Origin of the sequence: Pseudomonas sp. GD03903, from assembly GCF_029840045.1 — a bacterium.
GTDB lineage: Bacteria > Pseudomonadota > Gammaproteobacteria > Pseudomonadales > Pseudomonadaceae > Pseudomonas > Pseudomonas pseudonitroreducens.
The window spans coordinates 224,512-312,730 of record NZ_JAOCBT010000008.1 but is presented as its reverse complement, the minus strand read 5'-3'; the positions used below and the strand labels follow the sequence as shown (position 1 = coordinate 312,730).

79 protein-coding genes and 2 tRNA genes (1 of these 81 cut by a window edge) are annotated in these 88,219 nt (G+C 63.6%); 33 read left to right on the top strand and 48 right to left on the bottom strand.

The features are described 5' to 3' along the window. Positions 1–126: 126 nt before the first annotated feature. The 6 genes from msrQ to N5C91_RS15745 form a co-directional block, all read right to left on the bottom strand. A complete protein-coding gene (msrQ, locus tag N5C91_RS15770; RefSeq protein ID WP_279830375.1) occupies positions 127–735 on the bottom strand; it encodes a protein-methionine-sulfoxide reductase heme-binding subunit MsrQ in 609 nt (202 codons plus the stop codon). Next, positions 735–1,745, bottom strand: coding sequence for a protein-methionine-sulfoxide reductase catalytic subunit MsrP (gene msrP, locus N5C91_RS15765; RefSeq protein WP_279830373.1), 1,011 nt, complete (start codon positions 1,743–1,745; stop codon positions 735–737). Before msrP ends, msrQ begins: the two co-directional genes overlap by 1 nt. Before the next feature lie 57 nt (positions 1,746–1,802). Beyond that, positions 1,803–2,627, bottom strand: coding sequence for a CDP-diacylglycerol--serine O-phosphatidyltransferase (gene pssA, locus N5C91_RS15760; RefSeq protein ID WP_017516328.1), 825 nt, complete (start codon positions 2,625–2,627; stop codon positions 1,803–1,805). A 149-nt stretch (positions 2,628–2,776) separates the two neighbouring features. After that, a complete protein-coding gene (ilvC, locus tag N5C91_RS15755; RefSeq protein WP_017516327.1) occupies positions 2,777–3,793 on the bottom strand; it encodes a ketol-acid reductoisomerase in 1,017 nt (338 codons plus the stop codon). Between the two features lie 44 nt (positions 3,794–3,837). Continuing rightward, complete coding sequence (gene ilvN / locus N5C91_RS15750; protein WP_017516326.1) at positions 3,838–4,329, bottom strand: acetolactate synthase small subunit; 492 nt, start codon at positions 4,327–4,329, stop codon at positions 3,838–3,840. A 2-nt stretch (positions 4,330–4,331) separates the two neighbouring features. Next, positions 4,332–6,062, bottom strand: coding sequence for an acetolactate synthase 3 large subunit (locus N5C91_RS15745; protein ID WP_236198875.1), 1,731 nt, complete (start codon positions 6,060–6,062; stop codon positions 4,332–4,334). A gap of 403 nt (positions 6,063–6,465) precedes the next feature. On the opposite strand from N5C91_RS15745, the gene N5C91_RS15740 reads away from it, so the two are divergent. Continuing rightward, the gene (locus tag N5C91_RS15740; RefSeq protein WP_279830370.1) at positions 6,466–6,918 is read left to right on the top strand and encodes a DUF4124 domain-containing protein; all 453 of its coding nucleotides are present in this window, start codon (positions 6,466–6,468) and stop codon (positions 6,916–6,918) included. Between the two features lie 8 nt (positions 6,919–6,926). Here N5C91_RS15740 and N5C91_RS15735 read toward each other — a convergent pair whose 3' ends face one another. From N5C91_RS15735 to mrcB, 3 genes are read right to left on the bottom strand one after another with little or no spacing between them, the layout of a single operon-like run. Then, positions 6,927–7,256 (bottom strand): YqcC family protein, encoded by a 330-nt coding sequence (locus N5C91_RS15735; RefSeq protein WP_279830369.1) that lies wholly within the window; start codon positions 7,254–7,256, stop codon positions 6,927–6,929. After that, positions 7,256–8,083, bottom strand: a complete 828-nt coding sequence (locus N5C91_RS15730) for a tetratricopeptide repeat protein (RefSeq protein WP_236175849.1) — start codon at positions 8,081–8,083, stop codon at positions 7,256–7,258. Before N5C91_RS15730 ends, N5C91_RS15735 begins: the two co-directional genes overlap by 1 nt. Before the next feature lie 16 nt (positions 8,084–8,099). Continuing rightward, positions 8,100–10,424 (bottom strand): penicillin-binding protein 1B, encoded by a 2,325-nt coding sequence (gene mrcB, locus N5C91_RS15725; protein ID WP_279830368.1) that lies wholly within the window; start codon positions 10,422–10,424, stop codon positions 8,100–8,102. Between the two features lie 217 nt (positions 10,425–10,641). On the opposite strand from mrcB, the gene N5C91_RS15720 reads away from it, so the two are divergent. The 3 genes from N5C91_RS15720 to N5C91_RS15710 all read left to right on the top strand — a co-directional run bounded on the left by N5C91_RS15720 (position 10,642) and on the right by N5C91_RS15710 (position 13,614). Then, on the top strand, positions 10,642–12,204 hold the full coding sequence (locus tag N5C91_RS15720) for a bifunctional aminoglycoside phosphotransferase/ATP-binding protein (protein WP_279830367.1): 1,563 nt from the start codon (positions 10,642–10,644) through the stop codon (positions 12,202–12,204). A gap of 231 nt (positions 12,205–12,435) precedes the next feature. Beyond that, positions 12,436–12,708: a TfoX/Sxy family protein gene (locus N5C91_RS15715; protein WP_024767178.1), complete on the top strand. Its 273-nt coding sequence runs from the start codon at positions 12,436–12,438 to the stop codon at positions 12,706–12,708. Positions 12,709–12,813: 105 nt separating this feature from the next. Next, positions 12,814–13,614 (top strand): cyclic nucleotide-binding domain-containing protein, encoded by an 801-nt coding sequence (locus N5C91_RS15710; RefSeq protein ID WP_236175852.1) that lies wholly within the window; start codon positions 12,814–12,816, stop codon positions 13,612–13,614. A gap of 532 nt (positions 13,615–14,146) precedes the next feature. Here N5C91_RS15710 and N5C91_RS15705 read toward each other — a convergent pair. Genes N5C91_RS15705 through N5C91_RS15685 form a run of 5 tightly spaced genes read right to left on the bottom strand, consistent with a single transcriptional unit; the run spans position 14,147 to position 18,825 of the window. Next, positions 14,147–15,043 carry a ChaN family lipoprotein gene (locus N5C91_RS15705; RefSeq protein WP_279830366.1) on the bottom strand — a complete coding sequence of 299 codons (897 nt, stop codon included), beginning with the start codon at positions 15,041–15,043 and terminating at the stop codon, positions 14,147–14,149. Positions 15,044–15,055: 12 nt separating this feature from the next. Further along, positions 15,056–15,823: a heme ABC transporter ATP-binding protein gene (locus N5C91_RS15700; protein WP_236175854.1), complete on the bottom strand. Its 768-nt coding sequence runs from the start codon at positions 15,821–15,823 to the stop codon at positions 15,056–15,058. Then, a complete protein-coding gene (locus tag N5C91_RS15695) occupies positions 15,823–16,806 on the bottom strand; it encodes an iron ABC transporter permease (RefSeq protein WP_236199274.1) in 984 nt (327 codons plus the stop codon). Before N5C91_RS15695 ends, N5C91_RS15700 begins: the two co-directional genes overlap by 1 nt. A 50-nt stretch (positions 16,807–16,856) precedes the next feature. Further along, positions 16,857–17,750: a helical backbone metal receptor gene (locus N5C91_RS15690; protein ID WP_279830364.1), complete on the bottom strand. Its 894-nt coding sequence runs from the start codon at positions 17,748–17,750 to the stop codon at positions 16,857–16,859. Positions 17,751–17,760: 10 nt separating this feature from the next. Then, entirely contained in the window at positions 17,761–18,825 is a 1,065-nt protein-coding gene (locus N5C91_RS15685; RefSeq protein WP_279830386.1) for a ChuX/HutX family heme-like substrate-binding protein, read from the bottom strand. A 233-nt stretch (positions 18,826–19,058) separates the two neighbouring features. Here N5C91_RS15685 and N5C91_RS15680 point away from each other — a divergent pair, with 233 nt between their 5' ends. Next, a complete protein-coding gene (locus N5C91_RS15680) occupies positions 19,059–19,397 on the top strand; it encodes a Rieske 2Fe-2S domain-containing protein (RefSeq protein WP_279830363.1) in 339 nt (112 codons plus the stop codon). A gap of 167 nt (positions 19,398–19,564) precedes the next feature. Here N5C91_RS15680 and sfsA read toward each other — a convergent pair whose 3' ends face one another. Next, entirely contained in the window at positions 19,565–20,272 is a 708-nt protein-coding gene (sfsA, locus tag N5C91_RS15675; RefSeq protein ID WP_279830362.1) for a DNA/RNA nuclease SfsA, read from the bottom strand. Next, the gene (locus tag N5C91_RS15670) at positions 20,272–21,444 is read right to left on the bottom strand and encodes a pyridoxal phosphate-dependent aminotransferase (protein WP_236198884.1); all 1,173 of its coding nucleotides are present in this window, start codon (positions 21,442–21,444) and stop codon (positions 20,272–20,274) included. The genes sfsA and N5C91_RS15670 overlap by 1 nt, the downstream gene beginning before the upstream one ends. 334 nt (positions 21,445–21,778) lie before the next feature. Between N5C91_RS15670 and dksA the strand changes: the two genes are divergently transcribed. The 11 genes from dksA to pgi all read left to right on the top strand — a co-directional run bounded on the left by dksA (position 21,779) and on the right by pgi (position 34,670). Next, entirely contained in the window at positions 21,779–22,222 is a 444-nt protein-coding gene (gene dksA / locus N5C91_RS15665) for an RNA polymerase-binding protein DksA (protein WP_015478905.1), read from the top strand. Positions 22,223–22,317: 95 nt separating this feature from the next. Beyond that, entirely contained in the window at positions 22,318–23,205 is an 888-nt protein-coding gene (gluQRS, locus tag N5C91_RS15660; protein WP_279830361.1) for a tRNA glutamyl-Q(34) synthetase GluQRS, read from the top strand. A 203-nt stretch (positions 23,206–23,408) separates the two neighbouring features. Next, on the top strand, positions 23,409–23,585 hold the full coding sequence (locus N5C91_RS15655) for a hypothetical protein (RefSeq protein ID WP_015478907.1): 177 nt from the start codon (positions 23,409–23,411) through the stop codon (positions 23,583–23,585). Continuing rightward, positions 23,569–26,520 carry a sensor histidine kinase gene (locus N5C91_RS15650; RefSeq protein ID WP_236175860.1) on the top strand — a complete coding sequence of 984 codons (2,952 nt, stop codon included), beginning with the start codon at positions 23,569–23,571 and terminating at the stop codon, positions 26,518–26,520. Before N5C91_RS15655 ends, N5C91_RS15650 begins: the two co-directional genes overlap by 17 nt. Positions 26,521–26,546: 26 nt before the next feature. Beyond that, complete coding sequence (locus N5C91_RS15645) at positions 26,547–27,983, top strand: sigma-54 dependent transcriptional regulator (protein ID WP_279830358.1); 1,437 nt, start codon at positions 26,547–26,549, stop codon at positions 27,981–27,983. 753 nt (positions 27,984–28,736) lie between these two features. Then, the gene (locus tag N5C91_RS15640) at positions 28,737–30,143 is read left to right on the top strand and encodes a polynucleotide adenylyltransferase PcnB (RefSeq protein ID WP_279830357.1); all 1,407 of its coding nucleotides are present in this window, start codon (positions 28,737–28,739) and stop codon (positions 30,141–30,143) included. Next, positions 30,140–30,625, top strand: coding sequence for a 2-amino-4-hydroxy-6-hydroxymethyldihydropteridine diphosphokinase (gene folK / locus N5C91_RS15635; protein WP_279830356.1), 486 nt, complete (start codon positions 30,140–30,142; stop codon positions 30,623–30,625). Before N5C91_RS15640 ends, folK begins: the two co-directional genes overlap by 4 nt. Positions 30,626–30,766: 141 nt before the next feature. After that, the gene (gene panB / locus N5C91_RS15630; protein ID WP_236175864.1) at positions 30,767–31,564 is read left to right on the top strand and encodes a 3-methyl-2-oxobutanoate hydroxymethyltransferase; all 798 of its coding nucleotides are present in this window, start codon (positions 30,767–30,769) and stop codon (positions 31,562–31,564) included. Beyond that, positions 31,564–32,415: a pantoate--beta-alanine ligase gene (gene panC / locus N5C91_RS15625; RefSeq protein WP_236175865.1), complete on the top strand. Its 852-nt coding sequence runs from the start codon at positions 31,564–31,566 to the stop codon at positions 32,413–32,415. The genes panB and panC overlap by 1 nt, the downstream gene beginning before the upstream one ends. A 122-nt stretch (positions 32,416–32,537) precedes the next feature. Next, entirely contained in the window at positions 32,538–32,918 is a 381-nt protein-coding gene (panD, locus tag N5C91_RS15620) for an aspartate 1-decarboxylase (RefSeq protein ID WP_017518923.1), read from the top strand. 87 nt (positions 32,919–33,005) lie between these two features. Beyond that, positions 33,006–34,670 (top strand): glucose-6-phosphate isomerase, encoded by a 1,665-nt coding sequence (gene pgi, locus N5C91_RS15615; protein ID WP_279830355.1) that lies wholly within the window; start codon positions 33,006–33,008, stop codon positions 34,668–34,670. A 43-nt stretch (positions 34,671–34,713) separates the two neighbouring features. Here pgi and N5C91_RS15610 read toward each other — a convergent pair whose 3' ends face one another. Continuing rightward, positions 34,714–35,778 (bottom strand): AraC family transcriptional regulator, encoded by a 1,065-nt coding sequence (locus N5C91_RS15610; protein WP_279830354.1) that lies wholly within the window; start codon positions 35,776–35,778, stop codon positions 34,714–34,716. 14 nt (positions 35,779–35,792) lie between these two features. Between N5C91_RS15610 and N5C91_RS15605 the strand changes: the two genes are divergently transcribed. From N5C91_RS15605 to N5C91_RS15565, 9 genes are all read left to right on the top strand, one after another. Further along, positions 35,793–36,884, top strand: coding sequence for a DJ-1/PfpI family protein (locus tag N5C91_RS15605; RefSeq protein WP_279830352.1), 1,092 nt, complete (start codon positions 35,793–35,795; stop codon positions 36,882–36,884). A 62-nt stretch (positions 36,885–36,946) separates the two neighbouring features. Further along, positions 36,947–38,884 carry an acetate--CoA ligase gene (gene acs / locus N5C91_RS15600; RefSeq protein WP_236198891.1) on the top strand — a complete coding sequence of 646 codons (1,938 nt, stop codon included), beginning with the start codon at positions 36,947–36,949 and terminating at the stop codon, positions 38,882–38,884. Between the two features lie 82 nt (positions 38,885–38,966). Continuing rightward, positions 38,967–39,845, top strand: coding sequence for an oxygenase MpaB family protein (locus tag N5C91_RS15595; protein WP_279830351.1), 879 nt, complete (start codon positions 38,967–38,969; stop codon positions 39,843–39,845). A 98-nt stretch (positions 39,846–39,943) separates the two neighbouring features. Then, positions 39,944–41,122 (top strand): acetyl-CoA C-acetyltransferase, encoded by a 1,179-nt coding sequence (locus N5C91_RS15590; protein WP_236175202.1) that lies wholly within the window; start codon positions 39,944–39,946, stop codon positions 41,120–41,122. A gap of 189 nt (positions 41,123–41,311) precedes the next feature. Next, positions 41,312–41,926 (top strand): response regulator transcription factor, encoded by a 615-nt coding sequence (locus N5C91_RS15585; protein WP_236175203.1) that lies wholly within the window; start codon positions 41,312–41,314, stop codon positions 41,924–41,926. A gap of 100 nt (positions 41,927–42,026) precedes the next feature. Beyond that, complete coding sequence (locus N5C91_RS15580) at positions 42,027–45,146, top strand: DUF748 domain-containing protein (protein ID WP_279830349.1); 3,120 nt, start codon at positions 42,027–42,029, stop codon at positions 45,144–45,146. 11 nt (positions 45,147–45,157) lie between these two features. Further along, positions 45,158–45,448: a DUF2845 domain-containing protein gene (locus N5C91_RS15575; RefSeq protein ID WP_236198895.1), complete on the top strand. Its 291-nt coding sequence runs from the start codon at positions 45,158–45,160 to the stop codon at positions 45,446–45,448. A 14-nt stretch (positions 45,449–45,462) separates the two neighbouring features. After that, positions 45,463–45,768, top strand: coding sequence for a DUF2845 domain-containing protein (locus N5C91_RS15570; RefSeq protein WP_236175206.1), 306 nt, complete (start codon positions 45,463–45,465; stop codon positions 45,766–45,768). Positions 45,769–45,833: 65 nt separating this feature from the next. Next, positions 45,834–47,288 (top strand): rhomboid family intramembrane serine protease, encoded by a 1,455-nt coding sequence (locus N5C91_RS15565; RefSeq protein WP_279830348.1) that lies wholly within the window; start codon positions 45,834–45,836, stop codon positions 47,286–47,288. 63 nt (positions 47,289–47,351) lie between these two features. On the opposite strand, the gene N5C91_RS15560 is transcribed toward N5C91_RS15565, so the two are convergent. The 18 genes from N5C91_RS15560 to rlmE form a co-directional block, all read right to left on the bottom strand. Then, the gene (locus tag N5C91_RS15560; RefSeq protein ID WP_024765331.1) at positions 47,352–47,549 is read right to left on the bottom strand and encodes a CsbD family protein; all 198 of its coding nucleotides are present in this window, start codon (positions 47,547–47,549) and stop codon (positions 47,352–47,354) included. 57 nt (positions 47,550–47,606) lie between these two features. After that, positions 47,607–47,954 (bottom strand): BON domain-containing protein, encoded by a 348-nt coding sequence (locus tag N5C91_RS15555; protein WP_236175208.1) that lies wholly within the window; start codon positions 47,952–47,954, stop codon positions 47,607–47,609. 193 nt (positions 47,955–48,147) lie between these two features. After that, a complete protein-coding gene (locus tag N5C91_RS15550) occupies positions 48,148–49,569 on the bottom strand; it encodes a DUF4013 domain-containing protein (RefSeq protein ID WP_236175209.1) in 1,422 nt (473 codons plus the stop codon). Positions 49,570–49,663: 94 nt separating this feature from the next. Next, entirely contained in the window at positions 49,664–51,769 is a 2,106-nt protein-coding gene (gene pnp, locus N5C91_RS15545; protein WP_236175210.1) for a polyribonucleotide nucleotidyltransferase, read from the bottom strand. A 169-nt stretch (positions 51,770–51,938) separates the two neighbouring features. Further along, positions 51,939–52,208 carry a 30S ribosomal protein S15 gene (gene rpsO / locus N5C91_RS15540; protein WP_017518939.1) on the bottom strand — a complete coding sequence of 90 codons (270 nt, stop codon included), beginning with the start codon at positions 52,206–52,208 and terminating at the stop codon, positions 51,939–51,941. A gap of 98 nt (positions 52,209–52,306) precedes the next feature. Next, positions 52,307–53,221 carry a tRNA pseudouridine(55) synthase TruB gene (truB, locus tag N5C91_RS15535; RefSeq protein WP_279830347.1) on the bottom strand — a complete coding sequence of 305 codons (915 nt, stop codon included), beginning with the start codon at positions 53,219–53,221 and terminating at the stop codon, positions 52,307–52,309. Between the two features lie 3 nt (positions 53,222–53,224). Further along, the gene (gene rbfA / locus N5C91_RS15530; RefSeq protein ID WP_169936507.1) at positions 53,225–53,614 is read right to left on the bottom strand and encodes a 30S ribosome-binding factor RbfA; all 390 of its coding nucleotides are present in this window, start codon (positions 53,612–53,614) and stop codon (positions 53,225–53,227) included. A 211-nt stretch (positions 53,615–53,825) separates the two neighbouring features. Continuing rightward, on the bottom strand, positions 53,826–56,363 hold the full coding sequence (gene infB / locus N5C91_RS15525) for a translation initiation factor IF-2 (protein WP_236175213.1): 2,538 nt from the start codon (positions 56,361–56,363) through the stop codon (positions 53,826–53,828). 27 nt (positions 56,364–56,390) lie between these two features. Continuing rightward, positions 56,391–57,872 (bottom strand): transcription termination factor NusA, encoded by a 1,482-nt coding sequence (gene nusA / locus N5C91_RS15520; protein ID WP_017518943.1) that lies wholly within the window; start codon positions 57,870–57,872, stop codon positions 56,391–56,393. A 45-nt stretch (positions 57,873–57,917) separates the two neighbouring features. Further along, positions 57,918–58,376: a ribosome maturation factor RimP gene (gene rimP, locus N5C91_RS15515; RefSeq protein WP_236175214.1), complete on the bottom strand. Its 459-nt coding sequence runs from the start codon at positions 58,374–58,376 to the stop codon at positions 57,918–57,920. Between the two features lie 127 nt (positions 58,377–58,503). Beyond that, a tRNA-Met gene (locus tag N5C91_RS15510) sits at positions 58,504–58,580 on the bottom strand. A gap of 91 nt (positions 58,581–58,671) precedes the next feature. Continuing rightward, a tRNA-Leu gene (locus tag N5C91_RS15505) sits at positions 58,672–58,757 on the bottom strand. 16 nt (positions 58,758–58,773) lie between these two features. Continuing rightward, on the bottom strand, positions 58,774–59,166 hold the full coding sequence (gene secG / locus N5C91_RS15500; protein WP_017518945.1) for a preprotein translocase subunit SecG: 393 nt from the start codon (positions 59,164–59,166) through the stop codon (positions 58,774–58,776). A gap of 2 nt (positions 59,167–59,168) precedes the next feature. Next, entirely contained in the window at positions 59,169–59,924 is a 756-nt protein-coding gene (tpiA, locus tag N5C91_RS15495) for a triose-phosphate isomerase (protein WP_279830344.1), read from the bottom strand. Positions 59,925–59,989: 65 nt separating this feature from the next. Then, entirely contained in the window at positions 59,990–61,330 is a 1,341-nt protein-coding gene (gene glmM / locus N5C91_RS15490) for a phosphoglucosamine mutase (protein ID WP_236175216.1), read from the bottom strand. After that, positions 61,327–62,196, bottom strand: coding sequence for a dihydropteroate synthase (folP, locus tag N5C91_RS15485; protein ID WP_236175217.1), 870 nt, complete (start codon positions 62,194–62,196; stop codon positions 61,327–61,329). Before folP ends, glmM begins: the two co-directional genes overlap by 4 nt. Positions 62,197–62,205: 9 nt before the next feature. Beyond that, entirely contained in the window at positions 62,206–64,122 is a 1,917-nt protein-coding gene (gene ftsH, locus N5C91_RS15480) for an ATP-dependent zinc metalloprotease FtsH (RefSeq protein WP_236175238.1), read from the bottom strand. Positions 64,123–64,323: 201 nt separating this feature from the next. Beyond that, a complete protein-coding gene (gene rlmE, locus N5C91_RS15475) occupies positions 64,324–64,947 on the bottom strand; it encodes a 23S rRNA (uridine(2552)-2'-O)-methyltransferase RlmE (RefSeq protein ID WP_065085392.1) in 624 nt (207 codons plus the stop codon). A gap of 79 nt (positions 64,948–65,026) precedes the next feature. On the opposite strand from rlmE, the gene N5C91_RS15470 reads away from it, so the two are divergent. Next, a complete protein-coding gene (locus tag N5C91_RS15470) occupies positions 65,027–65,341 on the top strand; it encodes a YhbY family RNA-binding protein (RefSeq protein ID WP_024765315.1) in 315 nt (104 codons plus the stop codon). A gap of 42 nt (positions 65,342–65,383) precedes the next feature. Here N5C91_RS15470 and N5C91_RS15465 read toward each other — a convergent pair whose 3' ends face one another. From N5C91_RS15465 to grpE, 9 genes are all read right to left on the bottom strand, one after another. Further along, on the bottom strand, positions 65,384–65,788 hold the full coding sequence (locus tag N5C91_RS15465) for a DUF4149 domain-containing protein (RefSeq protein WP_279830384.1): 405 nt from the start codon (positions 65,786–65,788) through the stop codon (positions 65,384–65,386). A gap of 10 nt (positions 65,789–65,798) precedes the next feature. Further along, entirely contained in the window at positions 65,799–66,275 is a 477-nt protein-coding gene (gene greA / locus N5C91_RS15460; protein WP_017518953.1) for a transcription elongation factor GreA, read from the bottom strand. Continuing rightward, positions 66,272–69,493, bottom strand: coding sequence for a carbamoyl-phosphate synthase large subunit (gene carB, locus N5C91_RS15455; RefSeq protein ID WP_169936501.1), 3,222 nt, complete (start codon positions 69,491–69,493; stop codon positions 66,272–66,274). Before carB ends, greA begins: the two co-directional genes overlap by 4 nt. A 19-nt stretch (positions 69,494–69,512) precedes the next feature. Next, complete coding sequence (gene leuE, locus N5C91_RS15450) at positions 69,513–70,166, bottom strand: leucine efflux protein LeuE (protein WP_086009625.1); 654 nt, start codon at positions 70,164–70,166, stop codon at positions 69,513–69,515. Positions 70,167–70,209: 43 nt separating this feature from the next. After that, entirely contained in the window at positions 70,210–71,346 is a 1,137-nt protein-coding gene (gene carA, locus N5C91_RS15445; RefSeq protein WP_279830338.1) for a glutamine-hydrolyzing carbamoyl-phosphate synthase small subunit, read from the bottom strand. A gap of 188 nt (positions 71,347–71,534) precedes the next feature. Further along, positions 71,535–72,341: a 4-hydroxy-tetrahydrodipicolinate reductase gene (gene dapB / locus N5C91_RS15440; RefSeq protein ID WP_045216726.1), complete on the bottom strand. Its 807-nt coding sequence runs from the start codon at positions 72,339–72,341 to the stop codon at positions 71,535–71,537. 79 nt (positions 72,342–72,420) lie between these two features. After that, the gene (gene dnaJ / locus N5C91_RS15435; protein WP_236175220.1) at positions 72,421–73,551 is read right to left on the bottom strand and encodes a molecular chaperone DnaJ; all 1,131 of its coding nucleotides are present in this window, start codon (positions 73,549–73,551) and stop codon (positions 72,421–72,423) included. Positions 73,552–73,673: 122 nt separating this feature from the next. Continuing rightward, on the bottom strand, positions 73,674–75,590 hold the full coding sequence (dnaK, locus tag N5C91_RS15430) for a molecular chaperone DnaK (RefSeq protein ID WP_236175221.1): 1,917 nt from the start codon (positions 75,588–75,590) through the stop codon (positions 73,674–73,676). A 90-nt stretch (positions 75,591–75,680) separates the two neighbouring features. Further along, positions 75,681–76,244, bottom strand: coding sequence for a nucleotide exchange factor GrpE (gene grpE, locus N5C91_RS15425; RefSeq protein ID WP_236198904.1), 564 nt, complete (start codon positions 76,242–76,244; stop codon positions 75,681–75,683). A gap of 201 nt (positions 76,245–76,445) precedes the next feature. Here grpE and recN point away from each other — a divergent pair, with 201 nt between their 5' ends. Further along, complete coding sequence (gene recN, locus N5C91_RS15420) at positions 76,446–78,122, top strand: DNA repair protein RecN (RefSeq protein WP_279830337.1); 1,677 nt, start codon at positions 76,446–76,448, stop codon at positions 78,120–78,122. Positions 78,123–78,287: 165 nt separating this feature from the next. Here recN and fur read toward each other — a convergent pair whose 3' ends face one another. Beyond that, positions 78,288–78,692 (bottom strand): ferric iron uptake transcriptional regulator, encoded by a 405-nt coding sequence (gene fur, locus N5C91_RS15415; RefSeq protein ID WP_009613072.1) that lies wholly within the window; start codon positions 78,690–78,692, stop codon positions 78,288–78,290. A 96-nt stretch (positions 78,693–78,788) separates the two neighbouring features. On the opposite strand from fur, the gene N5C91_RS15410 reads away from it, so the two are divergent. Beyond that, positions 78,789–79,325 (top strand): outer membrane protein assembly factor BamE, encoded by a 537-nt coding sequence (locus tag N5C91_RS15410; RefSeq protein ID WP_236175224.1) that lies wholly within the window; start codon positions 78,789–78,791, stop codon positions 79,323–79,325. 88 nt (positions 79,326–79,413) lie between these two features. Here the strand turns inward: N5C91_RS15410 and N5C91_RS15405 are convergent, their stop codons facing one another. Both N5C91_RS15405 and N5C91_RS15400 read right to left on the bottom strand, forming a co-directional pair. Next, positions 79,414–79,722: an RnfH family protein gene (locus N5C91_RS15405; protein WP_279830336.1), complete on the bottom strand. Its 309-nt coding sequence runs from the start codon at positions 79,720–79,722 to the stop codon at positions 79,414–79,416. Next, positions 79,715–80,149 (bottom strand): type II toxin-antitoxin system RatA family toxin, encoded by a 435-nt coding sequence (locus N5C91_RS15400; protein ID WP_045216710.1) that lies wholly within the window; start codon positions 80,147–80,149, stop codon positions 79,715–79,717. The genes N5C91_RS15405 and N5C91_RS15400 overlap by 8 nt, the downstream gene beginning before the upstream one ends. A 154-nt stretch (positions 80,150–80,303) precedes the next feature. Here N5C91_RS15400 and smpB point away from each other — a divergent pair, with 154 nt between their 5' ends. Next, a complete protein-coding gene (gene smpB, locus N5C91_RS15395; RefSeq protein ID WP_017518965.1) occupies positions 80,304–80,783 on the top strand; it encodes an SsrA-binding protein SmpB in 480 nt (159 codons plus the stop codon). A gap of 73 nt (positions 80,784–80,856) precedes the next feature. Here smpB and N5C91_RS15390 read toward each other — a convergent pair whose 3' ends face one another. Further along, positions 80,857–81,624, bottom strand: coding sequence for an FCD domain-containing protein (locus tag N5C91_RS15390; protein WP_236175226.1), 768 nt, complete (start codon positions 81,622–81,624; stop codon positions 80,857–80,859). Positions 81,625–81,979: 355 nt separating this feature from the next. Here N5C91_RS15390 and N5C91_RS15385 point away from each other — a divergent pair, with 355 nt between their 5' ends. From N5C91_RS15385 to N5C91_RS15370, 4 genes are all read left to right on the top strand, one after another. Beyond that, the gene (locus N5C91_RS15385; protein ID WP_279830335.1) at positions 81,980–83,656 is read left to right on the top strand and encodes a lactate permease LctP family transporter; all 1,677 of its coding nucleotides are present in this window, start codon (positions 81,980–81,982) and stop codon (positions 83,654–83,656) included. Positions 83,657–83,817: 161 nt separating this feature from the next. Continuing rightward, positions 83,818–84,963, top strand: coding sequence for an FMN-dependent L-lactate dehydrogenase LldD (gene lldD, locus N5C91_RS15380; RefSeq protein WP_236198906.1), 1,146 nt, complete (start codon positions 83,818–83,820; stop codon positions 84,961–84,963). A gap of 174 nt (positions 84,964–85,137) precedes the next feature. Further along, positions 85,138–87,945: an FAD-binding and (Fe-S)-binding domain-containing protein gene (locus tag N5C91_RS15375; protein WP_279830334.1), complete on the top strand. Its 2,808-nt coding sequence runs from the start codon at positions 85,138–85,140 to the stop codon at positions 87,943–87,945. 220 nt (positions 87,946–88,165) lie between these two features. Continuing rightward, on the top strand, positions 88,166–88,219 hold the 5' end (the start) of the coding sequence (locus N5C91_RS15370; protein WP_236175230.1) for a response regulator. It continues 624 nt past the right edge of the window; 54 of the gene's 678 nt are visible here — the first part of the coding sequence; the start codon lies at positions 88,166–88,168; its stop codon lies off the right edge, out of view.

The following is an 88,219-nucleotide window of genomic DNA, read 5'->3' as shown; positions in this document are numbered from 1 at the left end:
TCACCACTCTCACCTTCGAACCTCTGTAAGTACTTGATTTTCAAGTTCTTTCAGCGCTTCGTCGCTGGGAGTGGTGCGCATTATAGGGACTTAAAAATGACCGTCAACACATTTCTGAAAGATTCTTCAGCTAGCGGCCAGACGGCTCCGCAGCGACGTCAGACGACGCGCCACGGGAGGCACCCGCAACAGAATCAGGACCAGGCCTATGGCGGCGTAGATCGCCCAGCGCTCCAGATCGGACCGCACGACCCACAGCATATGCAGCAATCCCAGACCGAGGATGACATATATCAGGCGATGCAGTTTCTTCCAGCCCGAGCCCAGCCTGCGCATGCTGTAACGGTTGGAGGTGATCGCCAGCGAGAACAGGCCAAGAAAGGCAACGAACCCGACGATGATATAGGGACGCTTGCGCAGTTCGACGCCCAACTGCGCCCAATCCAACCCCAGGATGAAGACGGCATAGGCACTCAGGTGCAGCCCTATATAGGTGAAGCACCACAGACCCAGCTGCCGGCGGACCTGTACCCAGCCTCCCCAGCGGGTGATCTTCTGCAGAGGAGTCATGGCCAGGGTTATGAGCAGCAGGATCAGACCGCCCTGCCCAAGCCGGTCGACCAAAGCCTTGCCCGGGTCGGGTCCGAGATCGAAGAACCACGCCTGGTACAACCAATAGAGCGGCAACACCAAAGCAGCCAGAAACACCCCGGCTCGCCAGAATGGATAGCGCATCAGTAATCCTTCCTCAGGTCCATACCTGCATACAGCGAAGCGACTTCATCGGCATAACCGTTGAACATGAGGGTGGGACGAACATTGGGACTGAATAGTCCACTAGGCAAGCGGCGCTCGCGCGCCTGACTCCAGCGAGGATGGTCCACGGTGGGATTGACGTTGGCATAGAAGCCGTACTCGTCCGCTGCCAGGCTCTGCCAGGTAGTCTTTGGCTGTTCCTCGACAAAGCTGATCCGCACAATGGACTTCGCCCCCTTGAAGCCATACTTCCACGGCACCACCAGCCGCAGGGGTGCACCATTCTGGTTGGCCAGCACACGGCCATACATCCCCACGGCAAGAATGGCCAGGGGATGCATGGCTTCATCCATGCGCAATCCCTCTACATAGGGCCAGTCGATCAGGGCAAAATTCGACTGCACACCGGGCATGTCCTTGCGATCCACCAGCGTCTCGAAGCGTACGTACTTCGCCTTGCTGGTCGGTTCCACCCGCTTGATCAGTTCGGAAATCGGAAAGCCGATCCACGGAATCACCATCGACCAGGCCTCGACACAGCGCAATCGGTAGATGCGCTCCTCCAACTGGTAAGGCTTGATGAAATCCTCGAGCGCGTACTTGCCGGGCTTGCCCACCTCCCCATCGATCACTACAGACCAGGGCTCAGTCTTCAGGGAACCGGAATTGGCGGCGGGATCCCCCTTGTCCGGGCCGAACTCGTAGAAGTTGTTGTAGGTGGTCGCATCCTTGAACGGGGTGATGGCCTCATCTTTCACCATCACCGCATCCCAGCGGGTAGCGGTGAGTTTTTCCGCCAGCCAGGAAGGAGCCGCAGCTTCGGCCACATCGGCATAGCGACCACCTTCGGCAAAACTCAGACGCGGCAATCCGGACAAAGCGGCAGCCGCCATCGCACCACCGAGAAAGTGACGACGGGAGAGATAGAGGGATTCGGGCGTGACTTCCGATTCGTGGCAATCGGAAAGGCGGGACGACTTGATCAGCATGACGGGCTCCGCAACGACTGGCTGTATGCGCCAGTAGACTGCGGAGCCCGCTGGAAATTACACGGCAGGCGGCTGCTTGCGACGGCGCAATTGCAACAAGTATTGCACCGGGCCGGAGGTGGCGTAAGCAAGGAACAGCAGGAGCAGGATGCGCGGCGGGTCGGTGAAGACCACGGCGAATGCCAGCACCACTACCAGGATCGCCATGAACGGCACGCGGCCGCGCAGGTCGAGATCCTTGAAGCTGTAGTACTTGATGTTACTGACCATCAACATGCCTGCGGCTGCAACCATCAGGGCCACCAGCAGGGAAACCTTGGCTCCCTGCACATCGAAGTCGGCAAATGCCCACACCGTACCGGCAACCAGCGCCGCGGCAGCCGGGCTGGCCAGACCGATGAAGTAGCGCTTGTCAGCCTTGCCCACCTGGGTATTGAAGCGCGCCAGACGCAGAGCGGCGCCTGCCACATAGATGAAGGCGACCATCCAGCCGACCTTGCCCAGGCTGCTCAGCGCCCACTCGAAGGCAACCAGCGCCGGAGCGACACCGAAGGCGACCATGTCGGACAGCGAGTCATACTCGGCGCCGAAGGCACTCTGGGTATTGGTCAGACGGGCCACACGACCGTCGAGACCGTCGAGGACCATGGCAACGAAGATGGCGATGGCGGCGTTGGAGAAATCGCCGTTCATGGCATTGATGATGGCGTACAGGCCGGTGAACAGTGCCGCGGTGGTGAACAGGTTGGGCAGCAGGTAGATGCCGCGATGACGAACCTTGCGACCTTCGGCGTCGTGGCCCTCTTCGATGTGCTCATCGATGGGCAGCAGACTTTCTTCGGTGTCGGAAGCCTTGTTGGGCTCCTCGTGACCTTCACTCATGGACGATTCCTTGAGAACTCGTTGAGGCTGAGATTCGCCGGGGTACGCTACTGCGCAGACTCACCCGGCGCCCCCGCTTTATACCAGATCACCGCCCCTAAACGAAAAAACGCGGCAAGCGCCGCGTTTCCTCGTTTGTCGAAAGGACCTTAGTTCTTGGTCTTGTCGACAATCTTGTTGGCAGCGATCCACGGCATCATGGCGCGCAGTTGCTCGCCGATGACTTCGATGCCGTGAGCGGCGTTGTTGCGGCGCTTGGCGGTCATCGACGGGTAGTTGGTGGCGCCTTCGGAGATGAACATCTTGGCGTACTCGCCGTCCTGGATGCGCTTCAGAGCGTTGCGCATGGCCTGACGGGATTCGGCGTTGATGACTTCCGGGCCGGTCACGTACTCGCCGTATTCGGCGTTGTTCGAGATCGAGTAGTTCATGTTGGCGATGCCGCCTTCGTACATGAGGTCAACGATCAGCTTCAGTTCGTGCAGGCACTCGAAGTAGGCCATTTCCGGCGCGTAACCGGCTTCGACCAGGGTTTCGAAACCGGCTTTCACCAGCTCGACGCAACCGCCGCAGAGAACGGCCTGCTCGCCGAACAGGTCGGTTTCGGTTTCGTCCTTGAAGGTGGTTTCGATGATGCCGGTACGGCCGCCGCCAACGCCGCAGGCGTAGGACAGGGCGACGTTCTTGGCATTGCCCGAAGCGTCCTGGTAGATCGCGATCAGGTCAGGGATGCCGCCGCCTTTCACGAACTCGGAGCGTACGGTGTGGCCCGGGGCCTTCGGCGCGATCATGATCACGTCGAGGTCAGCACGCGGTACGACCTGGTTGTAATGGATGGAGAAGCCGTGAGCGAAGGCCAGGGTGGCGCCTTTTTTCAGGTTCGGCTCGATCTCGTCCTTGTACAGGCGGCCCTGGAACTCGTCCGGGGTCAGGATCATGACCAGGTCGGCGGCAGCAACGGCTTCGGCTACTTCGGCGACTTTCAGGCCGTGGTTCTGAGCCTTGGCAACGGAGGAAGAACCCGCACGCAGGCCGACGGTGACGTCGACGCCGGAGTCTTTCAGGTTGCAGGCGTGGGCATGGCCCTGGGAGCCGTAACCGATGATGGCAACTTTCTTGCCCTGAACGATGGAGAGGTCACAGTCTTTATCGTAGAAAACGCGCATTTGGGTAATCCCCTGTCAGTTGGCCTCGTGGGCCGTATTTCAAATCAGATGCTGAGAGTCTTGTCGCCACGGGCAATGCCGGTGACGCCGCTGCGGACAACTTCGAGGATCGACGCGGTGCCGATGGCCTGGATGAAGCTGTCCAGCTTGTCGCTGGTACCGGCCAGTTGCACGGTATAGACGCTGCTGGTCACGTCGACGATCTGTCCGCGGAAGATGTCGGTGGTGCGCTTGACCTCGGCGCGCTGGGCGCCGGTGGCCTTCACTTTCACCAGCATCAGCTCGCGCTCGATGTGCGCGCTCTCCGAGAGGTTCACCAGTTTTACTACCTCGATGAGCTTGTTGAGGTTCTTGGTGATCTGCTCGATGACCTCATCCTGACCGGCGGTGGTCAGGGTCAGGCGCGACAGCGTCGGGTCCTCGGTCGGGGCGACGGTCAGGCTTTCGATGTTGTAGTTGCGCTGGGAGAACAGGCCGACAACGCGGGAGAGCGCGCCGGGTTCGTTTTCCAGCAGCAGGGAAATGATGTGTCGCATGATCAGGTACGCTCCGTCTTGCTCAGCCACATGTCGCGCATCGCACCACCACGGATCTGCATCGGGTAGACGTGCTCGCTGGTATCGACCTGGATGTCGAGGAAGACCAGGCGATTCTTCATCGCGAAGGCTTCTTCCATCATCGGCTTCAGGTCCTTCAGGTCGGTGATGCGCATGCCGACGTGGCCATACGCTTCAGCCAGCTTGACGAAGTCCGGCAGCGATTCCATGTAGGAGTGCGAGTAGCGGCTGTTGTACTGCATGTCCTGCCATTGACGGACCATGCCCAGCGCACCGTTGTTCAGGTTGACGATCTTCACCGGCAGGTCGTACTGCAGGCAGGTGGACAGCTCCTGAATGTTCATCTGGATGCTGCCTTCACCGGTCACACAGGCGACGTCGGCGTCGGGGAAGTTCAGCTTCACACCCATGGCGGCCGGGAAGCCGAAGCCCATGGTGCCGAGGCCACCGGAGTTGATCCAGCGATTGGGCTTGTTGAAGCGGTAGTACTGCGCCGCGAACATCTGGTGCTGGCCTACGTCGGAAGCGACGAAGGCATCACCGTTGGTGACTTCGCAGAGGGTCTCGATCACGGTCTGCGGCTTGATGATGCTGCCGTCGCCCATGTTGTACGGGAACAGGCCGCGGTTGCCGCGCCACTCTTCGATCTGCTTCCACCAGGCAGCCTGGGCTTCCTTGTTCGGGGTCTCGCCGATTTCCTTGAGGATCGCGACCATTTCAGTCAGGACGCTATCCACCGGGCCAACGATCGGGATGTCGGCTTTAACGGTCTTGGAGATCGAGGCCGGGTCGATGTCGACGTGGATGATCTTGGCGTTCGGGCAGAACTTGGCTGCGGTCTCGCCGTTGATCACGCGGTCGTCGAAGCGCGCGCCGACGGCAAAGATCACGTCAGCGTGGTGCATCGCGAGGTTCGCGGTGTAGCTGCCGTGCATACCGAGCATGCCGACGAACTGGCGATCGGTACCCGGATAGCCACCCAGCCCCATCAGCGTGTTGGTGACCGGCACGTTGAGCATGCGCGCGACTTCAGTCAGCGGCTCGGCGGCATTGCCCATGATCACGCCACCACCGGCGTAGATGATCGGCCGCTTGGCGGCCAGCATCATCTCGGCGGCCTTGCGGATCTGGCCGGAGTGGCCACGGACCGCCGGGCTGTAGGAGCGCAGCTTGACCTTCTTCGGGTAGTTGTATTCGAACTTCTGGGTCGGATCGCCCATGTCCTTCGGAATATCGATCACCACCGGACCGGGACGGCCGGACTGGGCGATATAGAAGGCCTTCTTGATGACCTCCGGAATTTCCGACGGGTGCTTGATGATGAAGCTGTGCTTCACGATCGGGCGGGAGATACCGACCATGTCGGTTTCCTGGAACGCGTCGGTACCGACCATGTTGCTCGCTACCTGGCCGGAGATCACCACCATCGGGATGGAGTCCATGTAGGCAGTGGCGATGCCGGTGATGGCATTGGTCGCACCGGGACCGGAGGTCACCAGCACCACGCCGGGCTTACCGGTGGCGCGCGCATAGCCATCGGCCATGTGAGTGGCGGCCTGCTCGTGGCGAACCAGGATATGGGTTACTTCGTTCTCTTTGAAGAGAGCGTCGTAGATATGCAGGAGGGCACCGCCCGGGTACCCGTAGATGTACTTAACGCCTTCGTCACGCAGGGAGCGGACGACCATTTCAGCGCCGGATAAAAGTTCCACGTTGTCACCTCTAGAACGCTATATACGGAAACCCCCAACGTGGGGGACCGACTTGGATGGCTGCCCGGCAGACATGGGCGAATGTAATCGCCGGCTACGTCGACTGCCGATTGAGCAGAACCTGGAGACGCTCCTGTTTGTGTTACGGAGAGCCTCCACCCAGCGCGAGGTAACGCGAAACAGGGTGAAACTTTGCGGCGCGGGTAGCACCTCTTGTCTGCCGAGTAAAACCAGCTTGCGGCCGGCCCACTGCAGCGAACCTTGGATTCTTCTGAAACGAAGCGGTCAAGTCAAGCCATATATGGCTTTGAATGAAGCGGGGATGTGAACTTTCTCAGAGTGAATAAGCGCACGATTTGGTTATAGTTACCGACAGACTCCGTATCCCAAGGATCGACAAAGCATGCGACGGACGATTTTCATGGGCAGCCTGCTGCTCGCACTGGCCCCGACCGTGATGGCCGCGCAGGTCTACAAATGGGTCGACGCCCAGGGCACCACCCACTTCGGCGCGCAACCGCCGGAAGGCACCAATGCCGCCACCGTGAATACCAACACCGCGCCTCCCAAGGCCAGCAGCAACTTCCCGCCGCCGGCCGCGGCCAAGCCGACGCTGCCGCCCAGCGAGGATGAGAAGCAGAAGGCCGTTGACGACAAGGTCAAGCAGGAAGTGGCGCAGCAGGAAGCTCAGCGCGTGAAGCAGTGCGAGCAACTGCGCGTCGATCTGGCGCAGATGAAGAACAACCCGCGCATCCGCGTTGACGATGGCAGCGGCGAACTGCGTCGTCTCACTGAAGAAGAGCGCCAGGCGCGGATCGCCAAGAGCGAGAAGGATATCCGCGAGAACTGCAACTGACGCCCGGCTCAGGGCGTCGGGCTGATCAACTGATCGAAGGCGCCAAGCGCATCCAGCAGCGCCGCAACGCGCGCCCCCTCGTTGGCGTAGGCCATTTCCGCGATGGCGCGGATGCCCGAAGCATTGGGCAGTTCCGCGCCGCTCTCGATGATCAGTTTCATCCGCGGCAGGAATATCCACTGCAGCCACTCCTCCAGCGCCAACGTATCGACGCAGAAGGGCTCGATGCTGGAAAGCCTGTCCGTCGACGGGCTTTCGCTTCCCCACAATCCGATCGTACGCAGCTCCCGCTCGATCAGTAGCAACTGATCCGCGACCGCCAGCACGCGCGCGTCCATTACAGGGTCACCTTGGCTTTCTGACGCGCCTCGGCTGCCCCGGCAGCATTGCCCTGCTGGTCACGGCACTTGGCGATCAGATCCCACAGACTGGCCTGCATGGTCGGCCGACCGTTGGCCAGCGACAGGCCACGCAACGCCACCTGCTCGGCTTGCGCGGCATCCCCCTGAGCCAGACGAACCTGCGCCAGCTTGTAGAGCACTTGCGGTTCGCGCGGAGCGATACGCTGGGCACGCTCCAGGCTGGCAGCGGCACCGTTCAGGTCACCACCGCCCTGCTGCTGCGAGGCGGAGGTCAGCAGCGCCAGCACCGGGCCATCCAGCTGTTCGTCTGCCGAAAGGCCGGAGTTGCTCGACGGAATCCCGGACGGCCCCTGGTAGGCATTGCCCTGGCTCGCCGGTGCGGCCGGCTGGTTCTGGTACACCGGCTGCTGGTAGGTCTGCGACTGGAAACCACCGTTGGAATTGATGCCACCACTGGTGGAAATCGGTTGCTGCGAAGAATAGGGAGCGCCAGCGGCACCCGGGGCCGTGGTCATCGGCGAGGTGCTGATCGGCGCGGCGCCAGTCTGCGCCGGGAAGGTCTGGATCGGTGCCATACCCGCATCCTGCGGGACCATCACGGTAACGCCGGAGTCACCCTGCGGGATGCTCTGGCCCGCGCCGGCACGAACCGGCGCCTGGGTGTTGCCACCACTACGGCCGACACGCTCCGAGTTGGAGACGGAGGTACCGGAGTCCTGCACGGGAATCGCGCCATGCTGCGGGGACGCACAACCGGACAGAAGCGCCAGAGTCGCCGACGCTGCAAACCAAGCTTTTCTCACTTCCAATCCTCTTGCATCAGTTCAACCAGCCACGCACCCAGTCCATGACTTCGCCGGCCGGGGCCTGGTTTCCGCAACCCGCGCCCGGCGCAGGTTCGCTTCCGCGAATATAAGGCATCTGCACTGCACCGGGGCAGTTGGCATCAGTGCCCTGCCCGGTATGCGGGTCGACCCAGGCCTGCACGACATTATCCGGCATCGGCATGTCCAGTGGCAGCGGGTCGGCCTTGCGCATGAAACTGGTCCAGATCTGCAGTGCGCCGGTCGCGCCGGTCAGCGGCGTCTTGCCGTTGTCGTCACGACCGATCCATACCACTGCCAGCAGGTCCTGGCCGAAACCGGAGAACCAGCTGTCGCGCGAATCGTTGGTGGTGCCAGTCTTGCCCGCCAGGGTCAGGGACGCCGGCAACTGGTTGTAGACCGAGCGCCCGGTACCCTCGCGCATCACGCGCTGCATGGCGCTCTGCAGCAGGTAGATGGCGCCCGGATCGAAACGCTGCTCGACCTGGAACGGATAGCGCTTGAGCGGCTGACCATCTGCCGCCAGCACACTGCGGATGCTCCGCAGCGGGGTGTTGAAGCCACCACTGGCGATGGTCTGGTACATGGTTGCCACTTGCATCGGGCTCAGCGCGCCAGCGCCCAGCAACATGGACGGATAGGCCGGCCAGTTTGGCGACACGCCCAGGCGCTCCAGCGTCTTCAGAACATTCGGCACACCCAGGTCAAGGCCCAGCCTGGCGGTGGAAAGGTTCAGCGATCGGGCCAGCCCCTGATAAAGGAAGATGGTGCCGTTGGCGGTGCCTTCGTAGTTCTTCGGCGTCCACACCTGGCCATCCTTGCCCTTCACCTGGAACGGCTGGTCCTGGATGTAACTGGTCAGCGTGTACTGGCTCGGACGCTCCAGTGCGGTCAGATAGACCGCCGGCTTGACCAGCGAACCGATCGGCCGCACCGCATCGACTGCACGGTTGAAGCCGGCAAAGCGCGGATCGCGACTGCCCAGCAGGGCCTGAATCTCCCCGGTTTCCGGGTTCGTCACGACCATGGCGGTCTCGGTCTCGGCAACGCCCTTGCGGCCTTCGAGACGCTTGAAGGTTTCGCTGACAGCGGACTCGGCCTTCATCTGCAGGATGGGGTCGAAGCTGGTGAAGATGCGCAGGCCTTCTTCGGTCAGGTCCTCGTCGCGGTAGTCCTCGCGGAGCTGGCGTTTCACCAGGTCGAGGAAGGCCGGATAGGAGCTGTTGGCCATACTGCCCTGACGGGTCACACCCAACGGTGCCTGCTTGGCGGCGGCAGCCTCTTCGGGGGTAATCACGCCCTGCTCGGCGAGTACATCGAGCACCACGTTGCGACGCTCGAGAGCACGCTCCGGATTGCGCCGCGGGTTGTAATAGGAAGGCCCTTTCACCATGCCGACCAGCAGAGCCACCTGCGGCAACTTGAGCTCCGACAGCGGCTGGCTGAAGAAGTACTGGCTGGCGAGACCGAAGCCATTCACCGAGCGCTGTCCATCCTGGCCGAGGAACACCTCGTTGAGATAGCCCTCGAGGATTTCGCGCTTGTCGTAATGCAGTTCCAGCAGCACCGCCATCATGGCTTCGGTAAGTTTGCGCGACAGGCTGCGCTCGTTGGTCAGGAAGAAGTTCTTCACCAACTGCTGGGTCAGCGTACTGCCGCCCTGACGCAACTGGCCTGCGCTGGCGTTGACCCACACGGCACGGGCGATGGACTTGATCGAAACCCCGTGGTGACTCCAGAAATCACGGTCTTCCACGGCGACCAGGGTATCGATCAGGTACGGCGGCACCTGGTCGAGCTTGATCAGGATGCGGTCTTCGTTATGCGCCGGGTACAGGCCGCCAATCAGCAGCGGCTCCATGCGCGCGACAGCAAGATCCCCGCCGTTGGTGCGGCTCAGGCCCGCCACATAGTTGCCGGAAAAGCGCACACGAATGCGCTGCGCCGGCTCGGCACCTTCATAGAACTGGAAGCCACGGGTATTGAGGTCGACGGCGTTGCCGGCCACCGACACGGCGCCAGGCCCCGCGACCGAGGTCTCACGGCGATAGCCCAGGGCATCCAGCTCGCGCAGGAAGTCGTCCTTGCCCAGTTTCAGGCCGACGAAGAGTTCCAGTGGCCGGGCATAAACCTTGGCGGGAATGGTCCAGCGCTTGCCGGAGAATTTCTCCTGGACAACCGCATCGAGGTACACGGCAAAACCGGCCAGCACCACGACACCGACCAGACCAAGCTTGAGAGCCCAGCCCAGCCATTTGCGCATGGCAGGCGACGATTTGCCGCTTTTTTTACGAGGTTTGGAAGATCGGGGACGCGTCATGGCGGCGCATTATACGTACTTTGTCCACAGGAGACAGACGCCGCTCCAGCGGGCGTCCGGGCTTGATGCGAACTGCCGCGCATCTCGCGAAGTCGGCAGTAGCGGAGCTATGACCCCGCGATGGCCATTTGGTTGCCGGCCAGCCGCAGAGTTTGCACCTGCCGACCCAGTCGCCATAATGCCAGCCTTTAGAAAATTCGATCGGAAAGGACATTACGTGAGCCAGACCTTACTCGCAGCCCTGCAGAACCCCGCCCTGTTCCCTCATCCGGTCGACGGCTTCCGGGTCATCGAAACCCATATTTCCTGGGTGCTGCTCACTGGCTCCTATGTCTACAAGATCAAGAAGCCGGTGAACTTCGGTTTCCTCGACTTCACCGACCTGGCCAAGCGCAAGCACTTCTGTGAAGAGGAGCTGCGCCTGAACCAGCGCCTGACCGAAGGCCTGTACCTTGACGTGATCGCCATCACCGGCAGTGAAGCCGCTCCACAGCTTGACGGCGAAGGCCCGGCCATCGAGTACATGATCCAGTGCCGCGAGTTCCCGCAGCACCAACTGCTCAGCGAAGTGCAGGCCCGCGGGGAGCTTGGTGCAGATCACGTGGACGGCCTGGCCGGACAGATCGCCGACTTCCACCTGCGCACCCCGGTCGTCCCCACCGAACACCCGCTGGGCACCCCGGACGCCTGCATGGCGCCTGTGCGGCAGAACTTCGAGCAGATCCGCCCGATGCTGTCCGACAAGGCCGACCTGCTCCAGCTCGATGCCCTGGAAGCCTGGGCTGAGTCGAGTTTCGAACGCCTCCACGACGTGTTCGAACAGCGCAAGGCGAAGGGTTTCATCCGTGAATGCCATGGCGACATTCACCTGGGTAACGCTGCGATCATCGATGGCAAGGTCGTGCTCTTCGACTGCATCGAGTTCAACGAGCCGTTCCGCTTCACCGACGTCACCGCCGACTACGCCTTCCTCGCCATGGACCTGGAAGACCGCGGACTGAAGTGCCTGTCGCGACGTTTCGTCAGCCAGTACCTGGAATACACTGGCGACTACCAGTCCCTGGCCCTGCTGAACTTCTACAAGGCATACCGCGCCCTGGTTCGCGCCAAGATTGCGCTGTTCAGCCTGGCACACCAGACCGACGCCGTGCAGAAGGCCGCGACCCTGCGCCAATACCGCAACTACGCCAACCTGGCGGAAAGCTACAGTGCGATTCCGTCACGCTTCCTGGCGCTGACCGTCGGCGTTTCTGCCGTCGGCAAGAGCCAGGTTGCGCTGCGCCTGGTAGAAGCCCTGGGCGCCGTGCGCCTGCGCTCGGACGTAGAGCGCAAGCGCCTGTTCGGCGAGCAGCAGGCGGCGCAACAAGGCCAGCTCAAGGGCGGCATCTATGACACCGATGCTACCAGCGCCACTTACCAGCGCTTGAACGAACTGGCGGTGGACATCCTCCGCGCCGGCTATCCGGTGGTGCTCGATGCCACCTTCCTCAAGCGCGAGCAGCGCGCTGCCGCGTGGGAAATCGCCGAGGAAACCGGCGTACCCTTCCTGATCCTCGACTGCCACGCGCCCGAAGCGGTGATCGCCGGCTGGCTGGCCCAGCGCCAGAGCGAAGGCAACGACCCCTCCGACGCCACTCTGGAAGTCGTCCAGGCACAACTGGCCAATCGCGAAGAGCTCAACGCCGAAGAGCAGCAGCACAGCAAGCGCGTTGACACTCCGGACGCCGCCAGCCTCGACGCACTGGTCGCCAGCATCCGCCAGCGTCTGCCAGGCCTCTGATCCACCGTTTGTCGGGCGGAATCGCCGCCGCGCGGTGATTCCGGCGGGTGGGTAGCGCCACACGGCGCGCCCTGCCTGAGCCACATCGCCCTGCCCCGCTTTCAGGGCGATGTCACAACGCCACGCTTTTCTCATCCACCGCTACACTTTCCAGGGTGTGTCCGGCCGCTACGAGCAGTTCTCGGCCTTTTCAAGACCTGACACCCATCGTGCCCATCGCAAGGACAGACGATGAACGACGAACTGCTGCACCTGAAGAACCTCGGCAAGACCTCGGCCCAGTGGCTCCATGCCGTGGGCATCCACAACGCCGGCGACCTGCGCCGCCTGGGCGCGGTCGGCGCTTACCGGGCCGTGCGTGCCCGGGGCTTCCGCGCCTCCAAGGTGCTCCTTTACGCCATCGAGGGCGCCCTGCTGGATGTGCACTGGAACGACCTTCCACCTGCGCACAAGGCAGCCCTTCTCGGCGAGCTTGAGACATTTCCCGCACGTAACAAGAGCTAGCTCACAAGCTCTGTGGGAAAATGTTTACGCAAGGTGCCTGTCCGCTTATGGTTTCAGGGCCCTTCGTGCGCCCTCGACCGTCGCCATATCAAGGATATTACGGCCATGTACCTACTCGGTGAACAACCTGCCTACGCCGATCGACTGATCAATCGCCTGCAGGGCATTCCGGCGCAATTGCTCGCCGGCCTGGAACCCGCCGGCGAAGCCATCCGCCTGGAACGGTCCGACGACCTGGAAGGCGAGCTGCCCGGCAAGCATCTGTTCCTCATCGAGAACGGCCTGGTCCATGCGCTGGTGGATGAGCGTCCGCTGTTCTACCTGCAGGAAGGCGACCTGGTCGGCCTGCGCCAGGGTATCGAGCTGCCGCCCTGCCGCTACGTCAGCGAGGAGCCGCTGTGCCTGATCCCGTATTCGCGCAGCGAAGTGTTCCGCCACATCCACAGCAACGAGCAGCGCCAGGAGCAGTTCCTGCACTACCTGATCGGCCACACCGCGCTGCTGTCGGATGCCCTGGCACACCTCAAGCAGCCGGAGATTCGTCCAGCCACCGGCTTCCAGCACTTCGCCGCCGGCGCTCAACTGATCCAGCAGGGCGATGACGCCGAGCACGTGTTCATCATCATCGAGGGCCACGCCGAGGCCTTCGTCGACGGTCAGAAGGTCGGCGACGTGCAGAAGGATGAAATCTTCGGCGCCATGGCCGTGTTCACCCGCGAGAAGCGCAGCGCCTCGGTGATCGCCAGCGAGCCGTGCACCGTGATGGTGATTCCGAAGGACCAGTTCCTCAGCCTGATGCAGAGCAACCCGCGCATCGCCCACAGCCTGATCGAAGGCATGGCGCGGCGCATCGACCTGCTGAACAAGGAAGTCACCCAACTGCGCCTGCAACGCCAGGCCGAATAAGGCGCTCCATCCCCTGAAAAGCCCGGCCCGCGCCGGGCTTTTCATTTGCGCAGGATAAATATTGCGGACGAGGGAAAAATCTGCAGAAAAGAGGTTGACTCTCAAATGATAATGATTATTATTGAGTCATCTGGTCGCGAGGCCAGATCGATAACCTCAAGAGACCACGCAGTCGGACTCTTCAGATTATCTCCTCATCAGGCTAATCACGGTTTCGACCCGGCACTTTGCCGGGTCTTTTTTTTGCCTCGATTTTTTCTTCGCACAGTGCATTCACGCGGCCCAAGTTTTTTGGGTTCAGGCGAAGAAAAGGTGTTGACTCTCAAATGATAATGGTTATTATTACAACCACTGGCTGCGAGGCCAGTTGGATAAGCTCGAGAGACCACGCAGTCGGACTCTTCAGATTATCTCCTCATCAGGCTAATCACGGTTTTAGACCCGGCACTTTGCCGGGTCTTTTTTTGCCTGGGATTTCTGTTGCGGCTCGCAGCCTGGATGAAAAACGGGGCCTCATCGGCCCCGTCTGTACTTACATCTTCCCACGCATCTGTGCGCAGTAATCCGTCGGCGGCTGTGCAGGCGTGTACCAGGCGTAATCCGCCTGCTCCGGCGCTACACGCTTGCCCACCTCGGCCAGCATCACCACTTGCAACCCTTGCTCTGCGCTCAAATCCTGCAGGTGCAACGGAACGCCCAAATCACGTCGCGCGTGGAAGCCGCCAGCGATCATCACGGCTGGCTGCGCTGCCGCCTTGAAGCGCTCGGCCATGCGCCGGTCACGCTGCTGCTGCACCGCCAGCATTGCCGGTAGTTGGCTTTCCGGCAGCAGGCCGCAGTGGGATGCACGGATATCCTCCAGCAGGGCTTCGCGAACCGTCGATGCGGTGGAAGCCGCTCCCGGCAGCTCCGGCTTGTGCCGGTAGATATCCATGATCTCGCTGCGATCCAGGTTGGCCGCCAACAACGGCGCCGGTTGCTTGATCAGCCAGGTCAGCAGCGGGCCGTACTGCGACCAGCTCCAGCCGGGCTGCCACTGCAGCGCACTGATCAGGTCGGTGGGCATGCGTCCGTTACGTGCCGCAGCCTGAGCGGCGGCAACGGCTTCCTGCTGGTTCGGATTGATCATCTCCAACAGCACGCTGCCGCTCGCCCGGCGCTCGGCCAGGGCGCGCACCAGCCAGAGCTCCAGGGCGTGATGATCGGGATTGTCATGCTGCTCGCCCACCAGCACCCGCGGTGCGCTGGCAAGTCGATCGAGCAGTTGCGCCGGTGACAGCTGTTCGCCGCTGTGCAGGTCGCGAATCACGCCCAGTTCGGCGTTGTCGCGGCCCTCCGGGCTCTGCCAGGCCGGCAGTGGCGGCGTGGCCGGCTGGCTCTGGCAAGCCGCCACCAGCGCCAGCAGCGAAACGAGCAGAACCTTCTTCATGGCAACTCCTTGTCAGCGCGCGATGATCAACGGATGACCACGCTCCGGATGTTCCTGCACCAGCACATCAAGCCCGAATACCGTGCGCAGCGGCTCCGCCTGCAATACCTCATGGGGTGTACCGAGCAGGTGCGCGCGCGCCTCGTGCAGCAGCAACAGGCGATCACAGTATCGCGCCGCGAGATTCAAGTCGTGCAGGATCACCAGCACCGCCGCGCCACGCCCCGCGAACTCGCGCACGGCCTGCAGCGTGGTGTGCTGGTGCAGCGGGTCGAGCGCCGATGTCGGCTCGTCCAGCAGCAGCACCTGCTCCGTCCCGCCGGGCCAGAGCTGTGCCAGCACGCGGGCCAGATGCACCCGCTGACGTTCACCACCGGAGAGCGCTAGGTAACTGCGCCCGGCCAGGTGCGAGGCGTCGGCGGCGATCATCGCTTCGCGGATGATTTCCGCATCGCGCTGGCGGCCACTGTCGTGAGGTAAACGCCCGAACCCCACCACCGCCTCGACCGTAAATGCAAAGCTCAGCGAGGATGATTGCGCCAGCACAGCCAGTCGGCGCGCCCGCTCGGTGCCACGCCAGGCGTCCAGCGGGCGGCCGTCCAGGCTCACTGCACCGCCGGCCAGGGGCAATTCGCCGCTCATGGCACCGAGCAAGGTGCTCTTGCCCGCGCCGTTGGGCCCGAGCACCCCGAGCACTTCGCCCGGTTGCAGCGTCACGCTGACATCCTGCAGAACGGTCTGGGCGCCGCGCTTGACCAGCAACTTGTCTGCGCAAAGCATCAGGAGCGCCCCCGGATCAGCAGGTAGAGAAAGAACGGCGCACCGATCAGCGCGGTGACGATACCGATAGGCAGCTCCGCGGGCGCCAGGGCCAGGCGCGCGACCAGATCGGCGAGCAGCAGCAGGATTGCGCCGCCGAACATCGAGGCCGGCAGCAGCACGCGGTGATCCGGGCCGACAAGCAGACGCAGCAGATGCGGCACCACCAGACCGATGAAGCCGATCATCCCGGCCGCCGCCACCGCCGCACCGACGCCCAGCGCGGTGCAGAGGATCAATTCGATTTTCAAGCGCTCGACGTCAAAGCCCAGGTGGCGTGCTTCCGACTCGCCCAGCAGCAACGCATTCAATGCATTCACTCGACGCGGCAGCCAGCAGGCCACCAGCAGGCTGATCAGTAGCAGCGGCCAGAGTCGCGGGTAGCTCGCGCCATTCAGACTGCCGAGGTTCCAGAAGGTCAACGTGCGCAGCGTGGCGTCGTCGGCAAGGTAGGTGAACAGCCCGATCAGCGCGCCCGCCAACGCCGTCAGTGCAATGCCGGCGAGCAGCATGGTCGCCACGCTGGTCTGGCCATTGTGGCGACCCAGGCGGTAGACCAGCGCTGTCACCAGCAGGCCACCGGCAAACGCGCACGCCGACAGCAGATAAGGCGCGAAAGCCTCGGGCAAGCCACCAATGGATGCGCCGAAGACAATGGCGATGGCCGCCCCCAGCGCGGCTCCGCTGGAGACTCCGATCAGGCCGGGGTCGGCCAGCGGGTTGCGGAACAAACCCTGCATCGCTACCCCGGCCAGCGCCAGCACGCCGCCAGTGGCGATGCCCAGCAAGGTGCGTGGCAGGCGAATCTGCCCGACGATCAGTTCGGCCTGGCCGAGCCCATCAGCGGACACCGGCAGCCCAAGCATGTGCGCCAGTGCACGCAGGGTATCGCCCAGTGGCAGGCTCACCGGCCCGAGGGCCAGTGAGAGCCAGACGACCAGCAGCAGGAGGAAACCAAGGAGCAGGAACAGCGGTCGAGCGGTAACGATCCGGGTCAAGGACGACTTTCCGTGTTCAGGGCCTGCGCGGAAGGATAAAAGGCTCGAGAGAGGCTAGCCAGCCCATCCGGGATGCGCGGCCCCAGGCCACCGACCAGCAGGGTCGGATCGAGCACCAGTACACGGCCGTCACGCAGCGCGCTGGTCGCGGCAAGGCCGGGGTTCTGCTGGGTCAGTGCGGCGCGAGCCTGGTCACCCTCCAGGGCGCGGTCGCTGAGCACCACCACCTGCGGATTCAGCGCGGTAAGGGCTTCGGTCGACAGCGTTTTGTAACCCTTGTGGGTCGCCAGGTTGCGGCCACCGGCATGCTGGATCAGCCAGTCCCCGGAAGTACCCTGGCCGGCTACCAGCAGGTTGCCGCCGGCGTGCCCGACCAGCAGCACGACACCGGGCGCTGCCTGCGTGGACTGGGCTTTCTTCAACCACGCGTCCTGCGCGGCGAGGCGTGCATCGAAAGCCGCCGCGGCCTGTCTGGCCTTGTCTGGCGCACCGAGCAGCTCACCCAGACGCTGAATGGTCTCGTGCACAGCCTTCTCGTCGGCCGTGGCCGACAGCGCCTCGATCCGTACGCCGGCGGCGCGCAGTTGCTGCAGGACCGGCGGCGGGCCCATTTCCTCGCTGCCCAGCAGGATGTCCGGTTTCAGCGCGAGGATGCCTTCGGCGGCGAGCTGCCGCTGATAGCCGATCTTCGGCAGTGCCTGGAGCGAGGCCGGGTGCAGACTGGTGGTGTCGACGCCCACCAGCCTGGCTTCGCCGCCCAGCGCGACGACCCATTCGCTCAGCGAACCGCCGGCGCTCACCCAGCGCTGCGGCAACGCGTCGGCCAGCACGCTGGTGGCAGTCAGGCAGAGACCGGCGAACAGCGCCCGTGCAGTCATGGAAGTTTTCATGAGTTGCTCCTCAGCGTGCCGGGAAGGATTCGGCAAGTTCGCGCCAGCCCTGCAACTCCGGAACGCCTGGCTTGCGCGTGCCGAATAGCTGCAGCACCAGCTCGCCATTGGCGTCGAAGGCTTCCCAGCTGGTCACCACACCATCGCTGCTGGGCTTGCGCACGCGCCACAGCTCGACCACGCCCGGCGTCTTCAGGTGCAGGTTGAATTGCGCGTCGAGGACGTTGAACCAGTCGTCCATCCACTTGAGGTTTTCCACGGTGCCGGTGTGGATCTGGATGCAGTGGACATTGCCGACGAAGATCATGATCGGCAACTGCTGGGCCCCGGCCGCCTCCAGCAGGCGCGGCAATTCGGCGGTGGCCAGCGGTTCGGCCCACTCGCGGCCGGCCAGGCGCAGCGCCTGGGTACGCTGGACCTTGTGCCTCTTCAGCAAGGCAAAGAAATGGTGGGTGTCCTTCAGGGCCGCCCAGCCCTCACGCAAGGCTGCAACGTCGACGTCGCTGTCGGCCAGCGCAGCGGCCTTGGGCTCGAGCGCCACCAGCTGCAGATCGGCGCGCTGCTCGGCAGCAGTGAAGCTGTGCACCAGCGCTTCCCAGGCGGCGAGATCGCTATGCTCGGTAAGGAAGACCTTGTGCACGGCGGTGCCCTGGCGGTCGAACACCTGGATGCTGCGCTGGGTGCCGTGGGCTGTCTCCTCGCTGATGGCGAAGGCGCTGGCCCAGCCTCCAAGGAACAGCCGCAGGTCGATGTCCGGGGACACCACCAGGCCCATCTGGCCATTGGCGGATACGGTAACGTCGCGGTACGGCCCCTTGCGCTCGTGCACACAGTGCTCGTTGCGGGTCAGCGCCATGATCTGGCCCAGCGCTCCCAGCGCCGGCAGCAGCGCGGCCCAGTCGGTGCGCAGGCGCACCGCGTCCACCCCCAGGCGGCTGGCCGTCAGCTTGGCCTCGCTCACCTTCAGATGTTGCGCCGCATCACGGGCGCGCAGGCGCGGTTTCTCGGCGCGCAGGGCTTGCCAGGCGCGATACAGCTCGGAGGCCGGCGCAGTCAGGGTCGTCATTGCAGAAATCCTCATTCGTGGGGGCGCTTGCCACAAGTCAGGCAGCATGAACGAACCTTGCCACAGGAAATTTAGGAAATCTATTTGATAATTATTTGCATTAATGTACAGAGGCGCTTAAGGTCGGCGCCGATTTCGCCGGGGCACCCGGCGAGCACCGGCTTCAGCACACGGAAGTGCACCCTCTTCCGGTCCTGCCATCGACGCGCGGATAATGGCCGCCCTGATGGAGACCGTGTCGAATGATCCTGCTCTGCGCCCCGCATGACCTGGCCGAAGGCCAGAGCCGGGGCTTCAAGACCCAAGGCCTGAACCTCTTCGCCGTGCGCCGCGAAGGCCGCGTGTACGCCTACCGCAACCGCTGCCCACACCGGGAAATTCCCTTGGGCTACGACGCCGAGAATTTTCTCGATACCAGCGGCCGCCTGCTGCAATGCGGCCATCATGGCGCGCTGTTCCTGATCGAGACCGGCGAGTGCATCCAGGGTCCGTGCCTGGGCGATGTGCTGGAGGCGTTGCCATGCCATGAAGACGAGCGCGGCATCTGGCTGGAAGAGCAAGTCGACGAGGCTCAGGGGTAGAAGCGGTACTGCGCAGGTTCGCGAGCAAGCTCGCTCCTACAGGATCAAGAACACCTCACCCCGGCCCTCGCCCGCAAGCGATAGAGGGGACCGCCCTGCACCGTGCCGCTCCTTGTAGGAGCGAGCTTGCTCGCGAACAGCCCAACACCAGAGCAGCAGCCGAGCAACTAGAGCAACACCTGCAGCGGCCGGTCCAGAACAATCTCCCGGGTATCGATCCGCGCCCCATACGCCAGCACCTCCACTCCCGCATTGCGCGCTTCTACCAGCGCCGCCGCATAGGCCGGATCGATCTCCTTCGCCGGGCGCACCGCTTCGATCTCCGACAGGTTCACCGCATACAGCAACACCGCGCGCATCCCCTGGCGCGCCAGCGCCGCCAGCTCGCGCAGGTGCTTGGCGCCACGCAGGGTGACGGCATCGGGGAAGGCCGCGACCGGGGTGTCGGCGAAGCCCAGGGTCACGCTCTTCACCTCCACGAACACAGGTTTGCCGGCAACCATCAGGCGGAAGTCCGCGCGGCTGTTCTCCTGCCCGTAGGCAACCTCGCGGCGCAGTTCATCGAAGTCGGCCAACTCGGTCACCTTGCCGGTCAGCAAAGCCTCCTCCACCAGCCGGTTGGCCCGCCCGGTGTTCACGCAGGCCAGCCGGCCCTGCGGAGTCTCCACCAGCTCCCAGGTGCCCGGCAGCTTGCGCTTGGGGTCATCGGAGCGGCTGAACCAGACACGGCAGCCTTCGCTCATGCAGTTGAGCATCGACCCGGTGTTCGGGCAGTGGATGGTGAGCCGCTCGCCGCTGGCGGTCTCGATATCCGCCAGGAAGCGCTTGTAGCGTTTGATCAGGCGCGCCTCTTCCAGCGCTGGCTCGAAGCGCATCAGGGACGCCAGGTCTTCAGGCCGCGGGCAATACGCTCCACCGCCTGTTGCAGACGCTCGACACTCTGCGTGTAGGCGAAACGCACATGGTGCGACGCCTGGTATCGGCCGAAGTCGACGCCAGGGGTGAAGGCCACGTGTTCGGTCTCGATGAAGTGCTGGCAGAAGGCGAAGGCATCGCCACCGAAAGCGCTGATATCGGCATACAGATAGAAGGCGCCCTCCGGCTCCACGGCAATGCCGAAGCCCAGTTCGCGCAGGGCAGGCAGCAGGTAGTCGCGGCGCCGGCGGAACTCCTCGCGACGCTCCTCGAGGATCGCCAGGGTCGCCGGCTCGAAGCAGGCCAGCGCGGCATGCTGGGCCATGCTCGGCGCGCTGATGTAGAGGTTCTGCGCCAGTTTCTCCAACTCTCCCACCGCGTCTTGCGGCGCGACCAGCCAGCCGAGGCGCCAGCCGGTCATGCCGAAATATTTGGAGAAACTGTTGAGGACGAAGGCGTCGTCATCCACTTCCAGCACGCTGGACGCGTCGATGCCGTAGGTCAGGCCATGGTAGATCTCGTCCACCACCAGGTGGCCGCCACGCGCCTTGAGCGTGGAAGACAGCGCAGCGAGTTCATCCTTGTGCAACAGGGTGCCCGTAGGATTCGCCGGCGATGCGGCCAGAGCGCCTACACTGTCCTGATCCCAGTGCCGTTCGACGAGCTCCGGGGTCAGCTGATAGCGGCTCTCCGGTCCCACCGGCACCAGTTGTGCGGCGCCTTCCACCAGGCGCAGGAAGTGGCGATTGCACGGGTAACCCGGATCGGCCAGCAACCAGTGCTTGCCTGGATCCACCAGCAGGCTGCTGGCGAGCAACAAGGCGCCGGAGCCGCCGGGCGTGACGAGAATGCGCTGCGGGTCGATCGACAGGCCGTAGCGCTGGGCGTAGAAGCCGGCGATGGCTTCGCGCAGCGCCGGCAGGCCACGTGCGGCGGTATAGCGCGTGTGACCATTTGCCAGGGCCTTCTGCCCGGCCTCGACGATGGGCGCGGCGGTGGTGAAATCCGGCTCGCCGATCTCCAGGTGGATGACGTCGTGGCCCGCGGCCTGCAGCTCATTGGCCCGCGCCAGCAGCGCCATGACGTGGAAAGGTTCGATGGCGCGGCTGCGCGCACTGAAGGTGGTGGCCATGGAATATTCCGAACTTTGCGACAGAGCCGGGATTCTAACAGGCCACTGATGAATACTGGGGCAGCAGCGCTGCCAAAGCGCTGCCCCCGGAAAATGCAGGCTTCGTCTGGAAATTACCTGCGATCCTGCCCAGGTTTGCAGAAAAGCCCGCTTGACGTGACCAGCGGGTCGGCAACCTGGCGATCAGACCATGTGCGGGCACTGTCAGGCTCGACAACCGGGAGTAGCGTCCCCGTTATCGTTCTGGTAAGTTCGCCCGCTGCGAGCGCGGGGCCGGCGGTGCCGGAGAGGGACCATCCGCGAGAGGATTAGCGAGAGTGAGAGGCGGTCATCCATGCCCACCAAAGCAAAACAACAGAGCAGCCAACTGATTCGTGGCTTCGAGCCCTACCAGGAAACCAAGGGCGAGGAGTACATGAGTGATCGCATGCGCGCGCACTTCACCTCCATCCTCAACAAATGGAAAGTTGAGCTGATGGAAGAAGTGGACCGCACCGTGCACCACATGCAGGACGAAGCGGCAAACTTCCCGGACCCGGCCGACCGTGCCAGCCAGGAAGAAGAGTTCAGCCTCGAGCTGCGCGCCCGTGACCGTGAGCGCAAGCTGATCAAGAAGATCGACGAGACCCTGCAACTGATCGAAGACAACGATTACGGCTGGTGCGATTCCTGCGGCGTCGAGATCGGCATCCGCCGTCTGGAAGCCCGCCCCACCGCCACCCTGTGCATCGATTGCAAGACCCTGGCGGAAATCAAGGAAAAGCAACTGGGCTCCTGAGCCTGGTTGATCCCGAACGGGGCGCTGCGGCGCCCCGTTTAGTTTCCGCCGTTTATTAGAGAGCCGCTGTTCAGCCTGCACTTTCAAGAGCCGCCATGCCTGCCACCCCGTACATCGGACGCTTCGCCCCCACCCCCAGTGGCTACCTGCACTTCGGTTCGCTGGTCGCCGCCGTCGCCTCCTACCTGGATGCACGTTCGGTGGGGGGAAAGTGGCTGGTGCGCATGGAGGACCTCGACCCACCGCGCGAAATGCCCGGCGCCCAGGCAGCCATCCTGGAAACCCTTGAGCGCTATGGCTTCGAATGGGACGGCCCGGTAGAGCGCCAGAGCGAGCGGGGCGACGCCTACGCCCATCAGGTCGAACAATGGTTGCGCAGCGGCCTGGCCTACGCCTGCACTTGCTCGCGCAAGCAACTCGAAGGCACGCACGGCATCTACCCCGGCACCTGTCGCGACGCCCAGCATGACTGGCACGACGACGTCGCCATCCGCATCCGCGTGCCGGAACTGGACTATCGCTTCATCGATCGCCTGCAGGGCGAGTTCCACCAGCACCTGGGACGCGAGGTGGGCGATTTCATCATCCGCCGCCGCGACGGGCTGTTCGCCTATCAGCTGGCAGTGGTACTGGACGATGCCTGGCAAGGTGTTACCGACATCGTTCGCGGCGCCGACCTGCTGGACAACACGCCGCGCCAGCTCTACCTGCAGGAGTTGCTGGGCATTGCCGCCCCGCGCTACCTGCACGTGCCGCTGATCATCCAGCCGGATGGCCACAAGCTCGGCAAGACCTACCGCTCGCCGCCGCTCGCCGCCGACCAGGCCGCCCCCCTGCTGGTGCGCGCGCTGAAAGCGCTGGGGCAGAAGCCGCCCGCCGAGCTGCTGCATGCTTCGCCGGGCGAAGTGCTCGCCTGGGGCATCGGCCATTGGGACACCAGCGCCATCCCCCACTGCCTGACGCTGGAAGACGCACAGCTCTAGACTGGTCGTACAGGGCACCTGCACGAACTGTTTTTTGTAGGAGCGAGCTTGCTCGCGAACAAGCCCCGCAGCGGGATTCGGATTCGCGAGCAAGCTCGCTCCTGCATGGCTTGCGACCGCTCGGTGCCAGACAAGGCCGGCGGCCGGCTTGCCGGCAACTGTGCGCACAGGTAGCCTGCCCGCCGAACCAAGAGAGAGACGACATGTACATCTACCGACTGGTGTTGCTCCTGGTCGTGGGCATCTACCTGTTCTCACCGGCCATCATGGACTGGTGGATCGATCCCCACGGCGCCTGGTACCGCCCGTATCTGCTGTGGCTGATCCTGATCGTCGTCACCTTCATCCTGCAGAGCCAGCGCGATGCTGACGAGCTTTAGCCTCACCCAGCTGATCCTGATCAGCGCCGCCTACCTGATGGTCCTTTTCGGTGTCGCCTGGATCACCGAGCGCGGCTTCATTCCGCGCCGGCTGGTGCGCCATCCGCTGATCTACACCCTGTCGCTGGGCGTGTATGCCAGCGCCTGGGCCTTCTATGGCACGGTCGGGCTGGCCTACCAGTACGGCTACGGCTTCCTGGCGATCTACCTGGGCGTCTCCGGCGCCTTCCTGCTTGCCCCGGTGCTGCTCTATCCGATCCTGCGCATCACGCGGGCCTACCAGTTGTCGTCGCTGGCCGACCTGTTCGCCTTCCGCTTCCGCAGCACCTGGGCCGGCGCGCTGACCACACTGTTCATGCTGATCGGCGTACTGCCGATGCTGGCACTGCAGATCCAGGCAGTGACCGACTCGATCAGCATCCTCACCCGCGAATCCGAGCCCAACCGCGCGGCGCTGGCGTTCTGCGCACTGATCACACTGTTTGCCATCCTCTTCGGCGCGCGCCACATCGCCACCCGCGAGCGTCACGAAGGGCTGGTGATGGCGATCGCCTTCGAGTCACTGGTGAAGCTGGTAGCGTTGTGCTCCATCGGCCTGTTCGCCCTCTACGGGGTATTCGGTGGTCCGGATGGCCTGGAGGTCTGGCTGCTGCAGAACCAGGAAGCCCTGAGCACCCTGCACACGCCGCTCGCCGAAGGGCCGTGGCGCACGCTGCTGCTGGTGTTCTTCGCCGCGGCCATCGTGATGCCGCACATGTTCCACATGACCTTCACCGAGAACCTCAACCCGCGCTCGCTGCTCAGCGCCAGCTGGGGCCTGCCGCTGTTCCTGCTGCCGATGAGCCTGGCGGTGCCGCCGATCCTCTGGGCCGGCCTGCACCTGGGAGCGTCGACCAATCCGGAATACTTCACCCTCGGCCTGGGCATCTCGGTGGACAGCCCGGCCCTGGCGCTGACCGCCTTCGTCGGCGGAATTTCCGCCGCCAGCGGCCTGATCATCGTGATGACCCTGGCGCTCTCGGGCATGGTCCTCAACCACCTGGTGCTACCGCTCTACCAGCCACCTGCAGAAGGCAACATCTACCGCTGGCTGAAGTGGACCCGCCGCGCACTGATCGCCGCGATCATCATGGCCGGCTATGCCTTCTACCTGCTGCTGGGCGCCGAGCAGGACCTGTCGAACCTGGGCATCGTCTCCTTCGTCGCCACCCTGCAGTTCCTCCCCGGCGCACTGGCCGTGCTCTATTGGCCGACCGCCAACCGCCGCGGCTTCATCGCCGGCCTGGTGGCAGGCATGCTGGTGTGGGGCGCGACCATGCTCATCCCGCTGGTCGCGAACATGCAGAGCATCTACCTGCCGCTGTTCAATTCGCTCTATGTGCTCGACGACACCACCTGGCACCTGGCGGCACTCGCCTCGCTGGCAGCCAACGTGCTGGTGTTCACCCTGGTCTCGCTGTTCACCGAAGCCAGCGATGAGGAGAAGGGCGCCGCCGAAGCCTGCGCTGTGGATAACGTGCGCCGCCCGCAACGCCGCGAGCTGATCGCCGTTTCCCCTCAGGAATTCGCCAGCCAGCTTGCCAAGCCACTGGGCGCGAAGACCGCCCAGCGCGAAGTGGAACAGGCCCTGCGCGACCTGCACCTGCCCTTCGACGAACGCCGCCCCTACGCCCTGCGCCGCCTGCGCGACCGCATCGAGGCGAACCTCTCCGGCCTGATGGGCCCGAGCGTGGCGCAGGACATGGTGGAAACCTTCCTGCCCTACAAGGCCAACAGCGAAAGCTACGTCACCGAAGACATCCACTTCATCGAGAGCCGCCTGGAGGATTACCACTCCCGGCTCACCGGCCTGGCCGCCGAGCTCGACACCTTGCGCCGCTACCACCGCCAGACCCTGCAGGACCTGCCGATGGGCGTGTGCTCGCTGGCCAAGGACCAGGAAATCCTCATGTGGAACCGCGCCATCGAGGAACTCACCGGAGTCAGTGCACAACGCGTGGTCGGCTCGCGTCTGGCCGCCCTGCCCGATCCCTGGCGCGGCCTGCTGGAAGGCTTCATCGACGCGCCCGACGAGCACCTGCACAAGCAGCGCCTGTCCATCGAGGGCCAGACCCGCTGGCTGAACCTGCACAAGGCGGCGATCGAGGAACCCCTCGCCCCCGGTAACAGCGGCCTGGTATTACTGGTCGAAGACCTCACCGAAACCCAGTCGCTGGAAGACAAACTGATCCACTCCGAGCGCCTGGCCTCCATCGGCCGCCTCGCCGCCGGCGTTGCCCACGAAATCGGCAACCCCATCACCGGCATCGCCTGCCTGGCGCAGAACCTGCGGGAAGAACGCGAAGGCGATGGTGAGCTGACCGAAATCAGCGGGCAGATTCTCGAGCAGACCAAGCGCGTTTCGCGCATCGTGCAGTCGCTGATGAGTTTCGCCCACGCCGGCGGCAAGCAGGTCGCGGCCGAACCGGTATGCCTGGCGGACGTCGCCCATGAAGCCATCGCCCTGCTGTCGCTGAACAAGCGCAGCGTCGACGTGCAGTTCTTCAACCTGTGCGATCCGGAGCACTGGGTCGAGGGCGATTCCCAGCGCCTGGCTCAGGTACTGATCAACCTGCTGTCCAACGCCCGCGACGCCTCCCCGCCCAACGGCGCGATCCGCGTGCGCACCGAAGCCTCGGAGCAAACCATCGACCTGATCGTCGAGGACGAAGGCAGTGGCATACCCAAATCGATCATCGACCGCCTGTTCGAGCCGTTCTTCACCACCAAGGACCCGGGCAAGGGAACCGGCCTGGGCCTCGCGCTGGTCTATTCGATCGTGGAAGAGCATTATGGGCAAATCACCATAGACAGCCCGGCAGACCCGGAACGCGAATGCGGTACCCGCATCAGCGTCACCTTGCCGCGGCATCCTGGCCCGACGGCCGAGCAGTAAACGAGCACGTCGAGAGAGCTGAATACATGGCACATATCCTCATCGTCGAAGACGAAACCATCATCCGTTCCGCCCTGCGACGATTGCTCGAGCGCAACCAGTATCAGGTCAGCGAAGCTGGCTCGGTACAGGAGGCTCAGGAGCGCTACAGCATCCCGTCGTTCGATATGATCGTCAGCGACCTGCGCCTGCCCGGCGCGCCCGGCACCGAACTGATCAAGCTGGCGCAGGGCACCCCGGTGCTGATCATGACCAGCTACGCCAGCCTGCGCTCGGCGGTGGACTCGATGAAGATGGGTGCGGTGGACTACATCGCCAAGCCGTTCGACCACGACGAGATGCTCCAGGCCGTGGCGCGCATCCTCAAGGATCGCCAGGAGAACCGTAACGCCCCCGCGGAAGCCCGCGGTAACGCCAAGGCTGCCGAGCGTAGCAGCGGTAACACCGCCGCCGCAGATGGCGAGATCGGCATCATCGGCTCCTGCCCCCCCATGCAGGAGCTCTACACCAAGATCCGCAAGGTCGCGCCCACCGACTCCAATGTGCTGATCCAGGGTGAGTCCGGCACCGGCAAGGAACTGGTCGCCCGCGCGCTGCACAACCTCTCCAAGCGCACCAAGGCGCCGCTGATCTCGGTGAACTGCGCGGCGATCCCGGAAACCCTGATCGAATCCGAACTGTTCGGCCACGAAAAAGGTGCGTTCACCGGCGCCAGCGCTGGCCGCGCAGGCCTGGTGGAAGCCGCCGACGGTGGCACGCTGTTCCTCGACGAGATCGGCGAACTGCCGCTCGAGGCCCAGGCACGCCTGTTGCGCGTGCTGCAGGAAGGCGAAATTCGCCGCGTGGGCTCGGTGCAATCGCAGAAGGTCGATGTACGCCTGATCGCCGCCACCCACCGTGACCTGAAGATGCTGGCCAAGACCGGCCAGTTCCGCGAAGACCTTTATTACCGCCTGCACGTCATCTCGCTGAAGCTGCCGCCCCTGCGCGAACGCGGCCCCGACGTGATGGAAATTGCCCGCTCCTTCCTGGCGCGCCAGTGCTCCCAGATGGGGCGCCAGGCGCTGACCTTCTCCCACGAGGCTGAACAGGCCATCCGTCACTACCCGTGGCCGGGTAACGTGCGCGAACTGGAGAACGCCATCGAGCGCGCAGTGATCCTCAGCGAGGGCCAGGAAATCCCCGCCGACCTGCTGGGCATCGACATCGAACTGGATGATCTGGACGACGACTTCGGCGATGACGGCGACCTGCGCCCGAGCAGCGGCAGCGCCAGCAACCACGAGCCCACCGAGGATTTGTCGCTGGAAGACTACTTCCAGCACTTCGTCCTCGAGCACCAGGACCACATGACCGAGACCGAGCTGGCCCGCAAGCTGGGCATCAGCCGCAAATGCCTGTGGGAACGCCGCCAGCGCCTGGGCATCCCGCGCCGCAAATCCGGCGCATCGGCCGACTCGTAACACGTTTCACACTGTTACCGGAGACAAGCTCCGTAACAAAAGCCGGGTTCATCGGTAACGGGAACCCGGCTTTTTTGTGCCTGCCCGGCAAGGGCGAATCAGCGCAAACCCTTGAAAAATAAGGATTCGCAAAAGTTGGCACGGCATCTGCTTTGTTATTGGTACAACAACAATAACAAGCACGACCACTCACAATAAGAACAAGACGAAACGACTCCAGCACAACAAAAACAAGATCGCGGAGGCGCAGCTAACTGATTCTTTTGGAGAAGGGTAGCCGTCGGGAGAAGTCCCGCAACCAGTCAAGAAGAATAAAACTGTCTTGAGGCAGCACGCAAAACTGGTTGGATCGCAAGATCATTGCTCACTCAGCGACCAAAGCAATCCGTTTGCTATTGAAACCTTCCATGTGTGGAAGGTTCCCCGAAGCAGGTAGCTTCGAGGGACGGGTCTACAAACAAAAACAACAAGCCCGGTAAACATAATAAAAACAAAGCACGCACCTATTTGGGGGGGAGCCTCGGCTCCCCCAGTAGCTTTCGCTACACTCTCCTCCAGTCTCCCCGCAAGTCCCTTTCCCCAGTTTTCTTCATCATCCCACCCCACAATGCTAGAATCGCCGCGGCGCAGAAGGCGGCCGATTTGCTGCCAATTGTTTCCAGGCAGCGGCAGACACCCGCTATTCTCCAGGAATCGCCGTTAACAAGCGGCGCCGCGTACGCCATCCATACATCCATTCCCGATAGTGCACACATGCTGAAAAAGCTGATCCAGTCCATCCGATCCCCACTGCGCCGTCCGCGCGCCGTCCGCACTACTCCGGAAGTCGTTGGCAATCATCAGCACTCGCTGCGGCGAGACCAGTTCAGCAGGAACGCGGTGAACGTCGTGGAGCGCCTGACCAAGGCCGGCTACCAGGCGTACATCGTCGGCGGGGGCGTTCGCGACCCGCTGCTGGGCATTCCTCCCAAGGACTTCGACGTGGCCACCAGCGCCACTCCCGAGCAGGTGCGTGCCGAATTCCGCAATGCGCGGGTGATCGGCCGCCGCTTCAAGCTGGTCCACGTACATTTCGGCCGCGAGATCATCGAGGTCGCGACCTTCCGCGCCAACCATCCGGTCAGCGAAGACGACACCGATAGCGCCCATGCGTCCCGCAACGAGGCCGGCCGCATCCTGCGCGATAACGTCTATGGCACCCTGGAAGACGACGCGCAGCGCCGCGACTTCACCATCAACGCCCTGTATTTCGACGTCACCGGCGAGCGCATACTCGACTACGCCCATGGCGTGCGCGATATCCGCAACCGTCTGATCCGCCTGATCGGCGACCCGGAGCAGCGCTACCTCGAAGACCCGGTGCGGATGCTGCGGGCCGTACGCTTCGCCGCCAAGCTGGACTTCGAGATCGAGAAGCACAGCGCCGCACCGATCCGCCGCCTGGCACCGCTGCTCAACGAGATTCCCTCCGCACGCCTGTTCGACGAGGTGCTCAAGCTGTTCCTCAGCGGCAAGGCCGAGCGCACCTTTGAGTTGCTCAACGAATACGACCTGTTCGCTCCGCTGTTCCCGGCAAGCGCCAAGGCGCTGAGGGAAAACCCCGAATACGCCGGCAAGCTGATGCGCCAGGCTCTGGCCAACACCGACGAGCGTATTCGCCTGGGCAAGCCGGTGACTCCGGCCTTCCTGTTCGCCGCACTGCTCTGGCCGGCCCTGCCCGCCCGCGTGCTGAAGCTGCAGGACCGCGGCATGCCGCCGATCCCGGCGATGCAGGAGGCGGCCCACGAGCTGATCCTCGAACAGTGCCGGCGCACCGCGGTGCCCAAGCGCTTCACCATCCCGATCCGCGAGATCTGGGATATGCAGGAGCGCCTGCCGCGACGCCAGGGCAAGAAGGCCGACCTGCTGCTGGAAAACCCGCGTTTCCGCGCCGGCTACGACTTCCTCCTGCTGCGCGAGAGCGCTGGCGAGGAAACCGGCGGCCTCGGTGACTGGTGGACCGACTACCAGGAAGCCAGCGACGGCGAACGCCGCGGCATGATCCGCAACCTGGCCAGCCAGCAGGAAGAAGGCGGCAGCGCCGCACCGCGCAAACGCCGCCGTGGCGGCAGCAACCGCCGTCGTCGCGGCCCGCGTACCGAAGGCGCCAGCAGCGAATGAGCGAACGCGTGTACATCGGGCTCGGCAGCAACCTCGCCGAGCCGCGCCAGCAGCTGGAAGCCGCGCTGAAGGCGCTGGCGCAGGTCCCCGCCACCAAGGTGGCGGCGGTCTCCCCGCTGTATGCCAGCGACCCGCTGGGCCCGCCGGACCAGCCGCGCTACGTGAATGCGGTGGCAGCACTGGATACCGATCTGGAGCCGCTCGCCCTGCTCGATGCCCTGCAGGCCATCGAGCTGGAACAAGGCCGCGTGCGCAAGGATGAGCGCTGGGGGCCACGTACCCTGGACCTCGATATCCTGCTGTTTGGCGAGCGCGTGATCGACGAGCCGCGCCTGAGCGTGCCGCATTACCACATGCACGCCCGCGCCTTCGTGCTCTACCCACTGGCGGACCTCGCCCCACACCTGCGTTTCCCCGATGGGCGCAGCCTTCCCGAGCTGCTCGCCGCCTGTCCGTTCAGCGGCCTCGAGCGCCTGTCCTGATGCATGCTGCGCCCCAGGCGAGGGGCGCACTGGCAGTAACGCCGTAACAACGCGGTAACACCTGCAATTGACTTAGCCTTTTTCGATCCGGACTATAGGGCCCCGTTTGCCCCTGCCCGGCGCAGAACCGAGGACACTTTCATGCCTGATGTCACCCTGACCACCCTGCAAGGTCTCAAGCAAAGCGGCGAAAAGATCGCGATGCTGACCGCCTACGATGCCACTTTCGCCCACACCGCCAGTCTTGCCGGTGCCGAAATGCTGCTGATCGGTGACTCCCTGGGTATGGTCCTGCAAGGTCACGACAGCACGCTGCCGGTGACCGTGGAGGATATGGCCTACCACACTGCCGCGGTGAAACGCGGTAACAAGGGCGCGCTGATCGTCACCGACCTGCCGTTCGAATCCGGTACCTCGCTCGACCAGTTGCTGCGCGACTCGGTGAAGGTCATGCAGGCCGGCGCCCACATGGTCAAGCTCGAAGGCGGCGCATGGCTCGCCGAGCCGATCATTCGCCTGGCCCAGATGGGCATTCCGGTATGCGCGCACCTTGGCCTCACCCCGCAGGCCGTCAACCTGTTCGGCGGCTTCAAGGTGCAAGGTCGCCAGGAAGCCCAGGCGCGCCAGTTGCGCGCCGATGCCATCGCCCTGGAGCAGGCCGGCGCCGCCGCGCTGTTGCTGGAATGCGTGCCGTCCGCCCTGGCGAAGGAAATCACCGAAGCGGTGAAGATCCCTGTCATCGGCATTGGCGCGGGCAGCAGCACCGACGGCCAGGTGCTGGTGATGCACGACATGCTCGGCCTGTCGCTGTCCGGTCGTTCGCCGAAGTTCGTGAAGAACTTCCTCGAAGGCCAGCCTGACATCCAGTCCGCCTTCGCCGCCTACGTGAAGGCTGTCAAGGACGGCACCTTCCCCGGCCCGGAGCACGGTTTCGCCTGATGAATACAGTCAAGACAGTTCGCGACTTGCGTGCCGCCGTGGCGCGCGCCCGTAGCGAAGGCAAGCGCATCGCGCTGGTGCCGACCATGGGCAACCTGCACGCCGGCCACGCCGCTCTGGTGACCAAGGCCAGTCAGCGCGCCGACTTCGTGGTGGCGAGCATCTTCGTCAACCCGCTGCAGTTCGGCCCCAGCGAGGACCTGGACAAGTACCCGCGCACCCTGGCGGCAGACCAGGAGAAGCTGCTCTCCGCCGGCTGCCACCTGCTGTTCGCCCCCACCGTCGAGGAGATGTACCCGGACGGCATGGACGGCCAGACCCGTCTGCACGTCACTGGCGTCTCCGAGGGCCTGTGCGGCGGCAGCCGACCGGGCCACTTCGATGGCGTCGCCACCGTCGTCTGCAAGCTGTTCAACATGGTTCAGCCCGACATGGCGCTGTTCGGCGAGAAGGACTTCCAGCAACTGGCGGTGATCCGCAAGCTGGTGCGCGACCTGAACCTGCCGATCCAGATCTTCGGCGAGCCCACCGTGCGCGCCGACGACGGCCTGGCCCTGTCGTCGCGCAACGGTTACCTGACGGAAGAGCAACGCGCCATCGCACCGGTCCTGCAGAGCACCCTGAAGCAGCTGGCCGAGCGCATTCGCCAGGGTGAACGAGACTTCCCTGCGCTGCTCGCCGAGGGCAGCCAACAGATCGAAGCGGCCGGCCTGCGCATCGATTACCTCGAAGCCCGCGAGCCCATCGGCCTGCGTCCGGCCAGCGCGGAAGACCATCAGTTGGTGATCCTGGTCGCCGCCTTCCTGGGCACCACCCGGCTGATCGACAACCTCGCCTTTCACATCGACTGATTCCCCGCCCGTTACCCGAATTTTCGCCTCGAAGCCGCGCCAACCGCGGCCTTGAGCGACTTCGGGTGCTCGGGCATACTCGCCCCGCTCGCCTCGACCAGAAGAAAAACAGGAGCCACGCCATGCAGAGCATCATGCTCAAAGCCAAACTGCACCGCGCCGAAGTCACCCACGCCGTGCTCGACTATGAAGGCTCCTGCGCCATCGATGGCGAATGGCTCGACCTCGCCGGCATCCGCGAGTACGAACAGATCCAGATCTACAACGTCGACAACGGCGAACGCTTCACCACCTACGCCATTCGTGGCGAAGAAGGCTCGCGGATGATTTCCGTCAACGGCGCCGCCGCCCACAAGGCCAAGGTAGGTGACCGGGTAATCATCTGCGCGTACGCTCAGTTCAGCGACGCCGAGCTGGAAGGCTACCAGCCGCGCATGCTGTACATGGCGCCAGGCAACGAACTCAGCCACACCAGCAACGCCATCCCGGTTCAGCTCGCCTGAACCGAAGTGACAAGCCCGGAACAACCGGGCTGTCGCAAGGTCAAGAGCCACAAGTTCAAACACGCACGTCTTACCTGAAGGTACGTCATGGAACACCACCGCACCCCGCTGGATGCCACCCAACTGGCAAGCTGGCAGGCATTGGCCGCCCACCGCCAGGATCTGCAGAACTTCACCATGCGCGAGGCATTCGCCGAGGACCCGGAGCGCTTCAAGCGCTTCTCCATGAGCGCCTGCGGCCTGTTCCTGGACTTCTCGAAGAATCTGATCCGCCAGGACACCCTCGACCTGCTGGTGAAGCTCGCGGAGGAGGCGAAGCTGGGCGAAGCCATCCAGGCGATGTTCCGTGGTGAGGTGATCAACGCTTCGGAGCGCCGTCCGGTGCTGCACACTGCCCTGCGCCGCCCGATCGGCGACAAGGTGCTGGTGGATGGCAAGGACGTGATGCCGGAAGTGCATCGCGTGCTGCACCAGATGACCGAGCTGGTTGCCGCGGTGCACAACGGCCTGTGGCGCGGCTATACCGAGAAGCCGATCACCGACGTGGTGAACATCGGTATCGGCGGCTCATTCCTCGGCCCGCAGCTGGTCTCCGAGGCGCTGCTGCCGTTTGCCCAGAAGGGCGTGCGCTGCCACTACCTGGCGAACATCGACGGCAGCGAGTTCCGCGAAATGACCGCCAAGCTCAACGCCGAGACCACGCTGTTCATCGTCTCGTCGAAGTCCTTCGGTACCCTGGAAACCCTGAAGAACGCCCAGGCCGCCCGCGCCTGGTACCTGGCCCAGGGCGGCAGCGAGGCGGAGCTGTACCGCCACTTCATCGCGGTATCCAGCAACAAGGAGGCCGCCGCGGCCTTCGGCATCCGCCCGGAGAATGTCTTCCCCATGTGGGACTGGGTCGGCGGCCGCTATTCGCTGTGGTCGGCCATTGGCCTGCCGATCGCCATGTCGGTGGGTATCAACAACTTCAAGGAGCTGCTGTCCGGCGCGTACAGCATGGACCAGCACTTCCTCACCTCGCCGTTCGAGAAGAACATCCCGGTGCTGCTGGGCCTGCTCGGCGTCTGGTATGGCGACTTCTGGGGCGCACGCAGCCATGCGATCCTGCCCTACGACTACTACCTGCGGAACATCACCGACCACCTGCAGCAGCTGGACATGGAGTCCAACGGCAAGAGCGTGCGCCAGGACGGTAGCCCGGTCTCCGCCGGCACCGGCCCGGTGATCTGGGGCGGCGTGGGCTGCAACGGCCAGCACGCGTACCACCAGTTGCTGCACCAGGGCACCCACCTGATCCCGGCCGACTTCATCGTCCCGGTGTCCAGCTACAACCCGGTGGCCGACCACCACCAGTGGCTCTACGCCAACTGCCTGTCGCAGAGCCAGGCGCTGATGGTCGGCAAGAGCCGCGCCGAGGCCGAGGCCGAGCTGCGCGCCAAGGGCGTGGACGAGGCCGAAGTGCAACGCCTGGCGCCGCACAAGGTGATCCCGGGCAACCGCCCGAGCAACACCCTGGTGCTGGAGCGCATCAGCGCCCGCCGCCTGGGCGCGCTGATTGCCATGTACGAGCACAAGGTCTACGTGCAGAGCATCCTCTGGGGCATCAACGCCTTCGACCAGTGGGGCGTGGAACTGGGCAAGGAGCTGGGCAAGGCCGTTTACGGTCGCCTGGTCGGCAGTGAGGAAAGCACCGCCGAGGATGGTTCCACCCAGGGCCTGATCGACTTCTTCCGCGGTCGTCATCGCGGCTGACCCGGGAAATGGACGGAGGCGCGCCTGCGCGTCCGTCCGCACCCTAGCGGCAGAAGCGCTGCCGAAACTCTCCGGGCGTCACACCCAGCGCCTGCACGAAGGCGCGCCGCAGGTTGTACTCGCTAGCGAAGCCGGCTTGCAGCGCAACGCGCTTGAGTGACGATTCTCCCGCCTCCAGCAATTGGCTCGCCCTCTCCAGGCGCAGCGCCAGCAGCAACTTCGCCGGCGTCATGCCCATTTCCGCCTGGCAATGCCGGTGCAGCGAGCGCGATGACATGGCCATCCACGCCGCCATTTCCTCGACGTCGAGCACCTGCGCCAAGCGCTCCCGCAGCCATTCCACCAGGCGCTCCATCTGCCCACCCGGTGGTGCCTGCTGCGCCAGCAGTTCGGCACTGAACTGACGCTGGCCACCCGGGCGACGCAGGTACATCACCAACCCGCGAGCGACCCGCAGCGAAAGCTCACGGCCGTGATCTTCCTCCAGCAGGCTCAGGCAGAGGTCCATCCCGGCGGTAACACCGGCGGAGCTGTAGATCGTCGAGTCACGCACGAACAACGCGTCGTGCATCACCTGCAAGCGAGGAAACAGGCGCTGTAGGAGTTCAGCGTAACGCCAGTGGGTAACAACCGGCCGGCCGTCCAGCAGCCCGGCCTGGGCCAGCAGAAAAGCTCCCGTGCACACCGAAGCACAACGCGCGACATGCGCTGCGGCCTGTGCCAGCCAGCTCGCGACTTCACCGTCCTGCATGGCCGCCTGAACCCCATGGCCGCCCGCGATCAACAGGGTGCAACCAGCAACTTGGCGGGGGTCGGGCAAGGCCCTGGTCGCCAGTTCCAGCCCCGTGCTGGAGCGAACCAGCCCACCTGAGGGAGAAATCGCCTCCAACTGGTACGCCGGCCTGGCAGCCGCCGGCAAATGCTCATCGACCGCGGCAAACACATCGGCCGGCCCAGTGGCATCGAGCAACTGGAAGTCGGCGAAGACCAGCAACAGAACACGATGGGGAGCACTCATCCAGGCGTTTCCCTTGAACAGGATTGGCGGATATTCATCCATCAGTGGCGGAAGCGACAGAAGAATCGCCCGCAGGATGGAAATCCCCACCCCCGGAGACGGCCATGCACTCCTTCCCGCTACTGCTCTGCCTGCTGCTCTGCAGCCTTTGCGCCCGAGCCGACGATGGGGCGCTGCCGCCCTATCAACCGCGCTTCGGCCGCGAACGCCCGGTCATCGCCGTCGTCGCGCAGAATCGCATGACCGAACTGGCCGACTACGTCGTCCCCCTCGGCGTACTGCGGCGCTCAGCGGCGGCGGAGGTGCTCGCCCTCGCCACGGAGCCCGGGCCGGTGCAACTGATGCCAGCCCTGCGACTACAGCCACAGGCCAGCCTGGACGCCTTCGAACAACGTTATCCACAGGGCGCTGACTACCTGATCGTGCCCGCTGTGCACGACAGCGCAGACCCCGCCCTGCTGGGCTTCGTCCGGGCGCAAGCCGCGCAGGGCACAATCATCATCGGTATCTGCGACGGTGTACTGGTACTCGGCAATGCCGGCCTGCTGCACGGCCGGCGCGCCACGGGGCACTGGTATTCGCGCAGCCAGCGTCAGCGGGAGTTTCCCGATGCGCGCTGGATCGAGAATCGCCGCTACATCGCCGACGGCAACATCATCACCACCTCCGGTGTTACCGCGGCGCTACCGGTATCGCTCGCACTGGTGGCGGCTATCGCCGGGCAGCCCAGAGCTGCCCGGCTCGCTCGCGAGTTCGACGTGCAGGACTGGTCAGCCCAACACGACAGCCAGCGCTTCAGCCTGGGCGCCAGTGGCTACCTGACCGCCGCCGGCAACTATCTGGCGCTGTGGAACCACGAGGACTTCGATGTTTCCCTGGAGCCAGGCTTCGATGAAGTCAGCCTGGCACTGGCCGTGGATGCCTGGGCGCGCACCTTCCGCAGCGAAGTGCAGGCCACTGCAGCACACCCCGTCACCAGTGCCGGGGGCCTGATCTTCCTCCCCGACCAGGCCGACAGGCATCCGCCACTGCCCGGACTCGGCGCCACGGCGATCCAGACGCTCGACAGAGCACTCGATGCCATCGCCCGGCGCTACGGTGAAGCGACCCGGCAACTGGTCGCTGCCCAACTGGAATACGCCTCGCCTGAACAATCCGGCCACCTGGCGCGTCGAAACAACATGGACAACCCTTGAACCCGCCATGCCTTGGATGCACCCTTGAGGGCATCTCGGCTCAACAACAACAAGGATTCCCCATGTACGAGATCAGCCTTCACCCCGTGCCGGAGGCCGTACGCAAGCGTGCCTACCTCGACAACGACGCCTACCAGCGCCTCTACCGGCAGTCGGTAGACGACCCGGAAGCCTTCTGGGGCGAGCAGGCCAAGGCCTTCCTCGACTGGTTCAAGCCCTGGCACTCGGTGCACCGCGGCGACCTGGCGAAGGGCCAGGCGTCCTGGTTCAAGGGCGGCCAGCTCAACGTCACTTACAACTGCATCGACCGCCACCTGGAACAGCGCGGCGAGCAGGTCGCGATCATCTGGGAAGGCGACAACCCGGCCGAGTCCGCCAACATCACCTACCGCAAGCTGCACAGCCACGTCTGCCGCCTGGCCAATGTGCTGAAGAGCCGCGGCGTGGAGAAGGGCGATCGGGTCTGCATCTACATGCCGATGATCCCCGAGGCGGCCTACGCCATGCTGGCCTGCGCACGAATCGGCGCGATCCACTCGGTGGTATTCGGTGGATTCTCCCCGGATGCCCTGCGCGACCGTATCAACGACGCCGATTGCCGTACGGTGATTACCGCCGACGAAGGCGTGCGCGGCGGCAAGTACATCCCGCTGAAGAAGAACGTGGAAAAGGCCCTGGCCGACTGCCCGAACGTCTCCACGGTGGTGGTGGTCGAGCGTACCCAGGGCGAGATCCCGTGGGTCGAAGGGCGTGACCTCTGGTACCACGAAGCGCTGGGCGAAGTCAGCGAGGACTGTGCTGCGGAGCCGATGGACGCCGAGGACCCGCTGTTCATCCTCTACACCTCCGGCTCCACCGGCAAACCCAAGGGCGTGCTGCACACCACCGGCGGCTACCTGCTGGGCGCGGCGATGACCCACAAGTACGTGTTCGACTACCACGACGGCGACATCTACTGGTGCACCGCGGACGTCGGCTGGGTCACCGGCCACAGCTACATCGTCTATGGCCCGCTGGCCAACGGCGCCACCACCCTGATGTTCGAAGGCGTGCCGAACTACCCCGACGCCTCGCGCTTCTGGCAGGTGATCGACAAGCACCAGGTGAACATCTTCTACACCGCACCGACCGCGATCCGCGCACTGATGCGCGAGGGCGAGGCCCCCGTGCAGAAAACCGACCGCAGCAGCCTGCGCCTGCTGGGTTCGGTGGGCGAGCCGATCAACCCGGAAGCCTGGGAGTGGTACTTCAACGTGGTCGGCGAGCAGCGCTGTCCCATCGTCGACACCTGGTGGCAGACCGAAACCGGCAGCATCCTGATCACCCCGCTGCCCGGCGCCACCGATCTCAAGCCAGGCTCGGCCACTCGGCCCTTCTTCGGTGTGCAACCGGTACTGCTGGATGAGCAGGGCAAGGAAATCGACGGCCCCGGCTCCGGCGTGCTCGCCGTCAAGGCCAGTTGGCCCAGCCAGATCCGCAGCGTCTATGGCGATCACCAGCGGATGATCGATACCTACTTCAAACCCTATCCCGGCTACTACTTCACCGGCGACGGCGCGCGCCGCGACGAGGATGGCTACTACTGGATCACTGGTCGCGTGGACGACGTGATCAACGTTTCCGGCCACCGCATCGGCACCGCCGAGGTGGAGAGCGCGCTGGTACTGCATGACTCGGTCGCCGAGGCTGCCGTGGTCGGCTATCCGCACGACCTCAAGGGCCAGGGCATCTACGCCTTCGTCACGACCATGAATGGCATCGAACCCAGCGACGCGCTCAAGCAGGAGCTGCTGGCCCTGGTGAGCAAGGAGATCGGCAGCTTCGCCAAGCCGGAAATGCTGCAGTGGGCGCCGGGCCTGCCCAAGACCCGCTCGGGCAAGATCATGCGGCGCATCCTGCGCAAGATCGCCTGCAATGAACTGGAAAACCTTGGCGACACCTCGACCCTGGCTGACCCCAGCGTGGTCCAGGGGCTGATCGACAACCGCCTCAACCGTTGACCCGCGCTACAGGCCACAGGGGCAAAGATGCTAGGTTTAGAGAACAGACCTGTCGTCCTTGCCCCAAGGCCTGTCCGCCGCAATGGAAACCGTACGTCGTCATATCGAAAGCCAGGTACTCAGCCTGACCGGCCTCGCCCTGGGCGGGGTCGACTTCGAGTCGCCCAAGGGCGACCCCGGCCTGTTCGGGCCGGACTCCGTGAGCTGGAAAGTCCACGGTGACTTCAGCTCGATGCTCATCGGTGGCATCAGCGCCCTGCTCCTGCAGATGCTCCATCCGGGCGCACTCGGTGGCGTGTGGGACCACTCCAACTTCCGCGCCGACACGCTCGGTCGCCTGCGCCGCACCGGGCAGTTCATTTCCGCCACCACCTATGGCTCGCGCGGCGACGCCGAGAAACTGATCGAGCGGGTGCGCCGTATCCACGACAACGTCCATGGCACGCTGCCCGATGGCTCGTCCTACGCCGCCAGCGACCCGGACCTGCTCACCTGGGTGCACGTCGCCGAAGTCAGCTGCTTCCTCGCCTCGCACCTGCGCTACCTGAACCCGAATCTTCCCGGCGACGAACAGGACCGTTACTACGACGAGATCGCTCTCATCGCCGAGCGACTCGGAGCGCGCGACGTTCCGCGCTCCCGTGCGGAGGTTGCCGCCTACCTGCAACGCATGCGGCCACAGCTTCGCTACGACGAACGCACCCGCGAGGTGGTCAGCGTACTGTTCAACGCACCCGCCCCCAGCTTCCTCGCCAAGCCCTTTGGCATGTTGATGATGCGCGCCGGCATCGACCTGCTGCCCGACTGGGCCGCCGACCAACTCGGCCTCAGCCTGGGCAGCCTGCAGCGCCAGCTGATCCGCTCCAGCGTGAAGCGCAGCGTGCCGCTGCTGCGCTGGGCAGTGCGCAATGGCTCGCTGCACCGCGCACGCCGTCGCATGGGACTACCGCCTCTGCGCTGAAACGTGACTACCCGGTTCGCGGGGTGGTGAGCCGGCGGCGGGCGTGCAACCATGGCCCTTCGCTGCGGCCTCGCCGCTCCCGACAGAGGATTCGTGTCATGCAAGAAGTCGTCATCGTCGCTGCCACCCGTACCGCCATCGGCAGCTTCCAGGGCTCGCTTTCCGCGCTGCCGGCCCATGAGCTGGGCGCCGCGGTGATTCGCAGCCTGCTGCAACAGACCGGCCTGGACCCGGCCCGGGTCGACGAGGTGATCCTCGGCCAGACCCTGACGGCCGGCGCCGGCCAGAACCCGGCACGCCAGGCCTCGATCGCTGCCGGGCTGCCCAACAGCGTGCCCGCGATGACAATCAACAAGGTCTGCGGCTCCGGCCTCAAGGCTCTGCACCTGGCCGCACAGGCCATCCGTTGCGGCGACGCCGACGTGGTCATCGCCGGAGGTCAGGAAAGCATGAGCCTCGCCCCCTACGTCATGCCCGGCGCCCGCACCGGCCTGCGCATGGGCCACGCCAAACTGATCGACAGCATGATCCAGGACGGCCTGTGGGACGCCTTCAACGACTACCACATGGGCATCACCGCCGAGAATCTGGTGGAGAAGTACGGCATCAGCCGCGAAGAGCAGGACGCCTTCGCGGCCGATTCCCAGCGCAAGGCCGTTGAGGCCATCGAAGCCGGCCGTTTCAAGGCGGAGATCACGCCTATCGAGATCCCCCAGCGCAAGGGCGATCCGCTGCGCTTCGACACCGACGAGCAGCCGCGTGCCGGCACTACCGCCGAATCCCTGGGCAAGCTCAAGCCGGCGTTCAAGAAGGACGGCAGCGTCACCGCCGGCAACGCCTCAACCCTCAATGACGGCGCCGCTGCCGTGCTGTTGATGAGCGCCGCCAAGGCCGCCGAGCTCGGCCTGCCGGTACTGGCCCGCATTGCCGCCTATGCGAACGCCGGCGTGGATCCGGCCATCATGGGCATCGGGCCGGTCTCGGCTACCCGCCGCTGCCTGGAGAAAGCCGGCTGGCAACTTGCCGACCTGGACCTGATCGAAGCCAACGAGGCATTCGCCGCCCAGGCTCTGTCGGTGGGCAAGGAGCTGGATTGGGATGCTGCGAAGGTGAACGTGAACGGGGGCGCCATCGCCCTTGGCCATCCCATCGGCGCATCGGGCTGCCGCGTGCTCGTCACCCTGTTGCACGAGATGCTCCGCCGGGACGCGAAAAAGGGCCTCGCGACGCTCTGCATCGGCGGTGGGCAAGGTGTGGCGCTGGCCCTGGAGCGGTAACAACCCAGCCTCGCTGTGCAGAATTCTCTCTGCACAGCGAGTCTCCGCGCACGCGGGCAGGCCAACGCCCTGCCAACCTGACTCCCCGCATGCTTTCAGTCCTACACATAGGAATATTCCGTAGGTACTTGAACAACTGGTCTATCTTCAAGATCAATGCCGCAATTATTTTGACTCAGGGAGTCAGTTATGAAGAAGCGTGTGGTGCTGATCGAAGACCACCCCGCAATGCGTTTGGCGATCCGCTCGTTGCTCGAGCAGGATCCGCAGTTCGAAGTAGCCCGTGAAGCGGCCGATGGCCATGGAGGACTGGACGCCGTACGCAAGGAACGCCCCGACCTGGTGATACTCGACCTCAATCTGCCCGGCATGGACGGGCTCGACTTGCTGGCGCGCATCCACATCTTCGACGAAAACATCCGCCTGCTGGTCCTGAGCTCGCAGGATGAACGTCTCTACTCGAGCAAGGTCGAAGCGGCGGGTGCGCATGGGTTCGTCAGCAAGAACAAGGACACCAGCGCCATTCTCAACGCGGCTCGCATGCTGGTCTCCGGCTATCGTTGCTTCCCGGAAAAGTCCCTGAGCATCGACAAGAACACCGACCCGGTGGCCAGCCTCACGCCACGCGAACTGGTCGTGTTGCGCAGCCTGGTGAGAGGGATGAGCAACAAGGACATCGCCGAGGAACTCTTCCTCAGCCAAAAGACCGTCAGCACCTACAAGACCCGCATTCTTGAGAAGCTGAACCTCGACAGCCTCGTGGACCTGGTGGAATTCGCCCGCACCCATCGCCTGAACGACTGACAGACATCACTGAAAACCGCGTCCGACGGCGACTATCGAATCGAAGAATCACAGCCGTGCCATACTCATGTGGCACGTCACGACGGAAACGACTCTCGCCATGCCCAAAGGATTGAAACGCGCGATCGGCGCGGTAGTGCTGTTAGTCCTCTTCTATTGCCTGCTGGGCTTTCTCATCCTGCCCGGTGTCGGGCTGCGGATAGCCAACCAGCAATTGGCTCACTACTCGAGCGTTCCCGCACGTCTGGAACGTATCGATTTCAATCCATTCAGCCTGGAGCTGACCCTCTGGGGCTTGCACCTGGGGGACGACGGGAAGGAGCAGGTACGCTTCCGTCGGCTCTACGCCAATCTCGAACTCGACAGCCTGTGGAAACGCAGGCTGCACCTCGCCGACGTCGAACTGGACGCGCCACACACCGAGTTGCTGTTCGCCGAGAACGGCACGCTGAACCTGAGCCAGCTGTTCAAGCTCCCGCCCAGCCAGCCGGCGCCTGCTCAGGAGGAACCGGGCAATCCCTTCCCGCTGCGCATCGATCGCATTCGCCTGGCCGAAGGCAGCCTGCACTTCCTTGACCGTCGCCCCAGCGAACCGGTGGAGTTCGTTTTCGATCCAATGGGCTTCGAACTGCACAACCTCAGCACCCTGCCTGAAGATGGCGCCGTCATGACACTGGTCGCCACTGGCCCCCACGGCGGCAAACTGGACTGGAAAGGTGACCTGAGCATCGTGCCATTCACCTCCAAGGGCAGCATCACCCTCGACGGCGTGCCGTTGAAGGCCTGGTGGCCCTACGTGCGGGACAACGCGCCGCTGAATCTGAACAACGGCATCCTCAGTGTCGCTTCCGACTACCACCTGGACCTGTCGAAGGGCACGCAGTTGCTGCTGGACAAGACTGCCATCCAATTGCGCGACCTTGACCTCAGCTCGCCTGACGGTAAACCGCTGGCCAAGCTCGCCAGCCTCGATGTTGCCGATACCACCCTCGACCTCGCCAAGCAGGAAGTGCTGGTCGGCCAGATTCGCAGCCAGGGCCTGGAGGCCTGGGCAGCACGCGAGAAGGACGGCCAGTTGGACTGGCAGAAGCTCTTCGCCAACTTCAAGCCCTACAAGCGCCCCGAGGAGCCCACGCCACAGGCTCAGGCCGCTCCGGAACCGGCCCCTGCCACAGAGGCCACGGCGGAGTCTGCCAAGGATCAGCAACAGCAGGCCTCGACCGAAAAATCTCAGGCCACGCCTGGTGAGCCCGCCAAGACGGCCCAGGCCGAGCCGGCCAAAACGCCGACCCCGGCTCAGCCCGAACAGCCTGGCGAGGCTGGCAAGGCTGTGCAAAATGCCGAGGCTGCCAAGCCGGCCGAGCCGCCGAAGGCCTGGCATGTGGTCCTGCGCGACACCCAGCTGCGCGGCTACAAGGCGCACCTGGCCGATCGTGCGCCGGGCAAGCCGGTAAACCTGGAACTGGGCCCGCTGGACCTTGACCTGCAGAACCTCGATAGTGGCCTGACCTCGCCGCTGCAACTCAAGCTCAAGACAGGTCTCGGGCCCCGCGGCCAGATCGAAGCCAGTGGCCAGGTCATCCCCAATCCGGTCAGCGCCAGGCTCAAGGTTTCGACCCGCGATATCGACCTGCGAGTAGCCCAGGCCTATATCGATCCGTTCATCCGCCTGGAGCTACGCAGCGGCCTGCTCTCCAGCGATCTGGATGTCGACCTCAAGGGTACGGAGCCGCTGGCCTTCAGCGTCAACGGCAGTGCCCAGGTGACCCAGTTGCACACCCTGGACACCCTCAAGAACCGCGACTTCGTCAAATGGACCAAGCTGACCCTCGACGGCCTGGCGTACAAGCATGGCGACAGCCTGGTGATCCAGACCGTCTCGCTGGAAGAGCCCTACGCGCGCTTCATCATCAACGAAGACCGCAGCACCAACGTCAGCGAGCTGATCATTGCGCAACCCGAATCCAGCTCGCCATCGGCGAACAAGGGCAGTGCTTCCGGCGGAAACAGCAAGCCGCTGGGTATCCGCATCGGCGGCGTGAAGATCAACAACGGCTCGGCCAACTTCGCCGACCTGACTCTGCGCCCGGATTTCGCCACCGCTATCCAGCAACTGGGCGGCGAGATCGGCACCATCGACAACCGCAATCCGGCCCCCGCCTCGGTGGACGTGAAAGGTAAGGTCGACAAATACGCGCCGGTTACCATCAAGGGCAGTCTCAACCCCTTCTCGCCACTGGAAAAGCTGGACATCGCCACCAGCTTCAAGCGGGTCGAGCTGACTACCCTGACGCCCTACTCCGGCAAGTTTGCCGGCTACCGCATCCGCAAGGGCCGGCTGAACCTGGACCTGCATTACCAGATCACCCAGGGCAAGCTCAAAGCCGACAACAAGGTGCTGGTGGAACACCTGCAACTGGGCGAGAAAGTCGACAGCCCGGACGCCGTGGACCTGCCGGTGAAGCTGGCAATCGCCCTGCTCAAGGACGCCAACGGCAATATCGACATCCAACTGCCGGTGGAAGGCGACCTGAACAATCCGCAGTTCAGCGTCATGCCCATCGTCTGGCAGACCTTGCGTAACCTGGTCGTGCGCGCCGTGCAGGCGCCCTTCAACTTCATCGCCGGGCTGGCCGGTGGCTCCGGCGGCCCGGACCTGAGCAACGTGACCTTTGCCCCAGGCTCCAGCGAGCTGGACGCCAGTGCCCAGGGCAACCTCGACAAGCTGGCCGAAGCCCTCAAGCAGCGCCCGGCGCTCAAGCTGGAAGTCGAAGGCGTTGCCGCCGCCAGCAGCGACGGTCCGCTGCTGGCCGACAAGCGCCTGAAGCAGGAATACCAGAAGAACTACTACAGCATGTTGCAACGCCGCGGCGACAAGGTGCCTAGCGATGCCAGTCAGTTGGAGGTTCCCGAGGACTTGCAGCCGATCCTGCTCGAAGGCGTCTACCGTGCACGTCTGAAGAAGCAGCCCCCCGCGGAATGGCAGCAGCTCAGCAAGGACGAGCGCTCGGCGAAAATGCGCCAGGCCGTGCTCGACTCCTGGAGCGACAGCCAGTTGCTGCTGCGCAAGCTCGGCCAGGAGCGGGCGACCCAGATCAAGGACTACCTGGTTACCAAGGGTGGCCTCGGCGACGACCGTATCTACCTCATCGACGTCAGCTTCGGTGAAGCGGAGAATGGTGGCAATGTGGCCACCCAGCTTCACCTCGATAGCGAGTAAGGAGTCGTTCGATGAAAGCCCTGACCTGGACGTCCTGCGCCCTGCTGCTTTGTGCGGCGGGCGCCCAGGCGGAAAGCATGCGCTGCGGCAGCAACCTGATCAACGCCGGCGACCGCGCCTGGGAAGTCGAGCAGAAGTGCGGTGCTCCCGATCACCGTGACGAGGTTGGCTATACCCTCGGTGGCTACGACCGCCGCGAGTACCGGGTCGAGGAGTGGGTCTACGGCCCGCGCAATGGCACCAGCTACATCCTCACCTTCGAAGCCAACAAGCTCAAAAGCATCGAGTTCAAACGCAATTGAAAACGACCAACCTCATGCGCGCCGCTGCGCTCCTGTTGCCGCTCAGCTTCGCGGCAACCGACGCCCAGGCCGCCAGCCTGCGCTGCAACAGCAAGCTGATCAGCACCGGTGACGTCACCAGCGACGTGCTCAGTCGCTGCGGCCAGCCTGTGGACCGTTCGTTCCTGGGCTACAAGCAAGTCCCGGGTGAGCGCTATGGCGAATCCATGGAAGTGGCCGTGGAGGAATGGATCTATGGCCCCTGGAGCGGCATGCTGTATTTCGTGCGCTTCGAAGGCAACCGCCTGAGCGACATCAAGAGCAAGCGCAGCGGCGACTGACAGGCGTAGTGGCCGGGTGCTAGTCTCGCCGCCATTCACGTCACCTGCGCCAAGGACCGGTCGCCATGGTCATCGTCCCCGCCGAGCACCCGCTGGACTGGAAGAAGCCTCCGGTCATCACGTTGCTGCTGATCGTCATCAACATCCTGATCTACTTCGGCTACCAGGGTGGCGACAGCACACGGCGCGAAGAAGCCGTGCGTGTCTACCTGGAACAGGACCTGCTGAGTCATGAGCGCCCGCTGTTCAGCGCCTCGCTGGAGCGTCGCGAGCGGCTGAAAGCCGAGCAGCAGCGCGCCCTCGAAGCCCTGCCCCGCCAGCAGTTGGCCTGGCTGGTGCTCTCGGACCTGGAATTCGGCCACGAGCTGCGCGGCCTGCCAGCCTTCCAGCAGGACGCGGCCTGGCAGGCAGCGCGCACCCAAGCTGAAGCGGCGCGCGACCAGACCAGCAGCCTGCGCTTCGGCTTCATCCCCGAGCGCTTCACCGTGCAGGGCCTGTTCGGCTCGATGTTCCTCCACGGCGGCTTCTGGCACCTGGCCGGCAACATGGTGTTCCTGTTCATCTTCGGCTTCGCTCTGGAAGCGGCGCTGGGACGCCTCCTGTACCTGGGCCTCTACCTGTTCAGCGGCCTGTGTTCCGGGCTGCTCTGGTGGGCGCTCGACCCTTCGTGGGTACCTGGCATCGGCGCGTCAGGCGCGATCTCCGGCCTGATGGGCATGTATATCGGGGTCTACGGCCTGCGCCGCATCCAGTTCTTCTACTGGCTCGGGCCGCTGATCGGCTACCTCAAGGCGCCGGCGCTGTGGATCCTGCCGCTGTGGCTGGGCAAGGAACTGTTCGGGCTGATCCGTGCCGCCGACCACGTGAATTACTACGCACACATCGGCGGGCTGGTCTCCGGCTTCCTCGCCGTCTGGTTGCCGCGCAAGCTGGGGCGAATGCCGGTCGACGAGGCCTACCTGGCGAAGGAAGACCCGGATGCGCCGTTCAAGCGCGCACTGGCCTCGCTGGATGAGCAGATCGGTCGCTTCGCTCTCGACCAGGCTGCCGCACGCGGTCCGCAGTTGCTGCGCCAGTACCCTGGAAGGGCTGTGCTCGTCGAACGCCTCTATGGTGTGGCCAAGGGGCGCCAGGATCGCGCCCTGATGAGCGAAACTCTCAAGCAGTTGTTCGCCCTGCCGCCGTCCCCCGCAGCCGATGCCTTGCTGCGCCGGCTCGCGGTGGAAAGCGCCGGCAGCGATGCAGGGCTGCTCGCGCACCCGACGATTCAACTGCATCTGCTGCGCAAGCTGCTGCAACTCAATGAAGCGCCCCAGGCGCTGAGCAGCTGGCGCCGCCTCGCGCGCTCCGGCCAACTGCCGGAACCCATGCCCGGCCTGACCCTGCAACTGGCCAAGCAGATGGGCCAGAAAGGCGATTTGCAGGCAGTGCGCGAGCTCTCGCGCTTCCTCCGCCAACACTTCCCGGAAGCGGACCCAACCCGCCAACTGACGATCTATCAGCAGCACCTGGCGCCTTGACCCACCCAACAAAAAGCCCCGCCGGCGAATCGGCGGGGCTTGTGTCATCCGTGTGCCTGGGCGTTACAGGTGACGGCTGAAATCGCGGACTTCCTCTTCCGCTTTCTCGCGGGTCCAACCGTAGCGCTCCTGCAGTTTGCCCACCAGGTATTCGGCATGTCCGTCCGCCGCCTGCAGGTCGTCGTCAGTGAGCTTGCCCCACTTTTCCTTGAGAGAGCCGGACAGCTGCTTCCACTTGCCTTTGATGACGTCAGTGTTCATGGCGATCCTCCTGTTCGAGGGTTGGATGGGGTAAGTCGTTCGAGGCTAGGCGCGCCCTTACTCGACCGACTTCAGGCCGTCAGCCGATACGGCTTTCACGCCTTTGATGTCCTGTGCAGTCTTCACCGCCAGTTCCTTCTCGGCATCGGTCTTGACGTTACCGGACAGGGAAACCACGCCCTTGTTGGTCTCGACCTTGATGTTGGTGCCGCTGATGTCCTTGTTGGCGATCAGGCTGGACTTCACCTTGCTGGTGATCCAGGTGTCGGAAACCGCCTCTTCAGTTTTCTGGACGGTGTCATTGGCGGCCAGAGTCGTCGGCTGGGCGAACACCGAGTTGGCGAACGAGAAGCTCAGAGCGGTTGCGGTGGCAGCGGCAAGGGCCAGTTTGTTGAAACGTTTCATGGCGGTTTCTCCTGAATTATTGGAAAACTGCGGCCCGTTCCTGGCAGCAGTTGCACTAGGACTATCGCAAGCCCTGTGCCAGTTTTCCTAAATCAGTAAAAACCTTATAAATCAGATAGTTAAGAATAAACCAAAAACACCTGTCGCTTGCAGATTGCAAAACCCGCCGCTGCGCTTCGTGCAGGCTGCACGATCAGGTGCCGGAGCTGCGACCCAGTTTGGCTAGCACGGCTTCAAGCTGTACCACCTCGCCCATCTGCTCGAATGCCGGGTAGCGCTGGCGAATGAAGGCCAGCAGTTGCTGGGCAGGCTCCACCTGCCCCAGCTCTTCGGAGAATGCACGTGCAGCCATCAGATAGGCGCGCGCGATGCCGGGATAATCCGGGAAGCGCTTGTGCAGGTTACGCAGCAGGCTAAGTCCCTCGCGGGCCTTGTGCCGCTCGATCAACACCTCGGCGATGCGTTCGCAGACTGTCGGGTCTTCCGGCAGGTAATCCGCCTGCAGCTGCCGGGCATTGAGGAAGGCGCTGGCGGCAAGCTGTGGATTGAGACGGCTGGCCAGCCCAAGGTAATGCGGCAGGTGGTTCAGGCATTCTGCACGCTCGTTGAGAGCGAACAGCAGTTGGTGATAGCGCTCGTTCAGCTTGAGATCCTGGCGCCCCTCGCGCAAGGCGGCGAGGAGGATCTCCAGCGCCGCTCCGGTCTGCCCTTCCTTGACCCGCACCTCAGCCTCGGCTAGGGCCTTGCGGCGGTGCCATTCCGGCGCGGCGAAGCCGGCTGGCGCATCTTCGCCGGCGGAGACGTAGCCCAGCGCCCCCTGATACTGGAACACGGCATAGCCCATCATGGCGCACATCACCACGCTGAAGTAGCCCGTCAACGCAGCGACCACGGGCACCATCACCACCCTGGGCAAGCCATGGGACAGCAGCCAGCCGACGTAGGTCGGCGACTGCCAGAGGATGAACAGGAATACACAGAGGATCAGATATCGCCAGCCCATGGCCGCGATCACCTGCCCCACTTCACCGGGGCTGAGCGCCGCGCCCAGACTCTTGTCCAGGGACAGGCGAATGATGCTCGCCGGCAACACCAGCATGATGGCGATATTGGCCGCCCAATAGATCGCCTCGCTGTGGAAGTCGGCTGCCAGCCAGAGCAGCACCAGGGCAATCAGGAACACCGCCAGTTGCTGGAAGAACGTCCGCAGGCTGTCAGCACTGAAGGCTTCCAGCAGGCCCGGGGCTTCCTGGCCGCCAAAGCTGGCCGCTTCGATCACGCTGTGCAGGTACTTGGTCGCCACACTGAATAGCGCGATCCAGAGCAGGAAAACCGCCGGCATGAACACACAGGCCAATGCCAGTAGTGCGCAGAACGCCAGTGGCCCCGCCTGGAAGCCATAGGCAAAGAATTTCGGCAGGCGCTCCCAGAAGGGTTGCGCGGTGTTCGCCGCCCCCAGGAAGCGCAGGTGGCCACGGCACAGCGGGCAAGACGGCGCATACTCTGGAGCGTCGGCGTTCAAGGGAATGCAGCAGTCACCGTAGTGGCGCTCGCAGGGCTGGCAATGCCAGGTCGCGGGTTGGGCACTGTGGTAGTGACAGTAACGCTTGTCCATCTCGGGGCATCCTTGGAGCGAGATCGGCGATTGGCGCATTCTCAAGGCAAAAAAAGAGGGCCCGCAAGGGGCCCTCTTTCATTTCACCGTTTGCTTACACGCCAGAGGCTTCAGCAGCGGCTACGTCCTTGATGGACAGCTTGATGCGGCCACGGTTGTCCACATCGAGAACCAGGACTTTGACTTCCTGGCCTTCCTGCAGAACGTCGGTGACCTTGTCGATGCGCTTGTCGCTGATTTGCGAGATGTGCACCAGACCATCCTTGCCCGGGAGGATGTTGACGAAGGCGCCGAAGTCGACGATGCGCTCAACCTTGCCAACGTAGATCTTGCCGATTTCGGCTTCCGCGGTGATACCCAGGACGCGCTGCTTGGCGGCCTCGGCAGCTTCCTTGGTTTCGCCGTAGATCTTCACGCTGCCATCGTCCTCGATGTCGATCGAGGCCTTGGTCTCTTCGCAGATGCTGCGAATGGTGGCGCCGCCCTTGCCGATGACGTCGCGGATCTTGTCGGTGTCGATCTTCATCTGGATCATGGTCGGAGCGTTTTCCGACAGCTCGGCGCGCGGAGCGGCGATGATCTGGTTCATCTGGCCGAGGATGTTCAGGCGAGCTTCCAGGGCCTGGCCCAGGGCGATCTCCATGATCTCTTCGGTGATGCCGTTGATCTTGATGTCCATCTGCAGGGCGGTCACGCCCTTGTCGGTACCGGCGACCTTGAAGTCCATGTCGCCCAGGTGGTCTTCGTCACCCAGGATGTCGGTCAGGATGGCGAACTTGTCACCTTCCTTCACCAGGCCCATGGCGATACCGGCAACCGGCGCCTTGACCGGAACACCGGCGTCCATCAGAGCCAGGGAAGCGCCGCAGACCGAAGCCATGGAGCTGGAGCCGTTGGACTCGGTGATCTCGGAAACGACGCGGATGGTGTAGGGGAACTCGTCCTGGGTCGGCAGCATGGCAGCAACGCTGCGACGTGCCAGACGGCCGTGGCCGATTTCACGACGGCCTGCGCTGCCCATGCGGCCACACTCGCCTACCGAGAACGGCGGGAAGTTGTAGTGCAGCATGAAGGGGTCTTTGCGCTCGCCTTCGAGGGTGTCGAGCAGCTGGGCGTCACGGGCGGTGCCAAGGGTGGCAACGACCAGGGCCTGAGTTTCGCCACGGGTGAACAGCGCCGAGCCGTGGGTCTTGCCCAGTACGCCGACTTCGATCTTCAGCGGGCGAACGGTGCGGGTGTCGCGGCCATCGATACGCGGTTTGCCGTTGACGATGTTTTCGCGAACGGTGCGGTATTCCAGCAGGCCGAAGACTTCTTTGACTTCACCCGCGGAGAACTGGCCTTCGCCTTCGCCGGCGAACTTGGCGACGATCTGCTCGCGCAGGGCGTCCAGGGCCGCGTAACGGTCCTGCTTGACGGTAACGGTGTAGGCCTCGGAGATGGCAGCACCGAACTCGGCCTTGATGGTGTTGACCAGGGTGGTGTTTTCGACCGGTGCGGTCCAGTTCCAGCTCGGCTTGCCGGCTTCGGTTGCCAGTTCGGCAATGGCACGGATGACTGCCTGGAACTCTTCGTGGGCGTACAGAACGGCGCCCAGCATCTGGTCTTCCGTCAGCTCGTCGGCTTCGGACTCAACCATCAGTACGGCGTCGGAGGTACCGGCCACGACCATGTCGAGGCTGGAGCTCTGCTGCTGTTCGTAGGTCGGGTTGAGGATGTAGCCGATTTCCGGGTGGAAGCCAACACGGGCAGCGCCGATCGGGCCGGCGAACGGAATGCCGGAGATCGCCAGGGCGGCGGAGGTGCCGATCATGGCGGCGATGTCCGGATCGGACTTCTTGTTGGTGGAAACGACGGTGCAGACGACCTGCACTTCGTTCATGAAGCCTTCCGGGAACAGCGGACGGATCGGGCGGTCGATCAGGCGCGAGGTCAGGGTTTCCTTCTCGGAAGGACGGCCTTCACGCTTGAAGAAGCCACCGGGGATACGGCCGGCTGCGTAGGTTTTCTCCTGGTAGTGCACGGAGAGCGGGAAGAAGCTCTTGCTCGGGTCGGCCTGCTTGGCGCCGACAACGGTGCAGAGCACGGTGACGTCGTCCATGGTGACCAGGACGGCACCGGTGGCCTGGCGGGCAATGCGGCCAGTCTCGAGGGTTACGGTCGACTGACCGAACTGGAATTTCTTGATTACCGGGTTCACGGTTTCTTTACCTTCGCTTTAGTTGCCTTGGGGGAAATTGTGGAAATGCCGGGAGTCGGACCCGAATTCATTCCCTATAAAAGCGAGAAAGCCGGGAGCCGAAGCCGATGAGCGGTATACACCGCCCATCGACCCCGGACTCCCAGCTTCCCACTTCAGGCTTGCCGTCTTAGCGACGCAGGCCCAGGCGACCGATCAGGGCGCTGTAACGAGAGGTGTCCTTGCTCTTCAGGTAGTCCAGCAGCTTACGACGCTGGTTAACCATACGGATCAGGCCACGACGGGAGTGGTGGTCTTTGCCGTTGGCCTTGAAGTGGTCCTGCAGCTTGTTGATGTTGGCGGACAGCAGTGCAACCTGCACTTCCGGGGAACCGGTGTCGCCTTCAGCTTGCTTGTACTCGTTAACGATCTGGGCTTTTTCTTGGACGCTCAGTGCCATGATGGGGCTTCCTCTGAGGTAACAGGCCAGGGACTTCTCCCTGTGTTCATAGTAAGAGGTGTGACCGTGCCTGCTGACAGCCACCCTCGGTTTCGGTCTTAAGACCGAATCAGTCGACGCGGCGCCAGGCGCCCGTCATCGGTCACTTCACCGATACCGATGAAACGACCTTCGTGATCCTGCACCCGCAGCATGCCGAACTTCGGCACCTCGGGAGCGCGTACCGGCTGACCATGCAGCCAGTAATAGGCGCTGTGCTCTGACAACTGCAGCAGCGGCCAGTGTTCCAGCCCGGCATCCACCGGAAGCAGGAAACAGTCGAGGGCTTCATTGCCACCCTCGGCATGGGCCTTCTCGAGCTCCTCGAGCGTCACCGACTGGTTCAGCTGGAACGGCCCGGCCTGGGTCCGGCGAAGGGCAGCGACGTGTGCGCCACACCCGAGTTCGCGGCCCAGGTCTTCGACCAGCGTGCGAATGTAGGTGCCCTTGCTGCAGGAAACGGCCAGGGTCGCACAGGGCGACTCGAAGGCGAGTAAATCCAGGCGCGCAATAGTAACAGAACGCGCCTCGCGCTCCACTACCTCTCCTGCACGAGCCAGCTTGTAGAGCGGCTGCCCGTCCTTCTTCAGGGCCGAGTACATCGGCGGCACCTGCTCTATATCGCCGCGGAAGCGCGGCAGCAGGGCCTCGACAGCCTCCCGACCGGCGGTCACATCGCGCTGCTCAACCACCTCGCCCTCGGCATCGCCGGTGGTGGTGGTGACGCCCAACTGGGCCACCGTCTCGTAGGCCTTGTCGGCATCGAGCAGGTACTGGGAGAACTTGGTCGCCTCGCCGAAGCACAGCGGCAGCACGCCAGTCGCCAACGGGTCGAGGCTACCGGTGTGGCCGGCCTTCTCGGCATTGAGCAGCCAGCGCACCTTCTGCAGGGCCTGGTTGGAACTCATGCCGCGCGGCTTGTCGAGAATCAGCACGCCGTTGACCGCACGGCGAATGCGTTTCACCTGGGCCACGCGTTACTCCTCGGAATCGCCGCCATGGCGACGATCCGCCGCCACCGCACGCTCGATCAGCGCCGACAACTCGGCACCACGGCGGATGCTGGCGTCGTAGCTGAAGTGCAACTGCGGCACGGTGCGCAGCTTCATTGCCTTGCCCAACTGCATGCGCAGGAAGCCCGCCGCATCGTTGAGGATGCTGGTGTTCTGCTTCACCACTTCGGCATTGTCGTCCTGCCCCATGACGGTGACGTACACCTTGGCATGGGACAGATCACGGGCCACGTCGACGCCGGTGATGGTCACCAGGCCCAGACGCGGGTCCTTGATTTCACGCTGGATCAGCAGCGCCAGTTCACGCTGCATCTGGTCGCCGATACGCTGGGTACGGCTGTACTCTTTAGCCATTTCTCTAACCTGCTTACCCGAGCCGTGAGGCTCCAGCATCAATTACGGGTTTGAATTCGACCGGATGACTAGGCGGGAAGACGAAGACAGTGCTCCAGCACGGCAAGGCTTCCCGACGACGTCATACGATTGAAGGCGAATCCGTATAAGCGGCAAACGCCCGGGGCAGCTGGATAGCTGGCCCGGGCGCTGCGTTCACGCTCGAATACCCTTACAGAGTACGAGCGACTTCGACCTTCTCGAACACTTCGATCTTGTCGCCGACGCGGACGTCGTTGTAGCTCTTCACGCCGATACCGCACTCCATGCCGGCACGGACTTCGGAGACGTCATCCTTGAAGCGACGCAGGGACTCCAGCTCGCCTTCGAAGATGACCACGTCGTCGCGCAGTACACGGATCGGACGGTTGCGGTGCACCAGACCCTCGGTGACCATGCAGCCAGCGACCGCGCCGAACTTCGGCGAACGGAACACGTCACGCACTTCGGCGATACCCAGGATGTTCTCGCGAACATCGCTGCCGAGCATGCCGGTCAGGGCTTTCTTGACGTCTTCGATGATGTCGTAGATCACGTTGTAGTAACGCATGTCGAGGCCTTCGGACTCGACGATCTTGCGCGCACCCGCGTCAGCACGGACGTTGAAGCCGAACAGCACCGCGTTGGAGGCCAGCGCCAGGTTGGCATCGGACTCGGTGATACCACCGACGCCGCCACCGACCACGCGAACCTGCACCTCGTCGTTGCCCAAGCCACTGAGCGAGCCCTGCAGGGCTTCCAGCGAACCACGGACATCGGACTTGAGGACGATGTTGAGGGTCTTCTTCTCTTCCTGGCCCATGTTCTCGAAGATGTTTTCCAGCTTGCCGGCGTGGGCACGAGCCAGTTTCACTTCGCGGAACTTGCCCTGACGGAACAGAGCGACTTCGCGGGCCTTCTTCTCGTCGGCGACCACGGTCATCTCGTCGCCGGCATCCGGAGTGCCATCCAGGCCGAGGATCTCGACCGGAATCGACGGACCGGCTTCCTTGATCGGCTTGCCGTTCTCGTCGAGCATCGCACGGACGCGGCCGTAGTTGACGCCGACCAGAACCATGTCGCCCTGACGCAGGGTGCCGTCCTGGACCAGCACGGTGGCTACCGGGCCACGGCCCTTGTCCAGACGGGACTCGACCACCACACCACGGCCCGGGGCCGACGGAGTGGCTTTGAGTTCGAGTACTTCAGCCTGCAGCAGTACGGCTTCGAGCAACTCGTCGACGCCGGTACCCAGCTTCGCGGAAACGTGAACGTACGGAGCATCGCCGCCCCACTCTTCCGGGATCACGTCCAGAGCGGCCAGGCCGTTCTTGATGTTGTCCGGGTTGGCGTCGGGCTTGTCGATCTTGTTCACCGCGACCACGATCGGCACGCCAGCCGCTTTCGCGTGCTGCACGGCTTCCTGGGTCTGCGGCATCACGCCGTCGTCCGCAGCCACCACAAGGATGACGATGTCGGTCGCCTGGGCACCACGGGCACGCATCGCGGTGAACGCGGCGTGGCCAGGGGTGTCGAGGAAGGTGACCATGCCGCGGTCGGTTTCCACGTGGTAGGCGCCGATGTGCTGGGTGATGCCGCCGGCTTCGCCAGCTGCAACCTTGGCACGACGGATGTAGTCGAGCAGCGAGGTCTTGCCGTGGTCGACGTGGCCCATCACGGTCACGACCGGTGCACGGGAAACCGCTTCACCTTCGAACTTCAGCGACTCGGCCAGTTGTTCTTCCAAGGCGTTCTCGCTGACCAGCTTGACCTTGTGGCCGAGTTCTTCGGCGATCAGCTGGGCGGTTTCCTGGTCGAGCACCTGGTTGATGGTCACCGGGGTGCCCATCTTGAACATGAACTTGACGACTTCAGCGCCCTTCACCGACATCTGCGCAGCCAGTTCGGCCACGGTGATGGTCTCACCGATATTTACTTCACGCACAATCGGTCCTGTCGGGCTCTGGAACCCGTGCTGGTTACGCTTCTTCAGCTTGCCCTTGCCACGGCCACCGCCGCGACGGCCAAAGCTGTCGTCGTCGTCACCACCACTGCGCACGACGCGCGGCGCGGTGGTCTTTTCCTTTTCCTTGATCGACGGGCGATGCTGGGCATGCTTGCGATCACGGCGCTCGTCCTCGTCATCACGCTTGGGCACACGACGCGGCTCTTCCTTCTTGCGGTCATCCGCAGCAGGAGCAGCAGCGGCCGGCGCACCCGGAACAGACGCAGGAGCCGCGGCGCGCGGCGCCTCGGCAGCAGCCGGGGCAGCGGCAGTGGCGGGCGCGGCTTCAACGGCCTGACGCGCAGCATCCGCCTGACGACGGGCCTCCGCTTCGGCAGCACGTTGACGAGCTTCTTCCTCTGCCTTCAGACGGGCAGCTTCTTCAGCTGCGCGCTGTTCTTCCAGCTCGCGCTGGCGTTCGGCTTCGAGCTCTTCAGGGTCACGCTTGACGTAGGTTTTCTTCTTGCGAACCTCGACACTGACAGTCTTGCTGCCAGCGACCCTCAAGGTCGAAGTGGTCTTGCGTTGCAGGGTGATCTTGCGCGGCTCTTCCGCGCGCTCACCGTGACTGCCTTTCAGGTGGGCCAGCAGCGCTTGCTTCTCGCTGTCGGTCACTACCTGCTCGGCGTTGTTATGGGGCAGACCCGCTTCGCGCATCTGCTGCAGCAGGCGCTCCACCGGCGTATCGACCGTCTTGGCCAGTTCTTTCACCGTGACTTGCGTCATGCACTTCTCTCCTCAGGCCGCGAATGCTTACTCGAACCAATGGGCCCGGGCGGCCATGATCAACTTGCCAGCACGCTCTTCGTCCATGCCGTCGATGTCGAGCAGATCGTCAATCGATTGCTCGGCAAGATCTTCACGGGTGGTTACACCGCGCAGCGCCAGGTCCACGGCCAGCTCTTTGGTCATGCCATCGAGGCTGAGCAGGTCTTCGGCAGGTTGTGCGTCGGCAAGTTTTTCTTCAGTGGCGATGGCTTTGGTCAGCAGGCGATCCTTGGCGCGCGAGCGCAGCTCGTTGACGATGTCTTCGTCGAAGCCGTCGATGCTGAGCATCTCTTCCATCGGTACGTAGGCGATTTCTTCCAGGGTGGTGAAGCCTTCCTCCACCAGTACCTGGGCGAGCTCCTCGTCGACATCCAGCTCGTCGACAAAGCGCTGCAGGATGTCGCCAGTTTCAGCCTGCTGTTTGGCCTGGATATCGGCCTCGGTCATCACGTTCAGGGTCCAGCCGGTGAGCTGGCTGGCCAGACGTACGTTCTGGCCACTACGGCCAATGGCCTGGGCCAGGTTGTCTTCGGCAACGGCGATATCCATGGTGTGGGTATCTTCGTCGACGATGATCGCCGCCACTTCGGCCGGAGCCATGGCATTGATCACGAACTGCGCGGGGTTGTCATCCCAAAGGACGATGTCCACACGCTCGCCACCCAGTTCGCCGGAGACGGCCTGGACGCGGGAGCCACGCATACCGATGCAGGCGCCCTGCGGGTCGATACGCTTGTCCTTGGAGCGAACGGCGATCTTGGCGCGCGAACCCGGATCACGGGCGGCGGCCATCACGTCGATCAGTTGCTCGGCGATTTCCGGTACTTCGATGCGGAACAGCTCGATCAGCATTTCCGGCGCGGTACGCGACAGGATCAGCTGAGGGCCGCGGTTCTCGCTGCGGATTTCCTTCAGCAGGGCACGCACGCGGGTGCCGACACGGAAGGTTTCACGCGGGATGATCTGATCGCGAGCCAGCAGCGCTTCGGCGTTGTTGCCCAGGTCGACGATCACGTTGTCGCGGGTGACCTTCTTGACGGTGCCGGAGATGATCTCGTTGACCTTCTCGCGATAGGCGTCGACCACCTGAGCGCGCTCGGCTTCGCGAACCTTCTGCACGATGACCTGCTTGGCGGTCTGTGCGGCGATGCGGCCGAACTCGATGGACTCGATCTTCTCTTCGATGACTTCACCGGCCTTCATGCCGGGGTGCTCTTCCTGCACGTCTTCGACGGTCAGTTCCGATGCCGGATTGGAGTAGTCCTCGTCTTCGACGATGGTCCAGCGACGGAAAGTTTCGTAGTTGCCGTTGGCGCGGTTGATTTCCACGCGCAGGTCAACCTCGTCCTCGAAACGCTTTTTGGTCGCGGTCGCCAGGGCCAGCTCCAGCGCTTCGAAAATCACGCCAGGCGGTACACCCTTCTCGTTGGATACCGACTCAACAACCAGCAGTACTTCTTTGCTCATCGTACGCCTCGCCTTTCAATCCATTGGAATCCGCGCTCTGGCGGCTCACTCAAATCGGGGAATGATGTTGGCCTTGTCGATCGAGTCGACCGGCAGCAGGTATTCATGGTCGTCCACCAGGACCACCACATCCTGCTCCTCCACACCACGGAGAATGCCCTGGAAATTACGACGCCGTTCGAAGGGCGTGCGCAGCTTGATCTTCACCTGCTCGCCGACGTAGAGGGCGAACTGTTCAAGCGTGAAGAGCGGCCGATCCATACCGGGCGAAGACACCTCGAGGGTGTACTCGCCACTGATCGGGTCTTCCACGTCCAGGATGCCGCTGATCTGACGACTGACGATTTCGCAGTCATCGACCAGGATGCCTTCCGGACGGTCGATATAAACCCGGAGCAGGGAATGGCGACCTTGGGAAATGAACTCCAGGCCCCAGCACTCATAGCCGAGCGCTTCTACTACAGGGGCCAACAAGGCCTGCAACTGTTCTAGCTTGCTCGACACCTGATCGCCTCGCGTATGCTGTAGAAACAAAAAATGGGCGAAACGCCCATCCCTTAAGGACCGCCCTGACCTGGCGGCGCGGACTGTCCAGCTAGCAAAAAGCCCCTTAAAAGGGGCTCTGCCAAACTGGTTGCGGGAGCTGGATTTGAACCAACGACCTTCGGGTTATGAGCCCGACGAGCTACCAGACTGCTCCATCCCGCGTCAAAGCTGGTGCGAAATTATACGGTTGAGCCCCTTGAAGGTCAACCGAAACTCCGAAACGAAAAGGCCCGCACAGCGGGCCTTTCGTATATGGTACCGAGGAGGGGACTCGAACCCCTACAGCCTATGGCCACTACCACCTCAAGGTAGCGTGTCTACCAATTCCACCACCTCGGCAAAAACTCTTGCCTGCTTACTTCTGCTCAGGAGCCGCCGGAACGTCGCCGTTACCGCCTGCAGGGGCTTGAGGTTGCCCTTGCGCGCCCGGCACATCGCTAGCTGCCGGAGCTTGTTCCTGCTTCTGCTCCATCACTGCCGGATCAGGAAGCCCAGCGTGACGAATTATATCAGCTTTTTCTTTAGCAAAATACGCTAAACCCAAGCTAGTAATAAAAAAAACTGCAGCCAGCACAGCGGTGAAACGACTCAGGAAGGTAGCAGAACCCTGACTACCAAACACAGTACCCGAAGCGCCCGCACCGAACGACGCACCGGCGTCGGCACCTTTGCCTTGCTGAAGCAGGACCAGCACAACCAGACCCAGCGCCATCAGCAGGTGAATCACGATTACAACTGTTTCCAGCATCTTCAGTTTCCTGCGGCGCGACAGATCGCACCGAACTCATCTGCATTCAGGGACGCTCCACCAATGAGCCCCCCATCGATATCCGGCATGCCGAAAAGTTCGACAGCATTGGCAGCCTTGACACTGCCGCCATACAGGAGACGAAGGCCGCGGGCCACCTCTGCGTTTTCCGCCGAGATCTGCGCGCGAATCGCCGCATGTACTTCCTGGGCCTGCCCGGGAGAAGCGGTCAGCCCCGTCCCAATCGCCCACACCGGCTCGTAAGCCACAACGGCGCGGGAAAAAGCCCCGACACCGAGATCTTCGATTACCGAGCCCAACTGGCGCCCGACAACCTCAAGAGTCTTGCCCGCCTCACGCTGCTCGCGGGTTTCACCCACGCACAGGATTGGAACCAGGCCACACGACTGAGCCGCTGCAAATTTGCGGCTGATCGCACCATCGCTTTCGCCCAGGATCAGGCGGCGCTCGGAGTGACCAACCAGCACCAGGGAGCAGCTCGCATCAGCCAACTGGCTGGCTGCGATCTCGCCCGTCAGGGCACCCTGCATCGGCTCAACCGCGCAATTCTGCGCACCAACGGCAACTGCCTTTCCATTCAAGCCCTGAACGACCTGATTGATGTACAGACAAGGCGGAAACACCGCCACATCGACACCCGTGGGGAGAGCCAGTTGACGCAGGCCTTTGATCAGCTCCGTTACGCTGGAGCGGGTACCGTGCATTTTCCAATTACCGGCCACCAAGGGTCGACGCATGCTGTACCTCGCTGAGCAAAGTGGGCGCAGATATTACTCGACGCTTTGGGAACTGACAAGAGAAATCAAGCACATACCTCTGTAACGACTTTTGCCAGCTGCTCGGCATAGGCACGAACGCGAGCCTCCTCGTCACCCTCAACCATGACGCGCACCAGCGGTTCGGTTCCGGATTTGCGCAGCAGGACGCGGCCGCGACCGGCCATTTCCTCGGTCACCTTGGCGCATGCATCCTTCACCGCCGGATGCTCCAGCGGGTCGACACCACCACCGGCGAAGCGCACATTGATCAGTACCTGCGGGCATTTACGAATACCCATGCGTGCCTCGGCCAGGTTCTGCCCACGGGTCTTCAGCGCCATCAGCACCTGCAGTGCAGCGATGATCGCATCACCCGTCGTAGTGTGCTGATAGCAGACGACATGGCCGGAGTTCTCTCCTCCCAGCTGCCAGTTGCGCGACTGCAGTTCGGACATCACGTAGCGGTCCCCCACCTTGGCGCGAGCGAAGGGAATATGCAGGTCCTGCAAGGCGAGCTCAAGGCCCAGGTTGCTCATCAGGGTGCCGACCACACCACCATGCAGCTTGCCGCGATCGAGCATGTCACGGGCGATGAGATAGAGGATCTCGTCGCCATCGACGATCGTACCGGTGTGATCCACCATCATCACCCGGTCGCCGTCGCCGTCGAAGGCGATGCCGATATCCGCATGCTGAGCCAGCACAGCATCCTGCAGCGCCCCCATATGAGTGGAGCCGCACTTGTCATTGATGTTCAGGCCATTGGGCTCGGCACCGATGACAAACACCTCGGCGCCCAGCTCGCGGAAGACGTTCGGAGCGATCTTGTAGGTCGCGCCATGGGCGCAATCCAGCGCGATACGCAGGCCGGCAAAGCTGGTATTCGAGGGCACACTGCTCTTGCAGAACTCGATGTAGCGACCGGCAGCGTCGTTGATCCGCGACACCTTGCCCAGGCGCGCAGACTCGACCACGGTCATCGGCGCATCGAGAAGCTCCTCGATGATCAGTTCCACCTCGTCCGGCAGCTTGGTGCCCTGGCCGGAGAAGAACTTGATGCCGTTGTCGTCATGCGGATTGTGCGAAGCACTGATGACGATGCCTGCCTCGGCATGGAAGGTACGGGTCAGATAGGCGATACCCGGAGTCGGCATAGGGCCCAGCAGCATCACATCGGCACCAGCGGCGGACAAGCCGGCTTCCAGCGCCGACTCGAACATGTAGCCGGAAATCCGCGTGTCCTTGCCCACCAGCACACGGCACTTGCCCTGCTGCCGGAAGGCCATGCCCACGGCCCAACCCAGCTTGAGCACGAAGTCCGGCGTGATCGGCGGCGTGCCTACACGACCGCGGATTCCATCGGTACCAAAATACTTCCTGCTCATGCGGGCATCCCCTCTTCCGTTGCACTTTCCACTGCGTGAATCATTCGAACCACGTCCACGGTCTCGGCGACATCGTGGACGCGGATGATACTGGCCCCCTTGGCTACCGCCAGGGCTGCCAGCGCCAGGCTGCCATAAAGGCGCCCACCCACCTCGCGAGCCAACGCGCGGCCAATCATGCTCTTGCGCGAAACACCGACCAGCAGCGGGCAGCCCATTGCCATCAAGCCTTCCATCTGCCGGAACAGATTCAGGTTGTGGCTCTGGGTCTTGGCAAAACCGAAGCCAGGATCGATGACGATGCGCTCTCGGGCAATGCCCACCGCTTCGCAGATGGTGATGCGTTCCTCGAGGAAGCCGCGGACCTCCTGCAGGATATCCGGATAACGCGGATCATCCTGCATGTTGCCCGGCTCGCCGCGCATGTGCATCAGGCATACCGGCAGACCGGTATCGACCGCGGCATCAAGGGCGCCATCGCGCTGCAGCGAGCGCACATCGTTGATCAGCCCAGCTCCGAGGCGCGCCGTTTCGCGCATCACCGCCGGAGTGGAGGTATCCACGGAGATCACCACATCCAGCTCGCGGGCAATGGCCTCGACTACCGGGGCGACTCGCTCCAGCTCTTCGGTCGGCGAAACCAGCCGAGCGCCCGGCCGGGTCGACTCGCCACCGATATCAATCAGCGTGGCGCCAGCCGCGACCATTTCCGCCGCATGACGCAATGCAGCATCGCGCTGATTGAAACGTCCACCGTCGGAGAAGGAGTCAGGAGTGACATTGAGGATGCCCATGACGTGCGGGCGGCTTAAATCAAGAACCCGGTTGCCGCAAGGCAACCGGGTCGGGTGGTACAACGAACTCATTCAGTGCTCTCAGTGTTCGCCGGCGGGCCCGCCAATCGGGTTTTCCTGGCGACCTTCGTCGCGCGGCGCGGCAGCATTGCCGGAGGAGCCGGAATTGCCGCCCTGCCAGTCACGTGGTTCGCGCGGATCGCGACCGGCCATGATGTCGTCGATCTGGTCGGCATCGATGGTTTCGTACTTCATCAACGCGTCAGCCATCATGTCGAGCTTGTCGCGATTTTCTTCCAGCAGGCGCTTGGCGGTGCCGTAGCAGTCGTCGATGATGCGGCGCACTTCCTGGTCGATCAGCTTGGCCGTCTCGCCCGAGATATTGGAGTGCTGGCCGCCAGCGCTACGACCGAGGAAGACCTCGCCCTCCTCTTCCGCGTACATCAGCGGACCGAGCTTCTCCGACAACCCCCACTTGGTCACCATGTTCCGTGCCAACTGGGTGGCGCGCATGATGTCGTTGGAGGCGCCAGTGGTCACGCCTTCGAAGCCCAGAGTCATCTCTTCGGCGATACGGCCACCGAACAACGAGCAGATCTGGCTTTCCAGGGCGCGCTTGGACAGGCTGTAGCGGTCTTCTTCCGGCAGGAACATGGTCACACCCAGCGCGCGGCCGCGCGGAATGATGGAAACCTTGTAGACCGGGTCGTGCTCCGGAACCAGGCGACCAACGATGGCGTGGCCGGCTTCGTGGAACGCGGTGTTCTTCTTCTCCTTCTCGGACATGACCATGGTCTTGCGCTCGGCGCCCATCATGATCTTGTCCTTGGCCAACTCGAACTCACGCATGTCGACGATGCGCTTGTTGGAGCGAGCGGCGAACAGCGAGGCCTCGTTGACCAGGTTGGCCAGGTCGGCGCCGGAGAAGCCCGGGGTGCCGCGCGCAATCACGGCCGGATCGACGTTGTCGCCCAGCGGGACCTTGCGCATATGCACTTTGAGAATCTGCTCACGACCGCGGATGTCCGGCAGGCCGACCACCACCTGGCGGTCGAAGCGGCCCGGACGCAGCAGCGCGGGGTCGAGAACATCCGGACGGTTGGTCGCGGCGATGACGATGATGCCGTCATTCATCTCGAAGCCATCCATCTCCACCAGCAACTGGTTGAGAGTCTGTTCGCGCTCGTCGTGACCGCCACCCAGGCCGGCGCCACGGTGGCGGCCGACGGCGTCAATCTCGTCGATGAAGATGATGCAGGGTGCGTGCTTCTTGGCCTGATCGAACATGTCGCGAACGCGCGAGGCGCCCACGCCGACGAACATTTCCACGAAGTCCGAACCGGAAATGGTAAAGAACGGTACCTTGGCTTCGCCGGCAATCGCCTTGGCGAGCAGCGTCTTGCCGGTACCGGGCGGGCCGACCATCAGCACGCCACGCGGGATACGACCGCCCAGGCGCTGGAATTTGCCCGGATCACGGAGGAATTCCACCAGCTCGCTGACTTCTTCCTTGGCTTCGTCGCAACCTGCAACGTCAGCGAAGGTGGTCTTCACCTGGTCTTCCGACAACAGGCGCGCCTTGCTCTTGCCGAAGCTCATCGGACCGCCGCGGCCACCGCCGCCGCCCTGCATCTGGCGCATGAAGAACATGAAGACAGCGATGATCACCAGGATCGGGAAGCTCGCGACCAGGAGCTGGGTCCAGATGCTCTGCTGTTCGGGCTGTTTGCCCTCGACAACGACGTTGTTGTTGACCAGGTCGCCGATCAGGCCGTTGTCCTGGATCGCCGGGCGGATGGTCTTGAAGGTGTCACCATCCTGGCGCTTGCCAGTGATGACATAGCCGTCGACGGTTACGCGCTCGACCTTGCCGTCCTTCACCTGCTGGATGAAGTCGGAATAGTTGAGCGTCTGCGGCTCGCTCGGGCTGGAGAAGTTGTTCATCACGGTGACGAGTACCGCCGCGATGATCAGCCACAGAATCAGGTTCTTTGCCATGTCGTTCAATTGACTACCCTCTGAAGCCGGCTCCGCCCTGGAAACCGCTTCTCACGACGGCCAGACTCCTTCCGGCCAAAATTACTACACAACGCCCGCCGCCAGGCAGGCGCCGTCTGTAACCCTTTATGAACCCCGGCTTTCACCGGTACAAGCAAAACCTGCAAGGCATAGACCAATAGCCGGCCCAATCATTCCAGTCTAGGCGCCGCGAAAGCCTCGTGCGAGCAGATACTGCTCCCGCGAACGGTCGCGGGACGACAGCGGTTTGCGCATCTGCACCTTCTCGAAGTTCTCGCGAACCTGCTTGTGGTAAGCGTCGAAACCCTCACCCTGGAAAATCTTGATCAGGAAATCACCGCCCGGACGCAGCACACGGGTGCACAGGTCCAGGGCCAGCTCGCAGAGAAACATCGCACGAGGCATGTCCACGGCGGGCAGTCCACTCATATTGGGGGCCATATCGGAAATCACAAGGTCTACCGGATTTTCTCCGATAGCCTCGAGCAACTGGGCGAAAACCTCGTCCTCGGTGAAGTCACCCTGGATGAAGGTGACGTCCGGGATGCTGTCCATCGGCAGGATATCCGAGGCGATCAGCGTGCCCTTGTCGCCGATTACCCGGCTGGTGACCTGCGACCAGCCGCCCGGCGCGGCGCCGAGGTCGACCACGGTCATGCCGGGGCGCAGGATGCGATCCTTCTCCTGGATTTCCAGCAGCTTGTAGCTGGCGCGCGAGCGATAACCGTCACGCTGTGCCATCTTCACGTAAGGATCGTCGAAATGTTCTTTCAGCCAGCGATGGCTAGTCTTGGAACGGGCCACGTATTACCTCGTCTGAGCGGCATCCCGGTAGTACCGAAACTCGGGTAGAATATCCGCCTTTTTTACCAGGGGTCAGATTATGGCGCTCTCTCAGGAGCAGAAAAAGCAGTTCAAATCTATCGGGCATCACCTGAAACCCGTATTGACCGTTGCTGAAAACGGTCTTTCGGAAGGTGTAATGGCCGAGCTTGAGCGCGCGCTCAACGATCATGAACTGATCAAGGTGCAGTTCCGCATCACCGAACGCGACGACCGTCGCGCGCTGATCGACGAACTTTGCCAGAACGGCAGCTGCGAGCTGGTTCAGACCATCGGCAAGATGGCACTGATCTATCGCCGCAATCCGAAGCCGAACAAGAACCTGTCGAACATCAGCCGCTTCAGCGGCCTCTGACAGTCAAGACCGGCAAAGCGGAGCCGGCAAGGCTCCGCCGCGTCAGGCCCGCTCGTCCCGCCCAGGCGCAGGCTGCAACACCAACAGCAGACCGCACAGCGCCACCACCAGATAATTGAACAACAGCCAGCGCTGAGCGCCCGGCGCTATCTGCTGCACTACGACATAAACCGCCGCCATCACCAGCACGGTGAGCAGCAACTGCCCCCGCGTTTCACGGATCAAGGCAGTGAATCCGCGCGCCTGCCAAAGCACCAGAGCCTGCAGCAGCACGCAGAAACCAGCAAACGCCAGCAATAGCGGCCTCAGCACGTCGGCGACCGTTTCCACCAGCAGCGGTGCCAGGCCGATCTTGCCCAGTGCAGGCAATACCACGAACTGCAGCAGCCAGAGGCCGCCGACCCAGAATGTCTGGGCCAGCAGCCAACTGATGGTGCCTGCGTTCAGGGAATGCCGATCAGGCGTGGCGGACTTCAACGATCTCGTACTCGACATCGCCACCTGGAGTCTTCACCAGAACGGCATCGCCTTCGGTCTTGCCGATCAGCGCACGGGCGATCGGCGAGTTGACCGAAATCTTGCTGTTCTTGATGTCCGCCTCGTCGTCACCGACGATCTGGTAGGTCACGGTCTCGTCGGTCTCGACGTTGGCAATGTCCACGGTGGTACCGAAGATCACCTTGCCGCTGTGCGGAATGGTGGTCACGTCGATGATCTGCGCATTGGACAGCTTGGCTTCGATGTCGCGGATGCGAGCCTCGGACATGCCCTGCTGCTCACGGGCCGCATGGTACTCGGCGTTTTCCTTGAGGTCGCCCAACTCACGCGCTTCGGCGATAGCCTGGGTGATCTGCGGACGCAGAACGGTCTTCAGGTACTTCAGTTCTTCTTCCAGGGCGCGAGCGCCCTGGACGGTCATTGGAAATTTGCTCATGCGTTGATTCCTGCATGGAGATCCTGCAGACGGCGAACGGTCTTCTCGGGACCGAACTTGAGCGCCTCACAGATCGCCTGACCCGCCGCAATGGTGGTGGTGCAGTAGATCTTGTGCTGCAGGGCGTTACGACGGATGGAGTAAGAGTCGGCGATGGACTGGCGACCTTCGGTGGTGTTGATGATCAGGGTGACTTCGTCATTCTTGATCATGTCGACCACGTGAGGACGGCCCTCGGTCACCTTGTTCACACGACGTACCGGCAGGCCGGCGGCCTCGATCACCTTGGCGGTGCCAGCAGTGGCAACCACCTCGAAGCCCAGCGCGACCAGATCGCGGGCGACCTGGACGGCTTGCGGCTTGTCGTCCTCGCGGACGCTGATGAAGGCGCAACCGGCGTTCGGCAGGATTTCGCTGGCGCCCAGCTGGGCCTTGGCGAATGCCTCACCGAAGCTGTCGCCGACACCCATCACCTCGCCAGTGGACTTCATCTCTGGGCCGAGGATCGGGTCGACGCCGGGGAACTTGGCGAACGGGAACACCGCTTCCTTGACGCTATAGTACGGCGGGATCACCTCCTGGGTGAAGCCGACTTCGGCCAGGGACTTGCCAGCCATGACGCGGGCCGCAACTTTCGCTAGCGACTCGCCGATGCACTTGGAGACGAACGGCACGGTACGGGACGCGCGCGGGTTCACCTCGATCACGTAGATGTCTTCGCCCTGAACGGCCATCTGCACGTTCATCAGGCCGACCACGCCGAGTTCCAGGGCCATCTTCTTGACCTGCTCGCGGATCTCGTCCTGGATGTGCTGCGGCAGCGAGTACGGCGGCAGCGAGCAGGCGGAGTCACCGGAGTGCACGCCAGCCTGTTCGATGTGCTGCATGATCGCGCCGATCACCACGGTCTCGCCGTCGCACACCGCGTCGATGTCGACTTCGATGGCGCAGTTCAGGAAGCGGTCCAGCAGCACCGGGCTGTCGTTGGAGACTTTCACGGCTTCGCGCATGTAGCGCTTGAGCTCTTCTTCCTGGTAGACGATTTCCATTGCACGGCCGCCCAGCACGTAGGACGGGCGCACAACCATCGGGTAGCCGATGTTCTTCGACAGCTCCAGGGCCTGGTCTTCGCTGCGCGCGGTGGCGTTGGCCGGCTGGCGCAGGTTCAGGCGCTGGACCATCTGCTGGAAGCGCTCGCGGTCTTCGGCGCGGTCGATGGCATCCGGGCTGGTGCCGATGATCGGTACACCGGCTTCTTCCAGAGCGCGGCAGAGCTTCAGCGGGGTCTGGCCGCCGTACTGCACGATGACACCCTTGGGCTGCTCGACGCGGACGATTTCCAGCACGTCTTCCAAGGTCACCGGCTCGAAGTACAGGCGGTCGGAAGTGTCGTAGTCGGTGGAGACGGTCTCCGGGTTGCAGTTGACCATGATGGTCTCGTAACCGTCTTCACGCATCGCCAGCGCGGCGTGTACGCAGCAGTAGTCGAACTCGATGCCCTGGCCGATACGGTTCGGACCGCCGCCCAGGATCATGATCTTGTCGCGAGTCGACGGATTGGCTTCGCACTCTTCCTCGTAGGTCGAGTACATGTAGGCAGTATCGGTGGCGAATTCAGCGGCGCAGGTGTCCACGCGCTTATACACCGGCAGCACCTTGAGCTTGTGGCGGTGGTTGCGCAGGTTCTTCTCGGTCACGCCCAGCAGGGTGGCCAGGCGCGCATCGGAGAAGCCCTTGCGCTTGAGCTTGAGCATCAGGTCGCGGTCGATGGCGGACAGACCCAGGGTCTTCACGCGCTCTTCGTCCTTGATCAGGTCTTCGATCTGCACCAGGAACCACTCGTCGATGCGGGTCAGGTCGAAGACTTCGGCGATGCTCTTGCCGGCGCGGAAGGCGTCGGCGACGTACCAGATGCGGTCGGCATTGGGCACGGTCAGCTCGCGCTTGAGGATGCTCTCGGCTTCCGGGTTGCTCAGGTCGAGCTTGGGATCGAAACCGGTGGCGCCGACTTCCAGGCCGCGCAGGGCTTTCTGCACGGACTCCTGGAAGGTACGGCCGATGGCCATGACTTCACCCACGGATTTCATCTGGGTGGTCAGGCGGGCGTCGGCTTTCGGGAATTTCTCGAAGGCGAAACGCGGGATCTTGGTAACGACGTAGTCGATCGCCGGCTCGAAGGACGCCGGGGTGCGGCCACCGGTGATGTCGTTCTGCAGCTCGTCGAGGGTGTAGCCGACGGCCAGCTTGGCGGCAATCTTGGCGATCGGGAAGCCGGTGGCCTTGGAAGCCAGCGCCGAGGAACGCGATACGCGCGGGTTCATCTCGATCACGACCATGCGGCCAGTGTTCGGGCAGATGCCGAACTGCACGTTGGAGCCGCCGGTTTCCACGCCGATCTCACGCAGCACCGCCAGCGAGGCGTTGCGCATGATCTGGTATTCCTTGTCGGTCAGGGTCTGTGCCGGCGCGACGGTGATCGAGTCACCAGTGTGCACGCCCATCGGGTCGAAGTTCTCGATGGCGCAGACGATGATGCAGTTGTCCTTCTTGTCGCGGACAACCTCCATCTCGTATTCCTTCCAGCCGATCAGCGATTCGTCGATCAGCAGTTCGTTGGTCGGCGACAGGTCCAGACCACGGGTGCAGATTTCCTCGAATTCTTCGCGGTTGTAGGCGATGCCGCCGCCGGTGCCGCCCATGGTGAAGGACGGACGGATGATGCACGGGAAGTTGACCTTCTCCAGCACGCCGTAGGCTTCTTCCATGGTGTGGGCGATGCCCGAGCGCGGGCAGGCCAGGCCGATGTCACGCATAGCCTTGTCGAAGCGCGAACGGTCTTCGGCCTTGTCGATGGTGTCGGCATTGGCGCCGATCATTTCCACGCCGAACTGTTCCAGAACGCCGTGGCGCTCCAGATCCAGGGCGCAGTTCAGAGCGGTCTGGCCGCCCATGGTCGGCAGCAGCGCGTCAGGGCGCTCCTTCTCGATGATCTTGGCGACGGTCTGCCACTTGATCGGCTCGATGTAGGTGGCGTCGGCCATGGCCGGGTCGGTCATGATGGTGGCCGGGTTGGAGTTCACCAGGATGACACGGAAGCCTTCTTCCTTCAGGGCCTTGCAGGCCTGCGCGCCGGAGTAGTCGAACTCACAGGCCTGGCCGATGACGATCGGGCCGGCGCCGAGGATCAGGATGCTCTTGATGTCTGTACGCTTGGGCATGGGACTCTCGTTGCAATATTCAGGAAAGGGTTGCGCTGGCCAGCTTCACGCCAAAGCCGACGAACAGGGCGCCGACGCCACTCGAGGCGCCGGCAGCCAGCCGTTGCCGCCGACGGAACCAGGCCGCCAGACGCACACCGGAGAAAATCAGGAAGCTGAGGTACAGGGCGCTGATGATCTCGAGGATCGTACCCAGCACCAGGAACGACAGGCCGGGATAGGCGTAACCCGGGTCGACGAACTGGATGAAGAAGGAGATGAAGAAGAGGATCGCCTTGGGGTTGGACAGGCTCAGCAGCAGTGCCTTGCGGAACGGCTGGTTGACGTCCACTTCCCTGGCCGGCGCGGCGGCCGCTTCCAGTGGGTGGCGCAGCTTCTGCCAGCCACCACGGAGCATGCCGATGCCCAGATAGAACAGGTAGGCGGCGCCGACGTACTTCAGGCCCAGGAACAGCATCGGCTCGGCCTTGAGGACCGAGGCGATACCCAGTGCCGACAGGAACATCAGGATCGCATCGCCGAGGAACACCGCGCTCGCCGCCCGGTAGCCCGAGGCCACGCCGCGCTGGGCGGCGGTGGCGAGGACGAACAGCGAGTTCGGCCCCGGCAGCAGGACGATGAACAACGTACCCAGGACGTAGGTCCAGAGGTCGGTGATTCCCAGGGTCGGCATCATCTTCTTTCCCTCTTCCGTCTCTCTCGAAAACAGCCGGGACTCAGCGGCGCTCGGCCATCGCCGCGATGAAGCGGTCGAACAGCGGAGCCACATCGTGCGGGCCGGGGCTGGCTTCCGGGTGACCCTGGAAGCTGAAGGCCACCTTGTCGGTGCGCTCGACGCCCTGCAGGGTGCCATCGAACAGCGATTTGTGGGTGGCACGCAGGTTGGCCGGCATGCTCGCTTCATCCACGGCGAAACCGTGGTTCTGGCTAGTGATCATCACCACGCCCGAATCCAGGTCCTGCACCGGGTGGTTGGCGCCATGGTGGCCATGGCCCATTTTCACAGTCTTGGCGCCGGAAGCCAGAGCCAGCAGCTGGTGACCCAGGCAGATGCCGAAGATCGGCGTCTCGGTGTCGAGGAACTCGCGGATCGCCTGGATGGCGTAGTCGCAAGGCTCGGGGTCGCCAGGGCCGTTGGAGAGGAAGATGCCGTCCGGATTCAGAGCCAGCACTTCGCTGGCCGGGGTCTGCGCCGGCACCACGGTCAGGCGGCAGCCACGGGCGACCAGCATGCGCAGGATGTTCAGCTTCACACCGAAGTCATAGGCGACCACGTGGTACGGCAGGTCGGCGGCGGCGATTTCCGGGTGGCTGTCGGTGTCCAGGTTCCACACGCTGGAGCGCCACTCGTACTTCTCGGTGGAGGACACGACTTTCGCCAGGTCCATGCCCTTCAGGCCCGGGAAGCCGCGCGCCAGTTCGAGGGCTTTTTCCTCGGTGGCGTCGTCGCCAGCCAGGATGCAGCCGTTCTGCGAACCCTTTTCGCGCAGGATGCGAGTCAGGCGACGGGTATCGATACCGGCGATGGCGACGGTGCCGTTCTCTTTCAGGTAGTCCGGCAGGGACTGCTTGTCGCGCCAGCTGCTGGAGAGCAGCGGCAGGTCGCGAATGATCAGGCCGGCAGCCCAGACCTTGTTCGACTCGGCGTCTTCCGGGGTAGTGCCGGTGTTGCCGATGTGCGGGTAGGTCAGGGTGACGATCTGTTGGGCGTAGGAAGGATCGGTAAGGATTTCCTGGTAGCCGGTCATGGCGGTGTTGAACACCACCTCTCCGACGGTCTGACCGTCGGCGCCGATGGCTTCACCGCGAAAAACGCTGCCGTCGGCAAGTGCAAGTATGGCTGGCTTAGTCAAGAAGACCTCCCGTAGTTCAAGCCTGGCTGGGCGTGCGCAGATTGTAAAAAAGCGGGATGACATCAGAAGAAGTCATCCCGCTTTTTATGTGATTCATGCTGCGCTGCTTTTAGTGGACACACTAAAGCTGTAGTTTACAGAAATGCGACATCATGGTCCACCTTTTGCACGACGTACGGCCATGCCGCTCAGCGAAGGCCGAGTACGTCCTGCATGTCGTACAGGCCGTTGGCCTGCCCTTCCAGCCATTGCGCGGCACGCACGGCGCCACGGGCAAAGGTCATGCGGCTCGAGGCCTTGTGGGTGATTTCCACGCGTTCGCCGTCGGCGGCGAACAGCACGGTGTGGTCGCCCACCACGTCGCCGGCACGCACGGTAGCAAAGCCGATGGTCTCGCGCGGACGAGCACCGGTCTGGCCTTCGCGACCATAGACAGCGACCTTCTCCAGATCACGCCCCAGTGCATTGGCAACGACTTCGCCCATGCGCAGCGCGGTGCCGGACGGCGCATCGACCTTGTGGCGGTGATGCGCTTCGAGAATCTCGATATCCACATCGTCACCCAGAACGCGGGCGGCGGTGTCGAGCAGCTTCAGGCAGAGGTTCACGCCGACGCTGTAGTTGGCCGCGAAGACTATCGGGATGTCTTTCGCCGCTTCGTTCAGCAGTTCCTTCTCCGCCGCGGAGAAGCCAGTGGTACCGATAACCATGGCCTTGCCGGCCTTGCGGCAGACTTCCAGGTTCTTCAGGGTCACGGTCGGGTGGGTGAAGTCGATCAGCACATCGAACTCGTCGACCACCTTGGCGAGATCGCCCGACAGCGGCACGCCGATACGGCCCAGGCCGGCCAGCTCGCCCGCGTCAGCACCCACCAGGGTGCTGTCCGGGCGGTCCACCGCTGCAGTCAGGCCAGCGCTGCCACCAGTCTGCTGCACGGCCTCGATGAGGGTCTTGCCCATGCGCCCGGCGGCACCCATTACAGCTATACGTCGCATAAAAACAGCTCCAGGCTGCAAGCCGCAGGCTGCAGGCGACAGACTCCTGAAGCCTGCCACCCACCGCCTGCCGCAGAAGTTAAAGGTCGTCGAAGAAGCGCTTCATGCCCTCGAACCAGCCACTGGCCTTGGGCGAGTTGGAAGAGTTGCCCTGCAATGTATTGCGGAACTCCTCGAGCAGCTCGCGCTGGCGCTTGTCCAACTGCACCGGAGTCTCCACCACGACACGGCACATCAGGTCGCCAGCACCGCCGCCACGCACCGGGGCAACGCCCTTGCCGCGCAGACGGAACAGCTTGCCGGTCTGGGTACCTTCAGGGATCTTCAGCTTCACGCGACCATCGAGCGTCGGCACTTCCAGCTCGCCGCCCAGCGCAGCATCAGCAAAGCTGATCGGCACTTCGCAGTACAGGTGCTTGCCATCGCGCTGGAAGATGTCGTGCTCGCGCACGTTCACCACCACGTACAGGTCGCCCGCCGGGCCACCATGAGCACCGGCTTCGCCTTCGCCGGTCAGGCGGATGCGGTCACCGGTGTCGACGCCAGCCGGGACTTTCACCGACAGGGTCTTGTGCTCTTCCACACGGCCCTGACCATGGCAGGAGCCACAAGGGTCGGTGATCATCTTGCCGCTGCCATGGCAACGCGGGCAGGTCTGCTGCACCGAGAAGAAGCCCTGCTGCATGCGCACCTGGCCGATACCACCGCAAGTGGTACAGGTGACCGGCGTGGTACCAGGCTTGGCGCCGCTGCCGCTGCAGGTCTTGCAGCCAACCAGGGTCGGAACGCGGATGGTCACGGTGGTGCCGCGAACGGCATCTTCCAGGTCCAGATCGAGGGTGTAGCGCAGATCGGCGCCACGGGCCGGACCGCCACGGGAGCCGCCGCGTCCACCACCGCCACCGAAGAAGTCGCTGAAGACATCGCCGAAGATGTCCGAGAAACTCGCGCCACCGAAGCCAGCTCCGCCGCCACCCATCTGCGGGTCGACACCGGCGTGGCCGTACTGATCGTAGGCCGCACGCTTGCTGGCGTCGGACAGGACTTCGTACGCCTCGTTGGCCTCCTTGAATTTATCCTCGGCCTCCTTGTCGCCGGGATTGCGGTCCGGGTGGAACTTCATGGCGAGCCGGCGATAGGCCTTCTTCAGGTCCGCTTCGCTGGCGCCACGCTCGACACCCAGTACCTCGTAAAAATCACGTTTGGCCATAAATTCTTTGCACCTTGAAAACCTCTCCCCCAGACACGCCAACGCGGGAGCAAGCCCCCGCGTGACGTTTCATGCGCACCGACACGCTGGTCGGTGCGCCGGAGCGGAAGCAAGCACGCGGCTTACTTGTTCTCCTTGACCTCTTCGAACTCGGCGTCGACGACATCGTCGCCAGCCTTGTCGTCAGCGGCCTCGCCCTGAGCGGCAGCACCCGGCTGCGGCTGTTCGGCGTACATCTTCTGCGCCAGCGGAGTGGATGCCTGGGACAGCGCATTCATCTTCGCCTCGATCTCGGCCTTGTCGTCGCCTTTCACGGCAACTTCCAGCTCGCCGAGGGCTTTCTCGATGGCGGCTTTCTCCTCGGCGGTGGCCTTGTCGCCAGCCTCGGTGACCATCTTGCGAGTGGCGTGGACCAGCGCATCACCCTGGTTGCGGGCAGCGGCCAGCTCCTCGAACTTGCGGTCTTCCTCGGCATTCGCCTCGGCGTCGCGGACCATCTGCTGGATCTCGTCCTCGGACAGACCGGAGGAGGCCTTGATCACGATGGACTGCTGCTTGCCGGTGGCCTTGTCTTTGGCGCCGACGTGCAGGATGCCGTTGGCGTCGATGTCGAAGGTCACTTCGATCTGCGGCACGCCGCGCGGAGCCGGCGGGATGTCGGCCAGGTCGAACTTGCCCAGCGACTTGTTCTGCCCGGCCTGCTTGCGCTCGCCCTGCAGCACATGGATGGTCACGGCGCCCTGGTTGTCATCGGCAGTGGAGAACACCTGCGACTTCTTGGTCGGGATGGTGGTGTTCTTGTCGATCAGCGCGGTCATCACGCCACCGAGGGTTTCGATACCCAGGGTCAGCGGGGTGACGTCGAGCAGCAGCACGTCCTTCACGTCGCCGGCCAGTACCGCGCCCTGGATGGCAGCACCCATGGCAACGGCTTCGTCCGGGTTGACGTCCTTGCGCGCTTCCTTGCCGAAGAACTCGGCAACGGTCTTCTGCACCAGCGGCATGCGGGTCTGGCCGCCGACCAGGATCACTTCGTCGATCTTCGAGACGTCCAGGCCTGCGTCTTTCAGCGCAACGCGGCACGGCTCGATGGTGCGGGTGACCAGGTCTTCCACCAGGGATTCCAGCTTGGCGCGGGAAACCTTGACGTTCAGGTGTTTCGGGCCGGAGGCATCAGCGGTGACGTACGGCAGGTTGACGTCGGTCTGCTGGGTCGAGGACAGCTCGATCTTGGCCTTCTCGGCAGCTTCCTTCAGGCGCTGCATGGCCAGCGGGTCGCCCTTGAGGTCCATGCCGGATTCTTTCTTGAACTCCTCGACGAGGTAGTCGATCAGGCGCAGGTCGAAGTCTTCACCACCGAGGAAGGTGTCACCGTTGGTGGCCAGTACTTCGAACTGGTGCTCGCCGTCGACTTCCGCGATCTCGATCACGGAAACGTCGAAGGTACCGCCACCCAGGTCGTAGACGATGATGGTGTGGTCGCCCTTGGCCTTGTCCAGGCCATAGGCCAGCGCAGCCGCGGTCGGTTCGTTGATGATGCGCTTGACGTCCAGACCGGCGATACGACCGGCGTCCTTGGTGGCCTGACGCTGGCTGTCGTTGAAGTAGGCCGGAACGGTGATGACCGCTTCGGTGACCGGCTCGCCCAGGTAGTCCTCGGCGGTCTTCTTCATCTTCTTCAGGACTTCGGCGGAGACCTGCGGCGGAGCCATCTTCTGGCCCTTGGCCTCGACCCACGCGTCGCCGTTGTCAGCCTTGACGATCTTGTACGGGACCATCTTGATGTCTTTCTGTACGACTTCTTCTTCGAAGCGACGGCCGATCAGGCGCTTGACCGCGTACAGGGTGTTGGTCGGGTTGGTCACAGCCTGGCGCTTGGCCGGCTGACCTACCAGGATTTCGCCGTCGTTGGCGTAGCCGATGATCGACGGGGTGGTACGAGCGCCTTCGGCGTTCTCGATGACCTTGACGTTACCGTTCTCCAGGATGGACACACAGGAGTTGGTGGTCCCCAGGTCGATACCAATGATTTTGCCCATATTTCACTCTCCAGAAATTAGATTCCGCGCTGACCCTGTTGCGGGTCTTTGGCTCGGTTGATTACCCAGATGGGGACCGGGTGGTGGATTTCAAGCCTTCTCGTCGATCGAAGGCGGAGTTTGTTCCGGTGCCTTGCTGACCACGACCATTGCCGGGCGCAGCAGGCGACCATTGAGCAGGTAACCCTTCTGGAACACCTTGACCACGCTGCCCGGCTCGAGACGGATGCTCTCTTCCATGGCCATGGCCTGGTGATGTTCCGGGTTGAACGGCTCGCCGTGCGGGTCGACTGGCTCGAGGTTGTAGCGCACCAGCGTGTCGTGGAACATCTTCAGCGTCAGCTCGATGCCTTCGCGCATCGGCTTGATCGCCTCGTCTTCCGGATTCGACATCTCCAGCGCACGCTCGAGGGTATCGACGACCGGCAGCAGGTCACCGGCGAATTTCTCCAGGGCGAACTTGTGCGCCTTCTCCACGTCCTGCTCGGCACGACGGCGGACGTTCTGCAGCTCGGCAACGGCGCGCAGGCTCTGATCCTTCGCCGCGGCGACCTGTTCTTCCAGTTCCAGCACGCGGGCGTTCAGATCCCCGGTAGCGCCGGCGTCCGGCTGCTCGTTGAACTGGGAATCCTGAGTCTGTTGTTCGTCAGACATGCCACTCTCCTAAAAAAAGAAAATAAGCCTTTGAAAACAAGGCGAACCCAATGGTCCGCGGCTCTGCCGTGTATATGGGGCGCCTTTCTCCGACTTCAAGGGCCGGCACTTCAGGGGCCGGCATATCGGCGACGCGGAGGGAATTGCCAGCGACAAAAAATACTGTATAAATAACCAGACCTATCTACGGAGCCACCGCCCATGCTGGTTCATCTTTCCGTTCACAACTACGCCATCGTCGAGCACCTCGATCTCGAGCTCGCCGCCGGCATGACCGTGATCACCGGCGAGACGGGCGCCGGCAAGTCGATCATGCTCGACGCCCTTGGCCTCGCCCTGGGCGACCGGGCGGACAGCGGCGCGGTACGCCCTGGCTCCGACAAGGCGGACATTCTCGCCAGCTTCGATGTCAGCGCGATTGCCGAGGCCCGCGACTGGCTCGCCGAGCGCGACCTGGAACAGGACGGCCCGTGCATCCTGCGCCGGGTGATTACCGCCGAAGGCCGCTCGCGCGCCTACATCAACGGTACGCCCTGCCCGCTGGGCGACCTCAAGCATCTGGGCGAACTGCTGATCGACATCCACAGCCAGCACGAGCACCAGTCGCTGCTCAAGGCCGACACCCATCGCCGCCTGCTCGACGAATACGCCGGCAGCCAGGATCTGGCGCGCCAGGTACACCTCGCCGCGCAGCGCTGGAAGCAGACCCGCCAGGAGCTCGACCGCCTGTCGCGCAACGGTGACGAGCAGCGTGCCCGCCACCAGTTGCTCAGCTATCAGCTGGAAGAACTGGAAAACCTCGGCCTGGGCGACAACGAGCTGGAGTCACTGGAAGCCGAACACAAGACCCAGAGCAACGCCGGCAGCCTGATCGCAGCCTGCCGCCAGGTAGTCGAGCTGTGCAGTGAAAACGATGCCGGCAATGTGTTGTCAGCGCTGACCTCCAGCCTCAATCGGCTCACCGCCTTCCAGAGCCAACCGGCCGCCCTGGGCGAAGCGGTGAACCTGCTGTCCAGCGCGCAGATCCAGGTGGAAGAAGCCATCGGCGAGCTGAACCGCTTCGTCGATCACTTCGATGCCGACCCCATGCGCCTGCAACAGCTGGAAGAGCGCATGGACGCCATCTATAGCCTCGCCCGCAAGCACCGCGTACAGCCACACGAGCTGCAGGACCTGCAACAGCGCCTGCTGGACGAACTGGAAGCGCTGAACGCCGACGACGAAGCCGTGGAGCGCCTGGGCGACGAACTGGCCGCCTATGCCCGCCACTACCAGGAGAAAGCCGACGAGCTCAGCCATATCCGCCAGGACGCGGCACCGAATCTGGCCAAGGCCGTGGAAGTGGAAATGCAGCGCCTGGGCATGCCCGGCGGGCGCTTCGCCATCGAACTGCGCCAAACCAGCTCGGAAGAACCGCAGGTCAGCGGCCTGGAGCAACTGGAGTTCCTGGTCAGCGCCAACCCCGGGCAGCCGATGAAGGGCCTGGCCAAGGTCGCCTCGGGTGGCGAATTGTCGCGCATCAGCCTGGCGATCCAGGTGATCACGGCACAAACCTCGCGCACCCCCACCCTGGTCTTCGACGAAGTGGACGTCGGTATCGGCGGCCCCACCGCCGAAGTGGTCGGCCAGCTGCTGCGTCGCCTTGGCGATCGCGGCCAGGTACTGACCGTTACCCACCTGCCGCAGGTCGCTGCCCAGGGCCACCAGCACCTGTTCGTGCACAAGGACCGCGACACCAGCGAAACCCGCACCGCCGTGGCCAATCTCAAGAAGGCCGAACGCATCGAGGAAATCGCCCGCATGCTCGGCGGCGTCGACCTGACCAAGGAATCCCTGGCCCACGCACGCAAGATGGTGGACTCCGCCGTACAAGGCTGATCATTCCCAATCACCTTGGGCCTCTTTGTAGGAGCGAGCTCGCTTGCGAACGGGTTTCCCGGCCTATTCAGCGCCGTGCGGTTCGCGAGCAAGCTCGCTCCTACAAAAGAACTGCACAAACGAAAACGGCGACCCAAGGGTCGCCGTTTCTGCATCCGCGTGCGCTTACTTCTTCTTGCGCACGTAGAGCACCAGATTGTGATCGACGAGCTCGAAGCCGCGCTCCTTGACGATCTCCTTCTGGCGTTTCTCGATTTCCGAGTCCATGAACTCGATGACTTCGCCGGTATCGACGCAGACCATGTGGTCGTGGTGACCGCTGTCGGCCAGTTCGAAGACGGCATGGCCGCCGTCGAAGTTGTGGCGCACCACCAGGCCGGCGGCTTCGAACTGGGTCAGGACACGATAGACAGTGGCCAGACCGACGTCCTCACCCGCCTCCATCAGCGCTTTGTAAACATCCTCTGCGCTCATATGGCGCTGCTCGGCGGAATCGAGCATCTGGAGGATCTTGACGCGCGGCAGTGTGACCTTCAGTCCGGCTTTGCGCAGTTCGCTATTTTCAACCATGTGTGCTTTCTCGGCGCGGAATGCTTCGCAGCATCTCTCAATACAGGTATGATCGGGATTTCGTCGCTCAGCCAAGATAGTGGAAGTCACCCCTTGATGCAAAACGCCAAGCTCATGCTGACCAGTCTCGCTTTCGGGCTGGGACTCGCCGCACTCGCCGGTTGCTCGTTCCCGGGGGTCTACAAGATCGACATCCAGCAGGGCAACGTTGTAACGCAGGACATGATAGACCAGTTGAAGCCCGGAATGACCCGGCGCCAAGTGCGGTTTATCATGGGCAACCCCCTGATCGTGGACACGTTCCACCCCAATCGCTGGGACTACCTCTACAGCATCCAGCCCGGCGGTGGTCAGCGCCAGCAGGAGCGCATGAGCCTGTACTTTGGCCAGAACGACCAACTGGTCGGCCTGAACGGCGACTTCATGCCCGGCGTCAGCCGCGACGAGTCGATCCTCGGCAAGGAAGGCAGCCCGGCCACCACGCCGTCGCAGCCGACCCAGCAGCAGCCCGAACAGCCCAAGGAAGAACCGGCCAAGCCCGGCTCCGTGGAAGAGCAGATCCAGAAGGAAGTCGACCAGGTGGAAACCGTGCCGATTCCAACTCCGGAACCGCTGGACAAGAATCCGCAGTAAGGGATTCGCTCCAACGAAAAAGCCCGGCCAGTGCCGGGCTTTTTGTTGCCTGCGATTTCATCGCACGGCGATCAGCATCGCACAGGAGTCAGCCGCGCGCCGCCTTGGCCCGTGCGGCCCGCTGCTTGCGCACTTCCTTGGGGTCGACGATCAGCGGACGGTAGATTTCCACCCGTTCGCCCTCCTCCAGCACACGCTCCTCGGGCGTGGCGACCACCTTGCCGAAGATACCCAGCGGGCAGCCCTGCACATCCAGGCCGGGAAATTGCGCAACGATGCCCGACAGCAACACTGCCTCGCGCATCCGCGTGCCGCGCGGAACGCTGAGGCGCAGCAGCGCCTGCTTCTCCGGCAACGCGTAGACAACCTCGATGGCGATGTTCGCGGACTCAGCCATGCAACTGCTTGGCGCGCTGGCAGAAGGCATCGACCATGGTGTTCGCCGCCTGGGTGAACAGCGGGCCGAGCGTGGCCTTCACCAGCGCGCCGGCATAGTCGAAGGTCAGATCGAGGGAAATCTTGCAGGCCTTGTCGCCCAGAGCCTTGAAGGTCCACACACCATGAAGCTGGGTGAAGGGCCCCTCCTCGAGATTCATCTCGATGCTCTGCCCCGGCACCAGCACGTTACGGGTAGTGAAGCGCTGGGTGATGCTGCCCTTGGCCACGGTCAGCTCGGCGCGCATGGCAGTATCGCTTTCCTCCAGCACGGTGGAGGCGGAACACCAGGGCAGGAACTCCGGGTAGCGCGCCACATCGTTGACCAGGTCGTACAGCGCCTTCGCCGGGTAGGGCAGCAGCGCCGAACGCTGGATATGCGTGCTCATAGACGTCTCGCTTGGTTGTGGGGCGATCGATACGCCCGCTGATCAAAAAAACAGCGCGCATTCTCCGAGATTAGTCACGCACCCTCAAGCTTGCATGCCGTCACATGCTGTCCCGATAGCGGCGCGGCGAGCGACTCCCTATAATGCGCGGCCTATGGCTAAACAGAAGAAACACCCTTCGGGGACCATCGCGCAGAACAAGAAGGCTCTGCACGACTACTTCATCGAGCAGCGCTTCGAGGCGGGCGTCGCCCTGGCCGGCTGGGAAGTGAAAAGCCTGCGCGCCGGCAAGGCGCAGCTGGTTGACAGCTACGTGCTGCTCAAGGATGGCGAGGCCTGGCTGCTGGGCAGCCACATCACGCCGCTGACCACTGCCAGCACCCACGTCATCGCCGACCCGGTGCGCACGCGCAAGCTGCTGCTGCACAAGCGCGAGCTGGGCAAGCTGTTCGGCGCCGTGCAGCAGAAGGGCTACGCCTGTGTCGCACTGTCGATGTACTGGAAGAAGCACCTGATCAAGTGCGAGATCGCACTGGCCAAGGGCAAGAAAGAGTACGACAAGCGCGGCACCGAGAAGGAGCGTGACTCCGACCGGGAAATCCAGCGCGCCATTCGTCACGGCAAGGACGACTAAAGCAGCTGCAAGCGGCAGGCTTCTGGCTGCGAGCAACTGCCTGCAGCTCGTCGCCTGAGGCCTGCAACCGCTCTCAGGCGCCCTGGCGTCGCTGTGCCCGCTGCAGGCGCAATTCCTTCGCCTGCACCTCGGCCAGCACTTCCTGTACGTAGTCGATATGGCGCTGGGAAATTTCCCGCGCCGCTTCTGCGTGGCCGCCGATAATCGCCTCGTACAATTCGCGGTGCTGGCGCATGAGTTGCTCGCGGGTCTCGTCACGCTGCGCGTACATCCCGCCGATATTGGTCACCACGTTGCGTTTGAGCAGGTCGAACAGCCCGCGAATGGTGTGCAGCAGCACGGCGTTGTGGCTGGCTTCGGCGATGGCTAGGTGGAAGGCCGCATCCGCCGCACCCTCTTCCGCCCGACTGACCTTTCCGACGCGCAGGTAACAGTCCTGCAACGCGTCGAAGGCCTGTTTCAGGCGCTGGTGGTCCACCTCGGTTGCGCGCAGCGCCGCGTAGTAGGCACAGGAGCCCTCGAGGGTGTGACGAAACTCCAGCAGGTCGCGCTGCGCTTCGGGATTGCTCTCCAGCAGATGCAACAGCGGATCGCTGAACATCGAGCCCAGCCCTTCACTGACGTAGTTGCCGCCACCCTGGCGGCTGACCAGCAGGCCCTTGGCGCCGAGCTTCTGGATCGCCTCGCGCAGTGACGGCCGCGAGACACCGAACTGTTCAGCCAGCACGCGCTCGGCGGGCAGCCGTTCGCCCGCCTTGAGGGTGCCCTCGAGGATCATTGCTTCCAGCCGCTCGACGATGTCGTCCGACAGACGGCGCTGCTTGACCTGACCAAAACCCATGCTGCTGGACTCCCTCGTTCTCTCGCTGCGGGCCGCGCCCCAGGCCGCGATCTGCGCAGCGCGCGGCAGCCTAACCAGTGCCGTTGCCGGCAACAAGGGCGCCGCACCCTGGCGATCACGCTCGACAAAAGTCGCAGAGCAGCAAATTGACATGCCGCCAGCAGGGCTTTTACCCTGAGCGCTCAGCCTTGTAAATTGGTCATACCAATTTACCGGAAGTTGAATTGCACGACAACAAGTTCACGAAAACTAAAAAGCCGCGATCAGTCGACCACTGCCAGCGCCACAAGCGCCCCGGATTCGCCCGACCGGCAACAAGGCCCTCCACCCAAAAACAATTAGGGAGCCAATCCAGATGCAAACCTGGCAGCAGATCTATACCCCGCTTGGCAGCCTCGGCCTGTCCGCGCTGGTCGCCGTCATTCCGATCGTGTTCTTCTTCCTCGCCCTCGCCGTGTTCCGCCTCAAGGGCCACGTCGCCGGCAGCATCACCCTCGCCCTCTCGATCATCATCGCCATCGCCGCCTTCGGGATGCCCGCCGACATGGCCCTCGCTGCCGCCGGCTACGGCTTCGCCTACGGTCTGTGGCCGATCGCCTGGATCATCGTCGCGGCGGTGTTCCTCTACAAACTCACGGTCAAGAGCGGCCAGTTCGAGGTGATCCGCAGTTCGGTGCTGTCGATCACCGGCGACCAGCGCCTGCAGGTACTGCTGATCGGCTTCTCCTTCGGCGCCTTCCTCGAAGGTGCGGCGGGCTTTGGCGCGCCGGTGGCGATCACCGCCGCCCTGCTCGTCGGCCTGGGCTTCAACCCGCTGTACGCCGCCGGCCTGTGCCTGATCGCCAACACCGCCCCGGTGGCCTTCGGCGCCCTGGGCATCCCGATCATCGTCGCCGGCCAGGTCACGGGGATCGATGCCTTCAAGATCGGCGCCATGACCGGCCGCCAACTGCCGTTCCTGTCGATCCTCGTACCGTTCTGGCTGGTGTTCATGATGGACGGCCTCAAGGGCGTGAAGGAAACCTGGCCTGCCGCGCTGGTCGCCGGCGGCAGCTTCGCCATCACCCAGTACTTCACCTCCAACTTCATCGGCCCGGAACTGCCGGACATCACCTCCGCCCTGGTCAGCCTGATCTCCCTGACCCTGTTCCTGAAGGTGTGGCAGCCGGCGAGCGAGCGTGAAGTGGTTGCCACCACCGGCGGCGCTGCCGTCATGGGCGGCAACGGCCCGCGCGGCGCGGAACCGACGCCCTACAGCTTCGGCGAAATCCTCAAGGCCTGGTCGCCCTTCCTGGTACTGACCGTGCTGGTCACCATCTGGACCCTGAAGCCGTTCAAGGCGCTCTTCGCTCCGGGCGGCACGCTGTACAGCCTGGTGTTCAACTTCGCCATCCCGCACCTCGACCAGCTTGTAGTGAAGACCGCACCCATCGTCGCCAACCCGACGCCAATCGCCGCCGTGTTCAAGCTGGACCCGGTCTCGGCCACGGGCACCGCGATCTTCCTCTCTGCCGTGATCTCGATGGTGGTCCTGCGCATCAGCGCAAAAACTGGTCTGACCACCTTCAAGGAAACCCTGCTCGAGCTGAAATGGCCGATCCTTTCCATCGGCATGGTGCTGGCCTTCGCCTTCGTCACCAACTACTCGGGCATGTCCACCACGATGGCACTGGTCCTGGCCGGCACCGGCGCGGCGTTCCCGTTCTTCTCGCCGTTCCTCGGCTGGCTGGGCGTGTTCCTCACCGGTTCGGATACCTCCTCCAACGCGCTGTTCAGTTCGTTGCAGGCCACCACCGCACACCAGATCGGCGTCAACGACACCCTGCTGGTCGCCGCCAACACCAGCGGTGGCGTGACCGGCAAGATGATCTCGCCGCAGTCCATCGCCGTGGCCTGCGCCGCCACCGGCATGGTCGGCAAGGAATCCGACCTGTTCCGCTTCACCCTCAAGCACAGCCTGATGTTCGCCGCCATCGTGGGTCTGATCACCCTCGCGCAGGCCTACATCTTCACCGGCATGCTCGTGCATTAAGGGAGTCATCGCCGCGCCGTCGTTCGCATGGCGAACAGCGGCGCGGCCGGCCCAGGCGCCACGCGATAACTGCAACAAGCCCGGCAAAGCGTCTAGTTTGTTCTGGGTTCCTGCCGTCACCGTGACGCCTTTATCGACAGACCTTCACCGATGGGACGCCCATGATCATTTCTGCCTCTACCGACTACCGCGCCGCCGCCCAGCGCAAGCTGCCACCGTTCCTCTTCCACTACGCCGACGGCGGCGCCTACGCCGAGCGCACCCTGCGCAACAACGTCGACGACCTGGCCGGCATCGCCCTGCGCCAGCGCGTGCTGAAGAACATGTCCGAGCTGAGCCTGGAAACGAAGCTGTTCGACGAGACGCTGAGCATGCCCATCGCCCTCGCCCCGGTCGGCCTGACCGGCATGTACGCGCGGCGCGGCGAAGTGCAGGCGGCCCGCGCGGCGGCGGCCAAAGGCATCCCGTTCACGATGTCCACGGTGTCGGTCTGCCCCATCGAGGAAGTGGCGCCGGCTATCGACCGGCCGATGTGGTTCCAGCTCTATGTGCTCAAGGACCGCGGCTTCATGCGCAACGCGTTGGAGCGCGCCAAGGCTGCTGGCGTGAAAACGCTGGTGTTCACCGTCGACATGCCGGTGCCCGGCGCACGCTACCGCGATGCCCACGCCGGCATGAGCGGCCCCAATGCGCCGCTGCGCCGCGTCTGGCAAGCCATGACCCACCCGCAGTGGGCGCTGGATGTCGGCCTGCTGGGCAAGCCCCACGACCTGGGCAACATCTCCAAGTACCGCGGCAACCCCACCGGCCTGGCCGACTACATCGGCTGGCTGGGCGCCAACTTCGACCCGTCGATTTCCTGGAAGGACCTGGAGTGGATCCGCGAATTCTGGGACGGCCCGATGATCATCAAGGGCATCCTCGACCCGGAAGATGCCAGGGATGCAGTGAAATTCGGCGCCGACGGCATCGTCGTCTCCAACCACGGCGGTCGCCAGCTCGATGGCGTGCTCTCCAGTGCCCGCGCCTTGCCGGCGATTGCCGATGCGGTGAAGGGTGACCTGAAGATCCTCGCCGACTCCGGCATCCGCAACGGTCTGGACGTGGTGCGCATGATCGCCCTGGGCGCGGACACCGTGCTCATCGGCCGCGCCTTCCTCTATGCCTTGGCGACCCACGGCGAAGCCGGCGTGAAGAACCTGCTGGACCTGTTCGAGAAGGAAATGCGCGTGGCCATGGTGCTCACCGGCGCCAAGTCCATCAGCGAGATCACCCGCGACTCGCTGGTGCGCGAGTTGGGGCAGTAAACGCTCTGCTTTTGTAGGAGCGAGCTTGCTCGCGAACCTGCCAGCCCCGTGCCCACCCGGTTCGCGAGCAAGCTCGCTCCTACAAGTGAACGCACACCTTGGTGCGTTCGAATCCAAAAGAACACCGATGGGCCGTCCAGCGGCCCACACTCACCGATGATGACTGGAGCCGCCATGAGCCTCCCTGCCGCCTTCCTCGACACGGTAGAACACCTGATCCCCCGCGAGCGTCGCTTCGATGACCCGCTCTCGACCCTGGCCTTCGGTACCGACGCCAGCTTTTACCGGTTGATCCCCAAGCTGGTGATCCGCGTCGAGAATGAAGACGAAGTTGCCACCCTGCTCAAAGCCGCCCATGCCAATCAGGTAGCGGTGACCTTCCGCGCCGCTGGCACCAGCCTCTCCGGCCAGGCCGTGAGTGATTCGGTGCTGCTGGTACTGGGTGACAACTGGAACGGCCGCGATATTCGCGAGGGCGGCGCCCAGATTCGTCTGCAACCCGGCGTCATCGGCGCCCAGGCCAACGCCTGGCTGGCTCCGTTCGGCCGCAAGATCGGCCCGGACCCGGCCTCGATCAACGCCTGCAAGATCGGCGGTATCGTCGCCAACAACGCCAGCGGCATGTGCTGCGGCACCGCGCAGAACAGCTACCACACCCTGGCCGGCATGCGCCTGCTGCTGGCTGACGGCACGCTGCTGGACAGCGAGTTGCCCGACAACGTGGCCGCTTTCCGCGAAAGCCATGGGGCATTGCTCGACCAGCTCGCCGAACTGGGCCGGCAGACTCGCGCCAACACCGAGCTGGCCGCAAAAATCCGCCACAAGTACCGCCTGAAGAACACCACCGGGCTGTCGCTGAACGCACTGGTCGATTACGACGAGCCGCTGGATATCCTCACCCACCTGATGGTCGGCTCCGAGGGCACCCTGGGCTTCATCAGCGCAGTGACCTACGACACCGTGCCGGACCACCCGCACAAGGCCAGCGCGCTGATCGTCTTCCCCGATGTGGAGACCTGCTGCAAGGCCGTGACCGTGCTCAAGCAGCAACCGGTCTCCGCCGTGGAACTGCTGGACCGCCGCAGCCTGCGCTCGGTGGAGAACATGCAGGGCATGCCGGCGTGGGTGAAGAGCCTCTCCGAAGGCGCCTGCGCGCTGCTCATCGAGTCCCGCGCGGCGACCCAATCGCTGCTGCACGAACAGCTCACGCAGATCAGCGCCTCCATCGCCGATTACCCGGTGGAGAAGCAGGTCGACTTCAGCGAAGACCCGGCGGTCTACAACCAGCTCTGGCGCATCCGCAAGGACACCTTCCCGGCCGTCGGCGCGGTGCGCGAGACCGGCACCACGGTGATCATCGAGGACGTCACCTTCCCCGTCGAACAGTTGGCCGAAGGCGTGAACCGCCTGATCGCCCTATTCGACAAGCACGGCTACGACGAAGCCATCCTCTTCGGCCACGCGCTGGAGGGGAACCTGCACTTCGTCTTCACCCAGGGCTTCGAGTCCCCCGAACAGATCGCCCGCTATTCGGCCTTCATGGACGACGTCGCGCACCTGGTCGCCGTGGAGTACGGCGGCTCGCTCAAGGCTGAACACGGCACCGGGCGCAACATGGCGCCCTTCGTCGAGCTGGAATGGGGCCATGACGCCTACCAGCTGATGTGGCAGTTGAAGCGTCTGCTCGACCCCACCGGCATCCTCAACCCTGGCGTGGTGCTGACCGACGACCCGCAATTGCACCTGAAGAACCTCAAGCCGCTGCCGGCCGCCAACGAGATCGTCGACAAGTGCATCGAATGCGGCTTCTGCGAACCGGTCTGCCCGTCCAAGGGGCTGACCCTGAGCCCGCGCCAGCGCATCGTCCTGTGGCGTGACATCCAGGCCAAGCGCCGCGCCGGCGTCGACACCAGCGAACTGGAACGCGACTACCAGTACCAGGGTATCGACACCTGCGCCGCTACCGGCCTCTGCGCCCAGCGCTGCCCGGTGAATATCAACACCGGCGAGCTGATCAGAAAGCTGCGCGGCGAAGCAGCGCAGCACGCCGGCACCGCCACCTGGCTGGCGCGCAACTTCTCAACCGCACTGAAGGGCGCGAAATTCATGCTCCACGCCGCCAACGGTGCGCGCATGGTTCTGGGCGCACCACGCCTGGCCAGCCTGAGCGCCTCCATCAGCCGCGCCAGCAAGGGCCGCGTGCCGCAGTGGACACCAGCGATGCCGCAACCAGTACGCCTCGCCGCAGCGCCGCGCACGCTCGATGACAACCGCCCGCGCGTGGTCTACCTGACCGCCTGCGTGTCCCGCGCCATGGGCCCGGCGGCGGCGGACGAAGAGCAGATGCCGCTGATCGACAAGACCCGCCAGTTGCTGGAAAAGGCCGGCTACCAGGTGGTCTTCCCGGACAACGCCGACAACCTCTGCTGCGGTCAGCCGTTCGCTTCCAAGGGCTACAAGCAGCAGGCTGACGCCAAGCGCGACGAACTGCTCGCTGAACTGCTGCGCGCCAGCCGTGGCGGCCTCGATCCGATCTACTGCGACACCAGCCCCTGCACCCTGCGCCTGGTGCAGGACCTGGCCGATGACCGACTGAAGATCTACGACCCGGTGAGGTTCATCCGCACCCACCTGGTCGAGCGCCTGGACTTCCAGCCGCAGGACAAACCGGTGGCAGTCCACGTCACCTGCAGCACCCAGCACCTGGGCGAAAGCCAGGCGCTGATCGACCTGGTCAAGCGCTGCACCCGCGAAGTAGTGATCCCCGAGGGCATCCACTGCTGCGGCTTCGCCGGCGACAAGGGATTCACCACGCCGGAGCTCAACGCGCACTCGCTGCGCACGCTCAAGGACGCGGTGCAGTACTGCGAGGAAGGCGTCTCCACCAGCCGCACCTGCGAGATCGGCCTGTCCGCCCATGGCGGCATCGACTATCGCGGCGTGGTTTACCTGGTCGACCGCGTGACCCGCGCAAGAGCGTAGGTTCCATCCACACCAGGAACCACGTGCTTTTCGCAGGAGCGAGCTTGCTCGCGAACCGCCTGACGCCGACACGGCCGACGGATTTTCGCGAGCAAGCTCGCTCCTGCTGGTTCGCCCCTTAACTTCACGTTAAGCGAGCGCTGCCACCCTCTGCCGCAAAGCCGCCGCGCCGGCTATCCTGCTCGGGATGGCGGCGGAGCTGCACGATAAGGGGGCAACGATGAGAATCCTGTTGGCGGAAGACGACCAGTTGCTGGGTGACGGCATCCGTTCG

Coding starts and splice junctions, on each gene's coding strand:
- msrQ (WP_279830375.1), bottom strand. CDS start 735: ATGCGCTATCCATTCTGGCGAGCCGGGGTGTTTCTGGCTGCTTTGGTG.
- msrP (WP_279830373.1), bottom strand. CDS start 1,745: ATGCTGATCAAGTCGTCCCGCCTTTCCGATTGCCACGAATCGGAAGTC.
- pssA (WP_017516328.1), bottom strand. CDS start 2,627: ATGAGTGAAGGTCACGAGGAGCCCAACAAGGCTTCCGACACCGAAGAA.
- ilvC (WP_017516327.1), bottom strand. CDS start 3,793: ATGCGCGTTTTCTACGATAAAGACTGTGACCTCTCCATCGTTCAGGGC.
- ilvN (WP_017516326.1), bottom strand. CDS start 4,329: ATGCGACACATCATTTCCCTGCTGCTGGAAAACGAACCCGGCGCGCTC.
- N5C91_RS15740 (WP_279830370.1), top strand. CDS start 6,466: ATGCGACGGACGATTTTCATGGGCAGCCTGCTGCTCGCACTGGCCCCG.
- N5C91_RS15735 (WP_279830369.1), bottom strand. CDS start 7,256: ATGGACGCGCGCGTGCTGGCGGTCGCGGATCAGTTGCTACTGATCGAG.
- mrcB (WP_279830368.1), bottom strand. CDS start 10,424: ATGACGCGTCCCCGATCTTCCAAACCTCGTAAAAAAAGCGGCAAATCG.
- N5C91_RS15715 (WP_024767178.1), top strand. CDS start 12,436: ATGAACGACGAACTGCTGCACCTGAAGAACCTCGGCAAGACCTCGGCC.
- N5C91_RS15710 (WP_236175852.1), top strand. CDS start 12,814: ATGTACCTACTCGGTGAACAACCTGCCTACGCCGATCGACTGATCAAT.
- N5C91_RS15705 (WP_279830366.1), bottom strand. CDS start 15,043: ATGAAGAAGGTTCTGCTCGTTTCGCTGCTGGCGCTGGTGGCGGCTTGC.
- N5C91_RS15700 (WP_236175854.1), bottom strand. CDS start 15,823: ATGCTTTGCGCAGACAAGTTGCTGGTCAAGCGCGGCGCCCAGACCGTT.
- N5C91_RS15690 (WP_279830364.1), bottom strand. CDS start 17,750: ATGAAAACTTCCATGACTGCACGGGCGCTGTTCGCCGGTCTCTGCCTG.
- N5C91_RS15680 (WP_279830363.1), top strand. CDS start 19,059: ATGATCCTGCTCTGCGCCCCGCATGACCTGGCCGAAGGCCAGAGCCGG.
- sfsA (WP_279830362.1), bottom strand. CDS start 20,272: ATGCGCTTCGAGCCAGCGCTGGAAGAGGCGCGCCTGATCAAACGCTAC.
- N5C91_RS15670 (WP_236198884.1), bottom strand. CDS start 21,444: ATGGCCACCACCTTCAGTGCGCGCAGCCGCGCCATCGAACCTTTCCAC.
- dksA (WP_015478905.1), top strand. CDS start 21,779: ATGCCCACCAAAGCAAAACAACAGAGCAGCCAACTGATTCGTGGCTTC.
- gluQRS (WP_279830361.1), top strand. CDS start 22,318: ATGCCTGCCACCCCGTACATCGGACGCTTCGCCCCCACCCCCAGTGGC.
- N5C91_RS15655 (WP_015478907.1), top strand. CDS start 23,409: ATGTACATCTACCGACTGGTGTTGCTCCTGGTCGTGGGCATCTACCTG.
- N5C91_RS15650 (WP_236175860.1), top strand. CDS start 23,569: ATGCTGACGAGCTTTAGCCTCACCCAGCTGATCCTGATCAGCGCCGCC.
- N5C91_RS15645 (WP_279830358.1), top strand. CDS start 26,547: ATGGCACATATCCTCATCGTCGAAGACGAAACCATCATCCGTTCCGCC.
- N5C91_RS15640 (WP_279830357.1), top strand. CDS start 28,737: ATGCTGAAAAAGCTGATCCAGTCCATCCGATCCCCACTGCGCCGTCCG.
- folK (WP_279830356.1), top strand. CDS start 30,140: ATGAGCGAACGCGTGTACATCGGGCTCGGCAGCAACCTCGCCGAGCCG.
- panB (WP_236175864.1), top strand. CDS start 30,767: ATGCCTGATGTCACCCTGACCACCCTGCAAGGTCTCAAGCAAAGCGGC.
- panC (WP_236175865.1), top strand. CDS start 31,564: ATGAATACAGTCAAGACAGTTCGCGACTTGCGTGCCGCCGTGGCGCGC.
- panD (WP_017518923.1), top strand. CDS start 32,538: ATGCAGAGCATCATGCTCAAAGCCAAACTGCACCGCGCCGAAGTCACC.
- pgi (WP_279830355.1), top strand. CDS start 33,006: ATGGAACACCACCGCACCCCGCTGGATGCCACCCAACTGGCAAGCTGG.
- N5C91_RS15605 (WP_279830352.1), top strand. CDS start 35,793: ATGCACTCCTTCCCGCTACTGCTCTGCCTGCTGCTCTGCAGCCTTTGC.
- acs (WP_236198891.1), top strand. CDS start 36,947: ATGTACGAGATCAGCCTTCACCCCGTGCCGGAGGCCGTACGCAAGCGT.
- N5C91_RS15595 (WP_279830351.1), top strand. CDS start 38,967: ATGGAAACCGTACGTCGTCATATCGAAAGCCAGGTACTCAGCCTGACC.
- N5C91_RS15590 (WP_236175202.1), top strand. CDS start 39,944: ATGCAAGAAGTCGTCATCGTCGCTGCCACCCGTACCGCCATCGGCAGC.
- N5C91_RS15585 (WP_236175203.1), top strand. CDS start 41,312: ATGAAGAAGCGTGTGGTGCTGATCGAAGACCACCCCGCAATGCGTTTG.
- N5C91_RS15580 (WP_279830349.1), top strand. CDS start 42,027: ATGCCCAAAGGATTGAAACGCGCGATCGGCGCGGTAGTGCTGTTAGTC.
- N5C91_RS15575 (WP_236198895.1), top strand. CDS start 45,158: ATGAAAGCCCTGACCTGGACGTCCTGCGCCCTGCTGCTTTGTGCGGCG.
- N5C91_RS15570 (WP_236175206.1), top strand. CDS start 45,463: ATGCGCGCCGCTGCGCTCCTGTTGCCGCTCAGCTTCGCGGCAACCGAC.
- N5C91_RS15565 (WP_279830348.1), top strand. CDS start 45,834: ATGGTCATCGTCCCCGCCGAGCACCCGCTGGACTGGAAGAAGCCTCCG.
- N5C91_RS15560 (WP_024765331.1), bottom strand. CDS start 47,549: ATGAACACTGACGTCATCAAAGGCAAGTGGAAGCAGCTGTCCGGCTCT.
- N5C91_RS15555 (WP_236175208.1), bottom strand. CDS start 47,954: ATGAAACGTTTCAACAAACTGGCCCTTGCCGCTGCCACCGCAACCGCT.
- N5C91_RS15550 (WP_236175209.1), bottom strand. CDS start 49,569: ATGGACAAGCGTTACTGTCACTACCACAGTGCCCAACCCGCGACCTGG.
- rpsO (WP_017518939.1), bottom strand. CDS start 52,208: ATGGCACTGAGCGTCCAAGAAAAAGCCCAGATCGTTAACGAGTACAAG.
- rbfA (WP_169936507.1), bottom strand. CDS start 53,614: ATGGCTAAAGAGTACAGCCGTACCCAGCGTATCGGCGACCAGATGCAG.
- infB (WP_236175213.1), bottom strand. CDS start 56,363: ATGACGCAAGTCACGGTGAAAGAACTGGCCAAGACGGTCGATACGCCG.
- nusA (WP_017518943.1), bottom strand. CDS start 57,872: ATGAGCAAAGAAGTACTGCTGGTTGTTGAGTCGGTATCCAACGAGAAG.
- secG (WP_017518945.1), bottom strand. CDS start 59,166: ATGCTGGAAACAGTTGTAATCGTGATTCACCTGCTGATGGCGCTGGGT.
- tpiA (WP_279830344.1), bottom strand. CDS start 59,924: ATGCGTCGACCCTTGGTGGCCGGTAATTGGAAAATGCACGGTACCCGC.
- glmM (WP_236175216.1), bottom strand. CDS start 61,330: ATGAGCAGGAAGTATTTTGGTACCGATGGAATCCGCGGTCGTGTAGGC.
- folP (WP_236175217.1), bottom strand. CDS start 62,196: ATGAGTTCGTTGTACCACCCGACCCGGTTGCCTTGCGGCAACCGGGTT.
- ftsH (WP_236175238.1), bottom strand. CDS start 64,122: ATGGCAAAGAACCTGATTCTGTGGCTGATCATCGCGGCGGTACTCGTC.
- N5C91_RS15470 (WP_024765315.1), top strand. CDS start 65,027: ATGGCGCTCTCTCAGGAGCAGAAAAAGCAGTTCAAATCTATCGGGCAT.
- greA (WP_017518953.1), bottom strand. CDS start 66,275: ATGAGCAAATTTCCAATGACCGTCCAGGGCGCTCGCGCCCTGGAAGAA.
- carB (WP_169936501.1), bottom strand. CDS start 69,493: ATGCCCAAGCGTACAGACATCAAGAGCATCCTGATCCTCGGCGCCGGC.
- leuE (WP_086009625.1), bottom strand. CDS start 70,166: ATGCCGACCCTGGGAATCACCGACCTCTGGACCTACGTCCTGGGTACG.
- dapB (WP_045216726.1), bottom strand. CDS start 72,341: ATGCGACGTATAGCTGTAATGGGTGCCGCCGGGCGCATGGGCAAGACC.
- dnaJ (WP_236175220.1), bottom strand. CDS start 73,551: ATGGCCAAACGTGATTTTTACGAGGTACTGGGTGTCGAGCGTGGCGCC.
- dnaK (WP_236175221.1), bottom strand. CDS start 75,590: ATGGGCAAAATCATTGGTATCGACCTGGGGACCACCAACTCCTGTGTG.
- grpE (WP_236198904.1), bottom strand. CDS start 76,244: ATGTCTGACGAACAACAGACTCAGGATTCCCAGTTCAACGAGCAGCCG.
- recN (WP_279830337.1), top strand. CDS start 76,446: ATGCTGGTTCATCTTTCCGTTCACAACTACGCCATCGTCGAGCACCTC.
- fur (WP_009613072.1), bottom strand. CDS start 78,692: ATGGTTGAAAATAGCGAACTGCGCAAAGCCGGACTGAAGGTCACACTG.
- N5C91_RS15410 (WP_236175224.1), top strand. CDS start 78,789: ATGCAAAACGCCAAGCTCATGCTGACCAGTCTCGCTTTCGGGCTGGGA.
- N5C91_RS15405 (WP_279830336.1), bottom strand. CDS start 79,722: ATGGCTGAGTCCGCGAACATCGCCATCGAGGTTGTCTACGCGTTGCCG.
- N5C91_RS15400 (WP_045216710.1), bottom strand. CDS start 80,149: ATGAGCACGCATATCCAGCGTTCGGCGCTGCTGCCCTACCCGGCGAAG.
- smpB (WP_017518965.1), top strand. CDS start 80,304: ATGGCTAAACAGAAGAAACACCCTTCGGGGACCATCGCGCAGAACAAG.
- N5C91_RS15390 (WP_236175226.1), bottom strand. CDS start 81,624: ATGGGTTTTGGTCAGGTCAAGCAGCGCCGTCTGTCGGACGACATCGTC.
- N5C91_RS15385 (WP_279830335.1), top strand. CDS start 81,980: ATGCAAACCTGGCAGCAGATCTATACCCCGCTTGGCAGCCTCGGCCTG.
- lldD (WP_236198906.1), top strand. CDS start 83,818: ATGATCATTTCTGCCTCTACCGACTACCGCGCCGCCGCCCAGCGCAAG.
- N5C91_RS15375 (WP_279830334.1), top strand. CDS start 85,138: ATGAGCCTCCCTGCCGCCTTCCTCGACACGGTAGAACACCTGATCCCC.